General features: G+C 60.5%; 100 protein-coding genes, 1 pseudogene and 1 riboswitch (1 of these 102 running past the window's edge). Of the genes and pseudogenes, 35 read left to right on the top strand and 66 right to left on the bottom strand.

Features of this window, described 5'->3' with window-relative positions; translation table 11 throughout:
• Both aptA and ACQZ40_RS15020 read left to right on the top strand, forming a co-directional pair.
• A protein-coding gene (gene aptA, locus ACQZ40_RS15025) for an omega-aminotransferase AptA (protein ID WP_059758580.1) crosses the window boundary here: on the top strand, positions 1 to 743 show its 3' portion. The gene continues 592 nt to the left of window position 1, outside the view; only the last 743 of its 1335 coding nucleotides appear in the window; its start codon lies beyond the left edge, outside the window; the stop codon is at positions 741 to 743.
• Positions 744 to 886: 143 nt separating this feature from the next.
• Positions 887 to 2707 carry a methyl-accepting chemotaxis protein gene (locus tag ACQZ40_RS15020; protein WP_174039895.1) on the top strand — a complete coding sequence of 607 codons (1821 nt, stop codon included), beginning with the start codon at positions 887 to 889 and terminating at the stop codon, positions 2705 to 2707.
• A 94-nt stretch (positions 2708 to 2801) separates the two neighbouring features.
• Here the strand turns inward: ACQZ40_RS15020 and ACQZ40_RS15015 are convergent, their stop codons facing one another.
• From ACQZ40_RS15015 to ACQZ40_RS15000, 4 genes are all read right to left on the bottom strand, one after another.
• On the bottom strand, positions 2802 to 3587 hold the full coding sequence (locus ACQZ40_RS15015; RefSeq protein ID WP_020811492.1) for a L,D-transpeptidase: 786 nt from the start codon (positions 3585 to 3587) through the stop codon (positions 2802 to 2804).
• Between the two features lie 19 nt (positions 3588 to 3606).
• Positions 3607 to 4662, bottom strand: coding sequence for a L,D-transpeptidase family protein (locus ACQZ40_RS15010; protein WP_443407754.1), 1056 nt, complete (start codon positions 4660 to 4662; stop codon positions 3607 to 3609).
• A gap of 175 nt (positions 4663 to 4837) precedes the next feature.
• The gene (locus ACQZ40_RS15005; protein ID WP_448748252.1) at positions 4838 to 5623 is read right to left on the bottom strand and encodes an SDR family oxidoreductase; all 786 of its coding nucleotides are present in this window, start codon (positions 5621 to 5623) and stop codon (positions 4838 to 4840) included.
• Positions 5620 to 6003, bottom strand: a complete 384-nt coding sequence (locus ACQZ40_RS15000; RefSeq protein WP_448748251.1) for a hypothetical protein — start codon at positions 6001 to 6003, stop codon at positions 5620 to 5622. The genes ACQZ40_RS15005 and ACQZ40_RS15000 overlap by 4 nt, the downstream gene beginning before the upstream one ends.
• A gap of 97 nt (positions 6004 to 6100) precedes the next feature.
• On the opposite strand from ACQZ40_RS15000, the gene ACQZ40_RS14995 reads away from it, so the two are divergent.
• Positions 6101 to 6682, top strand: coding sequence for a DNA-3-methyladenine glycosylase (locus tag ACQZ40_RS14995; protein WP_448748250.1), 582 nt, complete (start codon positions 6101 to 6103; stop codon positions 6680 to 6682).
• On the opposite strand, the gene ACQZ40_RS14990 is transcribed toward ACQZ40_RS14995, so the two are convergent.
• From ACQZ40_RS14990 to ACQZ40_RS14980, 3 genes are all read right to left on the bottom strand, one after another.
• Complete coding sequence (locus ACQZ40_RS14990) at positions 6651 to 6845, bottom strand: hypothetical protein (RefSeq protein WP_125146926.1); 195 nt, start codon at positions 6843 to 6845, stop codon at positions 6651 to 6653. The genes ACQZ40_RS14995 and ACQZ40_RS14990 overlap by 32 nt on opposite strands.
• 228 nt (positions 6846 to 7073) lie before the next feature.
• Positions 7074 to 7271, bottom strand: a complete 198-nt coding sequence (locus tag ACQZ40_RS14985; protein ID WP_003523793.1) for a hypothetical protein — start codon at positions 7269 to 7271, stop codon at positions 7074 to 7076.
• 174 nt (positions 7272 to 7445) lie between these two features.
• Entirely contained in the window at positions 7446 to 8459 is a 1014-nt protein-coding gene (locus ACQZ40_RS14980) for a substrate-binding domain-containing protein (protein WP_078052532.1), read from the bottom strand.
• A gap of 269 nt (positions 8460 to 8728) precedes the next feature.
• On the opposite strand from ACQZ40_RS14980, the gene ACQZ40_RS14975 reads away from it, so the two are divergent.
• The 6 genes from ACQZ40_RS14975 to ACQZ40_RS14950 all read left to right on the top strand — a co-directional run bounded on the left by ACQZ40_RS14975 (position 8729) and on the right by ACQZ40_RS14950 (position 14807).
• The gene (locus ACQZ40_RS14975) at positions 8729 to 9994 is read left to right on the top strand and encodes an ABC transporter substrate-binding protein (RefSeq protein ID WP_078052531.1); all 1266 of its coding nucleotides are present in this window, start codon (positions 8729 to 8731) and stop codon (positions 9992 to 9994) included.
• Between the two features lie 64 nt (positions 9995 to 10058).
• Positions 10059 to 11039, top strand: coding sequence for a carbohydrate ABC transporter permease (locus ACQZ40_RS14970; protein ID WP_448748249.1), 981 nt, complete (start codon positions 10059 to 10061; stop codon positions 11037 to 11039).
• Positions 11036 to 11869 carry a carbohydrate ABC transporter permease gene (locus ACQZ40_RS14965; protein WP_078052529.1) on the top strand — a complete coding sequence of 278 codons (834 nt, stop codon included), beginning with the start codon at positions 11036 to 11038 and terminating at the stop codon, positions 11867 to 11869. The genes ACQZ40_RS14970 and ACQZ40_RS14965 overlap by 4 nt, the downstream gene beginning before the upstream one ends.
• A gap of 10 nt (positions 11870 to 11879) precedes the next feature.
• Complete coding sequence (locus tag ACQZ40_RS14960) at positions 11880 to 12908, top strand: ABC transporter ATP-binding protein (protein ID WP_271045731.1); 1029 nt, start codon at positions 11880 to 11882, stop codon at positions 12906 to 12908.
• Positions 12909 to 12965: 57 nt separating this feature from the next.
• The gene (locus ACQZ40_RS14955; RefSeq protein WP_174039898.1) at positions 12966 to 13751 is read left to right on the top strand and encodes a ThuA domain-containing protein; all 786 of its coding nucleotides are present in this window, start codon (positions 12966 to 12968) and stop codon (positions 13749 to 13751) included.
• Between the two features lie 6 nt (positions 13752 to 13757).
• Positions 13758 to 14807: a Gfo/Idh/MocA family protein gene (locus ACQZ40_RS14950; protein ID WP_078052527.1), complete on the top strand. Its 1050-nt coding sequence runs from the start codon at positions 13758 to 13760 to the stop codon at positions 14805 to 14807.
• A 162-nt stretch (positions 14808 to 14969) separates the two neighbouring features.
• Here the strand turns inward: ACQZ40_RS14950 and queE are convergent, their stop codons facing one another.
• Genes queE through queC form a run of 3 tightly spaced genes read right to left on the bottom strand, consistent with a single transcriptional unit; the run spans position 14970 to position 16788 of the window.
• Positions 14970 to 15725, bottom strand: coding sequence for a 7-carboxy-7-deazaguanine synthase QueE (queE, locus tag ACQZ40_RS14945; protein ID WP_374997613.1), 756 nt, complete (start codon positions 15723 to 15725; stop codon positions 14970 to 14972).
• A complete protein-coding gene (queD, locus tag ACQZ40_RS14940; RefSeq protein WP_080854548.1) occupies positions 15722 to 16078 on the bottom strand; it encodes a 6-carboxytetrahydropterin synthase QueD in 357 nt (118 codons plus the stop codon). Before queD ends, queE begins: the two co-directional genes overlap by 4 nt.
• Positions 16078 to 16788 carry a 7-cyano-7-deazaguanine synthase QueC gene (gene queC, locus ACQZ40_RS14935; RefSeq protein WP_448748248.1) on the bottom strand — a complete coding sequence of 237 codons (711 nt, stop codon included), beginning with the start codon at positions 16786 to 16788 and terminating at the stop codon, positions 16078 to 16080. The genes queD and queC overlap by 1 nt, the downstream gene beginning before the upstream one ends.
• A gap of 224 nt (positions 16789 to 17012) precedes the next feature.
• Here queC and ACQZ40_RS14930 point away from each other — a divergent pair, with 224 nt between their 5' ends.
• On the top strand, positions 17013 to 17150 hold the full coding sequence (locus ACQZ40_RS14930) for a hypothetical protein (RefSeq protein ID WP_448748247.1): 138 nt from the start codon (positions 17013 to 17015) through the stop codon (positions 17148 to 17150).
• A gap of 260 nt (positions 17151 to 17410) precedes the next feature.
• On the opposite strand, the gene ACQZ40_RS14925 is transcribed toward ACQZ40_RS14930, so the two are convergent.
• The 6 genes from ACQZ40_RS14925 to ACQZ40_RS14900 all read right to left on the bottom strand — a co-directional run bounded on the left by ACQZ40_RS14925 (position 17411) and on the right by ACQZ40_RS14900 (position 23697).
• A complete protein-coding gene (locus ACQZ40_RS14925) occupies positions 17411 to 18544 on the bottom strand; it encodes a Gfo/Idh/MocA family protein (RefSeq protein WP_271045730.1) in 1134 nt (377 codons plus the stop codon).
• Between the two features lie 23 nt (positions 18545 to 18567).
• Entirely contained in the window at positions 18568 to 19332 is a 765-nt protein-coding gene (locus ACQZ40_RS14920) for a sugar phosphate isomerase/epimerase family protein (protein WP_448748246.1), read from the bottom strand.
• A gap of 57 nt (positions 19333 to 19389) precedes the next feature.
• The gene (locus ACQZ40_RS14915) at positions 19390 to 20478 is read right to left on the bottom strand and encodes an ABC transporter ATP-binding protein (RefSeq protein ID WP_448748245.1); all 1089 of its coding nucleotides are present in this window, start codon (positions 20476 to 20478) and stop codon (positions 19390 to 19392) included.
• Between the two features lie 5 nt (positions 20479 to 20483).
• Positions 20484 to 21425: a carbohydrate ABC transporter permease gene (locus tag ACQZ40_RS14910; protein WP_448748244.1), complete on the bottom strand. Its 942-nt coding sequence runs from the start codon at positions 21423 to 21425 to the stop codon at positions 20484 to 20486.
• Complete coding sequence (locus ACQZ40_RS14905) at positions 21418 to 22320, bottom strand: carbohydrate ABC transporter permease (protein ID WP_059758547.1); 903 nt, start codon at positions 22318 to 22320, stop codon at positions 21418 to 21420. The genes ACQZ40_RS14910 and ACQZ40_RS14905 overlap by 8 nt, the downstream gene beginning before the upstream one ends.
• Positions 22321 to 22464: 144 nt before the next feature.
• Positions 22465 to 23697 (bottom strand): ABC transporter substrate-binding protein, encoded by a 1233-nt coding sequence (locus tag ACQZ40_RS14900; protein ID WP_448748243.1) that lies wholly within the window; start codon positions 23695 to 23697, stop codon positions 22465 to 22467.
• Between the two features lie 221 nt (positions 23698 to 23918).
• On the opposite strand from ACQZ40_RS14900, the gene ACQZ40_RS14895 reads away from it, so the two are divergent.
• Positions 23919 to 24641, top strand: coding sequence for a CPBP family intramembrane glutamic endopeptidase (locus tag ACQZ40_RS14895; protein WP_448748242.1), 723 nt, complete (start codon positions 23919 to 23921; stop codon positions 24639 to 24641).
• A gap of 65 nt (positions 24642 to 24706) precedes the next feature.
• Here the strand turns inward: ACQZ40_RS14895 and ACQZ40_RS14890 are convergent, their stop codons facing one another.
• Entirely contained in the window at positions 24707 to 26137 is a 1431-nt protein-coding gene (locus tag ACQZ40_RS14890) for a mannose-1-phosphate guanylyltransferase/mannose-6-phosphate isomerase (RefSeq protein ID WP_174036837.1), read from the bottom strand.
• Between the two features lie 397 nt (positions 26138 to 26534).
• Here ACQZ40_RS14890 and ACQZ40_RS14885 point away from each other — a divergent pair, with 397 nt between their 5' ends.
• From ACQZ40_RS14885 to ACQZ40_RS14855, 7 genes are all read left to right on the top strand, one after another.
• Complete coding sequence (locus tag ACQZ40_RS14885; protein WP_433823719.1) at positions 26535 to 28823, top strand: NADP-dependent malic enzyme; 2289 nt, start codon at positions 26535 to 26537, stop codon at positions 28821 to 28823.
• Positions 28824 to 29224: 401 nt separating this feature from the next.
• Positions 29225 to 30064, top strand: a complete 840-nt coding sequence (locus ACQZ40_RS14880; protein ID WP_271045726.1) for a transporter substrate-binding domain-containing protein — start codon at positions 29225 to 29227, stop codon at positions 30062 to 30064.
• Between the two features lie 193 nt (positions 30065 to 30257).
• A complete protein-coding gene (locus ACQZ40_RS14875) occupies positions 30258 to 31001 on the top strand; it encodes an amino acid ABC transporter permease (RefSeq protein ID WP_065657277.1) in 744 nt (247 codons plus the stop codon).
• Complete coding sequence (locus ACQZ40_RS14870) at positions 30998 to 31780, top strand: amino acid ABC transporter permease (protein WP_125145747.1); 783 nt, start codon at positions 30998 to 31000, stop codon at positions 31778 to 31780. The genes ACQZ40_RS14875 and ACQZ40_RS14870 overlap by 4 nt, the downstream gene beginning before the upstream one ends.
• Positions 31781 to 31792: 12 nt before the next feature.
• Entirely contained in the window at positions 31793 to 32593 is an 801-nt protein-coding gene (locus ACQZ40_RS14865; protein ID WP_078052519.1) for an amino acid ABC transporter ATP-binding protein, read from the top strand.
• A 4-nt stretch (positions 32594 to 32597) separates the two neighbouring features.
• Positions 32598 to 33944, top strand: coding sequence for an MmgE/PrpD family protein (locus tag ACQZ40_RS14860; RefSeq protein ID WP_271045725.1), 1347 nt, complete (start codon positions 32598 to 32600; stop codon positions 33942 to 33944).
• Positions 33945 to 33962: 18 nt separating this feature from the next.
• Complete coding sequence (locus tag ACQZ40_RS14855) at positions 33963 to 35279, top strand: LLM class flavin-dependent oxidoreductase (RefSeq protein ID WP_271045724.1); 1317 nt, start codon at positions 33963 to 33965, stop codon at positions 35277 to 35279.
• Positions 35280 to 35360: 81 nt separating this feature from the next.
• Here ACQZ40_RS14855 and ACQZ40_RS14850 read toward each other — a convergent pair whose 3' ends face one another.
• Positions 35361 to 37097, bottom strand: a complete 1737-nt coding sequence (locus tag ACQZ40_RS14850) for a methyl-accepting chemotaxis protein (protein WP_448748241.1) — start codon at positions 37095 to 37097, stop codon at positions 35361 to 35363.
• 319 nt (positions 37098 to 37416) lie between these two features.
• Here ACQZ40_RS14850 and ACQZ40_RS14845 point away from each other — a divergent pair, with 319 nt between their 5' ends.
• Positions 37417 to 38670, top strand: a complete 1254-nt coding sequence (locus ACQZ40_RS14845) for an NAD(P)/FAD-dependent oxidoreductase (RefSeq protein WP_448748240.1) — start codon at positions 37417 to 37419, stop codon at positions 38668 to 38670.
• 16 nt (positions 38671 to 38686) lie between these two features.
• Here the strand turns inward: ACQZ40_RS14845 and ACQZ40_RS14840 are convergent, their stop codons facing one another.
• Together ACQZ40_RS14840 and ACQZ40_RS14835 are read right to left on the bottom strand one after the other, a co-directional pair.
• Positions 38687 to 39220, bottom strand: coding sequence for a hypothetical protein (locus ACQZ40_RS14840; RefSeq protein WP_443407765.1), 534 nt, complete (start codon positions 39218 to 39220; stop codon positions 38687 to 38689).
• A gap of 69 nt (positions 39221 to 39289) precedes the next feature.
• Positions 39290 to 39514 carry an aa3-type cytochrome c oxidase subunit IV gene (locus ACQZ40_RS14835; RefSeq protein ID WP_003524572.1) on the bottom strand — a complete coding sequence of 75 codons (225 nt, stop codon included), beginning with the start codon at positions 39512 to 39514 and terminating at the stop codon, positions 39290 to 39292.
• Positions 39515 to 39928: 414 nt separating this feature from the next.
• On the opposite strand from ACQZ40_RS14835, the gene ACQZ40_RS14830 reads away from it, so the two are divergent.
• Complete coding sequence (locus tag ACQZ40_RS14830; protein ID WP_065657269.1) at positions 39929 to 40468, top strand: TRAP transporter small permease subunit; 540 nt, start codon at positions 39929 to 39931, stop codon at positions 40466 to 40468.
• A 32-nt stretch (positions 40469 to 40500) separates the two neighbouring features.
• Positions 40501 to 41970, top strand: a complete 1470-nt coding sequence (locus tag ACQZ40_RS14825) for a TRAP transporter large permease (RefSeq protein ID WP_078052517.1) — start codon at positions 40501 to 40503, stop codon at positions 41968 to 41970.
• 267 nt (positions 41971 to 42237) lie between these two features.
• Here ACQZ40_RS14825 and ACQZ40_RS14820 read toward each other — a convergent pair whose 3' ends face one another.
• Positions 42238 to 43335 carry a TRAP transporter substrate-binding protein gene (locus ACQZ40_RS14820; RefSeq protein ID WP_003524575.1) on the bottom strand — a complete coding sequence of 366 codons (1098 nt, stop codon included), beginning with the start codon at positions 43333 to 43335 and terminating at the stop codon, positions 42238 to 42240.
• A gap of 304 nt (positions 43336 to 43639) precedes the next feature.
• Between ACQZ40_RS14820 and ACQZ40_RS14815 the strand changes: the two genes are divergently transcribed.
• A complete protein-coding gene (locus ACQZ40_RS14815; RefSeq protein ID WP_003524581.1) occupies positions 43640 to 44395 on the top strand; it encodes a gamma-glutamyl-gamma-aminobutyrate hydrolase family protein in 756 nt (251 codons plus the stop codon).
• A gap of 80 nt (positions 44396 to 44475) precedes the next feature.
• On the opposite strand, the gene ACQZ40_RS14810 is transcribed toward ACQZ40_RS14815, so the two are convergent.
• The 20 genes from ACQZ40_RS14810 to ACQZ40_RS14715 form a co-directional block, all read right to left on the bottom strand.
• Positions 44476 to 45507 (bottom strand): ABC transporter permease, encoded by a 1032-nt coding sequence (locus ACQZ40_RS14810; protein ID WP_003524582.1) that lies wholly within the window; start codon positions 45505 to 45507, stop codon positions 44476 to 44478.
• Between the two features lie 32 nt (positions 45508 to 45539).
• Positions 45540 to 47081, bottom strand: coding sequence for a sugar ABC transporter ATP-binding protein (locus tag ACQZ40_RS14805; RefSeq protein ID WP_080857299.1), 1542 nt, complete (start codon positions 47079 to 47081; stop codon positions 45540 to 45542).
• Between the two features lie 240 nt (positions 47082 to 47321).
• Complete coding sequence (locus tag ACQZ40_RS14800; RefSeq protein WP_003524584.1) at positions 47322 to 48251, bottom strand: sugar ABC transporter substrate-binding protein; 930 nt, start codon at positions 48249 to 48251, stop codon at positions 47322 to 47324.
• Positions 48252 to 48531: 280 nt separating this feature from the next.
• Complete coding sequence (locus ACQZ40_RS14795; RefSeq protein WP_448748239.1) at positions 48532 to 48669, bottom strand: hypothetical protein; 138 nt, start codon at positions 48667 to 48669, stop codon at positions 48532 to 48534.
• Positions 48670 to 48768: 99 nt separating this feature from the next.
• Complete coding sequence (locus ACQZ40_RS14790) at positions 48769 to 50211, bottom strand: M20 family metallopeptidase (RefSeq protein ID WP_271045720.1); 1443 nt, start codon at positions 50209 to 50211, stop codon at positions 48769 to 48771.
• Positions 50212 to 50337: 126 nt separating this feature from the next.
• Entirely contained in the window at positions 50338 to 51882 is a 1545-nt protein-coding gene (locus ACQZ40_RS14785; protein WP_271045719.1) for an ABC transporter substrate-binding protein, read from the bottom strand.
• Between the two features lie 29 nt (positions 51883 to 51911).
• A complete protein-coding gene (locus ACQZ40_RS14780) occupies positions 51912 to 52754 on the bottom strand; it encodes a serine hydrolase (protein ID WP_271045718.1) in 843 nt (280 codons plus the stop codon).
• 13 nt (positions 52755 to 52767) lie between these two features.
• Positions 52768 to 54402, bottom strand: a complete 1635-nt coding sequence (locus tag ACQZ40_RS14775; protein WP_448748238.1) for an ABC transporter ATP-binding protein — start codon at positions 54400 to 54402, stop codon at positions 52768 to 52770.
• On the bottom strand, positions 54399 to 55217 hold the full coding sequence (locus tag ACQZ40_RS14770) for an ABC transporter permease (RefSeq protein ID WP_448748237.1): 819 nt from the start codon (positions 55215 to 55217) through the stop codon (positions 54399 to 54401). Before ACQZ40_RS14770 ends, ACQZ40_RS14775 begins: the two co-directional genes overlap by 4 nt.
• Positions 55214 to 56158: an ABC transporter permease gene (locus ACQZ40_RS14765; protein WP_104679684.1), complete on the bottom strand. Its 945-nt coding sequence runs from the start codon at positions 56156 to 56158 to the stop codon at positions 55214 to 55216. The genes ACQZ40_RS14770 and ACQZ40_RS14765 overlap by 4 nt, the downstream gene beginning before the upstream one ends.
• Positions 56159 to 56338: 180 nt before the next feature.
• Positions 56339 to 57244 carry a LysR family transcriptional regulator gene (locus ACQZ40_RS14760; RefSeq protein ID WP_078052510.1) on the bottom strand — a complete coding sequence of 302 codons (906 nt, stop codon included), beginning with the start codon at positions 57242 to 57244 and terminating at the stop codon, positions 56339 to 56341.
• Between the two features lie 115 nt (positions 57245 to 57359).
• Positions 57360 to 58304, bottom strand: a complete 945-nt coding sequence (locus ACQZ40_RS14755; RefSeq protein ID WP_448748236.1) for an isoaspartyl peptidase/L-asparaginase family protein — start codon at positions 58302 to 58304, stop codon at positions 57360 to 57362.
• A 44-nt stretch (positions 58305 to 58348) separates the two neighbouring features.
• On the bottom strand, positions 58349 to 59887 hold the full coding sequence (locus ACQZ40_RS14750; protein ID WP_448748235.1) for a hydantoinase/oxoprolinase N-terminal domain-containing protein: 1539 nt from the start codon (positions 59885 to 59887) through the stop codon (positions 58349 to 58351).
• A complete protein-coding gene (locus ACQZ40_RS14745; RefSeq protein WP_003524597.1) occupies positions 59884 to 60960 on the bottom strand; it encodes a DUF917 domain-containing protein in 1077 nt (358 codons plus the stop codon). Before ACQZ40_RS14745 ends, ACQZ40_RS14750 begins: the two co-directional genes overlap by 4 nt.
• Positions 60961 to 61077: 117 nt before the next feature.
• Positions 61078 to 62673, bottom strand: a complete 1596-nt coding sequence (locus tag ACQZ40_RS14740; protein ID WP_448748234.1) for an ABC transporter substrate-binding protein — start codon at positions 62671 to 62673, stop codon at positions 61078 to 61080.
• A 43-nt stretch (positions 62674 to 62716) separates the two neighbouring features.
• Entirely contained in the window at positions 62717 to 63850 is a 1134-nt protein-coding gene (locus ACQZ40_RS14735; RefSeq protein WP_448748233.1) for a DUF917 domain-containing protein, read from the bottom strand.
• Complete coding sequence (locus tag ACQZ40_RS14730) at positions 63843 to 65399, bottom strand: hydantoinase/oxoprolinase N-terminal domain-containing protein (RefSeq protein ID WP_448748232.1); 1557 nt, start codon at positions 65397 to 65399, stop codon at positions 63843 to 63845. The genes ACQZ40_RS14735 and ACQZ40_RS14730 overlap by 8 nt, the downstream gene beginning before the upstream one ends.
• 17 nt (positions 65400 to 65416) lie before the next feature.
• A complete protein-coding gene (locus ACQZ40_RS14725) occupies positions 65417 to 67063 on the bottom strand; it encodes an ATP-binding cassette domain-containing protein (RefSeq protein ID WP_448748231.1) in 1647 nt (548 codons plus the stop codon).
• A 4-nt stretch (positions 67064 to 67067) separates the two neighbouring features.
• A complete protein-coding gene (locus tag ACQZ40_RS14720; protein ID WP_020813268.1) occupies positions 67068 to 67949 on the bottom strand; it encodes an ABC transporter permease in 882 nt (293 codons plus the stop codon).
• Positions 67949 to 68977: an ABC transporter permease gene (locus ACQZ40_RS14715; protein WP_448748230.1), complete on the bottom strand. Its 1029-nt coding sequence runs from the start codon at positions 68975 to 68977 to the stop codon at positions 67949 to 67951. Before ACQZ40_RS14715 ends, ACQZ40_RS14720 begins: the two co-directional genes overlap by 1 nt.
• A gap of 136 nt (positions 68978 to 69113) precedes the next feature.
• On the opposite strand from ACQZ40_RS14715, the gene ACQZ40_RS14710 reads away from it, so the two are divergent.
• Positions 69114 to 71465, top strand: coding sequence for a helix-turn-helix transcriptional regulator (locus tag ACQZ40_RS14710; protein WP_448748229.1), 2352 nt, complete (start codon positions 69114 to 69116; stop codon positions 71463 to 71465).
• Between the two features lie 3 nt (positions 71466 to 71468).
• Here the strand turns inward: ACQZ40_RS14710 and ACQZ40_RS14705 are convergent, their stop codons facing one another.
• Genes ACQZ40_RS14705 through ACQZ40_RS14660 form a run of 10 tightly spaced genes read right to left on the bottom strand, consistent with a single transcriptional unit; the run spans position 71469 to position 82371 of the window.
• Positions 71469 to 72179: a ribonuclease activity regulator RraA gene (locus tag ACQZ40_RS14705; RefSeq protein WP_078052504.1), complete on the bottom strand. Its 711-nt coding sequence runs from the start codon at positions 72177 to 72179 to the stop codon at positions 71469 to 71471.
• A gap of 34 nt (positions 72180 to 72213) precedes the next feature.
• Positions 72214 to 73011, bottom strand: coding sequence for an NAD-dependent epimerase/dehydratase family protein (locus tag ACQZ40_RS14700; RefSeq protein WP_448748228.1), 798 nt, complete (start codon positions 73009 to 73011; stop codon positions 72214 to 72216).
• 9 nt (positions 73012 to 73020) lie between these two features.
• Entirely contained in the window at positions 73021 to 74745 is a 1725-nt protein-coding gene (gene araD / locus ACQZ40_RS14695) for an L-arabinonate dehydratase (protein ID WP_448748227.1), read from the bottom strand.
• A gap of 37 nt (positions 74746 to 74782) precedes the next feature.
• Positions 74783 to 75862, bottom strand: coding sequence for an ABC transporter ATP-binding protein (locus ACQZ40_RS14690; protein WP_003524613.1), 1080 nt, complete (start codon positions 75860 to 75862; stop codon positions 74783 to 74785).
• Positions 75863 to 75884: 22 nt separating this feature from the next.
• A complete protein-coding gene (locus tag ACQZ40_RS14685; RefSeq protein WP_121490429.1) occupies positions 75885 to 76928 on the bottom strand; it encodes a carbohydrate ABC transporter permease in 1044 nt (347 codons plus the stop codon).
• On the bottom strand, positions 76921 to 77889 hold the full coding sequence (locus tag ACQZ40_RS14680; RefSeq protein WP_020011947.1) for a carbohydrate ABC transporter permease: 969 nt from the start codon (positions 77887 to 77889) through the stop codon (positions 76921 to 76923). The genes ACQZ40_RS14685 and ACQZ40_RS14680 overlap by 8 nt, the downstream gene beginning before the upstream one ends.
• A 57-nt stretch (positions 77890 to 77946) precedes the next feature.
• Positions 77947 to 79218 (bottom strand): ABC transporter substrate-binding protein, encoded by a 1272-nt coding sequence (locus tag ACQZ40_RS14675; protein WP_065657218.1) that lies wholly within the window; start codon positions 79216 to 79218, stop codon positions 77947 to 77949.
• 21 nt (positions 79219 to 79239) lie between these two features.
• Positions 79240 to 80313: a Gfo/Idh/MocA family protein gene (locus ACQZ40_RS14670; RefSeq protein ID WP_448748226.1), complete on the bottom strand. Its 1074-nt coding sequence runs from the start codon at positions 80311 to 80313 to the stop codon at positions 79240 to 79242.
• Positions 80310 to 81326: a Gfo/Idh/MocA family protein gene (locus ACQZ40_RS14665; RefSeq protein WP_065657216.1), complete on the bottom strand. Its 1017-nt coding sequence runs from the start codon at positions 81324 to 81326 to the stop codon at positions 80310 to 80312. The genes ACQZ40_RS14670 and ACQZ40_RS14665 overlap by 4 nt, the downstream gene beginning before the upstream one ends.
• Positions 81319 to 82371, bottom strand: coding sequence for a Gfo/Idh/MocA family protein (locus ACQZ40_RS14660; RefSeq protein ID WP_448748225.1), 1053 nt, complete (start codon positions 82369 to 82371; stop codon positions 81319 to 81321). The genes ACQZ40_RS14665 and ACQZ40_RS14660 overlap by 8 nt, the downstream gene beginning before the upstream one ends.
• A 103-nt stretch (positions 82372 to 82474) precedes the next feature.
• Between ACQZ40_RS14660 and ACQZ40_RS14655 the strand changes: the two genes are divergently transcribed.
• Both ACQZ40_RS14655 and ACQZ40_RS14650 read left to right on the top strand, forming a co-directional pair.
• The gene (locus ACQZ40_RS14655) at positions 82475 to 83188 is read left to right on the top strand and encodes a GntR family transcriptional regulator (protein ID WP_035240481.1); all 714 of its coding nucleotides are present in this window, start codon (positions 82475 to 82477) and stop codon (positions 83186 to 83188) included.
• A 33-nt stretch (positions 83189 to 83221) separates the two neighbouring features.
• On the top strand, positions 83222 to 84142 hold the full coding sequence (locus ACQZ40_RS14650; protein WP_271045704.1) for an SMP-30/gluconolactonase/LRE family protein: 921 nt from the start codon (positions 83222 to 83224) through the stop codon (positions 84140 to 84142).
• Positions 84143 to 84166: 24 nt separating this feature from the next.
• On the opposite strand, the gene ACQZ40_RS14645 is transcribed toward ACQZ40_RS14650, so the two are convergent.
• From ACQZ40_RS14645 to ACQZ40_RS14600, 10 genes and pseudogenes are all read right to left on the bottom strand, one after another.
• Positions 84167 to 85480 carry an HlyD family type I secretion periplasmic adaptor subunit gene (locus tag ACQZ40_RS14645; RefSeq protein WP_220318497.1) on the bottom strand — a complete coding sequence of 438 codons (1314 nt, stop codon included), beginning with the start codon at positions 85478 to 85480 and terminating at the stop codon, positions 84167 to 84169.
• Complete coding sequence (locus ACQZ40_RS14640; RefSeq protein ID WP_448748224.1) at positions 85467 to 87314, bottom strand: type I secretion system permease/ATPase; 1848 nt, start codon at positions 87312 to 87314, stop codon at positions 85467 to 85469. The genes ACQZ40_RS14645 and ACQZ40_RS14640 overlap by 14 nt, the downstream gene beginning before the upstream one ends.
• Before the next feature lie 14 nt (positions 87315 to 87328).
• The gene (locus ACQZ40_RS14635) at positions 87329 to 88084 is read right to left on the bottom strand and encodes a hypothetical protein (RefSeq protein WP_078052495.1); all 756 of its coding nucleotides are present in this window, start codon (positions 88082 to 88084) and stop codon (positions 87329 to 87331) included.
• 104 nt (positions 88085 to 88188) lie between these two features.
• Complete coding sequence (locus ACQZ40_RS14630; protein ID WP_448748223.1) at positions 88189 to 90957, bottom strand: TonB-dependent hemoglobin/transferrin/lactoferrin family receptor; 2769 nt, start codon at positions 90955 to 90957, stop codon at positions 88189 to 88191.
• A gap of 149 nt (positions 90958 to 91106) precedes the next feature.
• Complete coding sequence (locus ACQZ40_RS14625) at positions 91107 to 92102, bottom strand: FecR family protein (protein WP_065657210.1); 996 nt, start codon at positions 92100 to 92102, stop codon at positions 91107 to 91109.
• Between the two features lie 111 nt (positions 92103 to 92213).
• Positions 92214 to 92714 carry an RNA polymerase sigma factor gene (locus tag ACQZ40_RS14620; protein WP_003524633.1) on the bottom strand — a complete coding sequence of 167 codons (501 nt, stop codon included), beginning with the start codon at positions 92712 to 92714 and terminating at the stop codon, positions 92214 to 92216.
• Positions 92715 to 92903: 189 nt separating this feature from the next.
• Positions 92904 to 93656 (bottom strand): ABC transporter ATP-binding protein, encoded by a 753-nt coding sequence (locus ACQZ40_RS14615; protein ID WP_003524635.1) that lies wholly within the window; start codon positions 93654 to 93656, stop codon positions 92904 to 92906.
• Entirely contained in the window at positions 93650 to 94717 is a 1068-nt protein-coding gene (locus ACQZ40_RS14610; RefSeq protein WP_104679689.1) for a FecCD family ABC transporter permease, read from the bottom strand. Before ACQZ40_RS14610 ends, ACQZ40_RS14615 begins: the two co-directional genes overlap by 7 nt.
• On the bottom strand, positions 94714 to 95853 hold the full coding sequence (locus ACQZ40_RS14605) for an ABC transporter substrate-binding protein (protein ID WP_448748222.1): 1140 nt from the start codon (positions 95851 to 95853) through the stop codon (positions 94714 to 94716). The genes ACQZ40_RS14610 and ACQZ40_RS14605 overlap by 4 nt, the downstream gene beginning before the upstream one ends.
• Positions 95854 to 95949: 96 nt before the next feature.
• Positions 95950 to 97082, bottom strand: a pseudogene (locus tag ACQZ40_RS14600) (ABC transporter substrate-binding protein).
• Between the two features lie 113 nt (positions 97083 to 97195).
• On the opposite strand from ACQZ40_RS14600, the gene ACQZ40_RS14595 reads away from it, so the two are divergent.
• Positions 97196 to 98020 carry a class I SAM-dependent methyltransferase gene (locus tag ACQZ40_RS14595; RefSeq protein ID WP_080857328.1) on the top strand — a complete coding sequence of 275 codons (825 nt, stop codon included), beginning with the start codon at positions 97196 to 97198 and terminating at the stop codon, positions 98018 to 98020.
• Between the two features lie 198 nt (positions 98021 to 98218).
• Here ACQZ40_RS14595 and ACQZ40_RS14590 read toward each other — a convergent pair whose 3' ends face one another.
• The 5 genes from ACQZ40_RS14590 to ACQZ40_RS14570 form a co-directional block, all read right to left on the bottom strand.
• Positions 98219 to 98662 (bottom strand): pseudoazurin, encoded by a 444-nt coding sequence (locus ACQZ40_RS14590; RefSeq protein WP_220318918.1) that lies wholly within the window; start codon positions 98660 to 98662, stop codon positions 98219 to 98221.
• A complete protein-coding gene (locus ACQZ40_RS14585) occupies positions 98659 to 99459 on the bottom strand; it encodes an ABC transporter ATP-binding protein (protein ID WP_065657204.1) in 801 nt (266 codons plus the stop codon). The genes ACQZ40_RS14590 and ACQZ40_RS14585 overlap by 4 nt, the downstream gene beginning before the upstream one ends.
• Positions 99456 to 100484: a FecCD family ABC transporter permease gene (locus ACQZ40_RS14580; RefSeq protein ID WP_003524646.1), complete on the bottom strand. Its 1029-nt coding sequence runs from the start codon at positions 100482 to 100484 to the stop codon at positions 99456 to 99458. The genes ACQZ40_RS14585 and ACQZ40_RS14580 overlap by 4 nt, the downstream gene beginning before the upstream one ends.
• On the bottom strand, positions 100481 to 101512 hold the full coding sequence (locus ACQZ40_RS14575) for an ABC transporter substrate-binding protein (protein ID WP_448748221.1): 1032 nt from the start codon (positions 101510 to 101512) through the stop codon (positions 100481 to 100483). Before ACQZ40_RS14575 ends, ACQZ40_RS14580 begins: the two co-directional genes overlap by 4 nt.
• A gap of 158 nt (positions 101513 to 101670) precedes the next feature.
• A riboswitch (cobalamin riboswitch) is annotated at positions 101671 to 101905 on the bottom strand.
• Positions 101906 to 101944: 39 nt separating this feature from the next.
• Positions 101945 to 102823, bottom strand: a complete 879-nt coding sequence (locus ACQZ40_RS14570; RefSeq protein WP_448748220.1) for a GNAT family N-acetyltransferase — start codon at positions 102821 to 102823, stop codon at positions 101945 to 101947.
• A gap of 203 nt (positions 102824 to 103026) precedes the next feature.
• On the opposite strand from ACQZ40_RS14570, the gene argE reads away from it, so the two are divergent.
• The 9 genes from argE (at position 103027) to ACQZ40_RS14525 (ending at position 114210) form a co-directional block, all read left to right on the top strand.
• Entirely contained in the window at positions 103027 to 104151 is a 1125-nt protein-coding gene (gene argE / locus ACQZ40_RS14565; protein WP_448748219.1) for an acetylornithine deacetylase, read from the top strand.
• 23 nt (positions 104152 to 104174) lie between these two features.
• Complete coding sequence (locus ACQZ40_RS14560; protein ID WP_448748218.1) at positions 104175 to 105098, top strand: 2-hydroxyacid dehydrogenase; 924 nt, start codon at positions 104175 to 104177, stop codon at positions 105096 to 105098.
• 26 nt (positions 105099 to 105124) lie between these two features.
• Positions 105125 to 105481 carry a cupin domain-containing protein gene (locus ACQZ40_RS14555; RefSeq protein WP_035264219.1) on the top strand — a complete coding sequence of 119 codons (357 nt, stop codon included), beginning with the start codon at positions 105125 to 105127 and terminating at the stop codon, positions 105479 to 105481.
• Positions 105478 to 105933 carry a GNAT family N-acetyltransferase gene (locus ACQZ40_RS14550; RefSeq protein WP_448748217.1) on the top strand — a complete coding sequence of 152 codons (456 nt, stop codon included), beginning with the start codon at positions 105478 to 105480 and terminating at the stop codon, positions 105931 to 105933. The genes ACQZ40_RS14555 and ACQZ40_RS14550 overlap by 4 nt, the downstream gene beginning before the upstream one ends.
• Positions 105934 to 106061: 128 nt before the next feature.
• Positions 106062 to 108104 (top strand): hydantoinase/oxoprolinase family protein, encoded by a 2043-nt coding sequence (locus ACQZ40_RS14545; protein ID WP_448748216.1) that lies wholly within the window; start codon positions 106062 to 106064, stop codon positions 108102 to 108104.
• A 3-nt stretch (positions 108105 to 108107) separates the two neighbouring features.
• Positions 108108 to 110075 (top strand): hydantoinase B/oxoprolinase family protein, encoded by a 1968-nt coding sequence (locus ACQZ40_RS14540; protein ID WP_448748215.1) that lies wholly within the window; start codon positions 108108 to 108110, stop codon positions 110073 to 110075.
• A 141-nt stretch (positions 110076 to 110216) separates the two neighbouring features.
• Positions 110217 to 111680 (top strand): aldehyde dehydrogenase family protein, encoded by a 1464-nt coding sequence (locus ACQZ40_RS14535; RefSeq protein WP_220318925.1) that lies wholly within the window; start codon positions 110217 to 110219, stop codon positions 111678 to 111680.
• Positions 111681 to 111693: 13 nt separating this feature from the next.
• Positions 111694 to 112737 (top strand): tartrate dehydrogenase, encoded by a 1044-nt coding sequence (locus ACQZ40_RS14530; RefSeq protein WP_448748214.1) that lies wholly within the window; start codon positions 111694 to 111696, stop codon positions 112735 to 112737.
• Between the two features lie 15 nt (positions 112738 to 112752).
• Positions 112753 to 114210: an NAD-dependent succinate-semialdehyde dehydrogenase gene (locus ACQZ40_RS14525; protein WP_174039938.1), complete on the top strand. Its 1458-nt coding sequence runs from the start codon at positions 112753 to 112755 to the stop codon at positions 114208 to 114210.
• Positions 114211 to 114530 lie beyond the last annotated feature (320 nt).

Raw genomic sequence — 114530 nt, 5'->3', positions numbered from 1 at the left:
ACGGCGCCGAGCTTGCGGACGACCTGGAACGTCTGGTCGCCCTGCATGGCGCGGAAACCATCGCCGCCTGCATCGTCGAACCGGTCGCCGGCTCCACCGGCGTGCTGGTGCCGCCGAAGGGTTATCTGGAGCGGCTGCGCGCCATCTGCGACAAGCACGGCATCCTCTTGATCTTCGATGAGGTCATCACCGGTTTCGGCCGCATGGGCTCCACCTTCGCCACCAACTATTTTGGCGTTACGCCCGATATCGTCACCACCGCCAAGGGGCTGACCAACGGCGCGATCCCGATGGGCGCGGTCTTCACCAGCCGCAAGGTGCACGATGCGCTGATGCATGGGCCGGAAAACCAGATCGAGCTGTTCCACGGCTATACCTATTCCGGCCACCCCGTCGCCTGCGCCGCCGGTATCGCGACGCTCGACATCTATCGCGATGAGGGCCTTTTCACCCGCGCGGCCGAATTGCAGGATGTCTGGCACGACGCCATCCATTCCCTGAAGGGCCTGCCGAATGTCATCGACATCCGCACCATCGGCTTCATCGCCGGCATCGAGCTGCAATCGCGCGACGGTGCTGCCGGCGCACGCGCTTATGATGTCTTCGTGGATTGCTTCGAGCGCGGCCTGCTCATTCGCGTTACCGGCGACATCATCGCCCTTTCGCCGCCGCTGATCGCCGAAAAATCCCATTTCGACGATATTGTTTCGATCCTCGGCGACGCCCTGAAACGCGCGCAATAAAAGTACAAATTTCTAATATAGAAAGGGCTGCAATACAAAATGCAGCCTTTTTTGCATTTATCGAGCCTTCAGCGAAAATAGAACATTTATTAAGCATGTTCTATTATGTTCACAAAGTATAACAATTGCGTGGGAACGCTCATATGGCCTCGATTCAAAAAAAGATAATATTGGCAGGCATTGCAATCTTTTCCATCACCGGCAGCGCCGCGGGTGTCGGCATATGGGCGGCGGAGACGCTCAACCGTAACAGCGAATATGTGGCGCTTTCGGCGGACGTGCTTCGCAACCACATGCAGGCGGACATGATGCATGACGCGCTGCGGTCAGACGTGCTTGCCGCCATTCTTTCCGCCGATGCCAGAATGGACCTCGACCTCAAGGCCGTTAAGGCCGATCTTGCCGAACACGAAGCCAGTTTTCGCGAAGTGATCGAGGCAAACAAGTCACTGTCATCAGGCACGAATGTCAAAGCCGTCATAGACGGCGTCGAAAAGCCGCTTCTCGCCTATATGGATGCCGCCAACGCGGTGGTCGGACTTGCCGAATCCAGCCCCGAAGAGGCCATCAAGCTGATGCCGGAATTCATGCAGCAATTCTCCGCGCTTGAAAAAGCGATGGAAGCGGCTGGCGACCAGATTCAGGCGCTTTCCGACACTGCATCGGCCGAAAGTGAAAAGACCAAGGCGGCAATCAACCTCGCCTTACAGGGACTTCTGGTTCTGGCGGCGCTTTTCTCCACCGGGCTTTTTCTGCTCACCCGCAAATCGATTATCCGTCCCATCCTGCAATTGTCGAAAAACATGGAGACCCTGGCGGGCGGCGATACGTCTCAACCGCCCTCAGGCACGGACCGCAAGGACGAGATCGGCTCCATGTCCAGCGCTGTCGAGATTTTCCGACAGGCCGCCATCGCCAACCGGGTACTAGAGGAGCAGGCAGCGGCGGCCCGCAGACAGGCGGAAGCCGATCAGGAAGCGACGCGGCGGCAGGCGGAAGAAGACGCTTCAGAAAGGCTGCGCATCGCAACCTCCGGCCTTGCGGCCGGCCTCAAGCGGCTCGCCTCCGGTGATCTGGCCTTCCAGTTGAATGACGCCTTCGCCCCACAATTCGAGGCCCTGCGTCATGATTTCAACACCTCGGTCCGGCAATTGGCCGAGACCCTTTTTGCCATTTCCGACGGGATAGGCACAATCGACGGCAGCAGCCGGGAAATCGCCGCAGGTGCCGGCGATCTTTCCCGCCGCACCGAAAATCAAGCCGCCTCCCTTGAGCAGACGGCAGCGGCGCTCGATGAAATCACCGTCAATGTCTCGAATGCCAACAAGCGGGCCGCAGAAGCGCGACTCGCTGCCACCGATGCCAACCATAGCGCCCTGAAATCGGTGGAGGTGGTAAGCCATGCCGAGGAAGCGATGCGCCGTATCGAGGCCTCGTCGCGGCAGATCACCGGCATCATCGGCGTCATTGACGAAATCGCCTTCCAGACCAATCTTCTGGCGCTGAATGCCGGGGTTGAGGCTGCCCGCGCCGGCGAGAGCGGCAAGGGCTTTGCGGTTGTTGCACAGGAGGTGCGCGATCTCGCCCAGCGCTCGGCAAAGGCCGCAAGCGAAATCCGTGACCATATCCGGCAATCGTCCGTGGAGGTCGAGAGCGGCGTGAAGCTGGTTCTCGATACCGGCACAGCACTGAAGGATATCAGTGAACGCATCGCCGGCATCGACCGCCATATGAATGCCATCGCCACATCGGCCACCGAGCAATCAACCGGTCTGTCCGAAATCAACGCGGCGGTGAACTCCATGGATCACGCCACCCAGCAAAATGCGGCCATGGTGGAGCAATCCACCGCCGCGTCAGCCACGCTTGCCTCGGAAACAGCAAAGTTGCGTGCCCTGGTGTCGCGCTTCCGCCTGGAAATGGAAACGGCCAGCAGTCAGGATCAGCCACGCCGAGTAGCTTGATGTCTGCGACGAGGCGCGGATATCTCCGCCAGATGCCGGAAATCAGCCAGCACGCACCCACGGCGAGCCTCCGCCGTGGGTGGAACTCCAGCGATCAATAAGTCTGCATCGGTTGCGAGAGGCCGTCGCCGATCACGCCGTTACCATATTGCGCCACCGGCACACCTTCCTGGCCGATCGGCACGCCCTGCTGTGCGGGGCCGAGCGCCGTCACCACGATCGGCGTACCATCGGGCACACGGTTGTAAAGGTCGATGATATCCTGGTTGAGCAGGCGCACGCAGCCGGAGGATACCGACTTGCCGATGGTCCACCATTCCGGCGAGCCATGCAGGCGGTAGATCGTGTCCTTGCCATCCTTGAAGATATAGAGCGCGCGTGCGCCGAGCGGGTTCTTGAGACCCGGCTCCATGCCGCCATTGCGGCTGCTATAGGGTTCCAGTTCCGGCTGGCGCGCAATCATCTCATCGGGCGGCGTCCAGCGCGGCCATTGCCGCTTGTACTGAATGACGCCGCGACCGGCCCATTCAAAGCCCGCGCGGCCGAGGCCGACGCCATAACGCATGGCCTGATTGTTCTCATAGGTGAGATAGAGGAAATGATTGGCTGTATCGACGACGATGACGCCGGGGCGTTCACCCGTCGGGTTCGCCACCATCTGCCGCAGGAACTGACGCGGAATCCGCTTGTAGGGGATTTCCGGCAGCGGGAACTGCTCGTCCGGCTTGGGGCCGTACATCAGGGCATACATCGGGTCGTCCGCCGGTGCTGCAGGCCGGGCGGCCTCACGCGCAGTTGTGTTGCAGCCCGCAAGGCCGGCAAGCGCCAGTCCACCTGCTCCAAGCAGGAAACCCCGCCGGGTCGTCGTCGTCTCGTTCAATTGAAAAACCTCATTTACGTCATCTCACGCCGGCAAAGGGATCCGCCAGCGCCGCCTCTGGGCGGCTGATAGGGTACTTCGTGCCGGAAACCTGCGATGCCATGGCCTTGGCGCCGTTCGATTTCAAAATGGCCCGGAAGCTCGGATGCATGCCGCCGTCTACATACGCGCTGAGCGGGCTGGAAGTTCCCTCACTCATGGCGGCGGTAAATTTTTGTTGCTCTTCGGCCAGTTTCGACGCCACCAGCGGATCCTGCTGGTTGATGGCCGGCGGGCAAGCCGCCAGCGGATCGGCAGGTTCGCCTTCGGCAAATTCACTGTTGAAGACATAACGACGGCCGCAGACGGAAACCTTGGGCTGCCGGCGCGTCACCTCGAAATAGTCATAGCCTTCCTTCAGCGTCTTCCAGAACGGCATATTGGGGTCGTCCCGATGCGCCACCATATTCCGGGCGCTCATGCGGAAGGGATAGGCCTGTACCTGAAAGCGGTCCTGCCCGCCCTGAAGTGCCCGCGCCACGATGGCGTAGATCTCGCCGACCTGCTGGTCGGTCATGGCGTAACAGCCGGAAGAGGAGCAGGCGCCATGCACCATCAACGCCTCACCGGTGTAACCGAGCGCCGATTCCAGCCGGTTGGGATAACCGAGATTGAAGGAGACATAATATTGTGAGTTCGGGTTCAACATGCCGGCCGAGACATGATAAAACCCTTCCGGTGCCTGCCGGTCGCCCGTCTTCATCTTAGGGCCCAGCTTTCCGGACCAGCGGCACATGGGATAGGCCTTGAGCAAGGCGTAGTTTCCGGTCTTGTCGACCTTCCAGACCTCAAGCTCGCTTTCCTGCTTGAAAATGCGAACGAGAACCGGGCTTTCCGGGCGCATGCTCTTGGCCGACATCTGCGCCATCATCTTGGACGACAGTTTCGGCGGGTCTTTCTTGACGCTGTCCAGCCCCATGGAAGTGCACGCGGCAAGGCCGCCACCGATCGCAACGATCGCGGCCATTCTTGCCCCTGCCCTTACCTTCTGCCGCAACCCCGCAACCGCGAAATCCAGCAATGCCTGCATGCCCATGGATCGTTCTGCCCGCCTGATTTGCCCGCCTTTCCGGCAGACGCTTAACTATCGAAGGTGGCCACATCACGGCAACCTCGCCCATGGACAAAGTCTCGTGAACAGACGTTACCCATTCGTTAATCATAAGGACACAAGCCCGTGATGGGGTGGCCAATGAAAGTGCGAGCCGCGATTATCGCAGCAGCCCCTGGCCGCCATCGATCCATACCGGCGTGCCGGTAATGTGGCGGGACGCATCCGACGCCAGGAAACCGATCAGCGCGGCGACATCGTCGCTCGTCCCGGCCACGCCGCCGGTTACCGGAATATCCCCAGCCAGAAAACGAACTGGAACCTCCGTTTTTTCCCGCTCGCGTATATCGGTATTTTCATCGATTGCCGTTTCGATTTCGCCCGGACACACCGCATTGACGCGGATACGGTGACGCCCCAGCTCCAGCGCCAGTTGTTGCGCCATGGCGAATTGCCCGGCCTTCGTCACGGAATAGGCCGTGGCACCGGGCGAGGTGAAGGTACGGGTGCCATTGATCGACGAAACGATGACGACGGACCCGCCACCGGCCGCTTTCAGATGCGGCACGCTGACGTGGACGGTGAGATAGGTGCCGCGCAGGTTGATGCGGATCGTATCGTCCCATTCGGACGGTTTCAGCTCATCGATGGGCGCCCAGACGCCGTTGACGCCGGCATTAGCCACCACGACATCAAGCCGGCCGAAATTCTCGACCAGCGCTGCGACCGCGTGACGCATCGCCGCTTCATCCGCCACATCGGCGACGAGCACCTTCGAAGAACCGGATGCGGCGCCGATTTCCCGGGCGACATCGTTCAATTCCGATTCGGTGCGGCCCAACAGACCGACCGCGAAACCCTGCGCCGACAGATGACGAGCGGCGGCGCGCCCAATGCCGGAGCCAGCGCCGGTTACCAGAGCAACTTTGCGAACGGTCAATGTCATTGCCCTCCTTTTCGGGAAGCAATGGACGTGACCGTCGCCGAGATGGGATCACTCGCCGGAAAGCTGTCCTCCAGCCCCTCTTCCAACTCTTCCTCCAGAATGTCGCGATCCTTCGATGTAAGGGCGCTCGCCTGTCCGTGCGGAGCTTCATCCTGCGCCGTACCTAGAGCGGAAAATTGCGAAGGCGCATCTGCCCCATGGCGCGTTCCGAACGCGGTCAGTTGCACCATCACCGCGCTCGCCCGTTTGATGGCCTCGGCATCGTCGATCCCTTCAAGACCGTCGGCGAGGCGAACCGAGACCTGATCGCCGTCGTTGCCGACGAACTCGATTGAGATAACCCCGTTATTGCGTTTTACATAGGTCGTCGAAAGTTGCATGACATGCCCTCCGGCTTGGAAAGCACCGGTACGAGTCCGATGCTGGAAAACGGTTAGAACCTGAATTCCAAACGACGGCAGAGCGGAAGGGTTCCAGATGAATCAGGCCTTTGGCCCGGAAATCCCGGAGAGTTTTTTCCTGCGCGATGCGCTGGATGTGGCCCGCGCCCTCATTGGCGCGGAGTTCCGCATCGGCAATACCGGCGGCATCATCGTGGAGACCGAAGCCTATCATCCGGACGACCCGGCATCCCACAGTTTTAACGGGCAGACCCCGCGCAACAGGGCAATGTTCGGCCCGGCCGGCCGTCTTTATGTCTACCGGTCCTATGGTATTCACTGGTGCGCCAACTTTGTCTGCGCCCCGGGTTCCGCCGTGCTTCTGCGCGCCATCGAACCCCTGACCGGCATAGACATGATGAAACTGCGACGGGGAACTGACAAGCAAAAACTTCTCTGCTCAGGCCCGGGCAGGCTCTGTCAGGCGCTGGCGATTACGGGGGAGATGGACGGCGCGCCACTGAACGCAGCGCCGTTTTTGCTGCGGTTGCCGAAAGAAGCCGCAGCCGTCACCAGCGGCAGACGAATCGGCATCAGCCGCGCGACGGAATATCCGTGGCGCTTCGGCCTAAAGGGCTCGGCTTTCGTCAGCAAGAAATTCGAGAACGGAGAGACCTGACAGGCGCGAGCACCTTCGGCGGCCCGTCATTTTCGTCGGGATTGGGTGTCGGCACCTCGTCCGGCAACCGGTCGGGTTCCGGTTCTTCCACCGGCGGGATATCCGGCTGCGGCGGCACGGGCATCGGCGGTTCGGGATAGGGTTCGACGGGAACGGCTGGCATCGCGGCCTCCTGATAAACACGCTTGGCCACGATGGGCACAAGCTGCGTTTTTATCTCGTGCGACAGCGCCTTTGCGCTGTCGTCAATCAGGCGGCGCAACACCCAATTCGCCCACCGGTCAAATGCCGGTCAGGTCCTTTCGGTCCGGTTGCGCCGCCCTGCGGGTCGTACAGGAAAACGCGGGCACGGCCTGTCCGTTCCGTTTTTGAGGAAGGTTTTTGAAATGGCTCAGGCGAAACCGAGCGCGCTGCGGGAAATATCGCGATTTTCGCAATAGTCGCGGGAATGGGCCTCGTGACCATGCTCGCGAGCGGTCGAACGGTTTAGTTCCGGGCTCGGAACGTTGAGCAGCGCATCGGCATAGGTGCCGGTCGCCTCGACATCATCGATCACGGTCTGCTGCTGCGGTTTTAAAAATTCAAACATCCGTCCACCTCCTTAGACACGTCCCCTCAACGCGCCGGCCCGGGTCCTGTTCCATAACGCCCGTGACTGTTCCGATTATACATGAGACGGCGCGGACGTATAGATGACGAAAGGCGAACGTTATCAACTGACGTTCACAAAATGGAGTGGAATCAGTGAGCTATGGCGACAAGTTCAGGCAGGGCCGACGGATTCCCGCAAGATGAGCTCGACCGGCCACAATTCCTGAACCTCGCGGACGGGACGGCCGCCGATGATCTGCAAAAGCAGGTCCGTCACCCGCATGCCCGCCATGCGCATGGGCGAGCGGGTGGTGGAAAGCGGCGGCATCATGCTTTCCGGCGTAAGATAAGGAAACACGTCGTCATGGGCGATGACGGAGACATCCCTGCCGATCGTCAGCCCCATCTGCGTCGCGGCGCGATAGACACCCTGCGCCGTCATCATCGCACCCGCCACAAAGGCCGTCGGGCGCGGCGTCTGTTCCAGCAGCGAGCGGGCGAAACGAAAGGCCGTCTCCTCGCTGAAGTGCTCATTCATCATGAAACGCGGATCCGGCGTAATGCCGTGCGTGGCCAGCGCCTCGCGAAAACCCTGCTCGCGGTCCTGCACGAAGGTGCGGCCAACCGGACCATTGATAAGGGCGATGCGCCTGTGTCCGCGCTCCAGAAAATGAATCGTCGGACGATAGGTCACATCGTGGTTGTCGATATCGAGCCAGGCATGTTCGAAAGGCGTCTTTGAGCGGCCATGCACGATGAAGGGCACACCCAGCCGGTTGAGCAGCGCGATGCGTTCATCTTCCGGACGCGGCGAATGCACGATGATGCCATCCACCCGGCCGCTCGCCGCCAGCCGGCTGAAAATCGCCAGTTCCTCATCGAGATTATTGTCGACGGTAACGCTGACGAGAATATCGGTCTCCTCCCGTTCCAGACGCGTCGCCATGCCGCCCATGAATTCGGAGAAGAAGTGCCCGCCGCCCGAACGGCCCATGACGACACCGATGGCGCCCGCCCTGCCCGTCGCCAGCCTGACAGCATTGGCATTCGGCCGGTAGCCGTATTTCAGCGCAGCCTCCATCACCCGCTGGCGCGTTTCCTCGCGCACCTCGGGGTAGCCGCCCAGCGCCCGGCTGACGGTGGTGGGCGAGAGCCCGACTTTCTCTGCGAATTCCTTGAGCTTCATAATTTTTTGCCAATTTGCCCCTGCATGCGTCGCCGCCGCGGATTTTTCAAGCCGACAAAAATTGAAAACGATTTCAATTTTCCTCCACCTGAAACCTTACAGTTGATCATTCCCAAAGGCAAACGCCGAAAAATTGCAGGCGAAAGCGGCCGATTTCCGGGAGATTAGAAAGAGTATTGACAGATTGCTCGGCTTTTGAGAGCCTCGCGTCGGTCAAAAGCGCTTTCAATTTTGAGGACAATCGGAAGCGTCAACGGAGGAGTTTGACAATGAATATTTCCATGAAGACTTTGTTCCTGTGCGGAGCGGCGTTTTCCGCCGCCGTCTCAGCTGAGGCGGCCGAGCTTTCCATCGCCGCCAATTCGACAGGCAAGAACGTCGCGTTCTTCCGCGAACGGATCGCCGCCTTCGAAAAAGAGACCGGTCACAAGGTCAATCTCGTCACCATGCCGTCATCGTCCAGCGAACAGTTCAGCCAGTACCGGCTGTGGCTTGCCGCCGGCAACAAGGATGTCGACGTCTACCAGACGGACGTGATCTGGGCGCCGCAGCTGGCCGACCAGTTCGTGGATTTGACCGCAGCGACGAAGGATGTCATCGGCGATCATTTCCCTTCCATCGTCGCCTCGCAGACGGTTGACGGCAAGCTCGTCGCCATGCCGATGTTCACCGACGCGCCGGCGCTTTTCTATCGCAAGGACCTTCTGGAAAAATATGGCAAGCAGCCGCCGAAGACCTGGAAGGAACTGAGCGAGACCGCCAAGGAAATCCAGGACAAGGAGCGCGAGGCAGGCCAGAAGGACCTCTGGGGCTTCGTTTTCCAGGGCAGCGCCTATGAAGGCCTGACCTGCAACGCGCTGGAATGGATCGCTTCCGCAGGCGGCGGCCATATTGTCGAGACCAACGGCGATATCTCCGTCAACAATGAGAAGGCCGCAGCCGCCATCGAAACCGCCAAGGGCTGGGTCGGCACCATCGCGCCGCAGGGCGTGCTCGCTTATAAGGAAGAGGAAGCGCGCGGCGTCTGGCAGACCGGCAATTCCGTCTTCATGCGCAACTGGCCCTATGCCTATGCACTGGGTAATGGCGACGACAGCGCCATCAAGGGCAAGTTCGGCGTCACCCCGCTACCAGCGGGCGCGGAAGGCGAAGCCCCTGCCTCGACACTCGGCGGCTGGAACCTCGCCGTTTCGAAATATTCCGACGATCAGGAAGCGGCCATTCAGCTCGTGAAATTCCTGGCATCAAAAGACACCCAGAAGATGCGCGCGATTCAGCTCTCCAACATGCCGACTATCGCATCCCTTTACGACGACAAGGACGTCGCTGCCGCGCAGCCCTTCATGCCGACATGGAAGCCGATCTTCCAGACCGCCGTTCCGCGTCCTTCCGCCTCGGCCAAGGTGAAATATAACGAGGTTTCCGCCAAGTTCTGGGGCGCCGTGCACAACACGCTCTCCGGCAACGGCACGGCAGCGGAAAATCTCGAACTTCTCGAGGTTGAACTGACCGATCTCAAAGGCAACGGCTGGTAATCCGGCCCGCGCGGGAGGCGGTCTTGACTGATCGTCTCCCGCGCCCCAACCGCGAGATATCCCCATGAACGACATCGCCCTTCAAAGACCGGTCGCGGCATCCGACGCCGACACCGGCTCTGACCTGCAGTCGGAAAGACTGAAATCCGCCTGGCTGTTTCTTGCCCCTACATTTATGGTGCTGTCGCTGGTGGCGGGCTGGCCGCTGGTGCGCACCGTGTGGTTCAGCCTCACCGACGCCTCGCTTACCAATCTCGACGGGGCGCAGTTCGTCGGCCTCAAGAACTACCTCACCTGGATCACGCTCAGCAGCGGCCGCACCATCTATCGCGGCCTACTTGCCGATCCCGCATGGTGGGGCGCGGTTCTCAACACGCTCAAATTCACCATCCTTTCCGTCAGCTTCGAAACCGTGCTCGGCCTCATCGTCGCGCTGGTGCTGAATGCCGAATTCAAGGGACGCGGCCTCGTGCGTGCCGCAATCCTCGTGCCCTGGGCCATTCCCACCATCGTTTCGGCGCAGATGTGGGCGTGGATGCTGAACGACCAGTTCGGCATATTGAACGACCTGTTCCTCAATCTCGGGCTGATCTCCAACAAGATCGCCTGGACGGCCAATCCCGAGACCGCGATGATCGCCGTCCTGATCGTCGATATCTGGAAGACCACGCCTTTCATGGCGCTGCTCATCCTCGCCGGTCTACAGATGGTGCCGAAGGACATGTATGAGGCGGCAAAGGTGGATGGCATTCATCCCATCAAGGTGTTCTTCCGCGTCACTTTGCCGATGATCCGCCCGGCCCTCATGGTCGCCGTCATCTTCCGCATGCTGGATGCGATGCGCGTCTTCGATCTCATCTATATCCTGACGCCCAACAACGCCCAGACCCGCACCATGTCGGTGCTGGCGCGTGAGAACCTGTTCGATTTCGACAAGTTCTCCTATGGCGCCGCCGCCTCCACCATGCTGTTCCTCATCATCGCCTCGATCACGGTCATCTATATGTGGCTCGGGCGCGTCAACACCGATGGAGCCGCGCGATGACCCTGCCAAGCATCCTGAAAACCACCGCTTTTTATGCGCTGGTCGCCATCATCATGGTGATTTCGGTATTCCCGTTTTATTACGCGATCCTGACGAGCCTGAAATCCGGTTCGGCGCTGTTCCAGGTCAATTATTGGCCGCGTGACTTCTCGCTGACCAATTACAGCTTCGTCATCGGCAACGGCACGTTTCTGCGCAATCTTGGCAATTCGCTGTTCGTTGCATCTTCGGTCGTCGTGCTATCGCTGTTTCTTGCGGTAACGGCCTCCTATGCTCTCGCCCGCGTCCGCTTCCGTGGCCGCGCGCTGCTGCTGCTCACCATCCTGTCGGTTTCGATGTTCCCGCAGATCGCCGTGCTCGCCGGCCTGTTCGAACTGATCCGCTGGGCTGGAATCTTCAACACGCCGCTGGCGCTGATCTTTTCCTACATGATCTTCACCCTGCCCTTCACGGTCTGGGTGCTGACGACCTTCATGCGCGACCTGCCGATCGAGATCGAGGAAGCGGCGATTGTCGATGGTGCAACGCCATGGGTCATCATCACCCAGGTGTTCATGCCGCTGATGTGGCCGGCACTCGTCACCACAGGGCTTCTCGCCTTCATCGCGGCGTGGAATGAGTTCCTCTTCGCGCTCACTTTCACCTCATCGAACGAGCAGCGCACGGTGCCTGTCGCCATCGCGCTTTTGTCGGGCGGCTCGCAGTTCGAAATTCCATGGGGAACGATCATGGCAGCGTCCGTCATCGTCACAGCACCCCTCGTCGTCCTCGTTCTGATCTTCCAGCGACGCATCATCTCCGGCCTCACCGCCGGCGGCGTCAAAGGCTAGGAGAAACCAAATGACCACCATTCAACTGCGCGATCTTCGCAAATCCTTCGGCGCCTTCGATGTCATCAAGGGCATCGACATGGATATCCGCTCCGGCGAATTCATGGTCTTCGTCGGCCCTTCCGGCTGCGGCAAGTCCACGCTGCTGCGCCTCATCTGCGGGCTGGAGGAAATTACCAGTGGCACGCTCTCCTTCGATGGCGAGATGGTGAACCGCCTGCCGCCCGCCAAGCGTGGCGTCGCCATGGTCTTCCAGTCCTATGCGCTTTATCCGCACATGACCGTGTTCGAGAACATGGCCTTCGGAATGAAACTGTCAGGCGCGGACAAGGAACAGCGCAGGAAACGCGTGGAAGCGGCGGCCGAGATGCTGCAGCTCACACCCTATCTGGAACGTCTGCCGAAGCAGCTTTCCGGCGGCCAGCGCCAGCGTGTCGCCATCGGCCGCGCCATCGTGCGCGATCCGAAGGTCTTCCTGTTCGACGAGCCGCTCTCCAACCTCGATGCGGCATTGCGCGTTGCCACGCGTCTGGAAATCGCCAAGCTGCACCGCTCGATGCATGACACGACGATGATCTACGTTACCCACGACCAGGTGGAGGCGATGACACTCGCCGACCGTATCTGCGTTTTGCGGGACGGCAGGGTCGAGCAGATCGGCACGCCGCTGGAGCTTTACGAAAGCCCGGTCAACACCTTCGTCGCCGGCTTCATCGGCTCACCGAAGATGAACTTCCTCACCGGCAAATATGCGGAGGCCGAAGGGGCGAAAACCATCGGCATCCGCCCTGAACACATCACCATCGGCACCGATGGCAGCGGCTGGAGCGGCGAGATCGTGCATTCGGAAATGCTGGGATCGGACAGCTATATCTATGTCGAGATCGGCGCGGGTGAACCCGTCGTCGTTCGTGAAGAGGGCGTGACCGGCCGCACGGCCGGTGAACGCATCACCATCGCGCCGGATGCGACGCAGATACATCGTTTCGACGCAGAGGGCCGGGCGCTTGCCCGCAACCCTGCCCGGGGTGCCGCCTGAACATTCAACTTTCGCCGGGCTCACCCAAGGTCCCGGCTTTCACCGAGGAGCATGACAATGACCATCAACACCGTTGTATGGGGCGAAAATATCCACGAACACATCAATGAGACGGTGCGTTCGATCTATCCGAACGGCATGCACAACACCATTGCCGACGCGCTGAACCAGAATCCTGAGATCGACGCCACGACCGCCACGCTGCAGGAGCCGGAACATGGCCTTTCGCAGGAGCGCCTCGACAAGACCGACGTGCTGGTCTGGTGGGGCCACAAGGACCATGGTGCGGTGCAGGACGAGATCGTCGAGCGTGTTGCCAAACGCGTCTGGGAAGGCATGGGCCTCATCGTCCTGCATTCCGGCCACTTCTCCAAGCCGTTCAAGCGCCTGATGGGCACGCCTTGCGCGCTTAAATGGCGTGAGGCGGGCGAGCGTGAACGCCTGTGGACCATCAATCCGCGCCACCCGATTGCAGCCGGCCTGCCCGAGCATTTCGAGCTGGAAAACGAGGAAATGTATGGCGAGCAGTTTTCCGTGCCGGAGCCGCTGGAAACCGTCTTCATCTCCTGGTTCCAGGGCGGCGAAGTCTTCCGGTCCGGTCTTACCTGGCGCCGTGGTGCAGGCAATATCTTCTATTTCCGCCCCGGCCACGAGACCTATCCCACCTATCACGACGCCAATGTGCAGAAGGTCATCAGCAACTCGGTGAAATGGGCCTATAATCCCGTTGGCGCACTGAAAAGCATTCACGACGCCCCCAATGTTCCCGTCGACAAGGCTCTGGAGCCAATCGAAGAACGCGGCCCCAAGCTGCACAAGGCAGGCGAAGCAGGTTACAGGTAAAAAGCCATGAGACTTCTCATTCTCGGAACCGGCGGCATGGCCAACAACCATGCCACCTATTTCTCGCAAATCCCCGGCGTCGAACTGGTCGCGGCAGTGGATGTGGACGATGTGGTGGTGCGGGGCTTTGCGCTGCGCCACAATATCCCGCTCTCCTTCACCTCACTGGATGACGCCATTGCCTGGGGTGAATTCGATGCGGCGGCGAATGTCACGCCGGACGCGATCCACCACCCCACCAGCCTTAAACTGCTGGCGGCCGGCAAACATGTCTTCTGCGAAAAGCCGCTGGCGGAAAACTACGCCAAGGCCGCCGAAATGGCCGATGCCGCCGAAAAGGCCGGCCTCATTGCCATGGTCAACCTCACCTATCGCAACGTTGCCCCCTTGCAGGCGGCGCGTGAGATGGTGCTGGCAGGCAAGATCGGCAAGGTGCGGCATCTGGAAGCCTCCTATCTCCAGAGCTGGCTCGTTTCCAAGGCCTGGGGCGACTGGATGACGGAGAGCAAGTGGCTGTGGCGGCTTTCCACCAAGCATGGCTCAAACGGCGTGCTTGGTGATGTCGGCATCCACATTCTCGACTTCGCCTCCTATGGCGCGGGCAGCGATGTGGAACGCATCTTCACGCGGCTGAAGACCTTCGACAAATATGAAGGCAACAAAATTGGCGTCTACGACCTCGACGCCAATGACAGCTTCACCATGACCGCCGAGCTTGAAAACGGTGCCATGGGCGTCATCCATGCCAGCCGCTGGGCGACGGGTCACTTGAACGAACTTCGTCTGCGTATCCATGGCGACAAGGGAGCATTGGAAGTGATCCACACCCCGGATTATTCCAGCCTGCGCGCCTGCATCGGCGAGGATGTGGAAAAGGCGATATGGAAGACCATCGATGTCGACCCGGTGCCGACGAATTACGAAAAATTCGCCAGGGCCGTCATGGAAGGCGGCCCCGCCGATCCGGATTTCCGTCATGCCGCCAATCTGCAGAAGGTGCTCGATCTGTCGATCATTGCGGATCGGGAACGGCGCGAGCTGGCCGTTTCGGCTTGATTTGCGAAAGTGCGGCGGCACAAACCGCCGCATGGATTGCTGCAAAGGGCGCTCCTCGCTCTCCGTCAGCGAGGACTTGATCCGGGGTCCAGCCACGGCGCAGACGCGCCTTGGCTGGATGCCGGATCAGGTCCGTCATGACGGAGGGAACTTATAACTCCCTCAAACCCCGCGCTTATTCCCCCACAACAGCACATGCAGCTGCGGCAGCACCCGGGCGGAAAACCAGCGGTCTTCGCTCACCTTGTCCACCAGCCACAACATCCGGTCCATCACCCCGTCGATATCCACCCGCGCATCGTCGTCATCCGGCGGCGGCGGAGTATGGTTGCCGGGCTGGAGATAGACAGGCAAATGCGGGAAACGCGCGGATGCCGCCTTGGCATAGGCATAATCCGCATCGTCGAACACCACGATCTTTAGCGCCACCTGCGGTTCGTCGCCGGCGGCGGCAAGACAGTCTTCGAAGGCCTGCCAGTCCGTTTCCATGCCGCTCGATGGCGGCTTGGGGCTCAGCACCAGATGGTCGAGATCGGCAAACCAGTCTTTCGCGATGCTGCCCTGCGTTTCCAGCGCGAAACGATACCCCTCGCCCTGCCCCTTCGCGATCAAGGCCCCGAGCGGTTGAATGGCCGGATTGCCGCCTGAAAGCGAAACCGTCAGCGGCACGCCGCCGGAAAGCCGCCGCACCTCCTGCCAGATCGCCTCGACAGGCATTGGCTTCCATGTATCGCGGTACTCGCTTTCAACGGCATGCAGCGTATCGCACCAGGAACAACGATAGTCGCAGCCGCCGGTACGCACGAAAACGGTCGGCAGACCGATCAGCAGGCCTTCGCCCTGAATGGTCGGGCCGAAGATTTCGCTGATGCGGATCGTGGTCTCCTTGGCTGCAATCTTGTGTGCAACCGCCGTCATGGCCGGTATTCCGCCCAGGTCTTGGCGGTTTCGCTGACGCGCACGGCGCTGGTTTCCGGCAGGCGGCCCTTGCACCAGTCATAAAAATGCTTCGCCAGGCATTCCGCCGTCACCCGGTCATGGCCGAGAACGTCGTTCAGGTGGCGATGGTCGAAATGATCGTCGATATAGCGTTTCAGCGGTGCAAGCTCGTGATAGTCGCGCACGAAACCGTGCTCGTTCAACGCTTCGCCCGCAAGCTCGATCTCAACAATGTAATTATGCCCGTGGAGGCGATTGCACTGGTGATCCGACGGCAGGCTTTTCAACTGGTGCGAGGCGGAGAAGTGAAATTCCTTGGTGATGCGGAACATCAGCGCACCTCCTGCGCCGCATAGGCATGGGTGGCCGCCACCCAGAAATCCGGATCCTCATAGTCGGTCGGATCGGTGACGCCCGCCAGATGAAAGGCCTCGCGCCGTTCGACGCAGGTGCCGCAGCGGCCGCAATGGCGCAAACCGCCCTTGTAACAGGACCATGTTTCACCAAACGGCGTGCCGTATTTCTCACCATCGGTCACAATCGTCGCCTTGGAAACGGTGACATAGGGGGCAAAGAGCTTGACGTCAGCATAACCTTCAAGCGCATGCGCCTGCATGGCATTGAAGCTGTCGATGAAGCCCGGCCGGCAATCGGGATAGATGAAGTGATCGCCGCCATGCACGGCAATCGCCACAGCATCCGCCTGCTGCGCGGCAGCCAGCCCGAAAACGATGGTGAGCATGATGGCGTTGCGGTTCGGCACCACTGTGGAGCGCATGGTCTCCTCCGCATAGTGCCCGTCCGGCACCGCAATGTCGTCAGTCAGCGCCGAACCGGTGAGATGGGCGCCGATGGTTCTGATATCGATGACATGATGCGGCACGCCGAGACGCCGCGCGCAATCGGCCGCGTATTCCAGTTCCTTCCTGTGGCGCTGGCCATAATCGAAGGAGACGAGAGCGAGAAGTTCGTGTTCCGCCGCGATTTTATGCGCAAGCGAAACGGAGTCCAATCCGCCGGAGCAGATGACGATGGTTTTCATAACTTGGGATCCCTTGTTTTGACCGGGTGGGCTGCGACCGGATTACGAGGAGCGGCTTTAAACCAAACCGACGGGCTTGTGAAGGGCCTTGCGGAAATCGCGCCAAGCCGCGCCATCACGAAAATGCCCCGCGGCAGCAACAAGACGAAACAATCGGGACATATGCGGGAAACCGGCGCGATCTAGAACGGACTGAAATTTGCTGTTCTTGAAGGGTCTTGCCGATGGCGGCGGCTGATACATTTCTGTTTTCGCTGAGCAATCTCAGCTCTCTCGGCGCCGGCATCCTGATGGTGATGGTGGGCATGCTTTATATCACGCTCACCATTCGCGGACTGATCACCGCCATGCGTCATGGATAAAGTTCTCGACACAAAACGCCACCGGCTTAGGCGTAATCTCACCACAGCGCTCGTTATCGCTTCGGCGGCGCTCGTCGCGGCTGTTGGCATAGCCCCTTTCGTGTTCCTGATCTGGATGGTCAGGACCGTTGCGCGCTGGCTGGGTCTTTTTATCGGCCTATGAAAATCTGATGAACACGCGACGCTCGCCACTAAATGGCTGAGCGGAAAAGGCCCGGCGAACTGGCAGTGCGCCGGGCCTTTTTTCGTTGGCTTTGGGCTCAGCGCAGCAGCGCCTGCGCCTCCTCGATACCAAGTGCCGCCGGCTGGGTGCAGGTCGTCGTCATTTCGATGAAACGGCCCTCCTCCCCGGACTTCAGGATCGAGGTCATCACATCGATGCCGTGCAGGGAGCGCTCCAGCGAGCAACGGGCATCGCGGCCTTCCAGAATAGCGATTGCCATATCGGCAAGGCCCGCCGTGCGATAATTGGCACGCGGGCCATTGGGGCTTTCCTGATTGGCGATGCCGAAAGGATGCGCCCAGTCTTCCAGCGGCTGGATATTTTTGTCCCGCCCGCTCGCTTCCACCACGCCGCCGAAGAAATTCGGGTCAGGCACGTAGATCGAGCCTTCCGTGCCGTAAAGCTCCATATTGGCGTGGCGGTGCGACCAGACATCCCAGCTTGCCGAAAGCGTGATCGTCGCGCCGTTCACGAATTCCAGCAGGGCATGGATATTCGTCGGTGTTTCAACCGGGATGATCTCGCCGTTCAGCGGCTGGCTGGTCACCGTACGGGTCGGATTTGCCATCGAGGTCAGTGCGCCGACGCGCTTCACCGGACCGATGAGGTTGATGAGATTGGCGACGTAATAGGGGCCGAGATCGAGGATCGGCCCGCCGCCCTTCAGGAAGAAGAAGCCCGGGTTCGGGTGCCACATCTCCATGCCGGGGCTCATCACATGGCAGGTGCCGGAAGTGATGCGCCCGACCTTGCCGTCATCGATATATTGCCGGGCAAGCTGATGCGCGCCGCCGAGGAAGGTATCCGGCGCGCAGCCGACGGAGAGGTTCTTCTCCCGGGCGATGCGCCGCAGCTCCTCGCCTTCCTCCAGCGAAAGCACCAGCGGCTTTTCCGAATAGACGTGCTTGCCTGCCTCGAGGGCGGCTTTCGACACCGGAAAATGCGCGGCGGGAATGGTGAGGTTCACCACCACATCGATATCCTTGTTGGCGAGCAGCTCCTCGATGGACTGCGCGACAACACCGAATTCTTCCGCCCTCAGCTCCGCCGCATTGCGGTTGAGATCGGCGCAGGCCAGCACCTTGATGCCCTTGAAGAGCGGTGCCAGCGAAAAGTAAGCAGACGAGATATTGCCGCATCCGATGATGCCGACGCCAAGATCCCTGGCCATGATGCAAACTCCGAAATTGAAACTTAGTAGGTGTTGAAAGATGCGATCGAGCGGGTGATCAGCCGGTCGATATCCTTGGGATTGTCGTGCTCGACCACGAAATGTTTCGTGGCGGATTTCGCCTTCAGCGCCGCGACGAGGCCCTTCCAGTCCACGGTCCCATGGCCGACATCGGCCCAGCCATCCTCGTCCGCATTCTCGCCTGCTGGTGCGATATCCTTCACATGTACCGCAGTAATGCGCTTGCCGTAGCTTTCGATCCAGGCGAGCGGATCGGCATTGCCGCGAATGATCCAGGCGATATCCGCCTCCCATTTCAAATCCGGGCCACCGGCAAAAATCTGCTCCTGTGGGGTGGAACCGTCACCAAGCGTCTTAAACTCGAAATCGTGGTTATGCCAGCCGAAGACCAGCCCGGCATCGACGAAAGGCTTGCCCGCTTCCTGCAGGCGCTTGCCGAAAGCGAACCAGCCTGCGGCATCTGTCGGGCGCTGGTCAGGCATCAGATAAGGGCAATAGATCGCCTCAACACCCAGAACTTTCGCAATGTTCAGCGCCTTTTTCGGGTCGCCCTCAAGAAGATCGAGGCCGAAATGGCCGGTCGGCATGGCAAGGCCATTGGCGTCGAGTTCGGCGCGCAGGCCTTTCAAACCGGCATCATCCAGCGAAGCGTACATCGCGCCATAACCTTCGACATGTTTATAACCCGCCGCCGAAAGCTTCTTCAGAATGTTGGAAAAAGGCTGGAAATTACGGGCGCTGTAAAGCTGGAAACCGAGTTCTGTCATTGTCTCCTCCATAGAGATCTGGGTCTTGGGATTGTGTGGGGGTAAATGGAAGCTGTTCTAGAGCCGGTCCTCGCTTTGTGCGTCGAACAGCGAGGCCATCGTCATGTCGAGGCCGAGGCGCACCTTGGTGCCGGGTGAAAACCGCCTGTGGCCGCCGACACGCACGGACATGGTATGCCCGGCATGTTTCAGCCAGATCAGATTGTCGGCGCCCATCGGTTCCTCGATATCGACAATCGCCTCATGCACTTCACCGCCGACAATATCGGCATCGACGCGCACATGTTCGGGGCGGACACCCAGAACCACGGCACGGCCGGCGGCGACCGGCGTTTCCGCATGATAGCCATCCAGCGCGAAAGTCACGCCATTGGTGGTGAAGACCACCTTGCCGTCCTTTTCGATCAACTCGCCGCGCAGGAAATTCATCGAGGGCGAGCCGATGAAACCGGCGACGAAGAGGTTTCGCGGCTTGTTGTAGATGGTGACGGGATCGGCAAGCTGCTGGATGACGCCGCTTTTCATGATGGCGATGCGGTCCGCCAGCGTCAGCGCCTCGATCTGATCATGCGTCACATAGATCATGGTGTTCTTCAGCGACTGGTGCAGCCGCTTGATTTCGACGCGCAGTTCCGAGCGCAGCTTGGCGTCGAGGTTGGAGAGCGGCTCGTCGAACAGGAAAACATCCACATCCCGCACCAGCGCCCGGCCGATGGCCACACGCTGGCGCTGGCCGCCGGAAAGCTCGGCGGGCTTGCGCTTCAACAGCGGCTCGATCTGGAGGATGCCGGCCGCTCTTTTCACACGCCGGTCGATCTCCTCTTTCGGCACCTTGGCGACCTGCAGGCCGAAGGACAGGTTTTTCTCCACCGTCATCTGCGGATAAAGCGCATAGGACTGGAACACCATGCCGATGCCGCGATCCTTCGGCTCTTCCCAGGTGACGTTGCGGTCCTTGATGAAGATCTGCCCATCTGTCGGCTCCAGAAGACCCGCGATGCAGTTGAGAAGGGTCGACTTTCCGCAGCCGGAAGAACCGAGCAGCACGAGGAATTCGCCGTCGTAAATATCGAGATTGAGGTCTTTCAGCACGGTGACGGCACCGAAGGACAGGGAAAGATCGCGAATGGAAACGCTTTTATTCATATAGCTCAACCTTTTACTGCGCCTGCGGCAATGCCGCGGACGAAAAGTCTGCCGGAGACGAAATAGACGATCAGCGGCACGGCACCCGTGAGAAGGGTTGCGGCCATGTTGACGTTATATTCCTTCACGCCCTGCACGGAGTTGACGATATTATTGAGCTGCACCGTCATCGGGTAATATTCCGGCCGCGTGAACACCACGCCGAACAGGAAGTCGTTCCAGATGCCGGTCACCTGCAGGATCATCGCCACGACGAAGATCGGCAGCGACATGGGCAGCATGATACGGAAATAAATCTGCCAGAAATTGGCACCATCGATACGCGCCGCCTTGAACAGTTCTTCCGGCAGTGAGGCGAAATAATTGCGGAACAGCAGCGTCAGGATCGGCATGCCGAAGATGGTGTGAACGATGACGAGACCGCTCAGCGTGCCGTAAATGCCCAGTTCGCGCAGCACGATGACGATCGGATAGATCATCACCTGATAAGGGATGAAGGCGCCGATGATGAGGATCGAGAAGAACAGTTCCGACCCCTTGAATTTCCAGTTGGCCATGGCGTAACCGCTGATGGAAGCGACGATGATAGAGATCACCACCGAAGGCACGAGAATGCGCACCGAATTCCAAAAGCCGCGCGAAAGCCCGTCGCAGTTGAGGCCTGTGCAGGCATTGGCCCAGGCTTTCACCCATGGCTCGAAGGTGATTTCCACCGGCGGCGCGAAGATGTTGCCCAGACGGATTTCCGGCATGCCCTTGAGCGAGGTAACGACCATCACGTAAAGCGGCAGCAGGTAATAAGCGGCAGCGACGAACAGCGTGCCGTACAGAATGATGTTGCGGCGAGAAAAGGTTTTTCTAGGCTTTTTGCCGCGCGGGCCGGAAAGGTCTTTGGTGACCGCATCGGTGGCGGCGACGACCGTATTTAATGTGCTGATATTAGCCACGCTTCTTGCCTCCGAATTCGAGGTAGGCCCATGGAATGATGATAATCGCGACCGTCAGGAGCATCATTGTCGAGGCGGCGAAGCCCTGCCCCAGGTTCTGTGCCTGGAACATGTAGTCATAGACATATTTCGCCGGCACTTCGGACGCGATGCCCGGCCCGCCGCTGGTCTGCGCCACGACAAGATCGTAGACCTTGACGATACCGCTGGCGATGATGACCAGCGTGGTGATGAAGACCGGCCGCATCATGGGAATGATGATGAGAATATAGGTCTTCCACATCGGAATGCCGTCGACACGCGTCGCCTTCCAGATGTCCTCATCGATACCGCGAAGACCCGCCAGCATCAGGCACATGACGAGCCCCGTGCCCTGCCAGAGTGCCGCGATCAGGATGCCGTAGATAACGATCTGGGAATTATAGAGCGGGTCGAAGGTGAAACTTTCCCAGCCCATCGAGCGAACCACTGACTGGATGCCGAATTCCGGATTCAGCAGCCATTGCCAGACGAGGCCGGTGACGATGAAGGACAGGGCGAAAGGATAGAGGAAAATGGTGCGGAAGGTGTTTTCGAAACGAATTTTCTGATCCATCAGCGCCGCCAGCACGAAACCGATGACGAGGCTGAAAATAAGCGACAACACGCCGTAGATCGCCAGATTCTGGATGGATACGATCCAGCGTGGTGCTGCCCACAAACGCTCATATTGATCGAAACCGATGAAACTCGCGCGCGGCAGAAGCTTTGAATTGGTGAAGGAATAAACCACCGTCCAGATCGTTCCGCCGAGGAAGATCACCATGGCGGTCAGTATCATGGGAATGGAGGCAATCTTGGAATTGAGATTGCGGAAAAGCTGGTTGGGGCGCCCCGAGCGCGCTTGACCTGCCATGTTACCTCCTCCTGTAACGTTACAGTCAACAGTCAGGCAAAAAGCCTCACCGCATGAAACCCCTGCCCGTGCTGATGATTGTTGCACAGGCAGGACGCTGGGAAGGAAAGCGGCGAACCGCTTTCACACCCGGAGAGATCACACTCAGTCCGCTGAACCGATAATGTCCGCGAAGCGCTTCTGCCCGTCTTCCGCTGACATCGAGCCCGCGAAGAATTCCGCCATCAGGTCTTCCTTCTGTTTCTGCGTATCGGCGGAAATCAGCTGGTCGGTGCTGGTGAGGGCATTGCCCTTGGCCAGAATTGCCAGACCCTTTTTCATGCAGTCATTGGCTGCATTCAGATCGACGTCGCCGCGGATCGGCAGCGAGCCTTTCTTCAGGTTAAAGGCCACCTGCGTTTTTGGATCGACGATGGTTGCGGCGAGAACGTCCTGCGCCTTGGTTTTCGCCTCGTCCTTCAAAACAGGGAAATAAAAGGCGTCGCCGCCCGTGGTGAGATATTCACTGAGGCCAAGACCGGGAAGGCAGGAATAATCCGTGCCGGCTTTCTGGTTGGCCAGCTGGAATTCACCCTGCGCCCAGTCACCCATGATCTGGCCGCCGGCCTTGCCGGTGATGACCATGTTGGTGGCCTGGTTCCAGTCCTGAACATTGGTGCCCTTGGCCATGTCGCGCGCCTCGACAGCAGCCGCGAAAATCTTCGCCATCTCGGGCCCGGCTGCCGCCTCGGCATCCTTGTCGCCATAGACCTTCTGATAAAGGTCCTTGCCGCCGATCGAAAGCGTCAGCGTGTCGAACAGGCCGTTGGCCTGCCATGCCTGCCCACCGAGCGCGAGCGGCTGGATGCCGGCCTTTTTCAGCGCCGGTGCCGCTGCAACAAATTCCGTCCAGTTCTTCGGAACCTCGACACCCGCCTTTTTGAAGGCCACATTGGAAAGCCACAGCCATTGCCAGGAATGAATATTCACCGGCGCGCAATAAATCTTGCCGTCGATGGTGCAGCTGTCGAGCAGGCTGGCCGGTTTGATGACGTCTTTCCAGTTGCCCTTTGCGGCAACATCGGAAAGATCACGCATCAGGCCTGCCTGGACGAGTTCTTCGGCCTGCCGGCCGTGGTTGAACTGAGTGGCGCCCATCGGGTCGCCGCCGGTGATGCGGCTGATCATGATCGGCCGGGCCGTGCCGCCCGAACCGGCAATCGCGCCATCCACCCATTTGTTGCCGGTGGCGTCGAAAGCCTTGGCCAATTCGGCGACCGCTGCGGCTTCGCCGCCCGATGTCCACCAATGGGTCACCTCAAGATCGGTGGCCCCGGCGATACCCGCCGGAATCATGACGCTGGCCAGAAAAGCCGCAGAAATAACACGCATTCGCATGAGTCTCCTCCCTCACTGAAACGTTGCAGTTGGAACGTATGCGAAGATTTTTGATTAGGCAACCGCCTAAAATACGAATCTCACAGCGCCGTCAGGGGACATTTCGAACGATTGGGAAATGCGCCGGATAGGTATACGGCACAGGGGATTGCGCTGTGTAATCCACACGCAATGGCAGTCGCTTACAAAACTTCGTGGTGAATAAAACAGGCGAAGAGACCATGAAGCGCTGGCATATTCTTTTGGTCATCGGACTGGCTGGCGTCGCATCGCTTTTATTGGCGACATTTGAGCAGCTTGTACCGGGGCAGCAAGTTTCATTCGGAATGCGCCTGCTGATCCTCATCCAGCCGGCAATACTGACCGTTGCGGCGGTTGCAACCGGTCAGGCTCTGGCCGCAAAACTCGGGCTTGGCGCGCCCTTGGTCGATAGCTGGCTGACGGGCGGCAACCCGCGCGCGGTGCTGGGAACACAGGTGCCGCCCGCACTGGCGGTGGGCATTGCCGTCGGCCTGCTGATGATCGCCTATTCATCGGCGATCCTGCCATCGGTCGCGGATGCGGCCACCATGGCAAAAATGACCGCGTTTAATGTCCCGCTGACGACCCGGATTCTCTATGGCGGAATCACGGAGGAGCTATTGACCCGATGGGGCCTGATGTCGTTTCTCGCCTGGGCGCTCTGGCGCATGACAGGAAGAGGACAGATTCGACCGGTGATTTTGTGGGCCGCCATCCTTATGGAGGCGGCGCTCTTCGCCGCAGGTCATCTGCCGTTTCTGTTTGCGATTGTCGCTCGGCCGCAGGCGGCGCTGATCCTTGCAGTCCTGCTCACCAATTTCATTCCCGGCCTGCTGTTCGGATGGCTGTTCTGGCGTCGGGGGCTGGAAGCGGCGATGCTTTCCCATGCCCTTGCCCATTGCGTGAACGCGCTGATCGCCTGAGCCGAAAAGGCGAGCCGGACAATATCCCTCTCACCTTCTCCAAACCTTCGGTGCTGGCGGCAATTCTATTGCCTTTTATAATCGTCCTCGATGCGGATGACATCATCCTCGCCGATATAGGCTCCGGTCTGGATTTCGACCAGTTCGAGCGGGATCTGACCCTCATTGGCAAGCCGGTGCGGCTGGCCGATCGGGATATAGACCGACTGGTTCTCCGTCAGCAACTTCGTCTCTTCGCCGATCGTCACCGTCGCCGTGCCCTTGACGACGATCCAGTGTTCCGAGCGGTGATAATGTTTCTGGAACGAGATGCGGTGGCCGGGATCGACCGTGATATGGCCCACCCGGTAACGCTCGTCCACATACATGTGCTCGATATAACCCCAGGGGCGATAGACGCGCTTGTGGGTCTGCGTCTGTGGTGCGTGTTCGCCGTCCTTCAGCGTCTCCACCAGACCCTTCACATCCTGCACCCGGTTCTTCGGCACCACCAGAACCGCATCCTTGGTGGCCACCACCACCATGTCCCTGGCGCCAACCACCGTCGTCAGCAATTGCGTCGAATGGATGAGGCAGCCTTCGGAATCGATGAAGACGCCGTTGCCTTCCAGCGCATTGTCGTTGCCGCGCTTGTCGGCAATTTCCCAGATCGCATCCCAGCTGCCGATATCCGACCAGCGGAAATGGCCATGCACCACCGCCATGCGTCTGGTCTTCTCGATCACCGCATAGTCGATGGAGTTTTTCGGGGAAGCCTCGAAGCTTGCCTGATGCAGGCGCACGAAACCGAGGTCGCTTTCATATTGCTCGACTGCCTGTGTCACCGCCGCCAGGATTTCCGGGGCGAAGGCCTTCAGTTCGGCGATCATCACATCGGAGCGGAACAGGAAGTTGCCGGAATTCCAGAGATAACCCTTTTCCAGATAGGAGATCGCCGTCTTCATATCCGGCTTTTCCACGAAGGCATCGACGGTGCTGAGGTCTTTTTCGCCGTCGATCGCCTCGCCCGGCTTGATATAACCGTAGGAGGTGCGCGGTTCGGTCGGCACCAGGCCGAAGACGACGATATTGCCCTGATCGGCGGCTTTTGCGCCGAGTTTCACGGCCTGTGAAAACTTGTCGGCATCGAGCACCACATGATCGGCGGCAAGCGCCAGCACCAGGCATCCGGGCTCGCGGCGCTCGGCCAGCACGGCAGCGGCGGCCATGGCGGCGGCGCTGTCGCGGCGGGCGGGCTCCAGCACCACGGTTGCCGGCAGATCGATCTCTTCGGCCTGGCGGCGTGCGAAGAACCGGAAATCCTCATTGGTGATCACCAGCGGCTCGGCATAAAGGCCCTTGTCGCCCACCCGCTGCAGCGTCTGCTGATAGGTCGAAAGATTGCCGACCAGCGGCTGGAACTGCTTGGGCAACTGATCGCGCGATACCGGCCAAAGCCGCGAACCAGCGCCGCCAGCAAGAAGAACCGGCGTGATCTTTCGAGAGTGTTCCTTCACAACAAAACCTTTCCAACTCTAAAAATTTCCCGGCGCGCCGGACAATATACATATTTCGAAATACCGCCATCATCGGTTCGCGGGCGGATAAGCGCAAGCTCATAAATTCGCCTTGTGAAAGCTTGGTGAACGGACGATGGGGCATTTAGAGGCATGTCGATTGCCTGCGGACCCACCCCGCTAACGCCAGGCGGCGGGCGAGGTTCCACGCGTGACAGGCACGGCAGGCCGCGAAGCGGATGGTGAGCGGGAATTAATCGATTGAATCGGCCGCAAATTTCATCACGCTTAAATTTGCTGCACTGAACAACATTCAAGGCTTGGCAGGCGCGCGAAAAATACAATAACAACGGCGGATATTTTTACACTGTTATCGACACGAAAGCACGCTCAGCCCATGTCCGACACGACCAAACCCGCCAGCACCAGAACATCGGTTACGGATCAGGAAGCCCTGGATTTCCATGCGGAAGGCCGGCCGGGCAAACTGGAAATCACCCCGACCAAACCGATGGCGACGCAGCGGGACCTGTCGCTCGCCTATTCGCCGGGCGTGGCCGTGCCGGTGAAAGCCATCGCCGAAAATCCGGCGACCGCTTACGACTATACCACGCGCGGCAACATGGTTGCGGTCATCTCCAACGGCACCGCCATCCTCGGCCTCGGCAATCTCGGCGCGCTCGCCTCCAAGCCGGTCATGGAAGGCAAGTCGGTCCTTTTCAAGCGCTTCGCCGATGTCGATTCCATCGATCTTGAGGTCGATACCGAAGACGCCGATGAGTTCATCAATTGCGTGCGTTATCTCGGCCCCTCCTTTGGCGGCATCAATCTGGAAGACATCAAGGCGCCGGAATGTTTCATCATCGAAAGCCGCCTGCGCGAGCTGATGGACATTCCCGTTTTCCATGACGATCAGCATGGCACCGCCATCATCGCCGCCGCTGGCCTCATCAACGCCATCGAACTGACGGGCCGCGACTTCAAGACAACGAAGCTCGTCTGCAACGGCGCGGGTGCGGCGGCAATCGCCTGCATGGACCTTATCAAGGCCATGGGGTTCAACCCTGAAAACATTACGCTCTGCGATACCAAGGGCGTGATCTATCAGGGCCGCACCGAAGGCATGAACCAGTGGAAATCCGCCCACGCGGTGAAAACCAACAACCGCACGCTGGCGGAAGCCATGAAGGGCGCTGATGTGGTATTCGGCCTCTCCCAGAAGGGCGCGTTCAGCGAAGAGATGATCCTTTCCATGGCGCCGAAGCCGATCATCTTCGCCATGGCCAATCCGGACCCGGAAATCACCCCCGAGGAAGTATCGCGCATCCGCGACGACGCCATCATGGCGACCGGGCGTTCGGATTACCCGAACCAGGTCAACAACGTCCTCGGCTTCCCCTATATCTTCCGCGGCGCGCTCGATGTCCGCGCCAGCCAGATCAATGACGCGATGAAGATCGCGGCGGCACAGGCGCTGGCCGATCTTGCTCGCGAGGATGTTCCTGATGATGTGGCCGCCGCCTATCAGGGCAACCGCCCGCGCTTCGGATCGCAATATATCATTCCGGTTCCCTTCGATCCGCGCCTGATCTCGGCCATTCCGGTGGCCGTGGCCAAAGCCGCCATCGAAACCGGCGTCGCCCGCCGCGAATTGCCCGATCTCGACGCCTATGCCCGCGAGCTTTCCGCCCGCCGCGACCCGATGGCCTCCACCACGCAGCGCCTTTACGAGCGGGTGCGCCGCTCGCCGAAGCGGGTCGTTTTTGCGGAAGCCGAAGAAGAACAGGTCATGCGCGCGGCGATTTCGTTCACCGCGCAGGGCCTCGGCACCGCCATCCTGCTCGGCCGTGACGATATCATCAAGGCCAATGCGGAACGCGCGGGCATCGATCTCGACCGCGCCAATATCGAGATTACCAACGCGCGCCTTTCCAGCCGCGTCGATGCCTATGTCGATTATCTCTATGCGCGTTTGCAGCGCGGCGGTTTCCTGCTGCGCGACGTGCAGCGTCTGGTCCACAACGACCGCAACCATTTCGCCGCCTGCATGGTGGCGATGGGCGATGCGGACGCCGTGGTGACCGGCGTTACCCGTAACTATTCAACGGCGCTGGAGGATATCCGCCGCTGCATCAACACCAAGCCTGGCCATCGCGTCATCGGCGTTTCGCTGGTCGTCTCGCGCAACCGCACCGTCTTCGTTGCCGATACCGCCGTGCATGATATGCCGAATGCGGAAGACCTTGCCGATATCGCCGAAGAAGCAGCCGGCCTCGCCCGCCGTTTCGGTTACGAGCCGCGCGTTGCCATGCTCGCCTATTCCACCTTCGGCCAGCCGACCGGCGAACGCTCCGACAAGGTGCGCGAGGCGGTGAAAATTCTCGACAGGCGCAACGTCAATTTCGAGGTCGACGGCGAAATGTCGGCCGATGTGGCGCTGAACCATCACCGCATGCAGAGCCAGTATCCCTTCGCCCGGCTTTCCGGCCCGGCCAATGTGTTGGTCATGCCCGCCATCCATTCCGCCTCCATCTCCACCAAGATGCTGCAGGAACTGGGCGGCGCAACCGTCATCGGCCCGCTTCTTGTCGGTCTCGACAAATCGGTACAGATCACCTCGATGGGCGCGAAGGACAGCGACATCGTCAACATGGCGGCAATCGCGGCCTATAATGCCGGACGATAAGAACAGGGCGTGCGGCTTTTTTCTTCTCCCCGCCGGGGAGAAGATGCCCCAAAGGGGCAGATGAGGGGGCACGCTCTCCGCATATCGCTGGCCTCGCCCCCTCATCCCGCTGCCGCGACCTTCTCCCCGACGGGGAGAAGAGACGAGCCGGATGCGCTCGCTCCGCACATGGCCATCCGGTCCTCAGCGACATCCGGACTACTCTCCCGCTCCTGACAAACCGGCACATAGCAAGGGAGGAAAAGAACAAGATTCTACAATTCAAAATTATTAGGATAATTTTTCCCTCCAAAAGATTTATTGGAACCGGATTTTATTCATACTATTTTTCACGCAATGCCAATTCTCGCTCTTGGCGGGTGCCTCATGTAGTTTCCACCTACAATCAAAAGGAAATATCCATGGCCCTCTCTTTCTCCAGATTTGCCGCAAAACTCATTGCCGGAACCGTTGTCATCGCTTCGATGGCCACTGCCGCTCACGCGGATGCAACGCTCGACCGGATTAAGGGTCGCGGCAAGCTCACTGTCGGCGTTATCCTTTCCGGCGCGCCTTTCGGCTTTATCGATCCGAAGACGCAGGAGCAGAAGGGTCTCAACATCGACGTCGCCAAGGCGCTGGCCGCCGGCCTCGGTGTCGAGCTGGTCACCGAAACCGTGACCCCGCCCAACCGCGTGCAGTTCCTGCAGCAGGGCAAGGTCGATATTCTGATCGCCAACATGCAGTACACGGAAGAGCGCGCCAAAACGCTCGATTACGTACCGACCCCCTATGACCGCCAGGGCGGCGCCGCCATCGGCCGCAAGGACAGTGGCATCAAGGACTGGCCGGACCTGAAGGGCAAGATCGCCTGCGTTTCGCAAGGCTCCAACTACACCCAGCCGCTGATCGAGCAATATGGCGCGCAGGTAAAGGCGCTGCCAAGCCAGCCGGAATCGCTGCTGGCGCTCAAGGGCGGCAATTGCGACGTCTCCGTTCACGTCAACGGCACGCTCAGCCTGATGCTTCAGGACCGCGCCGATGAGTGGAAGGATTACGGCATCCTTATCCCCACCGACCTGATCCCGTCTGATTCCGTGATCTGGCTGCGCAAGGGCGAAAGCGACACGCAGGCCGCTCTCGACAAGATCGTCAAGGAACTGCACGCCTCCGGCAAGATGCTCGAATTCGCCAAGGCCAACCGTCTGCCGAGCATCGGCTATATGGAAGAGCAGCAGAAGAAGCTTTCTGCCGCCCAATAAGGACAGGTGCAGGACTTTTCCGTTATCTGCACGTCCCCATCGCAGGTGATGACGGCGGCAAAAGGGTGGAGTGATTTCCCCTGACCATCAGGAACGGCCGGTTTCGCCTGCCGTTCTTTTCTGCTTTATAACAAGGCAGGCCATTCTGGCGCCGCCCGCCGGGCGGCACCCGCAATAACAGCATGGATTTCCGATGCAGGATGGATTTACAGCGCGCTTCATAGAACTGACCGCGCATCTCGGCCTCAACTATGACTTTCTGAACAGCGGTTACGAGGTTCAGATCTGGCTCGACGGCATGAAGATGACGTTGATCCTCGTCGCCGTCACTTTGCCGCTCAGCCTCGTCTTCGGCTTCATTTTCGCGGCCATGCTGACATCGGGCAAGGTCTGGCTTGCCGGCCCCGTGCGCGCCTATGTGGAACTGACGCGCAACACGCCGACGCTGGTGCAGCTGATGTGCGGTTTCCTCGTGCTCAACATGCTGATTTCTAACGCTCTCGGCGGCGCGCAGAACAATCCGCTGACACCCTTTTTCTGGGTCGTCGCCATCACCGGCCTGCACATTGCCGCTTTCCATGCGGAAGCGTTGCGCGGCGGTATCGAGGCGGTGCCGGCGACCACCATCGAGGCGGCGCGTGCGATCGGTTTCAGTTCCTTCGAGATTTTGCGTTATGTGGAGTTTCCGCTGGCCATCCGCACGGCGCTGCCCTCCATCATCAACAACCTCGTCAATCTGGTGAAGCTCACCACGGTCGGCTCGGCAATTGCGGTGGGTGAAATCACCTATGCCTCGATCCTGATCTGGACGCAGCGCGACAATGTGGTCGAGCTGATGATCGTCATCCTGATCTTCTTCAGCGTCATCAATTTTATCGTCGCAAGGGCCGGTCTCTGGCTTGAGCGGCGTCTTGCGGTTCCGGGGTTCGGTCAATGAGTGCGGTGGTCTCTCCAACACAGGCGGTGAGGAAGCCACCTTTCGGCACCATTCTGCTGCTCGGCGTGTTGATTGCCGTCATTCTGTGGCTGATCCTCGACCCGTCCCTCGGTCAGGTGCTGCTGCAATGGCTGCCCTATCTGGCCAAGGGTTTTGCAATGAACGTGCTGATCAGCATCCTTGCGATCGCCATCGGCACCTTCATCGGCGTCCTCCTCGGCATCATGGAGCTTGCGCCCTACCGCCTCGTGCGCGCGCCGGCGCTCACCTATGTCCAGATATTCCGCAACGCCCCGCATCTGGTGCTGATCTTTGCCGCGACCTACATCTTCCCCTTCGAGATCGTCGCTTTTGGCAACTACATTCCCTTCCCGGACTGGATCAAGGCCGTCGTCGGTCTCGCCATTCCGGCCAGCGCCCATATCGCCGAAATCACCCGTGGCGCCATCCAGTCCATTCCGACGGCGCAATGGGAAGCGGCGCAGGGGCTGGGTTTTTCGCGCAACCAGACACTGCGCTGGATCATCCTGCCGCAATGCGTGAAGCGTTCGCTGCCGCCATGGATGAACCTTTATGCGTCGATCACCATGGGTACGGCGCTCGCCTCACTGGTCGGCGTGCATGAGTTGCTGCATGCCGCAACAGACGCAAGCACCGCCGTGCAGCGCAACGATTTCACCGTCGTGGTCTACCTCACCGTTCTGATGGCGTTCTTCCTGTTCTGCTATCCCGTATCCCGTTTCACGCAGCGCCTCGAGCGGCGCTTCGCTTCCCGCTGATTGGAACAAGCCATGTCCGCACCCGCACCACAAACCGCCGCAAAAGCACTGGTTGAACTGGAAGGCATACACCTGTCCTTCGGTGACAATCAGGTCCTGAAGGGCATCGACCTCACCGTGAACAAGGGCGACGCCGTCTCCATCATCGGCCCTTCCGGCTCCGGCAAGTCCACCATCCTGCGCTGCATCAACGGCCTGCTCATTCCGCAATCGGGCAAGATCACCGTCGGCGGCACGCGAGTGGACCTGCTGAAGACCGAGGCTGAGCGCATCGCGCTGCGCAAGCGCATCGGCATCGTGTTCCAGCAGTTCAACCTCTTTCCGCATCTGACGGTGATGGAAAACATCACCATCGCACCAATCAAGATTCTGGGTACGCCGAAAGCTGAAGCCGAGCGCCATGCCCGCGAATTGCTGGAGAAAGTGCGCCTTTCCCAGAAGGTCGATGCCTATCCCGGCCAGCTTTCCGGCGGCCAGCAGCAGCGCGTGGCGATTGCCCGCGCACTTGCCATGCGGCCGGAACTGGTGTTGTTCGATGAGGTCACATCCGCACTCGACCCGGAAACCGTGGGCGAAGTGCTCGCCGTCATCCGCGATCTCGTCAATGATGGCATGACCAGCATTCTCGTCACGCACGAAATGCGTTTTGCCGAAGAAATCAGCGACAATATCGTCTTCACCGAAAATGGCCTGATCGTCGATCAGGGCACGCCCGAGCACATCTTCTACAAGTCGACAAATCCGCGCATCAACGCCTTCGTCAAGGGTCTTGGCGGACAGGTGGCACGGGTGAATGACGGCGAAGGGATCTGATGCCATGACCGCAGACGAAAAGCTCACCCTTCATCTTGCAGAAGCGATTGCCGCCTCCGATCCCCTGCGTGATGAGGATGCGGTGGCCATCGCCCGCACGGCGCTGATCGATTTTTTCGCCTGCGTGCTGGGCGGCGCTGCCGACAGAAGCACGAAAATCCTGATCGACAGCTTTACACCCGGAACGTCAGGCACGGCGGGCATTATCGGCCACGATCTGCGCACGGATACCTTCACCGCCGCCCTCATCAACGGCCACGCCGGGCATGTGCTTGACTATGACGATGTGCACGGCAGCGTGCGCGGCCACCCGACTGTCGCCATCATTCCCGCTTTGCTGGCTGTCGCGGTCGAAGAGGGCTCCACGGCCGATGCCTTCATCGCCGCCTATATCGTCGGGCTGGAAACCATGGCGCGTCTCGGCCTCTCGCTCGGCACCAGGCATTACGAAAACGGCTTCCACGCCACCGCCACGCTCGGCCCCATCGGTGCCGCGGCAGCGATTGCCCATCTCCTGAAATTCGATCCGCAGACAACGGCCGTTGCGCTCGGCCTTGCCGCCACGCAATCGGCCGGGCTTCGCCTGCAATTCGGGTTTGATGCCAAGCCACTGCATGCCGGGCTCGCCACGCGTGCCGGCCTTACCGCCGCGCGGCTGGCGCGAACCGGCTTTCAGGGCGCTCCAGATTTTCTGGAAAAACCCATCGGTTTTTATTCCGCCTTCGCCTTTGGCGCCGAGCAGCCGAAACGTGTTCTCTCCGGCTGGGGCGCACCCTGGCAGATCGTCTCGCCCGGCCTCACCCTCAAGGCCTTTCCCTGCTGCACCGCCAGCCATCCCGTTGCCGTCGGCGCGCTGGCGCTGCGCAACAGCAATAATCTGACGCCGGACGAGATAGAGACGGTCACCATCACCTTCCCGCCGGGCGGCGATGCCGCTCTCGTCGGACCGGCCACGCCCACGACCGGCATCGATGCGCGCTTCAGCGCCGAATATGTCTTTGCCGCAGCGCTGACGGATGGAGCGCTCGGCATCGGCCATTTCGACGAACGCCCGACGCGCGACGATCTGCTTGCCCTTTCCGCCAAAGTCTCACGCCGGCATGACGAGACCGCCCGCCGCCTCTCGCCCGATCCGACCACCCGGTTCGTGGTCATCGACGTGACGAGGAAGGACGGCACGGTGCTGTCGCGCCGTGTCGACGGCCTTCCTGGCATCGATGACCCGACCGAAAAATTTGCCGACGCGACCGGCGGCAATGAGAAATTCGCCGGCATTCCGGCACTGGTGCGGTCCATGAAAACCGCAGCTGACCTCAGAAAGCTCGAAACGCTTCTGGTATCGCAAATATAACTCGACCGACATGAAGGCATGATCACCATGACCACCACGACACGCAAAAGACAGATGCATCTCGGCCTTTTCCTGCAGGGCGCGGGGCACCACGTTTCCGGCTGGCGTCACCCCGATGCCGAAGCCGGCAGTGAAAATTTCGATCTGCTCACCCGTGTTACGAAAATGGCCGAAGCGGCGAAGTTCGACATGGTATTCTTGGCCGACGGCTTGACCAGCGGTGTCGACGCCCATCCCTCGATGATCGCGCGTTTCGAGCCGCTGACCCTGCTTGCTGCGCTGGCCATGGTCACCGACAAGATCGGACTGGCGGCCACCGCCTCCACCACCTATGGCGAGCCCTACCACACCGCCCGCGCCTTCGCTTCCATCGATCATCTGAGCCACGGCCGTGCGGCGTGGAACATCGTCACCACCTCTTATGCCCGCACGGCGGCGAATTTTTCCAAGGACCATCCCGAGCATGACGAGCGTTATGCGGTGGCGGAAGAATATGTGAATGTCGTTCGCGGCCTGTGGGACAGCTGGGATGACGACGCCTTCGTCAAGGACAAGCAGGCGGGCCGCTACGTCGATCCGGAAAAGGTCCATATACTCAACCACGAGGGCAAATATTTCACGGTCAGGGGACCGCTCAATATTCCGCGCTCTCCGCAGGGCCACCCGGTTCTCATCCAGGCCGGCTCTTCCGGGCCGGGGCAGGATCTCGCCGCCCGCACCGCCGATATCGTCTTCACCGCCCAGCAGGCGATTTCCGAAGCGCAGGCCTTCTATACGAGCCTTAAAGCCCGCGTGGAAAAATTCGGCCGCGATCCGGCGAGCGTCGCCGTGATGCCCGGCTTCATGCCGATCATCGGCAGGAGCTTTGAAGAGGCTGGCGAAAAACTGAAGGAACTGAACCGCTGGACCGATATCAAGAGCGCAATGCCGCTGCTTGAAGAACGCATCGGCCATAGCCTCACTGATTACGATCTCGACGGTCCGCTGCCGGACCTGCCGATTTCCGACCAGCTGCGCAGCCGCGCCGAACTTCTGACCGAACTGGCGCGCCGCGAAAAGTTGACGATCCGGGAGCTGGCGCTGCGCGTCGCCGCCGGCCGCGGCCACCATATCGTCATGGGCACGGCCAAGGATGTGGCGGACCGAATGCAGGAATGGTTCGAAAACGGTGCGGCCGACGGTTTCAACGTCATGCCGCCCTTCTTCCCCGGCGGGCTGGAGGAATTCAACCGCGAGGTCGTTCCCCTGCTGCAGGAGCGCGGCCTGTTCCGCAAGGACTACGAAGGCTCGACGCTGCGCGACCACCTCGGTATCGAACGACCGGCGCTGCGGTGAAAAAGCAATGCGGATGCCGTTCAAAGGCATCCGCATCCACGGAATCTCATTCTCAAGCTGAAGCGGGCCTGAGCCCGCTCCTTACGCGGCCGCTCTTGCCGACGTCTGGTCGCGCCGGGCCGTATTCGGAGCATCCGGGCGGGTGGACGATCCGTCTTCCCGCTGCACCGTACGGCGGTTCAGCTTGAACAGGCTGACAAGCTGCGCCAGCGCATCCGCGCTCTGCGCCAGCGTCGTGCTGATCACCGTGGTACGGGCGCTCATCGCCGCATTCTCCTGCGTCATCCGGTCCAGCCGGCTGACCGCCTTGTTGATCTCGCTGATGCCGACGGCCTGCTCGTCCGCCGCCTTGGCGATCATGTCGACATTGCCGTCAATGTGCCTGACCAGCGCGTCGATCTGCTTCAGCGCTTCGCCGGTTTCGCCCACCAGCCTGACGCCTTCCAGAACCTCGGTGCCGGAATTGTTGATCAGCGCCTTGATTTCCTTCGCGGCATTGGCGGAACGCTGCGCCAGCTCGCGCACTTCCTGCGCCACGACAGCAAAACCCTTGCCCGCGTCACCCGCACGCGCAGCTTCCACGCCGGCATTCAGCGCCAGCAGGTTCGTCTGGAAGGCGATTTCGTCAATCACACCGATGATCTGGCTGATTTCCCGCGAAGCCGTCTCGATACGCTGCATGGCATCGACCGTCCGCTCCACGACCTCGGTGGAAGCCACGGTAGATGTCCGCGCGCTCTGAACGAGCTTGCGCGTCTCTTGCATATTTTCTGTCGAGGAACGGACCGTCGCGGTGATTTCTTCGATTGCTGCCGAAGTCTCCTCGAGCGCCACGGCCTGCTCACGCGAACGTTCGGCAAGATTGACGGAGGCTTCGCTGACTTCCTGGCTGCTGCGGGTCAGGTCTCCGGTCTGGCCGAGAACGTTTTCCAGCGTCTTCTGGAATTCAGCGATGGATTTATTGAAATCGTGGCGCAGCCGTTCGAACTCGCCGACGAAGGGTTTGTCCAGCGTAATACGGATATTGCATTGAGAAAGCCGCTCGAGCGCAGCACCAAGTTCCTCGACCGCATGCATCCGGTCCGTCACATCGAAAGCGAATTTCACTACCTTGAAGACGCGGCCCCGATCATCGATGATCGGATTATAGGAGGCCTGAATGAAGACGCGTTTGCCATCCTTGCCAAGGCGCATGAACTGCCCCGTCGAGAAGTGGCCCTTTCCGAGTTTCTTCCAGAAATCCCGATAGTCCTGCGACTGGGCATAGGCAGGCTCGCAGAACATCGAATGATGTTTCCCGATGATGTCTTCCGCCGTGTAACCGAGCGTCGCGAGGAAATTTTCGTTGGCGCTGAGGATTTTCCCTTCGGGCGTAAATTCGATTATGGCCTGCGCGTGGGAGAGCGCCGCCAGTTTCCCGTCATCCTCAGCGCTCTTGCGCTTGATCGAGGTGATGTCGGTTGCAATCTTGACCACCTTGTAGGGCTTGCCGAAACGGAACACGGGATTGTAGGAAGCTTCGATCCAGATTTCGTCGCCATTCCGGGCCCGACGTCGATACTGACCCTGATCGTATTCGCCACGCGACAGCCTCGCCCAGAAGCTCTTGTATTCAGGCGAGGCCGCATCTTCGGGAGACAGGAACATGCTGTGGGTACGCCCAACGATTTCAGACTGCTGATAGCCGACGGCCTTGCAGAAATTATCGTTCGCTTTCAAAATCTTGCCGGTCAGATCGAACTCGATGATGGCCTGTGAGCGGCTAAGCGCATCAAGCACCGCAGAAGCGTCAAGACCAAGTTTAGAAAAGTAAGACATCTTTTTGAAACCCCCAAACAGTAATCCATATGCAGACCCGCTCCACCCTCGAAATATAGAGATGAAAAACGGTCGGCCCGCCTGCACGCGAAACTAGCCGGACACTGTTAAATAGCGATTAATAATGAAATATAACTATTGATCCGGAACATCAATCGACCGCGAATATGCTTCATCGCGAATATATTCGCCTTGTTTATTTCGGACCGCTTATTTGCCACAGTGCTGATATTTCTGCGCCGGCAATACGATACGGCCTTTCATCGGGGCGGCATTCATTGTTATGCGGGGTTGAAAGATTTGTGTTGCAGGAGCGCCGATGACCAAAACCCTGAAATGCGATGTGCTGGTGATCGGCACCGGCATTATCGGTTCCATGGCGACGCTTTATCTGCAGAATGCCGGACGCGAGGTGGTGCTGCTGGAGCGCGGCGAGGTTGCCCGGGGCGCGAGTTCCGGCAATGCCGGCATTCTGGCCTTCCCTGAAATCATCCCCATTCCCGCTCCCGGCATCATGAAAAAAGCGCCGCGCTGGCTGTTCGATCCGCTCGGCCCGCTCAGCGTGTCGCCCGCCTATGCGGCGAAGATCGCACCCTGGCTGTGGCGTTTCTGGCGCGCGAGCGCCGAGCGCAACTTTCGCCATGGGCTGAAGTCACTCACGGACATCAACCGCCTGGCTGCCGTGGAAATGGCTCATGTCGCGGCGATGCCGGAACTTTCACATCTCGTTTCGAAAACCGGCACGCTCGATCTTTATGACAGCGAGGCAAGTCTCAATGCTGCCCGCAGGGACTGGGACGAAAAGGAAAACGCCGGTTTCACCTTTCAGCACGTCGGCCGCCCCGAAATCGAGGAACTGCAGCCGGGTCTCGCGCCCCAGTTCCGCCATGCCATGTTTTCGCCGGATGGCCTGCAGGTCTCCGACCCTTACGATTTCACCCGCGCCATTTTCGATCTGGTAATGGCCCGCGGCGCCAGCCTGCGCAAAGGCGAGGCCGAACGCATCGATGCCGTGGGCGAAAGTACGATCGTGACGCTGGAAAATGGCGACAAGATCGATGCCGACAAAGTGGTGATCGCCTGCGGCGCCTGGTCGAGAAAACTTGCCGCGACGCTCGGCAACGTCGTGCCGCTGGAAACCGAACGTGGTTATAACACCACGCTTTCCCCCGAGGCTTTCAACCTGACGCGCCAGCTTTATTTCAACGATCACGGCTTCGTCGTCACTCCGCTATCGACGGGCATCCGCATTGGCGGCGCGGTCGAACTCGGCGGGCTGGAATTGAAGCCGAATTTCCGCCGTGCGGAAGCCATGCTGAAGAAAGCAGGACGTTTCCTGCCCGGCCTCAAACTGGAAGGCGGGAAACAATGGATGGGGTTCCGCCCGTCCATGCCGGACTGTCTTCCCGTCATCGGCACGGCACGCGCCACGCCCTCCGTCATCTATGCCTTCGGCCATGGCCATCTGGGGCTGACACAATCGGCAGCAACCGCCCGTCTGGTGACGCAACTGGCCAGCGGAGAGGAGACGGAAATCTCGGTCGATCCTTTCCGGCCGGGACGTTTTTCCTGAGTTCGGGAAGAAGGACCTATTTCACCGGCTGCATGGAACCGTCCGGAAACACCACCTCGGCGAAGGACGGATAGACCTTGCGCAGGATCGTGACCTGCTGCTGGTCGCTCACCCGCAGCAAATACCAGTCCGCACCGTCCATCAGCGCCAGCGTGTGGGATTTCGCCTCTATCGTCTGGCCGCCGGTTTCCATCACCGTCCTGGTCGGAATGAGCGCATAAGGCGTTCCATCGGACGTTTGCGCAAGGCTGATCGCCTGCGTATCCATGGTGAACTCGGTTATCTTGACCGCCGCGAGCGCCATCTGCATCTGTGCGGTCAAGGCGCCACGCAATTGCTCCGCGGTAATACCCGCTTCGCCTGCGATGAATTCAAAGATTTTCGGCGGCACCGTCTTGCCGACGACATCGAAATCCTGCGTGCTCAAAGCCGTCTGAAATCGCTCTATCTGTGTGCGAAGACTATCCTGCTCGGCAGGTGAGAGATCGCGTGACAAAGCGGGATGCGCAATCGCCACCAGCAGAAACAGACAATATAACAGACGATTCATGGCTTGGCCTTTCCGGTTATCCGGCATCGCCCGGTCCCCGGAACGGGAACCGCTCATGAACGGGATCGTTCAGCGCAGCAAAAAGAAACCCGCAGCCGACAGTACGACGAAGACGACCAGGCCACCAAGGAAGCCGGCGGTGGTGAAGAAACCCGCGACCATGGCCAGCATCAGCACGCACAGCATCATGGTGCCGTACTTCGTCAAGGCCAGAAAACCGTTATAGGTCTTTTCGTGCTCGGCGTAGTTCATCTCGGCGCCGACTTCGACAGGACCCGTGTGGTGTTCGCTCATTCCGCTTCCCCTTGTGCTCCATCCGTCATGCCCGTCACACGGTAAATCTGCCCGTGGACGATCACGGGCCAATGCCGGATTCTCCGTAACCAGAGGTAACATGAAGTCGCCGAAAAGCGCAATGCGTTCTCAGCGAAAGAGCGGCAATGGCATGCACCGTGACAGCGCAACCGGGCAAAACATGTCATTGGGCAACATTCTTTCGCAAACGGTTGAAAACGGCTGTCCGCCAAGCTGTTTCATGGTGGTTTTGGTTGCTTTTCGAACCGCCTGACCATACACGGGATTCTGTGGGGAGGAACTCTGGAGCCTGTGGCAGCGGAAGCACGTGGAGGCGTGGCCGCAGCAGGGGCACCGGGCTTTGCTCTCCGCCATAAACCCGCAAAGGGCCCGAAAAGGGAAGAGGGGAAAGTTATGAAATCGCTTTTAAAACTAAGCGCGCTGATAGACCTTGCAAGCGAAGCTCTGGGCAAGGTTGCCGGTTATCTCGTGCTCATCTGCTGCCTCGTCAGCGCCGGCAATGCCATGGTCCGTTATGCCTTCAATTACAGTTCGAACGGCTGGCTGGAAATCCAGTGGTACATGTTCGCTTTCATCGTGCTGATCGGCGCATCCTACACGCTGCGCATGAATGAACATGTGCGAGTGGACATCATTTATGGCGCGATTTCACCGCGCAGCCGCATCTGGGTGGACATTATCGGCATCGTGCTGTTCCTGCTTCCCGGCTGCTTTTACCTCGCCTGGCTTTCCTGGCCCATGTTCACGCTATCCTGGCATCAGAGCGAAATGTCCTCCAATGCCGGCGGCCTCATCCGCTGGCCGGTGAAATTCATCATCTTCGCGGGTTTCGCACTTCTGGTTCTTCAGGGTTTTTCCGAACTCATCAAGCGCATAGGCGCCCTCAACGGGCTTTATGCGCTCGATACGAAGTACGAAAAACCCCTGCAATGATCGCACCGATCTGAACCTTCAGGATATTTCCCATGTTCGAATATGGTATTCTTCCGCCACTGATGTTCCTCGGCATGATCATCTTCATGCTTTACGGATTTCCGGTTGCTTTCTCGCTCGCCACCGTCGGTCTCGTTTTCGGTGTCATCGGCATCTTCACGGAGCATTTTTCGCCGGCCTTTCTTCAGGCCCTGCCGCTGCGCATCTTCGGCATCGTCTCGAACGACCTTCTGCTGGCCATCCCCTTCTTCACCTTCATGGGCGCGATCCTCGAGCGATGCGGGCTTGCAGAGGATCTGCTTGAAGGAACGGGCAAGCTGTTCGGCGCCATTCCCGGCGGTCTCGCCTATGCCGTCATCATCGTCGGCGCGATCCTTGGTGCGATTACCGGCACGGTTGCCGCCTCGGTCATCACCATGGGCGTCATCTCACTGCCGATCATGCTGAAATATGGTTACAACCCGCGACTTGCCACCGGCGTCATCGCCGCATCGGGAACGATCACGCAGGTCATCCCGCCTTCGCTGGTGCTGATCGTGCTTGCCGACCAGCTCGGCAAATCCGTTGGCGACATGTACCTGGGCGCCATCGGCCCCTCGATCCTGCAGGTCGCCATCTTCATGCTCTTCATCCTGTTCATGTCGGTCGTGCGGCCGAAGGACCTGCCGGCGCTGCCGCCGGAAGCGCGGGGAGAACTCAACCGGGCGCTGGTGTTCCGCGTGCTGGCGGGCATGATCCCGTCCATCGTGCTGATCTTCCTCGTGCTGGGCACCATCTTCCTCGGCCTCGCAACGCCCACCGAAGCCGGTGCGCTCGGGGTCGTGGGCGCCATGGCGCTGGCCGCCGCGCACCGCCGCCTCACCTGGGACCTCATCAAGCAGGGCATGCATTCCACCATGCATATCACCTCCATGGTGGTGTTCATTCTGGTCGGCGCCACCTGCTTCTCCCTCGTCTTTCAGGGCATGGACGGTTCGCTCTGGATCGAGCATATGCTGTCGGGCATTCCGGGCGGCCCCATCGGCTTCCTGATCTTCGTCAACATCTTCATCTTCTTCCTCGCCTTCTTCCTCGATTTCTTCGAAATCGCCTTCATCGTCATTCCGATGCTGGCGCCGATCGCCCAGTCGCTCGGTATCGACCTCATCTGGTTCGGCGTTCTGATCTGCATCAACATGCAGACGAGCTTCATGCATCCGCCCTTCGGATTTGCGCTGTTCTACCTGCGCTCCATCGCGCCGCGCACGGTCAAGACATCGGATATCTACATGGGCGCGATTCCCTGGCTCGGCATGCAGCTCATCCTCGTCGCCATCGTGATCTTCTGGCCGGAATCCGTCACCTACTGGCTGGACAAGGCGCCCGAGGTCGATCTGAATTCCATAAAGATCGAAGTGCCCGCCTTCGGCAATCAGGGTGGCAACACCATGCCCAATTTCAGCCAGCCAGGTGGATTGCCAGGCATGCCGAATCTTGGCGAGCCCCCGAAGATCGGGCCCTGATCGGCGTCTTGTAAGGGCTAGGCGAAACGCTTATGATTGTGGAGTGGAAGACGGGAGTGCGCACCCGTCTTCCGTTTGCTTATCTGCTTAGAAAATTGAACCGGACGGAGACAGACCAGCTAGCCCCGGAGCCTGCTGCTTTTGCCCACAACGGAATTGATCGTAAATCATCCTTTGTTGTCGGATGCGTGAAGGTATGCGCGAACAACAAAAACCCCGGAGACCGAAATCCCCAGGGCCTTTGCTCGGTCCGCCGTCACCGAATAATCAGAGCTTGCCGTTACGCTGCTGGATCATCATGAAAGTATCGAACGTGTATTCCGCAAGCTGCATCCACAGATAACCTTCGCGCTTGAAGGCGACCTGATCTTCGTAGATCTTCTTGAAGTCCGGATTGGAGGCCGAAATATTGGCATAGACCTCCAGCGCAGCCTTGTAACAAGCCTCGAGGATTTCCTGGCTGAACGGCCTGAGCACCGCACCTTCAGAGACGAGCTGCTTGATGGCGATCGGGTTTTTCGCGTCGTATTTCGCCATCATGCTGGTGTTGGCGAAGGCACAGGCGTCCTGCAGCGCCGTCTGATAGTTTTTCGGCAGGCTGTTCCACTTCTCCAGATTGACGAAGGAATGGATGACCGGGCCACCTTCCCAGAAGGCGGGATAATAATAATATTTCGCCACCTTCTGGAAGCCGAGCTTGTGGTCGTCATAGGGACCGACCCATTCCGCCGCGTCGATGGTGCCTTTTTCCAGCGCCGGATAGATATCGCCGCCGGCGATCTGCTGCGGCACCACGCCGAGCTTTTCCACCACCTTGCCGGCGAGACCCGCAATGCGCATCTTCACGCCCTTGAAATCGTCGACGGTATTGATTTCCTTTCGGAACCAGCCGCCCATCTGCGCGCCGGTATTGCCAGAAATCATGCCGTAGAGATTGTGCTTGGCGTAAAACTCGTTGAGCAGCTTGTTGCCGTTGCCTTCATAGAACCATGAATTCGTGAGGCGAGCATTGAGGCCGAAAGGTATTGCCGTGCCGATGGCGAAGGTCGGGTCCTTGCCGACGTAATAATAGGAGCAGGTGTGGCACATTTCCACCGTGCCGGATGATACGGCATCGGCTGCCTGCAGGCCGGGCACAATTTCACCGGCGGCAAAGGGCTGGATGGTGAAATTGCCGTCGGTTGCGGCGGCGACATGCTTGGCAATATCTTCCGCGCCGCCATAGATCGTGTCGAGCGATTTCGGAAACGACGACGTCAGGCGCCAGTTGATCTTGGTATTTTGCTGTGCAATGGCGGGCGCGGCCAGCGCTGCCGTAGCAGCTCCCGCAAGCGCACCTTTTTTCATAAAGGAACGGCGATCCATCTATATCCTCCCAGATATGAACGCTGCCCGCAGCTTTGAATTCCCCTCGTTGCTGTTCAGGCATCGCAGCAAAGTAAGCACGGTTACGGCCCGGCTGACAAGCACCCGCACCAAGAATTAATCGCGGAAAAACCGGCCTTTCGGGGAATTTTCGGAAACTCTGCTTCGTATTTTATTTCCAACTGAAATATCCCGGCATCGCCTTATACTTTAGGCGCATAAAGGGTCCTCATAACGCAAAACGCGTGCTTGACTTGGTCAGCCGGCAGTCGCACAAATTTCGAAGATTCGTCCCGGAGCCACCATGCCAAAACCCATTATTGCCGTTCCCGCCGACATCCGGCATTTCACCGGAGCCGACTGGCACGCCGCGCAGAACCAGTATGTTTCCGCCGCGCTGAAGGTGGCTGGTGTCATGTCCTTCATTGTCCCGGCCTTCGAGGACGGAAACGAGGTCGACGCTATTCTCGACCGGGTGGATGGCCTGCTCGTGTCCGGCTCCGCCACCAATGTGCATCCTTCCCTTTACGGAAAAGAGGCGCAGGAAAGCGACGGCCCGTTCGATCAGGCCCGCGACGCCACCAGCCTGCCGCTCATCCGCCGCGCCATCGAACGTGGCATCCCGATGCTGGCCATCTGCCGCGGCATTCAGGAGCTGAACGTCGCGCTGGGCGGTACACTTGCGTCCGAAATTCAGGAGCAGCCTGGCATATGGGACCACCGCAAGCCGGAACATGACGACCGCGACGTGGCCTTCGCCATCCGCCAGCCGGTGCATGTGCGCGAAGGCTCCTGCATCGCACAGCATCTTGGCATGTCGGGCGAAATCCAGATCAATTCGCTGCACCGGCAGGCAATCGCCGAGACCGCTCCACGCCTGCAGGTGGAGGCGACGGCGGCGGACGGCACCATCGAGGCAGTTTCAGTCATCGACGCCAAGGGATTTGCTGTCGGCGTGCAATGGCATCCGGAATATTGGGCTGAGACGGACGCGCCCTCCCGGGCACTGTTCGAGGCCTTCGGCAAGGCCGTCCACGACTATCGGAACAGCAAGGCATGAACCTTAGCTAATCCCCCCGGCTCATAAGAACACAAAAAAGGGGCAAGCCTGAAGGCCTGCCCCAAGTCTGGGAGGAGGATTTAGCGCTTTGCGCGTTTCTTCTGTCGGTAGACGTCGGCAACGACCGCGGCCACGATGATCAGGCCCTTGACGATTTCCTGATAATAGGCGTCCACCCGGAGGAAGGTGAAGCCCGACGTCATGACACCGAGGATGATGGTGCCGATCACCGTTCCGGTGATGCGGCCGGCACCGCCGGCGAGCGATGTGCCGCCGATAACGGCTGCGGCGATGGCGTCGAGTTCATACATCACGCCCATGCCGGCCTGCGCCGTCTGGGCGCGGGCGGCGGTGACGACACCGGCGAGACCGGCGAGCAGACCAGCAATGGCATAGACCTTGATCAGATGCGCCTCGATATTGATACCGGACACGCGTGCCGCCTGCTGGTTGGCGCCGATGGCATAGGTGAACTTGCCGTAGCGGGTGTAACGCAGCGCCACGTGGAAGATGACGGCGACGACGAGGAACACCACGACGGGCCAGATGCCCGTGCCGATGAAGTTGAAACCGTCCGTCAGACCGGAGATCGGCTGACCCTTCGTATACCACTTGGAAAGACCACGCGCCGTCACCATCATGCCAAGCGTTGCGATGAAGGGCGGAATTTTGGTGCGGGCGATGAGTTGCCCGTTTATGAAGCCCGCAAGGGCGCCAGCCAATATGCCGACGGCGAGCGGTATGAAGAAGGGCAGATCGGTCAACCCCGGATAAAGCGCCCGCGGCCATGTGGACGATTGCGCCACGCTGGCGGACAGCATCGCCGTCAGGCCGACGACGGAACCGGAAGAGAGATCGATACCCCCGGTGATAATGACCTGCGTGACACCGACCGCGATGATGCCGATCACCGAGACCTGCAGGATCATGATCGTCAGGCGCTGCTGGTTCATCAGGAAGCTCTGGCCGATGAAAATCCAGCCGAGAATTTCATAAACCAGCGCGATGCCGATCAGCACGAAAAAGATATTGGCCTCCGGCGGGATGCGCCGGTGCGGCTTGCGTCCGGATTTTGCGTCCAACTCTGTGTTGGCGGCGGCGTTCGTATTCATAGTCATTCCTCCTCGAGAAATCCCGGCGCGCCTCACCGCGATGCGAGATCCATCACTTTAACCTGCGTGGCTTCACTTCTATCAAGGAAGCCCGTCACCCGACCTTCATGCATGACCATGACACGGTCGCTCATACCTAAAACCTCCGGCATTTCGGAGGAAATCATGATGACGGCGACGCCCTGGCGCGCCATCTCGCAAACCAGCTTATGAATTTCCGCCTTGGCTCCGACATCGATGCCGCGTGTCGGCTCATCCAGAATGAGAATGCGCGGCTTGGTCAGCATCCAGCGGCCGATCAGCACCTTTTGCTGGTTCCCGCCCGAGAGATTCTCGATGCGCTCGTAAAGATGCGGCGTCTTGACCCGGAGCTTGCGGCACATCTCCTCGCAGGCATCCGACAGCGCATTTTCCTGCACAAAGCCATTGGCGACATATTTGTCCTGCAGGACGGCGATCTGCATGTTCTCCAGAATATTCAGGATCAGCAGGCATCCCGTATCCTTGCGATCCTCCGTCAGAAACGCCATGCGGTGACTGATCGCCTTCGTCGGGCTGTCGATCGATACCGGCTTGCCGTCGATTGCAATCGTACCCGAGGATGCGGGCGTTACACCGAACACCGTTTCCGCCACATTGGAGCGGCCCGATCCGACAAGGCCGGCAACGCCGAGAATTTCTCCGGCGCGCACCTCGAAGGAAACGTCGTGGAAAACGCCGTCGAGCGTGAGATTCTTGACCGAAAGCACCACGTCGCCGATCGGAACCTCTTCCTTCGGGAACATCTGGGTGATTTCACGGCCCACCATCATGCGGATGATGTCGTCACGCGTTACATCGGTCGAGGCGTGGGTGCCGATATATTTGCCGTCGCGGAAAACCGAAAATTCATCGGCGATCTCGAACAGCTCGTTCATCTTGTGGGTGATGTAGACGATACCGATACCGCGTTCCCGGAGATCGCGGATGATGCGGAAGAGATGCTCGACCTCGCGCTCCGTCAGTGCGGATGTCGGCTCGTCCATGATGAGAACGTCGGAATCATAGGAAACCGCCTTGGCGATCTCGACCATCTGGCGACTTGCCACCGAAAGCTCGCCGACGCGGGTTTCCGGATCAAGATCGATGCCCAGCCTTTCCAGCAGCGTTTCGGTGCGGCGATACATTTCGCCATGGTCGATGAGGCCCAGCCGGTTTTTCGGCTCGCGGCGTATCCAGATGTTTTCCGCCACCGTCATATACGCCATCAGGTTCAGTTCCTGATGGATCATGGCAATGCCGTTTTCCAGCGCATCGAGCGGGGAATCGAGACGTATGTCGGCGCCTTTCAGGCGAATTTCGCCACTGTCCGGCTGGTAGATGCCGGCCAGGATTTTCATCAGCGTCGATTTTCCGGCGCCATTCTCGCCCATCAGCGCATGCACGGTGCCGCGCTTCAGCTTGAACTGCACATCATCAAGCGCCACGACGCCGGGAAATTCCTTGCGTATGCCTTCCGCCGCGAGAAGATACTCCGCATTCGGCACGGCTCCGCTGGCGCGCACGGCGGCCATTGTCGATGGACTGACGACCATCTCATCCTCCACAATAGACAAAAATGACCGGAAACAGGCTTTGCCAGATGGCGCACCCTTGCCTCCGGGGAGGCTTGCAGCGCCATGTCGATCACGACATGAAAGGCGCTGCAACACTTTGAATTCACTGAAATTCAATCGTAATCCGCTCGCGTACCGAAGCTTGTCTTCGGCGCCGTCGGAAACCGGCATCTGCCTCCAATGTCAATCTGAACGGGCGCAGATGCCGGAAGGCGGCCGTTAGTTCTTGGCCACGTAGTCCTTGACGTTTTCAGGCGTGACGAGCTGGAAAGGAATGTAGACCTTCTTCTCCACCTTGTCGCCCTTGACGAGCTTCAGCGCGGCATCGAGAGCGCCCTTGCCCTGCCCTGCCGCATCCTGGAACACCGTCACATCCAGATCGCCCGCCTGCATCGCGGCAAGGGCGTCCTGCGTGGCGTCAACGCCGGCGACGACATAGCTTTTCATGTCCTTGCCTGCGGCCTTCAGGGCCTGGATCGCGCCAATCGCCATTTCATCATTGTTGGCGATGACGGCATTGAATTCGATACCGCTGGAAAGCCAGTTGGTGACGAGGTCGGAACCCTGCGTGCGCTGCCAGTTCGCGGTCTGCTCTTCAACAACCGAAATGCCCTTGCATTCGTCGGTCTTCAGAACGTCCTTGGCAGACTGCGTGCGCATGCGTGCCGCCTGGTTGGAAAGCTCACCCATCATGATGACCGCATTGCCCTTGCCACCGAGAAGGCGGCAAACTTCTTTCGCTTCAAGCGTGCCGGCCACCGTCTCGTCGGAGGCGACGAATGCCTGGCCATCCGGCAGGCTATCGACGTTCACCGGCTGGCGGTTGACATAAACCAGCGGAATCTTGGCGTCGGCGGCGAGCTTGGACATCGCCGCCGTCGCATCCGTATCAACCGGGTTGACGATGATCGCGTCGACCTTGGACGCGATGAAATTCTGAATCTGGCTCTGCTGCTTGGCAACGTCGTTCTGCGCGTCCTCGACCTGCAGGGTCACGCCCTTCAGCTCCTTGGAATAATCCTGCATGCCGTTGCGCAGCACGGTCAGGAAGTTGTCGTCGAACAGCGCCATCGAGACACCTACGGTCTCCGCATGCGCCGCCGTGCCCAGAAGCACAGACATGGCTGCGCCGATGATAAATTTCTTCATTGTTTTCTCCTCCTCGGTGTCCGGCGCCACCTCTCCCAGCCGGAGGCGAACCCGAGAGCCCGCCGCTACCTCCTCACAACCAGAAAACGGAATAATGAAACCGATTTTCTGTCTGTTCGATATATTTATTCCATTTTTGGTCCAAACGTCAATGCTTTCTTCACGGCAAGGCGGCGAAGCGGCACACAAGGCGGTGATCAAGGGGGATTTCAGGAGGAAGGAGTTCCGTGGCGGATTGCCGGGAACTGCGCCGAAGCTTCTTCAACGTTACCCCCACTCGTCAGGCGAGGATCGATAAGCCGTTGAAATCATGGATGCGCGGGCCGAAACCGAGGATCACGAAGAATATGGCGGAAAGTCGGTTTTCAATGCCGGACCCGTAGACCCCGCCATTGGCAAAGCCACCGGCGGGTCTCATCTTTTCGCTTAACGCGCCCATGTGAGGCACCATTCCACCGGCGAAAATACGCGAGAAGGGAACAGGTTCAGCAGAATGGGCGTGTTGGTGCACCACGTCCTATCGATGCGAACCAGGCATTACATCGGCGGGAATCGGGCAGACATATTTGCTGCCCTCGGTCTTTTCCTGCCATTCCCTTTTAGCATTGGCGAGCAGTTCCGGCGAGGTCATCAGCGCAAAGCCGGTCGATGCGAGTGTTTTGGCGGCATGGGCCATGGCCTTGTGGGCGGCGGGGCTTTTGCCCTGCGCCACCACCTGCCAGGTATGCGGATTGGTGCCGATCGCCCAGGCGGGCGTCCAGCACTGCGCGGTTGGCGTCACCCAGCTGACATCACCGACATCGGTGGAACCCGCCCGAAAATGCGACTGACCCTCGAAATCGCGCAGGCCGAGATGCAGGGGTGTCGACCCGTCAATCTTCCGGTTGGAAAAGACATCGCCCTTGATCTGATAGAGCCTGATGCTGCTTTTGATCGCCTCGTCGGTGAAAGTGTCCTGAATGCGTTTGGCAAAAGCGATATCCGCCTCGTCGAAGGCGATGGGGCCTAGCGCCACCATGTTTTCATGCATCGCCGTTTCCAGCGTGATGTTGGGCAGGAGATTGGTGGAGGCGGTATCGAAGACGATTTCCACCTCTGTTTCGGTCATCATCGCCGCGCCGCGCGCGACTTTGTCCACCCGCGCGGCAAGATCGAGCGCCTGGCGCATTTCCGGGGCTCGGATCAGATAGAGCACTTCTGCCCTGGCCTGCACCACATTCGCCGCCTTGCCGCCGGTATCGGTGATTGCGTAATGCACCCGACAATCCTGCGGCATGTGTTCGCGTAGGAAATTGACGCCGACATTCATCAGTTCGACGGCATCGAGCGCCGAGCGCCCCAGATGGGCAGCGTTGGAGGCATGAGCCGCGACACCCTTGAAACGGTAAAAATATTCCAGCACGGCCAGATTATTGGTGGAGCGCACGCCGTTGAAGGGCGCGGGGTGCCACGTCAAAGCCGCATCGACATCGTCGAACAGGCCGGCGCGCACCATGAAGGTCTTACCGGAACCGCCCTCCTCGCCGGGGCAGCCGTAATAACGGACGGTGCCGGGCAAATTATTGGCTTTCAGATGCCGGGCGAGCGCAATAGCGGCCATCAATGAGCCGACGCCGAGCAGGTTGTGGCCGCAGCCATGGCCGGTGGCGCCCACCCCACGCGGCTGCACCTCAGCCACATCGGCCACCTGGCTCATGCCGGCCAGCGCATCGAATTCACCGAGAAAAGCGATGACCGGCTTGCCGCTGCCGAATTCGCCGATGAAGGCCGTTTCCATGCCTGCCATGCCGCGGCGAACCGCAAAGCCGTTGCCCTCGAGCGCGCCCGCCAGAACGCCGGCAGATTGCTGTTCCTCGAATTTGAGTTCGGCAAAATCCCAGATGCTGTCGCTCAAGGTGGTGAAATCGGGCTTCATCGCCTCGACTTCGGCGGCAATCGACATCACGGCGTCACGGTTCATGGCTTGTCCTCGCATTTTTGCCCTTTACGGGCACGCGCAAGCGCTTCGGCGGATGCACCGCCAAATTCCTGCGCTTCATATTGGAAAGCCCGCGCCGGGGTCCGCCTCCGGCGCGGGCATAGTGAATCAGTTGTCGACCGAGACTTCCCAGAGGCGGGCGTTCGACTGCCAGACCGGCTGGCCCTTCAGCTTCTTCGTCGCGCCCCAGACATCGACCATGTCGTAAAGGAAGATGCCCGGCATTTCCTTCAGCATCAGTTCGTGGAACTCGTCGAAAATCATCTGGCGCTTCGTCTGGTCGGCTTCGACATAAGCCGCCTTCATCAGTTCTATCGCCTTCGGATCGTCCCACATCAGGGAGGCGTTTTTGTCCTTGTTGCCGACATAAAAGGCATACATCAGCGCCGGGTCGAGGCGCGGAGCGACCGACTGAGAGATCACCTGATAATTGCCGGAACGGCGGCGATCCACCTGGGTGGCATAGTCCAGCACCTCGATCTGCACGTTGAGACCCGCCTGCTGCATCATGGCCTGCGCCATGACGGCGGCCGGGAAGCTCGGCACGTTGCCACGCTTGTTGGCAATGATGGAAATCGGCTCGCCCTTGTAACCGGCGGCCTCCAGTTCCTTCTTCGCCGCCTCGACATCATAGGCCGGGCGCTTCTTCTGCGCCTCGTCATAATAAACCGAGTCCTGCGAGACCATCGAGCCGTTGGCTTCACCCGTGCCGTTCGATGCGGCAGCAACCAGCTCATCAAGATCGAGCGCCATCGCCATGGCGCGGCGCACGCCGGGATTGCTCAGAACCTTGTCGCGGGTTTGAATGTAGAACAGGTTCTTGCCGTTGTTGCGGGCAACGATCAGCTGCATCTTTTCATTGGTCTTGAATTCCGGAATGAGATCGGGAGAAATCTCGGCCGTATCGAGCACACCGGATTCAAGCCCGGCCTTCACCGTCGAAGCATCGGGAATGACCATGAACTTGATACCGTCGGCGAGCGGGCGCTTGGAGCCGACCATACCGTCCGGCTTGCCGTCATTTGCCGGCGAAACATAATCGGCAAATTTGGCGAGGCGGATATATTCGCCTTTCTTCCACTCGTCCCACTGGAACGGCCCGGTGCCGATGGGCTTGGCGAAGCTGCCATCGGCAGCAACCGATTCCGGCGAGATCATGCCGGTATAACCGCATTCCGGCCGCGACATCAGGCCAAGGAAAACGGCGGAGGGTTTTTCAAGGGTGATCTCGACCGTGGAGGCATCCGTGGCCTTGACGCCGATGACATGCGCTGCCCCGCCCTCGGCGAAATCGTTGAGGCACGCCCACTTCGTTTCCGGCTTCAGATAACGTGTCCAGTTCCAGACGACATCCTCTGCGGTGAGCGGCTTGCCATTGTGGAACTTCACATCCTTGCGCAGCTTGAACGTATAGGTCAGGCCGTCAGGCGCAACCTCGACGCTTTCGGCGAGAAGTGGCTTCACCTCTCCGGCATTGTTATAACCGACGAGGCCTTCGACGATGTGCAGGATAACCCCATCCGTATTGCCGTCGCGGTTCACGCCGGGATTGTTGCTGCGCAAATCCGAGCTTTGCGCGATGGTGATATCGCGGGCCGCCGCGATATTGGCGGTCACGAGCAGGACAACGCCTGCGAGAAGAAGTTTTTTCACTGTTCTACCCTCTTTGTTGTCATTGATTGTTATTGGTGAAAGCCGTCCCAGCAGGCCTGTGCCAGCCGGCCGATCGTTTCAAGCGCGATGGTGTATCCCGGCGTAGCGTCAGGCATCACCTGCGGCACCTCGTCGGTATAAGTGGTGATGATGAAGGACGGCGCGCCGTTTCTGTAGACGATGCCGGCATCCATGCGCCCGCGCTTGCCGCGACCGCTCTTGCTGGCCACCACAGCCTCGAAGGGCAGGCGGGATCGGATTCCATACCGCAAAATCTGGTTCTTCAGCGTCTGCATGGCCCACTCGCACAATTGCGGGCTGCAACCCAGCTTTGCCTGCGCCTCCGGCGAAGATTGCGCATCGAGAATAGTCTGAAGCAGCAGCACCTGATCCGCCGCCGAGGTGGTCGTAACTGTCTTCAACGGATGGTCGGCCGCCAGCGCCAGCGGCGGAATGAGGAAACGGTGGTGGGTATTGGCCATGCCGAGCGATTTGCAATAGCCGTCCACTTCTTCCAGCGTCAGCCTCTCAAGCACCATCTTGGTGCAGACATTGTCGCTCAGCACCATCATGCCAGCGACGGCATCGCGCAGCGAAATGACGATGCCCGGCGTCATATAGCGGAACATGCCGCTGGCGACCTCTTCCGCCAGCCGTTTTTCATAGGTGACGGGCTGGTCGAGATCGATCCGCCCTTCGCTGGCGGCTTTCAGCACAGCCATCATGATCGACGTCTTGCGGGTGCTGCCCGACGGCGTCTCCTCGTTTTCCCCCCGGCCGATCTCTTCACCGGTCAGGAGATTGCGCACCATGAAGCGCGTCACGAAAGGCTGTGCATCGCAGATCGCATTCAGTTGGGCAGCCACGGTCATTGTCATCTTCCTGTTAAACTTCATCTTCCAGACGCCATTTCAGTGTCACGCCGCCCTTTTCATTCTGGTCGAGGGCGGGAATGGCCGAGAGCAGCCGGCGCGTATAGGCTTCTCTCGGACTGTCGAAAATCGTGTCGCGGTCACCCTCTTCTATGATGCGGCCGTCCTGCATGACGACGACACGGTCGGCCACCTGCTCGACCACGCCGAGATCGTGGCTGATGAACAGGCAGGAAAAGCCGTAACGTTTCTGCAGATCGGAAAAGAGATCGAGCACCTGCGCCCGCACTGTCACGTCGAGCGCCGAGACCGGCTCGTCGGCGATCAGGAACCGCGGACGGCGGGCAATGGCGCGGGCAATCGCCACGCGCTGGCGCTGGCCGCCGGAAAGCTCGTGCGGATAGCGGGCGGCAAAGTCGGCGCCGAGTCCCACTTCCTCCAGGGTTTCCAGCGCCCGCTTGCGCTTGGCGGCCTGGTCTAGGTCAGGCACGAGCCGCAGCGCCTCCTCCACCAGTGCCTGAATGGTCATGCGCGGATCGAGCGAGGAGTAGGGATCCTGAAACACCATCTGGCAATTCAGGCGGTAATCCTTCCAGTCCTCGTTGCGCTCGCGGCCCTGAAAGCGGATATGCCCTTCGCTTTCCTGCACGAGCCCGGCGATGGTGCGGCCAAGCGTCGTCTTGCCGGAACCTGAACCGCCGACGAGCGCCACGACCTCGCCCTCATGAATATCGATGCTGACGCCATGCAGCGCCCGCTTCGGTTTGGCCTTCTTCAGCAGAGATTTGCGGCCGGCATAATCGACGACGATATCGCGGGCCGAAACCATTGGCGCCTTGGAGGTGTCGATATTGCGTGGCTCGCCGCGGAACGGCAGGGAGGAAAGCAGTTTTTTCGTATAGGGGTGCTGCGGCGCGTCCAGCAAATCCTCGGTGCGGCCCTGTTCGACAATCGCGCCTTTTTCCATCACCACGATACGGCTGGTATAACGTGCCACCATCGGCAGATCGTGGCTGATGAGGAGAACGGCGGTGCCTTCCGCCCGCGTCAGCTCCACCATCAGTTCCATGACATCGCGCTGGATGACCGCGTCAAGCGCCGTCGTCGGCTCATCGGCGATCAGCAAAGCGGGTTTCAGCAGCATGACCGAGGCCAGCATGATGCGCTGGCGCATGCCGCCGGAGAACTCGTGCGGATAGGCCGTCAGCGCACCTTCCGGATCGCGGATGCCCACACGCCGCAGCATGTCGAGAATTTTCTCGCGGCGCTCCTCCGGCGACAATTTGGTATGAAGGATCAGCCCCTCCTCCAGCTGCCGGCCTATCGTCATCGATGGGTTTAGGGAGGTCATCGGCTCCTGAAACACAACGCCGATCTCCGCGCCGCGCAGACGCCGTAGCTCCTTCACCGGCAGGGACATGACATCCTGCCCCTTGTAGATGATCGACCCGCCGGTGACGGCGATGGCCGGTGGCAGAAGCGAGATGAGCGCGCGGGTGGCGAGCGTCTTGCCCGAACCGCTTTCGCCGACGATGCCGAAGATTTCGCCCGCGGCAATATCGAAGGAGACATCCTTGACCACCCGGTGGCCGGTTCTGGCGACTTCGAGGGAAAGGCCGCGAACGGTGAGAAGTGCATTATCCGTCATTTGAGACCTCTCATGCGCGGGTCAAGCCTGTCGCGAAGGGCATCGCCCAGAAGATTGATGCCAAGCAGCGTCAGCGCGATGCACAGACCGGGGAAAAGCCCGAGCCAGACGGCCTGCTGGATGAAGGGCCGGCCGGCGGCCAGCATGTTGCCCCAGGTGGGGGCCGGCGGCGGCACGCCGAGGCCGAGGAAGGAGAGCGCGCTTTCCGACAGGATGGCCCAGCCGAACATGGAGGTGGCAAGAACCGTGATCGGCGCGATGCAATTGGGCAGGATGTGGCGGAACATGGTGTAGATCTCACCATTGCCCATTACCAGCGACGCCTCGATGAATTCCCGCTCACGCAGGGAAAGCACGGCACCGCGCACCACGCGGGCCATGGATGGCGTATAGGCGATGCCGAGCGCGAAGATGATGCCATACTGGTTGGCGCCGAAAACCGCGAGCAGGCCGAGCGCGAGCAGAATGCCCGGAAAGGCGAGAAGCGCATTGTTGATGGCCATGATGACGCCATCCACCCAGCCGCGCGCATAACCGCTGACGAGGCCGATCAGCGTGCCGCAGATCGTCGCGAAGCTGACCGTCAGAAAGCCGATCCAGACGCTGGCGCGGGCGCCGACCATCAGACGGCTCAAAACATCGCGCCCGAATTCGTCGGTGCCGAGAAGATGGCTCGGACCGGGTGCGGCGAGACGCGAGGCAAAGCCGAGCTTCATCGGGTCATAGGGCGTCCAGAACAGACCGGTTGCGGCGGTGATGAGCAGGAGGGCGATGAGAAAGCCGCCGATAAGCTCGTTAAGTGTGAACTTTTTCATTCGGCAACCACACGCGGATCGAAGAGGGGATAAAGAAGGTCGACGAAGAGGTTGACCAGCACATAGGACAGCGAGACGAACAGCAGGCAGCCTTGAATGACGGGGTAATCGCGGGCGAAAATACTGTCGACCATCAGCCGCCCGAGGCCGGGAATGGTGAACACCGTCTCGATGACGGCGATGCCGCCGAGAAGATTGCCGAGGATAAGGCCGATCATCGTCCATGTCGGGCCGAAGGCGTTCTTGAAGGCGTGCCGCCAGAGAACGGCGCTTTCCGAAAGGCCCTTGGCGCGGGCATGGGTGATGTAATCCAGCCGCAGCACTTCCAGCGTGGAGGCACGCGCCATGCGGATCAGAACGCCCATTTCATGGATCACCAGCGTCATGACGGGCAGGACGAGATAGAGTAGGCCACCGACGAAATTGTCGCTGATCGACACATATCCCAGCACCGGCAACCAGCCGAGCTTGAGGCCGAAAAACAGAAGAAGCAGAAGACCCAGCCAGAATGTCGGAATGGACAGAAGCAGGGTCGCCGTTCCCACCAGCGCCAGATCGGTGAGGCTGTTCTGTTTCCAGGCGGCGATAACACCCGCCGGAACCGCGATCAGGCTGGCGAGCAGCACCGCGACCACCACGATCTCGGCACTGACGAGAAAACGCGAGACGACCAGCGGCAGCACCGCCTCATCATTAACGATGGAGCGGCCGAAATCGCCCTGCACCACATTGCCGGCCCAGATGAGGAACTGTTGCGGCATGGATTTGTCGAGGCCGAGTTCGGTCCTCATCGCTTCGATCTGCTCCGGTTGCGCCATGTCGCCCAGCATCAGGGCAGCCGGATCGCCGGGAATGAAGCGGATGAGCGCAAAGACCGTGATCGACACGAATGCGATCGTCGGCAGCGCCATCAAAAGACGGCTCAGTATGAATCTTATCATCGGTTCCCCACGATTGATGGCAGGGAATGGTATCCCGCCTCTATCGGTTTCGTTGTTGGTGACTATGACGGATTGATAAATAAGGCGCAATATTATGCATAAACGTCATATATCTATGCAGAATGACGGCGTGTTTCATCCTGATGAGGACAATGAGATTTTCCGCTCAAAATCCCGTTTTCAGTCGATTTTTTGCGAAAGCTGGATTTCCCGCTTCAAGGCATCGCTCAGCGCCTGCGCAGCGATGGACAGCGGTGCGCCGGAAGCACGGGCTAGGCCGAATTCCTGTGTGGCCTGCGGAACGAATGGCCGGGCGACAACGGGAAGATGCCGGTAGAGGTTCGCATAAAAACTGCTGATGATCGTGACCCCCAGCCCATGCGCGACATAAGCGCAGGCGGAACTGTTGGTGTGGGTCTCGATCTTCACCATCGGCTTGACGCCGGCCTTCTTGAAAACCTGATCGAGCGCCATGCGGTTCGGCCGCTGGCGGCCGATCAGGATGAGCGGAACATTGCGCAGGTCCTTGACGGTGATTTCCTCAAGCTTGGCCAAGGGATGATCCTCCCGAACCACACAGACGCTCTTGCCTGTCGCAACACGTTCGACATCGATGCCCGGCCCGATCTCGCCTTCCATCCGCAGGAAACCGAGATCGATCACCCGCTCGCCGACGAGCTTGTTGATGGCGGTCGTCGTTTCGAAAAATGTCTCGATGCGAACGCCGGGAAAATCCCTGACATAATCGATCAGCATGGCAGGCGCGAAATTTTCCCACATGCTGCTCGGCAAGCCGATGCGGACGATTTCCGGACCGGCCGCGCCATTGCGCAAATCCTCAGCGTGGCCGGACATGCGATCGACCGCAAGCAGCACGTTTTCCGCATCCCGCGCAAGAAGCACCGCCTCCGGCGTCGGGATCAATCGCCCCTTGTCACGGGCAAACAGCGTCAGCGACAGGTCGGCCTCAAGTTGGGCCAGAAGTCGGCTGATACCGGACTGGCTGAGACCCATGGCCTTGGCGGTGGCGATGGTGGAGCCGGTGGAAAGAAGCGTGCGCAGAACTTCGAGCTGCTTGATGTTCATGAGGCCAGCACCATGGGTGAAGAAACGAGCCGGTTTCGGTTCAGACGTTTTGCCGCCGATAGACCTTGATGTCACCGGTTTTTTTGCGTCGCCACTTGCCCGGCACGGTCGCCGGTTACAATTCCACCTCATAGACCGCGTCATGGGTGGCCACACGCACCTCTCCCGATGGCGTCACCCAGCCGCGAAACATGCCTGATGTATTGTATGACGCGGATATGCCGCCTTCGGCATCGATTGCGACGAGACCCGCGCCGATATCGTAGGGTGCCAAATCCTTATGGACGAGATTCCCGGCGGCGGTCTCCAGATCCTGCCCGAGATAGGCAACGCGGGACGCGATCTCGTGGCCGACGACATAACGGATGAAAAACTCGCCCTTGCCGGTGCCGGAAACGGCGCAGGCCCCATCCCGCGCATAGGTGCCAGCCCCGATCACCGGGCTATCTCCCACCCGGCCATCCGGCTTGTTGGTGTAGCCGCCGGTCGAAGTGGCCGCCGCGAGATGACCCATCGCATCGAGCGCAACTGCGCCGACGGTTCCGTGCTTTTCGTTTTCCGTCGCCTCCGTGCCGGTGGCGGCATGGCGCTTCATTGCCGCCAGCGCCTCAAGGCGCTTTTGGGTGGTGAAATAGGATTGAGGCTCGGTGGTGAGCCCCTTTTCCTTCGCAAAGCGGTCGGCCGCCTCCCCCGTCAGATAGACGGCACGTTCGTCCGCCATCAGCGCGCGGGCCGCCTTTACCGGGTTGCGGATGGCGCGGGAGGCGCTGATCGCACCCGCCGCCAGCGTTTCACCATCCATGATCGAGGCATCGAGTTCGTGAATGCCGTTTTCATTGAGCGCCGCCCCGTGGCCGGCGTTGAAATGCGGACTGTCCTCCATGACGACGACCGCCGCCTCAACCGCTTCAAGCGCGGTTCCGCCAGCCTTCAGCACGCCATAACCGGCGCGCAGCGCCGCTGCCAGATCGTCGCGCGCGGCAGCCCACTCCCCGGCCGTCATGCTGTCTTCCGGCATCACGCCGCAACCACCGTGAATGGCCAGTGCGATCTTCGTCATTGCTCACTCCCTCGTCGCCCCGCCAGCGGCAGGGCCTCTTATCATCAATGAAAGGCGATATCGCCGATGACCCGCACGCGCACCCTGCGAGCGCCGCCAGGCAGATAGGCGATCGGAATATCCTCCACCTCAAGCGTCTTGAGGCTCGCCCGCTCCGCACCGGATGCGACCGCCGCGTTCTGCGCCTCGGTCTCGGCTTTCGCAAGGGCTTCGTCCCGGCTCAGGCCGGAAAACACCTGATCGACCTCGCCGGAAACCTGCGCCATCGCCGCACCCAGCGCATTGGCAACGCCGGCATTTTCCACGCGCAGCACTTCCGACGCACCCGGAACCGTCTCGGGGATCAGGAATGCTCCGCCGCCGACAGCAACCAACGGCACGTCTTCGGCGGATGTCTTCATCTGGTCGAAACTGTCGGCCACCATGTCACGGATGCGTTGAAGCGTGGCCTGCACGAAAGCCGGATCGAGGTCTTTTACTCGGTCGCGGTCACCCATCTCGATCAGACCGGCGGCAACCGCGATATCCGATGTGGTCAGCGTCTCACCGCCGAAAACGCGGGCTTCCGTCAGGATGCGATAACCGACCGAGCGCGGACCGATCTTGCCCGTCTCAAGGTCAACGATGGTGCCGCCGCCGAGCGCAATCGGCAGAAGATCGGGCATACGAAAGAGCGTGCGCACCCCACCGATATGAACGATATTGTTCGCCTCGCGCGGAAAACCGCCGACAAGGCAGCCGATATCGGAGGTGGTGCCGCCGACATCCACCACCATGGCATCGGAAAGCCCGGTGAGGAAGGCCGCACCGCGCATCGAGTTCGTCGGGCCGGAAGCGAAGCTGTGCACGGGGTTGGCGGCGGCCACATCCGCAAGCGCAACGGTGCCGTCATTCTGGGTCAGATAAAACGGCGCCTTCACGCCCGCTTCGCGCAGCGCATCCGAAAATGCCTGAACCGTGGTCTTACCGAGCGTTTGCAGCGCTGCGTTCAGGAGAGCGACATTTTCCCGCTCCAGAAGCCCGATGCGGCCAAGCGTATGGGAAAGCGTGATGCGTGCATCAGGGATCACCGAACGGACGATTTCCGCCGCCCGCACCTCGCACTCCGTCGTCAGCGGCGAGAAAGTTGCAGAAATGGCAATGGAGGTGATGCCCGCATCGCGAATTTTCATCGCCGCTTCGCGGATTTCATCGGGAACCATGGGCACCAGCGGACTACCGTCATATTCATGGCCGCCATGCACCATGAAGATCAGCGGATCGACGGCATCGCGCAGATCCTTCGGCCAGTCGCACATGGGCGGCAGCGAAGAACCTGTTGGCAGCGCGATGCGGATGGCCGCAACCCGCTCCAGCCGGGCGCGCTCCACCACCGCATTGGTGAAATGCGTCGTGCCGATCATCACCGCATCAATCGGCCGGTCCGCCGCGCCGACATGGCCCGCCACATGGGCAAGCGCCGCCTTTACGCCGGATAGGACATCCTGCGTGGTCGGAACCTTGATGGAAGCCACGATGGTGTCGCCATCGATCAAAACGGCATCCGTATTGGTGCCGCCAACGTCAATACCGATGCGTTTCATGGGAATACCGATCTGAAGTCAATGTCATAACCGAAGGCGCGCGGGCCGACGGCGGCGATGCCGGCAGGCGTCGTCAAAAGTTCCGGCGCGGGCAGGGCGACAACCGTCACGCGCTGACCGTAACGCACCGATTCCGTACCGATGGCGCCACCGGAAACCGTATCGAGAAGGCAGAGCAGGTCCGGCGTCATGGCGACTGGCTGGCCATCACGGAAGGCAACGGCCCACTCATTCTGGAAGGCGAGCTCCATGCGCGAACCGCGGTCGGCATCGATACCTTCAATGGTCGTGCTGCCGCGCAGAAAACCGCCAGTGGTCTCGCGCGCCACATCCACCACCTTGCCGCGGAACAGCTGCTTGCCGCCCTCGTGGTCGAGAACCGCCTGAACCGGATCGTCATGGCGCGCACGGGCTGCCATCACCGCGCGCCCGAGTTCGGTCGCCTTGGTGACGGTGTAATGAATACCCCATTCCTTCACTTCCTTGCCGGTGCGGGGGGCCTTGCATGTGGCGGCGGTGGAGCCTACTTCGGTGCAGACCTTGCGCGATATGCGCTCCATCCATTTCCAGGAAGCCGCGCGGGTCACGATCACCTCATTGTCGCGCACGTCGACCAGCGACAGCGGAAACATCGGCAGGTTGCCGATGGCGAAAGATGTCATCTGCGCTTCGGGATAGGCGCGTCCCATGGCGTCCGCATTCACGACCGGCCGGTCGAGAACGGCGGCGGCGAGGAAGGAAGAAAGCGCATTCGAGCCGCCGATCTCAACGCTCATGATCGCCCGGAACGGCTTGCCGAGATAATCCTCCATCACCTCGACGGCACGGGCGAGATGCACGGGATCACCCAGTCGTTCCTGACCGACAAGCGGCGCACCCATCTTGGAGACGACGGCAACCATGTCGTCATCGGCAAGCGCCATGGGATCCATGACCTTCACCCGCCGCCCCTCGGCATAGAGACGCCGCAGATTGAGCGTCGAGATATAGGGGTTGCCGCCGCCACCCGTTCCCAGAATCCAGGCACCGGTGGCCAGAGGTTCGATATCGTCTTCGGAAAATTCCTGGATCATGCGTCATCCTCGGGCATGCCGCAGCCTTTCCGGCCGCAGGCGATGCTCCTTCCCTTTGAAGTTCCAAGTCTGGCCAACCCCGCCTTTGCGGCGGGGCCGGGTTTCATGAGGCGGAGATCACTCCGCCTTGCAGTCCCAATGGAAGTTGGAGAAGTTCAGGTCCCAGCTCTGCATGGGAATGAACTCGTAACCCTGAAGGCACTTGTTCGCCGCGTAACGGCGGTTCGGCGCAACGGCCCAGACGTCAGGCTGAAGATCGGCAATCTTCGTCTGCAGTTCCTTGTAGGTGGCGTTCTGCTCGTTGACATCAGTTGTGGAGCGAACCTTGTCAATCAAGCCGTCGATCTCCGCATTCTGCAACCATTCCATCGACATCCAGGTACCGGAGGCCTTGGAGTGATACTGGTTGTAGAACATCGAATCCGGCGACGGATAGGTCGGCGAGATGTTCACCTGCGTCGATGCAGGCGTCGTTTCCGGCTTAGAGGAAAGCTCGACGATCCGGTTCCATGGCTCCGGCTTGATATCGAGCGTAATGCCAATCTGTTCGAGGCTGGATTGCAGCAGCAGCGCCACTTCCGCCTCAAAGGCCAGCGAAGCGACATAGCTGTTGACCAGCGTGATCTTCTGGCCGGCATATTTCGACTTCGCCAGCTCTTCCTTGGCCTTTTCCAGATCGTAGACGCCCGGCTGGATATCGCCGTTATGCGCATCCTTGAACGCGTCGGAAAGCGGCCCCTTCATATCGAAGCCCGGATAGATCACTTCCTGGATCGTCTTGTAGTCGGTCGCATAGGCGATGGCGCGGCGCACGTGGACGTCGTCCGTCGGATAGACCTTGGTGTTGAGCTTGATGACGAAACCGCCGGCGGTGCGGGTCTGGATCAGCTTGTAACCCTTCATCCGGCCGATGGACTCATAGGTGTCGTTGCCAAGCCCGTGCGAGGAAAGGCCGAGTTCGCCCTTTTCCGCCAGCGCCTTGACGGTGGCGTCGTCGCTGGTCTGCACGAAGCGTACTTCGTCGATGGGCTTGCCCTTCGTCCAGCCGAGGAAATAATCGGCATTGCGGGCGATGACCATATCGGCCGAACGATTGTAGCTGACCAGCTTGTAGGGGCCGGAGCCGGCGGAATGTTCGCCGACATAGGCCTCGCCCCATTTGTCTTCCGGCTTGGCATTGGCTTCGATCAGCGTCTTGTTCATCGCCATCATCAGCGGCGTCGCCGCCATGAAGGGCGAGAACTGGCGCTCGATCTTCATGAGCAGCGTGGCATCGTCAGGCGCGGTAACGTTTTCGGGCTTCAGCACGCCGACGATGAGGTTCGACGGGCCCTTGTTGATTCCGAGCAGGCGCTGGATCGACCAGGCAAGATCGGCAGCCTTCACCGCCGTGCCATCCTGGAACTTCGCATCGTTGCGCAGGTGGAAGGTATAGGTCAGGCCGTCCGGCGAAATATCCCAGGATTTTGCCAGATGCGGCACGATTTCGCCCTTGGCGTTCACCGTGGTCAGGCCGTCATACATGTTCACGATGGCCATGTAGCCGGTGTAATCGGTCACCTTCGCCGGGTCGAGCGAGCTGAATATCTGCATGGTGTTGACCGCAACTGACACCTTGTCTTCCGCAATGGCTGCGGAAGAAACAAACGGCAGCACGAGCGCCGTGCCGAGCGCCAGCGCGGCGAGACGGGAAGAAAGTACAGGCATTTTCATTATCGTTCTCCTCTTTATTGCGGGGCGTTGGCCCCGCTTATGGTTAGGCAGCCTTGCTGACCGGGACGGGCAGCGGTGAGAAAGGAATGTCCGGATAACCGAAGGCCGCCGGCCCGACGACCTCAAGCGCGCGGGCGCTGCGCAACAGGTCGTGGCAGGGGATGGCGATGACGGCCACGCGCTGGCCGTAGCGCAGCACTTCGGTGGTGATCGGATAACCCGTGTCGACATCGAGCAGGACGATCAAATCGGGCACCGTCACTTCCAGTTTGCCGTCACGGGAAAACAGCAGGAATTCGTTCTGGATGGCGACGCCCGCCGTCTGGCCTGCGCAATCGTCGAAGCCGGAGAGCGTGAGATCGCCAACCGCGAAACCGCCGCGCAGGTGGCGCTTCAGATCGGTGATCTTGCCGTTGAAGATGCGCTTTCCACCTTCGAGCGCGCAGACTGCGGCAATAGGGTCTTCCTGCTGTTTGCGGGCGCGGATCACTGCCTCACCGATGGCAATCGCCTTGGTATAGGTTTTCGGAATGCCGTACTGGTGCACGTAATGCGCCTGCATCGGCGCGGTCGCCAACATCGCACCGCCGCCCTGCGAGACGACGCAGGCGCGCGCCATGCGCTCGTGCCAGACCTCGGAAACGGCATGGCTGAAGATGACGGCGTTGCCGTGCAGATCGCACATCACCGATGGCGTAGAACTATGGCCATAGATGGAGAAGGTGGTCATCTGCATTTCCGGGAAAGCCCGGCCCATGCCGTCGCAATCGAGGATCGGCAGGCCGCCCAGCGCCGCCGTCACCAGCGGGTTCATCGAATTGGAACCGCCGATTTCCTCGCAGACGATGGCGTCGACGGGCGTGCGGATCAGCTCTTCCATCGCCCGCAGGCAGCGCAGGCCTTCGCGGCCTTCTCGAATGCGCTCGACGCCGACGACAGGCGCGCCGATGCCGCCGATGGACATGCAGAGCGCGTCCGGCTCGATGGCATCGGTTGCGAGAATCTTCATCTCGTAACCGGCCTTCATGGCCTCCAGCGCCAGCAGCTTGCCAAGATAGGGATTGCCGCCGCCGCCCGTGCCGAGGATGCCGGCGCCGATTTCCAGCGCATCGAGATCTTCACGGGTCAGCGTCCGCAATGCCGCTTCGTCATATTTCAGCTTGCGTGTCTCAGCCATGATTGGCTCCCATTTCTCCAACAACTTTCACATGAATGCGGGTGGCGTTGCCGGGCAGATAGGCAAGCGGCATGTCCTCGCGCTCGATCACTTCGAGCGTTTCGGCAATCGCACCAGCGGCAATCGCCTTTTCGCGGGCCTCCGCTTCCGCCTCGGCCAGTGCGCTCTCGCGCGTGCGTCCGTCCACCAGTGAGAAGACCCGGTCCGTCTCACCGCTGATCTGCGCAATGGCCGCGCCGACGGCATTGGCCACCGCGAAATTCTCAGGCCGGATGACCTCAAGATCACCGATGCGATCCGGCATCAGGATGGAACCGCCGCCAACGGCGATCACCGGCACCGGCGACGACGAGATGCGGCTGCGCTCCACACAGGCTTCGAGCATGTCGTTGATCTTGTCGACCGCCGCATTCACGAGCTTTTTGTCGAGGCTGGAGACCAGCGCCTTCTCGCCCACATCCGCCTTGCCGGAGGCAACGGCGATATCGGTCGCTGTCAGGGTCGAGCCACCGAAGCAGAGCGCCTCGCGGCGAACACGGTAACCGACGGATTTCGGCCCGACGGTCAGGCCGTGATCGCCATTGACCACCAGCGAGCCGCCGCCAAGACCGATGGAGAAGACGTCAGGCATGCGGAAATTGGTGCGCACCCCGCCAATATCCACCGTGGTCGAGGCCTGACGCGGGAAGCCGTGAGACAGCGAGCCGACATCGGAGGTGGTGCCACCGATGTCCACCACCACGGCGTCCTTGAGGCCGGTGAGGAAGGCCGCACCGCGCATGGAATTCGTCGGGCCTGAAGCGAAAGTGAGCACGGGAAAACCGCGCACCACATCAGCCGCCATCAGCGTGCCGTCGTTCTGGGTAATATAAAACGGGCAGGTGATGCCCGCAGCCTTCAGCGCTTCGCCGAAAGCCGCAACCGTGCGGTCGGCCAGCGACAGCAGGCTGGCATTCATGATTGCCGCACTTTCACGCGCAAGCAGGCCGTGACGACCAATATCCTTGGACATCACCACCGGCAGGCCGGGGCAGCGTTCCTGCAGGATTTCCTTCGCCCGCAGCTCCATTGCTTCGTTGATGCCGCTGAAAACGCAGGTAACGGCAGCCGCCTTTAAGCCCTTGGCGCGGATATCGGCAGCGATGCGGACGATCTCGTCCTCATCGAGCGGCGAAATTTCGCGTCCGTCGAATTCATAACCGCCGCGCACCTGATAACCGTGGTTGCCGACGATTTCACGGAGATCATCCGGCCAGTCGACCATGGGCGGCAGCCCGGCGCCGGACGGCAGGCCGAGACGGATGGCGGCCACCTCGTCCATATGCCGGCGCTCGATCACCGCATTGGTGAAATGCGTGGTGCCGATCATCACGGCGCCAATGCGCGCCCTGTCTATGCCCGACGCCTCGATGACCTTTTCAAGGGCTTCGATGACACCGGATGTCACATCCTCTGTCGTGGAGGCCTTCACCCCCGCCAGAACGGTTTTATCCTGCAACACAACGGCATCGGTATTCGTGCCGCCGACGTCAATTCCAACGCGATACACGTCAGGCTCCTCTTTCATCAATCGGTCGTTTTTACGAGGAAGCGCATGCGCTCTTCCTCGGTCACCGTGGGTTTGAGACGTTCTTCCTCGTCGGTGACGACGGGGATGGCCGCGATCAGGGCGCGGGTATAGGGATGGGCCGGCTCGGCGAAGACCGCCGACGTCACACCCTCTTCGACAATCTCGCCCCGCAGCATGATGGCGATGCGCGAACAGAAATTGCGCATCAGCGACAGGTCGTGCGAGATCATCAGATAGGTCAGGCCGAGCTCCTCGCGCAGCTGCAACAGAAGGTCGATAACCGTCTTCTGCACGGAGACATCGAGTGCCGCCGTCGGCTCATCGAGGATGAGAATTTTCGGCTCGGCCGCGAGCGCGCGGGCAATCGCTACGCGCTGCTTCTGACCACCGGAAAGCTCGTGCGGATATTTGCCGAGATAGGATTGCGGCAGCCGCACCAGCCCCATCAGTTCCTGCATACGGTTTTCACGCGCAGGCCCGTCCATGCCGATGGATTTCAGCGGCAGGGCAAGCGTCTGTTTCACCGTGCGCTTCGGATTGAGCGAGGTGCCCGGATTTTGATAGACAATCTGCGTCAGCCGCTTGCCGCGCTCAGGAGCCGGGGCGTCGATAACAAGATTGCCAGACGTGGGACGCGAAAGGCCCATGATCATGCGCGCAACCGAGGTCTTGCCGGAGCCTGACTCACCCGCAAGGCCGAAAACCTCGCCTTCCTTCAGGGTCAGGTTCATATCGCGGACGGCGTGATAACCGTTGCGGCGGCCGTAAATCTTATTCAGCCCTTCGATGGTGACGATGGGCGAGCGCGTGCTCTGCGCCAGATCGGCAACGCGCGGGCCATAGAGCGGCGGCACGGCATCCAGCAGCGAACGCGTATAATCCTCGGCAGGAGCATGTAGGATCTGCCTGCAAGGACCGGTCTCGACGATATCGCCGTGATGCATGACCACGACCCTGTCCGCCACCTTACGCACGACGCCGAGATTGTGGGTGATCATCAGCAGCGCCATGTTTTCTTCGGCGACCAGCTGGTTGATGAGGTTGAGGATTTCATCCTGCGTCGTCACGTCAAGCGCCGTGCCCGGTTCGTCGGCGATCAGGAGCTTCGGCTGGTGCAGCAGCGCAAGTCCGACCAGCACGCGCTGGCGCATGCCGCCCGAAAGTTCGGAGGGATAGGCGTTCATCACCCGCTCGGTGTCGGCAAGCTGCACCCGGCGTAGAACGGCCGCGATACGGTTGCGGCGCTCGGACTTGGACGAGTTGATGCCGTCGCGTTTGTCGGCAAAACGCATGACATCATCGAGATGCGTGCCGATCTTGAAGACCGGATTGAAGGAAGACAGCGGGTCCTGCATGATCAGCGAAAACGCCGTGCCCTTCAGCGCCTCACGCTCCCTGCGCGGTAAGGAAAGCACATCCCGGCCATCGATGACGATCGCACCGGAGGTGATCGCGGCATTCTTCGGCAAAGTGCCAATGATCGCCTTGGCGGTGACGGATTTTCCCGATCCGGTCTCGCCGATCAGGGCCACGCGCTCGCCGGCGGCAACCGTGAAAGCGACATCGCGCAGCACCTGCCGGGTGCGGCCGTAATTGGTGAAGGTGACGTTGAGGTTTTCGACCTTGAGAAGCGGTTCAGTCATGGCCTTAGCTTTCCACGTCGAACATGTCGCGCAGGCCGTCGCCCAGCAGGTTGAAACCCAGCGTCACGTAAAGCACGGCCGCACCGGGGCAGAGCACTTCCCACCAGAAATCCGGCATGAACTGGCGCCCGTCGGCGACCATCGATCCAAGGTCAGGCGTCGGCGGTTTGACGCCGAAACCGAGGAAGCTCAGCGTCGCCCCGAACAGGATGACGAAGGCGGCATCGAGCGTCGTCTTGACCGAAATGACCGAAACGCAGTTGGGCAGTATTTCGCGGAAGAGGATGTGTAACGGGCCCGCACCGGCAAGACGCGCCGCCTCAATATAGTCTTCCGAGGCGATGGACTTCGACACCGAATAGATCAGCCGCGCGTGCCAGGTCCACCACAGCAGCGTGATCGCGATCATGGCGTTCATCAGTGTCGGTTCCAGGAGGTTCGAGACCGCGAGCGCCATGACCAGTGGCGGCATGGCCAGCATCACATTCGTCAGGCCGCTGATAAGTTTTTCAGTCCAGCCGCCGAAATAACCGGCGATGAGGCCAAGCACGGTTCCGACCGGCACCGAAATTCCGAGCACGCCGATGACGAGAAGCAGCGAGACACGCAGTCCAAAGATGGTGCGGGAAAAGATATCGCGCCCTGCCTTGTCGGTGCCGAACCAGTGTTCGAGATCCGGCGGCATATGGCGGGCGCGGAAATCGACGACCGCGCCGATATGTTTCGGATAGGGCGTAAGCCAGGGTGCGAATACCGCCAGCACCAGAACCGATAGCAGGATCAGCGAGCCGATGACCGCCGCCGGATTGCGGCTGAAGCGATACCACATCATGTAACCGGCGCTTAAGCCCCGATCGGTGGGTTCGAGCATTTTCATATCAGCCATCAGCGAGCCTCCTTGCGGCGCAGGCGCGGGTCGATGATCGAGATCAGAACATCCACGATCAGGTTCGCAACGATGAAGAACAGGCCGGCCACCAGCACCACGGCGGTCACGGCGTTGAGGTCTTTCTGCAGGATGGCGTTGAGCCCATAGGAAGCAAAACCGCCCCAGGCGAAGACCATCTCGATCACGAAGGCATTGCCGATCAGCGACGCGAATTCGAGACCCATGATCGTCAGCGGCGCGATGGAAGAGAGCTTCAGCAGGTAACGGAAGATGATGACCCGCTCCGGCACGCCGAAGCTTTGCAGGGTGAGCACATGGTCCTTGCGCTGGTTCTCGATCATCGAGGAGCGCGTGATGCGGGTGATCTGGCCGATGCCGGCCATGGAAAGCGCAAATGCTGGCAGTGCAAGGTGTTTCAGCGCATCCAGCACCACATCGAACCGTCCGGCCAGCGTGCCGTCGATGAGGATGAAGCCCGTCGGGCCGCCCTGCCAGCCCAGCGAGTGGTCAAGCCTGCCGATGATCGGCCAGCCGGAGAGAAACCGGGCGGCCAGCAATTGCAGCGTGATGGCGAAAAGAAAGCTCGGGATCGTGACCCCGGTGAGCGAGAGGATGCGACCGATATGGTCAAGCGGCCGGTCGCGGTAATGCGCAGTGATGACGCCGAGCGGGATGGCGACGGCAAACATGAAGATGACCGAGACAAGTACCAGCTCCACGGTAGCCGGAACGGTCTGCGCCAGATCGGTAGTCACCGGGCGTTGCGACACCAGCGAGAAACCAAGATCACCTTGCAGGGCATTGCCGATATAGTCGAGATATTGGACGGCAAGCGGCTTATCGAGGCCCATCTCGCCGCGCAGCGCATCCACCTGCTCCTGCGTTGCCGCAGGACCGAGCGCCATGCGGGCGGGATCGCCCGGCACCACGCGGGCGAGCACGAAAATCATGATGGACAGGGCGATCATGACCAGCACGAAGGTGCCGAGCCTGTTCAAAATCGCGACCAGCGGATGTTGCTGCATCGGTGGAACGTTCCTTGTGCATCGGTTGCGTGAGCACAAGTTTTCACCACATGTCCCTTTGAACAATCTGGAAAAGGTATAGTTTTTTGAAAGATAAGTATAGGTTTTCAAGATTAAATCTCCTATGCCTTTGCGAATGACGCTGCTTCCCCGCACCCGCCTCTGCCGTCGCATCGCCAGCGAAACCGCCGGCGTGGTCTTTCTGCGCGCGCCGGCGGGTGCGGGAAAAAGCGTGCTGCTGGAAATGCTCGCAAAAGAGTTCGGAACCGACGTGTGCCGGACGCACCAGCCGCGAAGCGACGAGATCGAAAATGGCTGTCTCCTGTGGGACGTGCCGGTTTTCGCGCGGGCGGCCCGCATGCCCGCCGCCATTCTGGAGGCGGTGCGTCTGGTGGTCATCGCCTGCCGGCCGGATCAACGGATCAGCGGACTGGCCCGGCAAATCCTGCATCGCGGTTCGCTCACCATCGGGCCGAATGAACTGCTTCTTGGTGAGGACGAGGTGAAAGACCTGCCAGCTGAGCAGAAACGTCTCGCACTCCACGACTATGCGGGTTGGCCGGCTTTTCTGTCACTGGCGCGTTTTCCGGATGAAACGCTGTGTGCAGATTATCTGCGGGAAAACTACCTGCCGCATCTTTCTCCCGCCCAGACGGTTGAGCTTTCCTTCTGGCTGGAAAACCCCTCTGCGGAGCCAGAGGCGGACTGGACCGAACTGCTGCCGCCTTTCCTCACCGGAAATCCCGACAACCACCCCACCCTGATACGGCTTCTGGGCGTGGCTGCTCGGGAACGTCTCGCCACGCTGCAGGCCGGCAGCGCCGTGGTGGAGGTCGCATCGGCTTTCGAAAAGGAAGGCCGGGCGCTTGCGGCCATGGCGATGCTGCTCGACCGTGGTTACGAGACCCATGCCGCGCAAATCCTTGAACGCGCCCATGGCCGCGAACTGATCTACAGAAGCAGCGTCGACAGGTTTCGCGAGATCATCATGCGGTTTTCGCAGGATATGATCGCAACGAATGAAACCGTGCTCTTCGCCGTTACCCGCGCCCTGCTGAAACAGGGTGAGTTGCAGCGCGTGCGCCATCTGCTCGGCAAGAGCCTCGGGTCGGATTATCTCGATCCGCTGAAAGTGCTTGCCCGTAGCTCACGCTTTTCCTTCGCCGCCCGCACCTTCCGGCTGAATCTGATGATTGCCGAGGACCTGACGCCCAATGACGCGGTGATAACCCGTCTAGCCGAGTTCATGGCCGACTACCCCATGGACGACCACGGCAAATGGGCGGCCTATTACAATGCGTTGCTGGAATTCGAAATTCGCCGCCGAAATTTCCGCGAAGCGGAGGCGGCAGCGGCCCGCGCGCTCATTTATCTGCGCAAGATGGGCGGGCAGCCTCTGCTCGAGTTCTTCATCCATCTGCACCAGATCGTGCTACGGTTGATGAGCGGTGACGTGCTGCTAGCCCGTCGGGCGGCGCAGGAGGCACGCGCACGGCTGGAACAGGTGCCGCATGATGCCGCGCAGGAGTTCCGAATGTTGCGGCTGGCGGAAGCCTGTCTTGCCTATGAGGCGGGAAAGCCGCGCGACCTTCTGCATTTCGTCGAGCACGAATTCGATCACTTCGCCGCTGCCGAGATCTGGCCGAGCCTGATGCAGTTTGCCCTGTTTTACGCCTCGCAGGTGTTGATCGACCATTTTCCGATGACGGTTCGTCCGGGCTTTCTCGACGGCTTGTGGATCCATCTTTCGGAAGGGCTGCAATTCCATGCGATGATGGAAATCAGGACGGCCCTCGCCTATCAGAACGCCAACCGCTGGGCGGATGCCGCCGCGACACTTTCGGCAATCCGCATGCCGATCGGCCGCAACTGGGTGGAAAGTGCGCATGAGGATCTTTCCCGGCTGACACGCCGAGACGAAATCGCCTATGTCATGGCATGGCTGCGCGATGCGGTGCATCTTTTCACGCCGCGCGCCTATCTCTCCCGCCAGATCGACGCGATGATCGCCAATCCCAAGGTCACCAACCGCGAGAAGGTCGCGCTGAGAATCTGGCAGAGCTATGCCGCGCACCAGCGCCGCGACAATGCCGCCGCACGCGCCCATATCCTCACCGCTCTTGAATCGGCAACCCGTCTTGGCTGCAGCGGCGTCCTGTCGGAGGAGCGCGTCTTCCTCTCACCGCTCCTGAACAATCGCCGCATCCGCAGCTTCATCGAAACCTCGTCCGATGTCCGCACCGCGCTGTCGATTTTCGCCGCCTCGGTGAATTCACCGCAGGCGCGCGCCCTGCATGGCGGGCTTTCGCAGCGGGAAGCGCAGATGCTGCAACTGCTCGCCAGCGGCATGTCGAACAAGAAGATTGCCCAGACGCTCAACATCTCGGAAGTGACGGTGAAGTTTCATCTCGGCAACCTGTTCCGCAAGCTGGATTGCAAACGCCGCGCGGAGGCGATCCGCGCGGCGAAAGCACTGGGCTGGCTATAAGACTCAGCGGTTGTTCTTCTTGCGCCATTCGGCAAAAGCCGTCTGGTGCTCTTCCTTCGTGCAGGGGTAAAGCCCGATGATCGTCTGGCCGGCCTTGACCTGTTCCACCACGAAATCCTCGTAAGCCGTCATTTCCACCGCCTCGGTCGCCACCTCGTCGGCAATGCCAGCCGGGATGACGATAACGCAATCGGCGTCACCAACGATGATGTCGCCCGGAAACACCGGCGCATCGCCGCAGCCAATCGGGCCGTTGATCTCGATTGCCTCGTGTTTGGTGAGGTTGGTGGGGCTGGAAGGGCGGGTGTGGTATGCTGGAATATCCAGCTCGGCAATGGTGGCCGCATCCCGGAAACCGCCATCGGAAACGATGCCGGCACCGCCGCGAACCATCAGGCGGGTCACAAGAATATCGCCGGCTGAGGCGGCGGTCGCATCCTTGCGGCTGTCCATGACGAGCACATGGCCCGGCGGGCATGTTTCGATGGCGACGCGCTGCGGATGGGCGGGATTGCGGAATTCAACAAGCTGGTTGCGGTCTTCGCGCGCCGGCATATAGCGCAGGGTAAAGGCCGGGCCCACCATGTTCTTGCCTTTGTAGCCGAGCGGGCGCACACCCTGAATGACCTGGTTGCGCAGACCGCGCTTGTAAAGCGCCGTCGCCAGGGTAGCGACGGAAATCGTCATCAGTTTTTCGCGCGTTTCATTGTTCATGTCTGTCTCCTCGCAATGGGCGGATGGATGTGTTTCAAGTCCTGTGAATGGGCTCGTCTGTGAAGACGCCGCCCTGATATTTTGCGATTGCGGCCTCGGGATCGGGGCGCGGCACATCGCGTTCGATTTCCGCACGGTAGCGCGCGGCATTGTCGCGGCGCTGCCAGCCGAGAAAATCGACATGGGAATTATCCCACCAGCTGTCGTCATTGGCGGAAACACCCCAGATGACAGGGCAACCGAGTTTCTGCACGCGGAAGGTGGCCTCGATCAGCGAGACGAAGTCACCGTAGCTGAGCCAGGTCGACAGCATCCGCCAGTTGGAGGGCTTTTCTTCGCAGGACCCTATACGGACGATGGCCGTCTCCTGGCCGAATTTGGAGTGGTAGAGACTTGCCATCGCTTCACCGAAAATCTTCGAGACGCCGTAAAGGCCGTCCGGCAGAAAGGGCGTTTCCGGCTCGAGCTGCTGTCCCTGCGGATAATAACCGATCGTGTGGTTGCTGGAAGCGAAGAGAATGCGCGGCAGGCCGTTTTGTCTCGCCGCCTCGTAAAGATTGTAGACGCCGCGAAGATTGGCGGCCTCGATGGGATCAAAAGCCTTTTCCACCGAAATACCGCCGAGATGGACGATGCCATCGCAGCCCTTCACCAGTTCATGAACCGCCGCCTCGTCTTCGAGCCGGCAGTGAAAAAGCTCCTCATGGGGTGCTGCCTCACCGAGATCGACGACGTCGGAAAGACGGATCGTCTCGGCGACATGGCCAAGCCGCCCGCGCAGCATGCTGCCAAGCTTGCCGCCGGCGCCGGTGATGAGTAATCGCTTCAACATGTCGCGTCCTCAGAAAATATCGGGCTCGCCGGCGGTGCGGCCGAAATCCGTCTGCAGGAAGTCGAAATCGCAGCCTTGATCGGCCTGGGTGACGTGTTTGGAGAAGAGATAACCATAGCCGCGTTCATAACGCGGCGCGGGTGCCAGCCACGCAGCGCGGCGGCTGGCGATTTCCTCTTCGCTGACCAGCATGTCGAGGCGGCGCTGCGGCAGGTCGAGGCGCACGATATCGCCGGTCTTCAGAAGCGCCAGCGGGCCGCCGACGAAGCTTTCCGGCGCGACATGCAGCACGCAGGCGCCATAGGAGGTGCCGGACATGCGGGCATCGGAAATGCGCACCATGTCGCGGTGGCCCTTCTTGATCAGCGCCTTGGGGATGGGCAGCATGCCCCATTCCGGAAATCCGGGACCGCCCAGCGGACCGGCATTGCGCAGCACCAGCACATGATCCGGCGTGACATCGAGGTTTTCGTCGTCAATTGCCTTCTTCATCTCCGGATAACTGTCGAAGACCAGCGCCGGGCCTTCGTGAACATGGTATTTCGGATCGCAGGCGGCGGGCTTGATGACAGCGCCATCCGGACAAAGATTGCCGCGCAGCACCGCAAGCGAGCCTTCCGCATAGACGGGATTATCGAGCGAGCGGATGACGTCGTCATTATAGACCTTCGCACCCTCGAGGTTTTCGCCCATGCTGCGGCCGGTCACGGTGAGCGCCGAACAGTCGAGACGGCTTTCGAGCTGCTTCATCAGCGCCCGCAGACCGCCGGCGTAATAGAAGTCTTCCATCAGATAGTCTTTGCCGGAGGGGCGGACATTGGCGATGAGCGGCGTGACCCGGCCAAGTTCGTCCAGTTCATCCAGCGTCATCGGCACGCCGGCGCGGCGGGCCATGGCGATCAGATGCACGACGGCATTGGTGGAGCAACCGGTCGCCATGGCGACGATGGCGGCATTGCGAAAGGCGGTCGCGGTCAGAATACGGTCCGGCGTCAACTCCTCGGTCACCATCTCCACGATACGCCGGCCGCAACCCGCCGACATGCGCTGGTGTTCGGCATCCACGGCTGGAATGGAGGAAGCTCCCGGCAGGGTGAGGCCAAGGGCGTCGGTAATGGCGGTCATGGTCGAGGCGGTGCCCATGGTCATGCACACACCGGCGGAGCGGGCGATGCCGCCCTGCACGCCGCGCCATTCCTCGTCCGTGACGTTACCGGCACGCCGCTCGTCCCAATATTTCCAGGCATCCGAACCCGAACCCAGCACCTTGCCGGCATAATTGCCGCGCAACATCGGGCCTGCCGGCAGATAGATCATCGGCACGCCGGCCGAGATCGCGCCCATGACGAGGCCGGGCGTCGTCTTGTCGCAACCACCCATCAGCACCACACCGTCGAGCGGATGCGAGCGGATCATTTCTTCCGTCTCCATCGCCAGCATGTTGCGATAGAGCATCGATGTCGGCTTGGTGAAGCTTTCGTCCACCGAGAGCGACGGCATTTCGACGGGGAAACCACCGGCCTGCAACACGCCGCGTTTCACGTCCTTCACCCTTTCAGGGAAATGCGAGTGACAGGTATTCAGCTCCGACCAGGTGTTCAGGATACCGATGACGGGTTTGCCGACAAAATCCTCCTCCGCATAACCGAGCTGCATCATGCGTGAGCGGTGGCCGAAGCTGCGCAGGTCGTCGGGGGCGAACCAGCGGTCGGAACGGAGTTTTTTATCGGTCATGTCAATGGTCCTGCGTTGCGGGTTGCGCCAAAGGCTGTCAGTCCTGCCGGAGCGTCAGCCCGCTCGTCGTATCGAAAAGATGAATGTGTTCCAGCGGCGCCGACAGGCGGATAACTTCTCCCGCCGAAGTCGAGGTCTGGCCGGAAAGATGCAGCGTTACCGGAGTGCCATCACCGAGATTACCATAGAGATAGGATTCCCCGCCCAGCTGTTCTGCGGTGCGCACGGACATGGTCAGCGCGCCGCCCTCACCGGGCTGCACATGGTTCGGGCGGACGCCGAGCGTCACCTTCTGGCCGGGCTTGTAGGAAAAGCCGGTCTGCGGTAGCGGGATCAATTCGCCGGTGGCGATCTTCAGGGACGGCGTTGCATCCGAGGTCACTTCGCCGGCAAAAAAGTTCATCTTCGGCGAACCGATGAAGCCTGCCACGAAGAGATTGGCCGGGCGGTTATAAAGATCGAGCGGCACACCGAATTGCTCCAGCTTGCCGGCGCGCAGAACGGCGATCTTGTCGGCCATGGTCATGGCTTCCACCTGATCGTGCGTCACATAGATCATGGTATTGCCGAGACGCCGGTGCAGGCTTGAAATCTCGCCGCGCATGTCGACGCGCAGTTCCGCATCGAGGTTGGAAAGCGGCTCATCGAAGAGGAACACACGCGGCTCGCGCACGACGGCGCGGCCGATGGCGACGCGCTGGCGCTGGCCACCCGACAGGTCCTTGGGGCGACGCTCCAGAAGCTGGTCGATCTGCAGCATCTTGGAAACCTGGGAGATCTTTTCGGCGATATCCTTTTTGGAGGTGCCGATGTTCTCAAGCCCGAAGGACAGGTTTTCACGCACCGTCATATGCGGATAAAGGGCATAGGACTGAAACACCATGGCAAGGCCACGATCTGCGGCCGGCACCGTGTTGACCACATCACCGCCGATGACGATATCGCCGCCGCTCAGTTCTTCGAGACCGGAGATCATGCGCAGCAGCGTCGACTTGCCGCAGCCGGAAGGGCCGACGAAAACACAGAACTCGCCGTGTTTGATATCGAGATCGACACCCTTGATCACATCGAGGGCACCATATGTCTTTTTGACCTGACGAAGCTCTATACTTGCCATTGTCGTGTTTCCTCCCTGAGGATTATTTGCCGCCCGTCGATGCAATGCCGGTGGCGATGTATTTTTGCAGGAACATGAAGACCAGCGCGATCGGGGCGAGTGTCAGCACCGTCATAGCCAGCAGGTTGCTCCATTCCGTCGTCATCTCCCCCTGGAAGGAGTTGAGCGCCAGCTGCAGGGTGAAGTTGTCGTTGCGGGTCAGAACGATCAGCGGCCAGAGGAAGTCGTTCCAGCGCCACATGATCGCAAGGATGGCAAGGACGGCGAGCGCCGGGGCCGAAAGCGGCAGGATGATGCGCCAGTAAATCTTCCACTCGCTCGCCTTGTCCATGCGGGCAGCATCGAGGATTTCATCCGGGATCGTCAGCATATATTGCCGCAGCAGGAAGACGCCCGTGGGTGTCGCAGCACCAGGAATGATGACGCCCCAGAGACTGTTGATCATGCCGAGCTGGCTGGTGATGAGAAACAGCGGCACGAGCACGACGGTCTGCGGGATCATCAGCGTGCCGACAACCAGCGCCAGCACCGCACCCCTGCCCTTGAACTGGTATTTCGAGAGCGCGAAGGCCGCCATGGAATTGACGATCAGCATGATGATGGTGGAGGTCACCGTGATGAAGGTCGAGTTCCAGAAATAGAGCGGGAAATTGAAGCGCTGGAAAAGTTCGGTGTAGTTTTCCGTCGCCAGCGCCACTTTTTCAGCCGGTTTCAGCTCGTTGAACGGCATCTTCAGGACTTCGGTTGGCTTGGCCGGGTCAACCACCTGGGCCACGAGGCCGATGCGGCGGACCATGCCAAACTTGCGGCCATCCTTGTCGACATAGGCCGGCAGCGGCGCTGCCTGCCCATCCACCACCACGGTTTCCTGGCTATAGGGCAGAAGGCGCGGCGGAAAGCGTTGAAGGTCGGCCTCAGTCTTGAACGAGGAGAGCACCAGCCACACGACGGGACCGAACATCATCAGCACGGCCACGCCGAGATAGGCGTAGGACAGCCAATCGGTCCAGTGCAGCTTGCCGTTGCGGCCGCGGGTACGGGTCAGAAATGCGCCAATCCTAGCCATCGACCTTGCTCCTGTTTGCCCGGAATTGCAGGGCGGTCAGCACCACGAGCACCACGGCGAGCAGCAGCGAAGCGGCAGCCGCAAGGCCGAAATTGCGGGGCGTCCCGGCAAAACCGGTCTGATAGATGAACTGAATGATGAAGGTGGTCGCCGAACCGGGGCCGCCACCCGTGAAGGCAAAGACTTCATCGAAGGTCTGCACGCCCTTGATGAGCGAGAGGACGAGAACGACGAGCATGGTGGGCGCAAGCAACGGCAGCGTGATGCGCCGGAAGATGCGCCAGGGGCTTGCCTTGTCGAGCTGCGCCGCCTCATAGACATCGCGCGGGATCGCCTGCAGGCCGGCCAGAAGAATGAGCGTGTAAAAGCCCATATGCGCCCAGACCGACAGGAAGACCGACCAGCCGAAGGCAAGATTGGCTTCGAGCAACCAGTCCACCGAGCCGAGGCCCAGCCCCTCCATCGCCGCATTGAGAACGCCGAAACGCTGGAGAATCCACTTCCAGATCAAGGCCACAACGACGGGCGACAGCAGCACGGGGAAGAAAAAGACGGCACGGAAGAACCCGCGCGCCCGGATATCGCGGTTGAGCACGATGGCCGTGATCAGCGAGAAGCCGACCATGAATCCAACCTGCAGCACCACGAAGAAAACCGTGTTCCAGACGGAGCGCCAGAACAGGTCACGCTGACAGGAATTGGGGTCGAGGTAATTCTGACAGGAAAGAAGGACCGAGAAATTTTCGCCGCCCACGGCAGGGCGTTCGGAAAGCAATATGTGTTCGCTGCCTGTCACGGAATAGGCCATGTTCAGCACGATCGGCAGAAAGGCGAAGACCGCAAACAGGATCAGGTTGGGTGTGAGAAACACCCAGGCAATTCGCCGATGGCCCAGAACCTTTTGCAGAAAGGCAAAGGGCAGTTCAACGATGCCCATCACGGGCGCAAGAAATTTATACATGAGGGTCCTCCTTCGATCCGGCGCGGCGCGGCATGCGCCGCGCCGGAAGGCGATGGATCACTTCGCCTGTTTCAACGCTTCCTCGAGGTCCGTCTTCGCGCGGGCCATGGCCTCATCAACAGTGCTTTCACCGACGATGGCCTGCGTGATGCGCTGGACGGAGATGTTGAACATGGCGCGATTGTTCTTGTAACCCTGATAGGCATAGGCAATCGGGCTGAGGCCGGGAATCTGGTCCAGCCAGGCGTTCATGGCCTTCTGCGTCGCAGGCGTCGCACCGGTATAGGTCACACCCTTGTCGGCAACGGCCTTATGGGCCGGAACGTTGCGGGTGCGAACGGTGAAGTCGAGATAATTCTCGTCCTGAGCCATGAAGTTCAGGATATCGGCAACGATCTTCGGGTTTTTGGTCTGCTTGAAGCCGACGATGCCGGTACCACCAGGCATGCCGGTGCAGGCTACGCCACCGCAGGGCTGCGGCACGACTTCCCAGTCAAAGGCATCGCCCACCTGGCTGTCGAAACGCGCGGTCTGCCAGCTGCCGGAATAATAATAGACCAACTGGCCGTTGATGAATTCCTGCGCGGCGTCACGGTAGGTATTGCCGCCCTGTCCAGCCCAGACGTCACGCGCCATGGTGCCGTCCTTGTTCCATTCGACGAATTTCTTCACGAAGGTCGTGAAGCCTTCATCGACCAGAATTGGCTTGCCGTCCGCATCGAAAATCTTTGCGCCATAGGAAATGGCCGGGCCGGCAATGCGGTGGCCGGAACGGTCGATGGCCATCGGGTAAGGCGTGCCGGTTGCCTTGGCGACGGCATTGGCAGCCTTCGCCCAGTCGTCCAGCGTCGCATCCTTGCCGGGAACGGCGACATTGGCCTGATCGAACAAAGTGCGGTTGATGAAGGCGCCGGTGATGGTCAGCTGGGTATGCATGCCGTAGATGCCCTTGTCGTCAGGGCCGCTGCGATACCATTTCAGCACGTTGGAGAAATTGTCTTCCCAATATTTCGCGTCCACATAGGGCGTGAGATCGAGATAATAGCGGTTGAGGCCGCCAAGGTCGGTCACGGTTGCGAAATCCGGGCCACTGCCGCCAGCGAGCTGCACGGGCAGGCCTTCCAGCAGCGCCTTGTAGGGCACGACGTCGGTGACAATCTTCACGTCCGGATGCTGCTTTTCGTAACGCGCGAGAATGTCTTTCAGAATTTCGCAGCCGTTGCCGTCATAAGCGCAGGTGAAGCGCACTTCCTCAGCCGCCTGAGCGGCGCCTGCAAAGGACGCCGCGCCAATGGCGAGCGCCAATGCCATGCTGTATTTACCGATCATCTCTTTTCCTCCCTTAGATGATTATGCGTTGGCGGATGCGCGCGGAGCCCAGCCCTTGATCCATTCGCCTTCTGCGGCGTCGGACAGGCGGACCGGCTTTCCTTCCCGCACCGAGCGATAAATGGCGGTGACGAGCTCGATGGACTGCAAGCCATCGTTCACAGTCACTTCCTTACCGCCGCGTCCTTCCATCGCGTCGGCAATAGCTTCCACAAAACCGGCAAAGCCGTTTTCGCCATCGCCGACCGTCGCCAGAACGGCGTCGATCTGGTCCTGCGTGGTCGGTGCACGCGCGATGAAACGCCATGTGTCTTCGGCCGGGCGATAGGGCAGCGTGCCGCTCTCGGCGGTGAAGCCTTCGAAGCAGAAACGGAGTCGCGACGTATCTTCGGCGGCACCGAGCGTCACCGAGCTCGTCGCCAGCGCACCGCTTTTCATGCGGAAGCTGAGCGCCGCGCAGTCTTCGGTTTCGATCGTGTTGACGCGCGTATCGGCCATGGCGAACACTTCGTCGACGGGGCCGAGAACGTGGCAGAGAAGATCATGGGCGTGGATGGCATGGCCAAGGATAGCGCCGCCGCATTCGCCCTTCCACGTACCGCGCCACGGAATGTCGTAATAGCTGGCGCCACGGTTCCAGTGAACTTCCGAACTCGCGACGAAAGCCTTGCCCGCAAGGCCGGCATCGATGAGCGCGCGAAGCTGCCGCATCGCATGTCCGAAACGGTACTGGAAGACGGGAAACACGCCACGTGCGGTCTTCTTGACGGAGTCGATGAGCGCATTTGCCTCTTCAAGCGAGCGGACCAGCGGCTTTTCGCAAACCACATCCTTGCCCGCCGCATGCGCCTTCAGCGTCACGGGAAAATGCAGGTGCGGCGGCAGGCAGACGTCGATGAGCTGAATGCTCTCATCGGCCAGAATCTCATCGAGATCGGTCGTCAGACGGATAGAGGTATCCTCACCCGCCACGGAGCGGGCGCGCTCGAGATCGAGGTCACAGATCGCCTTGACGGAGAAGCGCTCCGGCAACGCCTGATAACCCTTCAGATGCAGGGCGCCGATGCCAGCACCAACGATTGCGACGCCAATCATGCCTTTGCTCCTTCGGCCTTGGCCTGCGCCTGAAGCGACAGGTCGCATACCTTGAACACATGCTCCTGCGTCATCGCCGTTTCGGTGCGGTTGCGGATGTCGTCGCACAGCCGGCCGAAATAGGGCAGGCCGGCACCGGAGGCGTCAATATATTCGCAGCGGTCCCCATTCACGAGAATGAGACGGTCGGTGCCTTCCTTGTTGCCGACATCGACATATTTGCGCAGCTCGATGTAACCCTCGGTGCCGAGGATCGTGAGGCGGCCGTCGCCCCAGGTCGGCAGCGCATCGGGCGTGTACCAGTCGACGCGGATATAGCCGTGGCCTTTGTCGCCGCGCAGCACCACTTCGCCGAAATCCTGCAGGCCCGGATCGCGCGGGTTGGCATAATTGGCAACGGTGGCAGCCACGATCTCCACTTCGGTCGAACCGGTGAAGAACATGAACTGGTCGATCTGGTGGCTGGCGATATCGGTGATGATGCCGCCGTAAGCTTCACGCTCGAAGAACCACTTCGGGCGAATCTGGCGGTTCAGGCGGTGCGGGCCGAGACCGACGGTCTGGATCACACGGCCGATCGCACCCTGCGCAACGAGTTCGGCGGCCTTGGTCACGCTCGGAACTTCAAAACGCTCGGAGAAATCGACAGTCCAGATGCGCTTCGTCTTCGCCACCGTCTGGCGAAGGCGATCGAGCTGTTCGAAGGTGGTGCAGCCCGGCTTGTCGGACATGACGTCCTTGCCGGCTTCCATGGCGGCGATGGCAAGATCGGCGCGCTTGGAGGGAATGTCGGCGATCAGCACGAGATCGATGCTGCCATCGGCCAGCAGAGCTTCCTTCGAGGTCGCGCGCGGCACATCCGGGAAGCGCTTGACGAAGCCTTCCACCACGTCTGGCTCGCCTTCGGTCCACCAGCCGGCGAATTCTGCGCCAGCATCCAGCATGTTCTGGGCCATGCCGAAAATGTGCCGGTGCTCTATGCCGAGAGCGACGAACTTGATTGCTTTAGTCATCCTGCAGTTCCACTTCCTTGCCGGTGTCGGCCGAGTTGATGATCGCGTCGATCAATCTGTGAGACAAAAGAGCCGCTTCGCCGGTGACGACCGGGGCGCGCCCTGAGGAGATGGCGTCTGCGAAATCTTCGAAGACGCCCTGATGCCATTCATGCGTGAAAGCCATGGGGTCGGCCCCGCCGCCCGTGCCGGATGCCGCGCCGCCAAAGGTCTCCTGCCGGCCATCGCGCCAGTCGACATGCAGGAGGCCCGAGGCGAGCCGCAGGCTGGCATTGTCGAAATGCAGGACAATCGATTCCGGAGCGCCGGGGAAACTTGCGGTGCTTGCGACCAGCGAGCCGACAGCGCCATTCTTGAAGCGCAGGCCGGCCGCGACGTAATCCTCGGTTTCCATGCGATGAAACCGCGTCGTCGCCGCCATGGCCTGAACGCGCGAGACCGGCCCTGTAAGGCTCAGCGCCAGATCGATGGTGTGGATTGCCTGGGAGATCAGAACACCGCCGCCGTCGCGCGCCAGGGTGCCGCGGCCGGGTTCATCATAATAGGATTGCGCGCGCCACCACGGCACGGAAATTTCGCAGAGACCGAGCGCTCCGAGCGTCCCGCCATCCACAAGCTCGCGGGCTTTTTGCGATGCAGCCCGCATGCGGTGCTGGAAGATGATGCCAAGCGTGACGCCGGCTTCACGACATAGGGCGACAAGCCCGCCGGCTTCCTTCGTGTTACGGGCAACGGGCTTTTCCATCAGAATGTGTTTGCCCGCCTTTGCGAGCTGTCCGACGAGATCGATGCGGGCATTCGGCGGCGTTGCGATGATGGCGAAATCGACATCCGCATCGCGCGCTGCTTCCTCGACCGAGGAATAAACGACGACCTCATATCCTGTATGTTTCGACGCTTCGGCGGCCAGCGCCCTGGCGCGACCGGAGCCGCTATCGACTAAACCCTTCAGGCGAATTTTTTCCGGACTTGCCGCACAGGCAAGCACATGCGTCTTCGCCACCATTCCGGCGCCAACGATGACGCAGGTCTTGATATTTTGCATTTCGGGAGCCTCCTTCCCAATACGCGATCATTTGCATACCGGTATGCCGGTTGTCAACAGACTTGTGTTCCGGTATACCGGTTATGAAAGTGCTGGAGGGTATATGCCAAAAATTCCCGTAACAGGTGGGACCGTGCCGACAATGGAGCGATTGGATCTTAATCGTCCGGTCGTGGACCAGATCTATTCCGCGTTGAAATCGGCGATCCTTTCCCGGGAGCTTTTTCCCGGCCAGGCGGTTTCGGAGAACGAGATCGGCCAGTTGTTCAATTCCAGCCGCACGCCGGTGCGCGAAGCGCTGAGCCGCCTGCGGGATGACGGCCTGATCGTCACCCTGCCAAGCCGTGGCACCTATGTCTCCAGATTATCGGAAAAGCACATTCGCAGCGCGCAATTCATCCGCGAGGCGCTGGAGGTCGCAGCGGTTTGCAGGCTCTGCCAGATCGGCATAACGGCGGAGGCCGAGCAGGAGATCGAACACGCCCTCACCGGCCAGCGCGCAGCCATGCATCGCGGAGACAGAAAGGCTTTTCGCGTGCATGACGACCAGTTCCACAGCGCGCTTGCCGCCGCGACGGGGCTTGAGAGGCTGGAGACGCTGTTGATCCGCGAGAAGGCGGGGCTGGACCGCCTGCGCGCGCTCGCCATCACCGACGAAGCGCATATGGCGCGGCTGCTCTCCGAACACGAGGCGGTTTACGATGCGATCAAGGCCGGGGACGAAGCCCGTGCGACCGATGGTTTGCGCAAGCACCTGAGACGCGTTCTCGGCATTCTTTCGCAGGTTTTCGAGAACCACCAAGACTATTTCGAATAATTCTGCGCCATCATCTTTAACGGTTCGAGCATCATGAATACGGCAAATCCTGAAAAAGCGCTCGCCATGTCGCAGGCGAAACTTCTGTGCGACACGATGAGCACGCTTGCGGAATCCCCCGTTTGGGATGAGCGGCGACAGGTGCTTTTCTGGTGCGATATACTCGGCAAGGCGGTGCGGTGCGCAGCGCTTGAGCCCGGCCTTTATCGCGAATGGGCGTTTCCCCATACGGTCTCGAGTCTCGGTCTCTGTCGGAACGGCGACCTCATCGTCGCCTGCGGCATGGATATCGTCATCCTCGATCCGGAGAGCGGCGAAACACGCCTTCTCCACTCCCTGCCGTCACCGGACGGCATTCCCTGCCGGCTGAATGACGGACGGATCGGCCCCGACGGCGCCTTCTGGGTGGGAACCATGCACAATGTGCCACTCGCGGACATGGAGCCCCATGGTGAACTTTGGCGGATCACCGAAAAAAACGCCGAGCGCATGCAGACCGGCCTGACATGCCCGAACGGCCTCGCCTTTTCCCCGGACGGCTCCATCATGTGGCAGAGCGATTCCGTCCAGAAATGGATACGCCGGCGAAAATTCGACAGCAGAAACGGCACATTCGATGAGGGCGTGCTGGTGGCCCGGATGACGGAAGAGACGGGAAGACCCGATGGCGGCTGCCTCGACAGCAGCGGCACCTATTACAGCGCAGGCGTTTCCGCTGGCTTGTTGAACGTTTTCACATCCGATGGCAAGCATGCGGAGGTGCTCGCAGCGCCCGTCCCGCACCCCACCATGCCGTGCTTCGGAGGCCCTGATTTCAGCATCCTTTTCCTGACGTCACACCGCCACAACATGTCCGAAGACCGGCTGGCGAAAGCACCATTTTCGGGCGGCGTCTGGGCGATCCCGACAAAGACGAAAGGCTTTGCCGCCTTCCGTTTTGGCGAAGGCGGATAAAGCCCGGAAACCGGACCCGGATTCCTACTCCTCACGAAAGGCGCGGCTGATCTGGTCGGTCAGCGGCTTGGCGATATAGGACAGCGCCGTCCTTTCACTGGTCTGGATGAACGCCTCGGCCGGCATGCCCGGCACCAGCGGCGCATTGTTCAGCTTCTGCCGCTCGGAAACCGGCACGGAAATCCGCGCCAGATAATAGGAGACACCGCTGCGCTGGTCGGTGGTGATATCCGCCGCGATGCGGCTGACATGGCCTTCCAGTTCCGGCGTGACGCGCTGGTTGAAGGCGGTCATGCGCAGCATGGCCTTTTGCCCCACCTGAAGCTGATCGATATCCTTGGGCACGATCTGCACCTCCAGCGCCAGTTCGTCTCCGTCAGGCACGATGAGCATGATCGGATCCGCCGGCGTCACCACGCCGCCCACCGTGTGCACGGCCATTTCATGCACCATGCCGGATTGCGGCGCGACGATATCGATGCGCTTCAGCTCGTCTTCGGCGGCAACCTTGCGCTCGACGAATTCGCCCATCTGCGCCTGTATTTCCCGCAGCTCCCGCCCGACCTCGGTGCGCAATTCCTGATCGATCTGCAGGATTTGCAGTCTGGTTTCGGTGATACGCCCTGCCGTCTGCGCCTGATAGGCGATTTTTTCGCCGCGCTCGCCGCCGAATGTCGCGGCCTGCGTCTGCAGGCTGTTCAGCCTCTGCACCGAGACGATACCCTGTTCGCGCAGGGATTTCTGCGAGGTGATTTCAGCCTCCAGCACGGCAAGGCCGTTGTCATAGGCGACTTCCTGCGCCTTCAGCCCTTCGATCTCATGTTCGAACTGGGTGATGCGTTCGGAAAGCTGTGCTTTGCGCCCCTCGCGATAGGATTTGCGGAATTCGAACAGCTTGGTCTCGCTGCGCATGGCGGAAGCGACATCGGCATCGTCTTTTCGCGCCATCAGCGCCTGCGGAAAAACGAGTTCCGGCAGATCGTCGCGCTCTGCCTCCAGCCTTGCCATGCGCGCATTCAGCTCATCCAGACGCTTGGTCACGATGGCGAGATTGGCGCGGGTCTGGGTCGCATCAAGGCGCATGACGACATCGCCGGCCTTCACCCTGTCGCCCTCATTCACCAGAATTTCGCCGACGACACCGCCGCTCGGGTGCTGCACCTTCTTGCTGTAGGAATCCACAACCAGATGGCCGGAGGCGACAACCGCGCCGGCGAGATTGGTCGTCGCAGCCCATCCTCCGACGCCGGCCAGCAGCGCTACACCTGCGGCAAGGCCGGCAACAAGATGTTTGCGGATGGAGCGGGATACATGGCTGCGCTGGTCAATATTTGACATCCGCATCTCCCTCCTGGCTGTTCTCTTCACGGACGTCTTCCAGCACCAACGCCTGCGGCTGTGTATTGGCGACGACGCGCAGCGGTGAGATCGTCTGGGCGGATGCGGTAAATCCCTTGGCCGCCTGCGCCTGCGGAACACGCAGTACCTTCGACAGAACCTCGTCGCGGGGGCCAAAGGCCTTCATCCGCCCCTCTTCCATCATCAGAATAAAATCGACAGCACCGATGGCGCTCGGCCGGTGGGCGACGACGACGGCAATGCCGCCCCGCGCCTTGACCGAGGAAATCGCCTTGACCACGGCGGCTTCGCCTTCCGCATCGAGATTGGCGTTGGGTTCGTCCAGCACCACGATGAAGGGATCGCCATATAGCGCGCGGGCAAGGCCGATGCGCTGGCGCTGCCCGGCGGAAAGCGCCGAACCCGCCTCGCCGATATCGCTGTCATAACCCTTTTCGAAACGCAGGATCAGTTCATGCGCGCCCGCAGCCCTGGCCGCCGCGATGATGGCGTCAGGATCGGGATTATCCTCGAAACGGGAGATATTTTCACCGATCGTGCCATCGAACAGCTCCACGCCCTGCGGCAGATAGCCGATATGGCGGCCCAGCGCCTCACGGTCCCACTGCTCGAAACTTGCACCGTCCAGCCGTACCTTGCCGGCCGCCGGCATCCACGCGCCGGTGAGAATGCGCGACAAAGTGGATTTACCCGAGCCGGAGGGGCCGATGACACCGAGCGCGTTTCCAGCGGTCACGATGAAGCCAAGGCCGGTGACGGTCGGTTTTCTTTCTCCCGGCGGAACGATGGTGACGTTTTCGACCCGCAGTTCCTTTTCGGGCTTCGGCAGGGCCATGGCGGCGGCATTGGCGGACATCTGTGCGAAAAGCTCCCTCAGCCGCGCCCAGCTCTGCCGGGCGGCCACGAAGGACTTCCAGTTGGAAATGGCAAGATCGACGGGCGCGAGCGCCCGGCCCATCATGATCGAACTGGCGATCATCACGCCGCCGGAGGCCTCCTGATTGATGACGAGCCACGCGCCGACCGCCAGAATGGCCGATTGCAGCACGACCCGTAAAGACTTCGCGATATTGCCGAGACCGCCTGCCACATCGCCCGCCTTGCGATTGGCGGCGAGATAGGCCTCGTTGGAATTTTGCCAGCGTTTTCCGAGCCGGCCGCCAAGCCCCATGGCCTGCACGACTTCGGCATTGCGGCGCGAGGCCTCCAACTGCCGGTTGCGGGCCATATTCTCGACCATGGTGTCGCGGATCGGCTTCTGCGAGAAGATGTTGGTGAGGATCGTAAGGGAGACAAGCAATATAGCGCCGGCAAGCGCCGTCACGCCGATCCAGAAATGAAACAGAAAACATATGCCGAGATAAAGCGGCATCCACGGCAGATCGAAAAAGGCGGTCGGCCCCGTGCCTGAGAGAAAACCGCGCACATTATCGAGATCGCGCAGCGGCTGCAGACCGTCGCCCGGCATGCGGTTGACGAGCGGCAGACGCACCACCGCATCATGCACCCTGCCGGAATAACGCATGTCGAAATCTTCACCGATGCGGATCAGAACGCGGGCGCGGATGATATCGAGCAGGCACTGGAAGCCGTAAAGGCCAAGCGCGAGAATGGCGAGCCCGACCAGCGTCGGCAGGCTGCCGCTTGCCAGGACCCGGTCATAAACCTGCAGCATGAAGAGCGGCGACGTGAGCGCGAGTATATTGACCACGCCGCTGACGAGCGCAACGCCGAGAAATGTGCTTTTAAGGGGCGAAACAACCGCCGCAGTGAGGGACTGCGGCGGCGTCTGCTGGTGGTTTTGAAAGCCCACAGCCTGATTTTCCTTTACGCGGCAAGCGCCGATGCGCTGGCGAAAATGAAGTCCGATGCGTCGAGCACATTTGCATCGACGCCATTCAGTGTGACGGAGACGGACGTGTCTGTGGCAGAAAGGATAACGGCATTTCCATTATCGTTATACCACAACAAATCGTCCACCGAAGTTGCCCCCCAGGCGGAAACGTCAAGCGTATCCGTGCCATCCTGGTAGCCGTAGGTGCCGGTCGGGCCAGTCGCCACAACGTCGTTGCCGCCGGAGAATACGAAGGTGTCTGCGCCGGCAAAGCCGGTCAGGGTGTTGGAGGCAGCCGTATCCTCGATGACCGTGCCAGTGGCCGCGAAGTAATCATAAAAACCGGCAAGCGAACCGAAGCGGGCGAGCTGATAAACGGCAAGATCGAGAAGATCGCGGGCACCGGCAAGCGAGTAGGCGCTGTCGGGATCGATCAGCAGTTCCTGCTGGCTGACGGCGATGCCGCTGGTGGACTGGCTGTAGCCAGTGCCCAGAACGATGCTGTCGACCGAACCCGTCAGGTTGCCCTGGGAGTACTGCAGAGCGCCGCTCATGACGATGCCCTTGCCGCCGGTGCTGCCATCGCCCCACGCCTCATAGGTCGTGTTCGGATCGATGGTGGTGGTGGCGAGAGAGCTGGTCTGAGCGTCGTAGAACGCACCATAGGTCGAACCGAAACCGCTCGTCCAACCGTTGAGGTAGCCGATCAGATCGGAGGAAGACTGCGTCAGTTGAATTGTGGTAGCCATAGGTGTACTCCTTTGCTGGCCAATATCGATACCTTCGTCCTGTGGCGAAGGCGTTTCATCTCCGGGACGGGCTGCAACCCAGCCCGGAGAATTTCTTCCACGGTTCAGAACTTCACGTTCATCGTCGCGATAAAGGTGCGGCCCGGCGCTGTGTAAGCGCTTGCTGCCGGGATGTATTTGCGGTCCGTCAGGTTGTTGACGGCAAAGCGAAGCGTGGCCTTGTCGTTGAAGGCATAGGAACCGTAGAGATCCACCGTCGTGTAGGGATCGGTCACCTCACGCAGATTGCCTTCCGTATCTAGCGTGCGCGACTGTGTCGGCGTAACGTGGTTGAGCCTTGCGCCCAGCGAGAATTTTTCATCGAAGAAACGCATGCCGCCATCGAGCGTCAGCTTCACCTTGGGCGCGACGTCGCCCGGCCAGGCAACGATTTCGCCCGTTGTGGTGGTCGTGCCGTTGGAAAAAACCTGTGTCTTTTCAGGCCATTCTGTTTTCAGAAAGGTTGCCGAGCCGCCGATCCAGAAACTGCGGGCATCGTAATTGCCCTCGAATTCAAGCCCGCGCATATAGGTCGTGCCGTCCAGATTGACGAAGCTGGTATAGGTGCGGTCGAGAACCTGATCCGTAACGAGATAACCGAGCGCGATATAGTCCTTCACCTCGCGGCGAAAGGCAGCCATTTTGATGCGAATGGAGTCGTCGTCCAGCAGCACGCCGTCGAAGCTCATATTCGCGCCGACTTCGTAGGTCGTCGCCTTTTCGGCACGCAGGGCCTGGTTCGGAGCGTATTCGTATCCAGCGCTGTCGCCCGGACGCGCTCCAGCGAAAAATGCTTCGAGAATTGTCGGCGGACGCAAGCTCTGGGAATAGCTCACATAGGGGCGGAACCAGTCGACGGGTTTCAGCTCGATGGTGGCGGAGGGCAGCCAGGCGCTATAGGTGCGATCGATATCGACATTGTGCTCAGGGTACTCGGTGACCGGCGTATTGGTGGTTGTACCGGTGCCCGGCATGCAGTTGGCCGAGGTTGTGGGCCAGACGCGCGCAAGATAGAGGGCATAACGCGCCGCCCAGCTGGGGTTAGCGGGGGCAAAGACCCGATTGAAATAATCGAGAGCCGTATAGTGATTGCGGATCGCATCGCAGGGTACGGTCGTGGTCACCATGTAATCGCGAACGCTATAATAGGTCGCCGATCCCTTGAGACGCGACCAGTCGTAACGCACGCCGCCACTAAGCGTGATCCAATCGGCCGGCTCAAGCTCACCATTCAGGAACAGGCTGGCGACATCGCGCCGCCCGGCAGGGCTGAATGACGTGTAGCTGCTGGCGAAAGAGGGATTTTCCGCGATTTTGGCGCTCGTCGCGACGGATGTGGCAATGTCCCGGAAAGCTTCGGCCCCATAGTTCAGACTGAGCGCACCCGCCACCGTGTCAAAGCGGCTGGTATTTTCCATGCTGCCGCCGAAGCTGCGCAGACCCATATCGAGGTTCGTTTCCACCGCATATTTGCGCGCCGCCCGCAGTTCATGCGTCATATTATCGTTCAGCCACAGCGACGACTTGAAGTCGATGAGTTCGCTCTCCGGATCCCAGTCCAGCTTCGCGACGACGCTGTCGTTTCGCACGCTTTCCCGGTCGATCACCTCAGATGCGCCCTGAACGAAGTCATTCTCCTGATGCATCCAGGAAAGCGAGGCCTTGACGTCGCCGAAATCGCCTTCGCCCTCAAAAAAGGTCGACCAACCGTCGCGGCCGAGCAAATCCTTCATTGTGAGCGCGGTGCTGTGGGCCTCGCCTTTTGTGCCGACCTTGTATTCATCCATGATCGTGCGGCTGTAGCCGGCGACGAAGGAGAGAGGACCATCCGGCGAGCGAACGGCGCCGAGAACCGAGCCCTGAAAATCATAACCATTGGTGCCGCGGGAAACATTCGCTTCCCCGCCCTTGTTTTCACCCTCGGCGATGAGATCGTCGGCGCTGACGGTTCGGAACTCGACCTTGCCGCCCAGAGAGCCGGCATTGCCTGAGCGCGCATTGGTTATTTTCTCGATCTCGACGGCACGGATGAAAGCGACATCCACATAACCCTGCCCGGCGCTTGCGGTGTAGCTGGTGGCGCCGCCAAATGCCGCACCACGCTGCGCATTCTGCCGCGCCCCGTCGATGGAGACGACCACGCGGCCGCTTTCCTGCAAACCGCGCACATTGGGCGAAACGGTCGGGAAGCTGCCATTGCCCTCGCCGGCATAAACACCGGAAACCCGATTGAAAACATCGCGCGTGTTGCGCACGCCTGCCGACTGGATCGCCTCACGGCCGACCACGCTGACACTGGCGGGCGTTTCATAAACCCAGTCGGGCGTCCCCTGATAACCGGAACCGGCAATGGAGTTGCGCCCGGTCTTGCCGGTCAGGGTAATGGTTTCCAGAACCGTCGTACCCTCCGCCGCGGAAAAATCGACGGTCGATTGCCCCGTGCCGATGACGACGGTTCTGCCATTGCCGGCGATACGGAAATTGACGCCCGTTCCCGCCAGCAACCGCGACAGCGCCTCCCGCACCGTGAAACTGCCGGTGACGGCATTGGTGCGCACATTGCCCGCCGCGGGCGTGGCAAGCGTGACCTGAAGGCCGGATTGCCGCCCGAAAGCACCCACGACCGATGACAGCGACTGGGCGGGAATATTGAACGGCCGCGTCGCCCCCTGCTCGCCGCCTGGACGCTGGGAATTGGCGGTATCTGCTCCGGTCTGGGCCAGAAGGGGCGTCGCGAATGAAACGACGACCGCCGTTGTCGCCAGCAGCATGGCCCTGCGAGCCTGCTTTGCTGCTTTTTCCCCTGAACCGGTCTTGCATGTCTGGAGGCGCATATTGCTTCTGTCTTCCTGTCTTTCGCTCCGGATATATCTTGACCGGATTACTCAACAAAAAGACGATTGCCTCGTCGATTTTTTTCAGGCTTTTAGAAGAAATTTTATAAGCTTCTGAAAATAAATATGATTTTTTGTTGCGGACTGTTTCAGAAGCGGGTGATGATGCGCGCGCTGCCGCCAATCGCATGCACCTTGCCCTTGTAGGGTTCGACCAGGGCCTCCAGCGCGCGATCTGGGTCGCGCAGATCGTAAAAGCCCGTCACCCTCTGCTCGGCAAGCCGCTTGTCGGCCATGGTCAGCCATGCCGGATGGTAGCGCTGGATCTGCTCCACGACCGAGCCTATCGTCGCATCGACCACATAGAGTTCGCCGTTGCGCCAGCCGCCAATATCCTCGACGGAAACAGTCTCTTTGCGGATTGCGCCGGAAGCGTCGACAATCAGCATCTCGCCCGGCACCAGCCGCGTTGGCGGCGCATTGCGGAAAGACGCCTCCACGGAACCGTGCGCCAGCGCCACCTGGGTTACGCCATCCGTCAGGTCGACGTCGAACGCCGTGCCCAGCACCTGAACGGTCACGTTTTTTGCCTCCACGACGAAGGGACGCGTTTTGTCCGGCACGACGTCGAAAAAGGCTTCCCCCTTCAGCACCGTCACATTGCGGCGGCCATTCGTGAAATCCGTTGATAGCGCGCTCGCGGCGGCAAGCTGCACTTTGCTACCGTCTTCGAGGATGATCGTGCGGCTTTCGGCAGTGGTGGTCTGATAGTCCGCCTCCAGACGAACGAAAAATGCCGGAACGAACAGTACCGCAAGACAGAGGGACGCCGCCGCCACAGCCGCGCCGGCATAATGCCGCACGGACCAGCGGCGCCGCTGCGGCTTTGTCGCGGCCTTGCCGGGCAGATGCGGTGCATCTTCCCAGAGGTTCTTGAATTCTGGCTCCACCAGGCCGAGATTGCGCCACGTCTTGCATGTTCGTTCCCAGGCGAGACGGTTTGCCGGCGCTGCCGCCAGCCATTGCTCGAATTCCGCCTTCAGCCGCGGCTCCGCCGAGCCAGACTGCAAGCGCAGCAGCCAGTCGGCCGCCTCCTCCGCCTTACCGGCCGGCAATTCAATTTTTTTCTCTGGATCAATGGTCATTGAACCGGGCCAGTTCCTTTGCGGGGCGGAGGAGAAGCGTCGTCTTCTGCATTGCTATAAAGACGTTTGAGGAAGAGATTTTTTTCACAAGGCGGGACAATCGGGACTATTTTACTTCATTTCTTTGGTAATCGCGGCAATGCTGCCCTTGATCAGACGATGTGCGCTGGCCACGGACACGCCAAGGTGACGCGCAATCTCTTCCATATTGTAACCACCGAATCTGTGCATTTCCAATGCCACCCGCGCCTGAACCGGCAGGCCGGCCAAAATAGTCCGCATCTGGCGAACTTCGTCGCAGAAAAGGGCATGCTCTTCCGGCGTACCATTGTCCTGCGGCACACCCCAGAACGGCGTATCGTCCGGCCGTTCCCGAAGGTCCTGGCGGCTGCGCCGGCGATTGTCGAGCGCAAGATTGCGAACGATGCGGAAGAGATAGGATTTGAGATTGGAAGGATTGCCGGAGGCCTCCGGAACGAATTTCAGGAATGCTTCCTGAACCACGTCCTCCGCATCCGCCCGCGACCCCAGAATGAGGGTGGCGTATTTGATCAGGTCGACCCTATGCGCGACGTAAGCGTTATAACGCTTGTCATCTTCCCGTATGCCCATGTCTCAACCGAGAGAAATTTCAAGGATCGACGAGACCTGCCGCCCCCCGAATGGCCGCACAGCTCTGCCGCTCAAAGCTCTAGCATCCAAACCGTGGATCGAACAGATATTTCATGACTATTATCATCAAGAATTTGTGCAGACCGCATCGAGCGGACCCGACAGCGAAGGCGGCCGGGTCTTGACCTGTCAGATGGCCCCGTCGACAATGACCATGGGTCTGCCCTGCGAGCAGGGCTCGATACGGGCATCGATGCGATAGATATCGCGCAGCATCTCCGGGGTTATAACCGCCTCCGTGCTGCCGCTCACCACCATTTCACCGCGCGCGATAACCATCGTATTTGCGCAATAACGAAGCGCGTGGTTGAGGTCATGGAGAGCGATCAGCACGATCATGCCGGTCTTCTGCGCCAGATCGGTAACGAAGCCCAGAACCTCGATCTGCCGGTGAAGATCGAGCGCAGACGTCGGCTCGTCCATCAGCAGCACTTCCGGCTTTCGCGCGAGTGCCTGCGCCAGCGAAACAAGCTGCCGCTGACCGCCCGACAATTCGCCAAGCCCGCGGAAAGCAAGGTCATGGATTTTCAGCGCCTTGAGAATGGCGTCGATCTCGAACAGCTCATCGTCATGGACCCGCCAGCCGCCGCCCTGCTTGGCGGAAAGAAGCACGGATTCATAGACGGTCAGAACGGCATTGGCGCCGGTATCCTGCGGCATGTAGCAGATGGCGCGGTTGCCGCGAGCCGTATCGGAGAGCTCGACCAGTCCGGGACCGGAAATCAGGCTGGCGATACGTTTGAAAAGCGTGGACTTGCCGGCGGCATTCGGGCCGATCACGGCCGTCACACTGCCGCTTTCCAGCGTATCGATGCCGACCTTGGAGAGAACCGTGATGCGCCCATAGGCGGCGCCGACATCTTTCAGTGCGAGCGCTACCATGCGCGCCTCCTGTTGCCGAAAATAAGCGCGAAGAAGAACGGAACACCGACGAGCGCCGTGATGACGCCGATAGGCAGAATAGCGCCTGGAATGAGAATCTTGCTGATGACCGAGGTTGCCGACAGAAGCAGCGCGCCGCAGATCACCGAGCCGGGCAGGAAGAAACGCTGGTCCTCACCCACCACCATGCGGGCGATGTGCGGACCGACCAGCCCGACGAAACCGATTGTGCCGACAAAGGAAACCGGAATGGCCGCCAGCAGGCTGACCGTCAGCATGGTCGTCAACCGCAGCCGCCGGACATTGATGCCCATGCTGGCCGCCTTGTCATCGCCGAGCCTGAGTGCCGTCAGCGCCCAGGCATTGCGCATGAACAACGGCACGGTGACGAGGAGGATGGCGGCGGTGATATAGACCTTGTCCCAGGTCGCCTTCGTCAGGCTGCCCATGGTCCAGAAAACCACGGCGGCAAGCGCCTGTTCGGAGGCCAGATATTCGAGCAGCGACAGCGCCGCATTGAAGGTGAACACCAGCGCGATGCCAAGCAGCACGATGGTTTCGACCGTCACCCCGCGAAGCGTCGAGGCGAAATGGATGAAGAGAGCCGCGACCATGGCCATGATGAAGGCGTTGATCGGCACCATGTAATGCACGGCGCCCGGAAAGATCGCCACGCCGCCAACCAGCGCCAGCGCAGCACCGAAGCTTGCCGCCGCCGAAATGCCGAGCGTGAAAGGGCTTGCGAGCGGGTTCGACAGGATGGTCTGCATCTGCGCACCCGCAACCGAAAGCGACGCTCCGACGGTCACCGCCATCAGCGCGATCGGCATGCGAATATCCCAGATCACCACCCGGAGCTGGTTTCCGACGGCGGCCGGATCGGCAATCGTCGCCAGAACCTCGGAGAGCGAATAGCGCGCCGGACCGAGCGCCATGTCGGCGGCCATGCTGAAACACAGGGCGATAAAAAGCCCGAAGAGGATGATTATCCTGCGCGCGGCAAGGGCGCGATATTGATCGCGCCCACTGATGCCAACCGCGCCTTCATTCAGCGAACTCATTGGTTCAAACCTTTTTCGAGCGAGGCGAAATAGCCCGGCTTGTAGGTGACGGGGAGAAATTTGCGGTGAAACTCCTCGAAATTCTTTTCCGGATCGAGATCGGCGAAGAGATCGGGATGGAACCACTTGGCGAATTGCTGGATCGGGAAGAATTCGTAGGGCGCGCCGTAGAACTGGTGCCAGACGGCATGGACATTGCCTTGCTTCACGGCCTTAAGTTCCGGAAACGGCGTGCGCTTCATCAGATTGGCCAGTCGCTCACGGGAGAGAGCCATATCCGCCCCGCGTCCGACAGGAACGAACTGGTTGATGTCGGACTCGGCAGCCCAGTTGGAGCCGGTGACGATGACGTGGTCCGGATCGGCAACGACGAGCTGTTCGGGATTGAGATCGCCGAAGGTCGTCTTGATGATGCCGTCGGCGATGTTGTGGCCGCCGGCAAGATCGACCATCGCGCCGAAATTGACGGGTCCGAAAGTGCGGCAGCAATTGTTTTCGCCGGAAATGCCGGGCGCGCGTTCGATGAAGACGTTCGGGCGCTTCAAGTCCTTGACGCTGGCGAGCCGGTCGGTCACGCGGGCGATTTCGGCACGGCGATAGGCGATGAATTCCTGCGCCCGCTCTTCGGCGCCGAAGAGTTTGCCGAGAATTTCGACCGAGGCTTCGCTGTTCTTTTCAGGATCGATGCGGAAATCGAGATAAATGATCTTGATGCCGGCGGCGGCGGCCTTTTCTTCGAAACCGCTCTCCTTGGCGGATTTCTCCGCTTCCAGATTGAGGGTGATCACATCGGGTGAAAGGGTGATGGCCGTTTCCAGGCTGAAATCGCCCTGCGGCACGTAACCGAAGCGCGGCAGTTTCTCGATCTGCGGAAAACGCTCGACATAGGCGGTGTAGCTGTCGGGGTCCTTCTTGAGAAGATCGTCACGCCAGCCGACGATGGTGTCGAAGGTCTTTTCGCCCTTGAGCGCGGCAATGACATGTACCTGGCGCGCCTCACCGACGATGACGCGTCTGGCCGGCAAATCCAGCTCGACTTTGCGACCGGTGACATCGGTAATCTCAGCCGCCAGAACCGGCACGGCGAGAAGGGAGAAAGCCAGCACCGCAAGATGCCTGAGAGCGTTGAGCCGCATGAGCAGTCCTCATTGAGTTCCAAAACAAAGCGATAAAGCCGCATGGCTGCGGCTTTATCCATCGGTCGGACGGCGCTCCCCTTCACCGTCCCTTTATTACTTGGCGTCCTTCAGCGAAACGAAGTAGCCGGGCTTGTAGTCGAGCGGCAGGAAGCGGGCATGCAGTTCCTTGAAGGTCGCCTCCGGGTCGAGGTCCTTGAAGAGGTCCGGATGCAGCCACTTGGCGATTTCCTGAACGGCCACGAACTGATAGGGATTGTTGTAGAACTGATGCCAGATGGCGTGGACATTACCGTCCTTCACCGCCTGCACGCCGGTGAAAGCCGGGCGCTTGGTCAGGTTTTCAAGCTTGCGATGGGCTTCCTTCAAATCCGCACCATAACCGACGCCGACCCAGTTGCCGCCCGGAACATAACCGTTCCAGTGCCGCCGGTGATGATGATCTGCTCCGGGTTGGAGGCAATGATCTGTTCCGGATTGACGGTGCCGAAAGTGCCGGGAATGATGTCCTTGGCCATGTTGATGCCGCCGGCAAGCTCCACCATTTTGCCGAAGTTCTCGTTGCCGAAGGACATGCAGCAATCATCGGAATAACCGCCGGCGCGCTCCATGAACACCACAGGCTTCTTCGGATTGGCCTTTTCGAGCGTATCGGTGACCTTGGCGATGGAGTCGGCGCGGAACTTGATGAAGTCCTCGGCGATCTTCTCCTTGCCCGTAAGCTGGCCCATGAGGCGCATGCTCGGCTCGGTATTTTCCATCGGCTTTTCACGGAAATCGACGTAGACCAGCGGAATGCCGACCTTGGCGAGCTTTTCGATATAGCCCGCTTCTTCGGTCGCCGTCTTGGCGTCGATATTCATCAGGATCACGTCAGGCTTCAGGGCAACAGCCTGTTCTATGTCGAAAGTGCCGTCCTTCATGCCGCCGAAAGTCGGCAGCTTGGCGATCTCCGGATACTTGGCGAGATAGGCAGCATAGGTTTCCGGGTCGGCTTTCGCCAGATCGTCGCGCCAGCCAACCACGTGCTGGAAAGGGTTTTCCTTGTCGAGTGCAGCCAGGAAATAAATCTGGCGGCCTTCACCGAGGATGACGTGCGATACCGGCACATTCACTTCGACATCGCGGCCCGTCACATCCTTGACGGTGACCTTTTCGGCGAATGCCGGCCATGCGGCGGATACGAGAAGGCCAAGGGCAAGTGCCGCAGATTTGGCTGAGATGCGCATCGGATATTGCTCTCCAGTGTTGACTGGCGCGGCTGTATTATTTTCTGACTGTACTAGTCAACATTTATGTTTTAGAGCCATTCTTAACTGACCGGTACATGAGTTGAAGACCGATGATCGACACAATCCAATATGGCAAAAACGACAGTCTAAGAGACGAAATCAAATCCTACTGGTCCGGCCGCGCCGCGACTTTCGACCTTTCCCCCGGACATGAAATTTTTTCCGAAGACGAGCGCGAGGCCTGGCACGCGCTTATCCTGAAACATCTCGGCCGCGGAGAAGGCCGCAGGGCGCTCGATCTTGCCAGCGGCACCGGCGTCATCTCGCACCTGATGGACGATCTCGGTTTTCAGGTCACCGGCATGGACTGGTCGGAAACCATGCTGGCGCTTGCCCGTGAAAAAGCGAAAAGCCGTGGCCGCAGCATCCGCTTTTTCGTCGGCGATGCCGAAAACACGATGGAGCCGGATGAAAGCGCCGATGTCATCATCACCCGTCATCTGGTCTGGACGCTGGTGGACCCGCAGGCAAGCTTCGCCGAATGGTTCCGCGTTCTGAAACCGGGCGGACGGCTTCTGATCGTCGACGGCGATTTCGTGAACACCGGCTGGCGCGAAAAACTGGTGAAGAAACTGGCGGCCGGTCTCGAAAGCATCGGCCTCGTCAAACCGGACCAGCCGCACAAGCCGGCGGATCCGGAAAACACCTTCAACAGCATTCTTTCCCGCGTCTATTTTTCGAAGGGCGCAAGGGCTGGCGATGTCGCGGCGCTGTTGCGTGCGACCGGCTTCGAACCTGTGGCAATCGATCAGGAGCTTCAGGCCATTCACCGCGCCCAGGCGAAAAATTTCAGCCTTTTGAAAGGCATTCTGCGCGGGCTGCAGCATCGTTATGCTGTGTGCGCAGTGAAGCCGGATGTTTCCGGAAAGGCGTGAGGGAAACCATAGCCGCCTTCACTATCCGCATATACTACGTCATCCTCGGGCTTGTCCCGAGGATCTGCCAACGTGTCGTAAAATCAATCGGTTGCAGATGCTCGGGACAGGCCCGAGCATGACGGAGGGAAGGTCTGCGGACTTTGCAAGCACCCTTCCGGACGATCTGAACCGCCTCTCAAGACTTCCGCCGACACCTCATTTTCCCGCCCGCTCGAATAATTCCTCCAAGCGCGGCTTCGCCCGGCCGGGCACATCCACCGTCCGGTAGCTTTGCGGCAGGGTCGCCTCGCCGACCTTGATCAGCATGACCATGCCCATGCCGTAATGCGGCGAGCATTTGATGCCGTAAAAGCCCGGTTTTTCGAAACCGGTCTCGAATTCATCGTTGATCCGGCTTTTGAAGCCTTCGACACCTTCAGGGATCATGCCGTCAATGGTCGCGGCATTGTGGCTCTTGTGGGTGGGCACGAAGCGCACACGGTCGCCGGGGGCGATTTCCAGAAAGTCGGGTTCGAACACCATCGGGCCTTTTTCTCCCCGGTTCAGCATTTTCACCTCGAAGGTCTCGGCGGAAGCATGAAAGGGAAAACCCATGCTAATCGCCACGGCAATCCCGGCAAAATTCAGCAACTTCATCATCGTGCCAGTACTTTCCTTGCATGCTCGGCCCGCCCGTGGGCCGGCAGAAAACGAATATGGGAAAAGCCGCCCTCATCCGTGGTGACAACGCATTCCACCCCGAAGACGGCGGCTATTCTCGCTGGTGTCAGAACCTCGCGCGGCGGACCGACCGCAATCATCTCGCCCCGATGCATGATGGCGACCCGGTCACAGAACATGGCGGCGTGATTGAGATCGTGCAGCGCCGCCACAACGGTCAGGCCCTGCCGGCGCACCAGATCGAGCAGGCCGATCTGGTGGCCTATGTCGAGGTGGTTGGTCGGTTCGTCCAGAAGCAGGATATGCGGCTCCTGCGTCAATGCGCGGGCGATATGCAGGCGCTGGCGTTCGCCGCCGGAAAGATGGTGCCAGTTGCGCTCCGCCTTATCGGCCATATCGACATTGGCAAGTGCTGCATCAACAATGGCGTCATCCTGCTGCGACCAAGCGGAAAGCGGCCCGAGATAGGGCGTGCGCCCAAGCTCCACCGCCTGCCGTGCGGTGATCCGTTCGGTAGTTTCGGCCTGCTGCTCCACGAAGGCAAGCCGGCGGGCAAGGTCTCGCCGTCCCAATGAGGCAAGCGGCTCATCCCCGAGCGTAACGTGCCCCCGGCGCGGCTTGCGAATGCCTGCCAGCATGGAAAGCAGTGTGCTTTTGCCGGAACCGTTCGGTCCGATGATGCCGAGAAACTCACCCGAACCGACATCGAGCGAGACCCCACGCACAATATCGATATTGCCGGCATGGAAATGCAGGTCGTGGGCGGATAATTTCATGAACGCCCCCTCTTCTGCCCAAGGATGAAGGCAAAGGCGGGCGCGCCGACGAGCGCGGTGATGACGCCGATGGGCAGCACCTGCCCCGGAATGACAATGCGAGAGAGAATATCCGCGACGATCATGAAAACCGCGCCGGTCAGCGCCGTTACCGGCAGCAATATGCCATGGCGAACGCCGACGAAGATGCGCGCGGCATGCGGAATGACGAGGCCCACGAAGCCGATGGAGCCCACCAGCGACACCATCGCAGCCGTCATGATCGCCGAAACGGAGATCAGCACCGCATAGACCCAGCGCACCGGAATGCCGAGCGAGGCAGCAGCCTGACCGCCGAAGGCGAAGGCATCGAGCGCCCGAGCATACCAGAGACACACCGCAAGTCCCGCAAGACTGACCGGCAGCGCCAGCCAGACATCCGGCCAGCGCACCCCGGAGAGGTTGCCCAGCAGCCAGAACATGATGCCGCGCGCCTGTTCTGCATTGGCGGATTTGGTGACGATGAAAGAGGTCATGGCATTAAACAGCTGCGACCCGGCCACCCCGGCAAGAATGATGGCGCTGTTGCCGTGTCCCGCCCGCACCGCCAGAAGACTGACCAGCGAAAACGCAACGAAGGCACCAATAAGCGCCCCGGCCGGCATCGTCAGGAACCCCGCTCCGAAGCCAAGCAGCGCGACAGCGACGGCACCGGTGGAGGCGCCAGCGGAAATGCCGAGAATATAAGGATCGGCAAGCGGATTGCGCAGAAGCGATTGCAGCACCGCCCCGGCCAGCGCCAAAGAAGCGCCGCAACAGGCGGCGACGACCGCGCGGCTGAGACGATAACTCCAGACGATGCCCTCATCCAGCGGCTCCAGCGGATAGGCCGCATGGAAGACGCGGTTGGCGATTGTTTTCGCCACGACGTCGAAAGGAATGGCGGTCTCGCCGATGGCCGCCCCGGCCATCAGCGCGACGAGCAGCAGTGCGAGCGCAGCAAAAGCCAGCCCTACTCTGCCGAGATGGATGGAAAGACCGTTCACTTCGCGAGGCCGGCAGCCGAAATCGCCTCGGCCAGCGTTTCGATGCCTTCAATGGTGCGAATGGTCGGGTTCATCGCCTGCGCATCCATCTCGAACACATGACCTTCCTTGACGGCGGGCATGATGCTGGCCACGGGATCGGTGGCGAGGAACTTCAGCTTGACGGCGACATCGTCAGCCGGGAAACGGCGGCGATCCATCTTGCCGGCAACGATGATGGACGGATTTGCCTTGGCGATGGTTTCCCAGCCGACGGTCGGCCATTCTTCATCGCTTTCGATGACGTTCTTTAAGCCCAGCGCGGACATGATGTAGCCGGGAGCGCCATTGCGTCCAGCCACATAGGGATCGATATCCAGCTCGGCGCTGGAGAACCAGAAGACGGCCGAAAGCTTGCCATTTGCCGAGGCGATCTTGGCGCGGGCGGCTTCTTCACGCTTCTTCAGGTCGGCAACGACCTCTTCACCGCGATCCTGCACGTTGAAGATTTTGGCGAGATCGCGGATTTCCTGGTAGATCAGATCCATGGTGAAGACGGTGTTGCGCACGCCGTCGCCGCCGCCGGAGTTGTCCTTGCCCATGCAATCGGCGGGCGAGGTATAAACGGGAACGCCAAGCTCGGCGAATTGCGCCGGTGTTCCGACAACGCCTTCCGGACCGATCTGCCACTGGAACTGCGTCGTCACGAGGTCCGGATTCTTGCCGATGACCGCCTCGAAGCTCGGATCATTGTCAGCCAGACGCTCGACCCTGGCATTGGCCTCTTCGTAGCCCTTCAGAACCGGACCGATCCACAGCGCCGTGCCGACCACCTTGTCGGCGAGGCCGAGGAGGTAAAGAACCTCGGTCGTGCTCTGGCCGACGGACACGGTGCGGGCGGGCGCCTGCTTGAAGGTGATCTCCTGACCGCAGCTGTTGATCGTCAGGGGATAAGTGGTTTCGGCAGCATTGGCGCCGGCGACAGGCAAAGCCGCAAGCGCCGCGGCCAGAAAACCGGCATGGACCGGCAGGCGTCTAGAATGAAACATGTGTTCTCCAGTCGAAAGTAAATCTTATTCCAGAGCAGCAGGCGTCAGAACGCGCAGCAACAGCGGGACGTCTTGTACGGAGAACGGCAATAGGACGCAAACGAAATGTTATGAAATAACATTACAATCTCCTCCTCCGGGCTTCCCCGCCCGTAACGATGGTTTATATTTCGACGGCAGGTCTCCTGGCTCACGGATTTGCGTCACTCATCTGCCTTCCCGCATTCTGGAGAATACAGTGGCATAACGCCTTGAAGCGTCACGGGGATGAACGACAATCCGCTTACAGTTGCGGGGGCAGCCACGGCATTGGGCGAAAAAGATCGCCCGCACCATGTTCCCTATTAATCCCTTCGCCTTTCGGCTGCAGGAACCGTCGCTTTCTCACATAAGGGGCAAGAGGCGGGGCGTCAATTGCGATAGTGCCGCACCTCAGCACAAAGACGGGCTTGCCAGGGCGAAAATCTTTGCGGAACCGGAGCCTGCCGGTTGCAGCGCGCCTTTCGACATGACGGTGAGCGTTTCGATACCCACCAGCCCGGATTGCGTCAGAAACTCGGTCAGAAGACCGCTATCCCGCACGGTATCGAGACGGACAAGCTGATCGTCGAGATCGGAAAAATGTCGCCTCACCAACGCAATCGCATCCGCCTCGTCACCGGCGATGACCGGGCCGACAATATGGCCCCGCCCCGCCGCACGCCGCAATGCAAAGGCGGCAAGACGATCGGCCTCGAACAGGCCGTAACCCGTATTTTCCTGAACAAGGCGTTGCAGGACGCCCCGGCGCGAAACACCGAAAGCCGCCCGATCCAGATCCACCACGGCGGACAAATGATCCCAGGACAGCGGCTCGATTCTCTGCTTTCTTCCAAGCGTCTGCATCTCGGCAGGGCAACGTGCCTTGCCGCGCAGGAGATGTACTTTCTCCGTATCTCCGGCAAAACCCAGCCGTGCGAAAAGCCGTCGCGAGGCTTCCGTGGCGTTCAACCGCAGGGCGGCGTCAGGGTAGCCAGCAATGAGTTGGCCCACCAGCCATGGTGCAACGCCCTGCCCATGCAAACGGGGGGAAACGATGACCATGCCGACCGTCGCGAAAGCCTCATCATAAGGAAACAGCATTGCCGTTGCGACAACACGATCGATCTCGTCAAGCGCGACAAGGCCGACCCCGCACTGCCGCAGGAAACACCATTCGTTCGCGTGATATCGCCATCCGACAGCCATGGACAAAGCATGCAGATGATCGGCCTCCACATCGGCGATATCCACTGTCCGCAACTCGAAACTATCGACTTTGAGCAGCTCCATGACAAACGGCTCTCATTCCCTCCGGCGCGGAACCTAGATCCCGGCAGCCCAGCTCACGACATCCGAAGATAACCAGCCTCGCCAGCAGGAATTTTCCGAAAGCGCTGGAAGGACACAACAATCTACTGAAATCACCCGTATTTCAGCAGATAAACGCCGCAGGCCGCTCTAAGCTTTTCGGCGTTGAAGCGACGGAGACAGCCATGAACGCAATCGACATTCTGGAGCGTCTTGTCGGCTTCCCGTCGGTGGTCGGAACCGCCAATGGCGACATCGCCGGATGGATCGCCAATTATCTGGAAAGCCACGGCGCAAAAGTATCGCTGCTTGCCGGCCCGGAAGGCGACCGCGCCAATCTCTTCGCCAGCTTCGGCCCGACCGATGCCAGCGGATACATCCTTTCCGGCCATATGGATGTGGTGCCTGCCGGTGAGCCGGAATGGTCCTCCGATCCCTTTACGCTGGCAACCGAAGGCGAGCGTCTCTACGGACGCGGAACCACCGACATGAAAGGGTTTCTGGCCACGGTTCTCGCCGCAGCACCGGCATTTTCACGCATGGCGCTGAAGCGGCCCGTTCACATCGCCTTTTCCTATGACGAGGAGGCGGGCTGCCGTGGCGTTCCGCATCTCATCGCCCGCTTGCCGGAACTATGCGCAAAACCGGCGGGCGCAATCATCGGCGAACCGAGCAATCTGCGCGCCGTGCGCGCCCACAAGGGTAAGGCCGCCGCACGCATCACCATTCGCGGCCGCTCCGGCCATTCCTCGCGGCCGGATCAGGGCGTGAACGCCATTCATCTGATGACCGGCATCATGGCAAAGGCGGTCGAGACCGCACAGGCTCTCACCGAGGGGCCTTTCGAAGCGACATTCGAGCCGCCCTATTCCTCCCTGCAGATCGGCACGGCGAAAGGCGGACAGGCGATCAATATCATCCCCGATCTCTGCGCCATCGAACTGGAAGCGCGGGCGATTGCTGGCGTATCGCCGGTCGCCCTGCTCCAGCCGGTGCGCGACGGCGTCGAAGCGCTCGCCGCCAGGGGCATCGACATAGAATGGACGCCGATGAGCGATTATCCGGCGCTCTCCCTTGCCGCCGATGCGCCGCTCGTGAAGCTTCTGGAAGAATTGACCGACGCGCCCTGCATCGCCGCCGTCAGCTATGGCACGGAGGCCGGGCTTTTTCAGGCGGCCGGCATCGATGCCATCATCTGCGGCCCGGGCGATATCGGCCGCGCCCACAAGCCGGACGAATTCATAACGGCCGGTGAACTCTCGGCCTGCCAGTCAATGCTGGAAACACTGGCGAGCCGCTGCACGGTTTAAACCTTCGGAACCACGGATTTCAGATGACGTTCTTCTTCAATTCCGACGCGAAGCGCGGCGAGATTTTCCGGCAGGCTCTGGCCCGCGACCTGCCGGAACTACCTTTTTCGATGGATGCCAAAAGCGTCGATCCGGATGCGGTTCGGTACGTCATTACCTGGACCGTGCCTGATGATATCGGCCGCTACCGCAATCTCGAAATCCTGTTTTCCATCGGTGCGGGCGTCGATCAGTTTCACATCGACACCGTCCCTGCGCATGTGAAAGTCGTGCGCATGGTGGATGAAGGCATCATCCGCATGATGCAGGAATATGTGAGCCTCGGCGTGCTGGCGCTTCACCGCAACCTGCCGGTCTATTTGAAACAGCAGCGCCAGCAACTCTGGAAGGCCCTGCCGCAGCGTCAGGCGAAAGAGTGCCGGGTGGGCGTTCTCGGCCTCGGCATGCTGGGCGTTGCGGCGCTGGAACGGCTGAAACCCTTCGGTTTTCCGCTTTCCGGCTGGAGCCGTTCACCGCGCGAGATCGATGGTGTGACCTGCCATCATGGCGAAGCCGGATTGTCCACGATCCTTTCGACCAGCGATATTCTCGTTTGCCTGCTGCCGCTGACCGACGAAACGACGGGACTTCTGAATGGCGAACGCCTGGGGATGCTTCCCGAGGGTGCGGGGCTGGTTCACGCCGGGCGCGGCAAACAGCTCGACCACGACGCCCTCATCGATGCGCTGGACAGCGGCAGGCTTTCGGGTGCCGTGATCGACGTCACCGATCCGGAACCGCTTCCGGAAGACCACGCCTTCTGGACGCATCCGAAAATTCTCCTGACGCCGCACATCGCCAGCGTCACCCAGCCGCATTCGGCAGCACGCACCGTTGTCGAAAACATCAAACGATACCAGTCCGGCCTCGAGCCGCTCGGCCTCGTCGACCGCAATCGCGGATATTGATCATCCCGTTCCAGGAAAGGACACCCATGCCGCTTCTCAAGACCATCGACACGCACCCCGCCTTCGAACCGAAAGCCTCCAAGGCCCTGCCGGAACGCCTCATTTCCGGCGATCCGTCCTTCAAGACCTGGCCGCTGGACGAAGCCCGCAACGGCACCGTCCACACCGGCATATGGGAAGCGACGCCGGGCGAAAGCCGTTCGATCAAGGGCGAAACCTTCGAATTCTGCCATATTCTCGAAGGTGTCATCGAAATCACGCCGGAAGGCGGCGAACCGCTGCGTTATACGGCTGGCGACAGCTTCGTCATGAAGCCGGGCTTCGTCGGCGTGTGGAAAACCATTGAAACCGTCCGCAAGATCTATGTTACGGTGAACGGATGAACTGGGAACCGGCCATTTTCGAAATCGCCCGCGACGGCTATGTGCTGAGCACCGATCCGGCACGGGTGGATTTCGATCTGGTCCATGATTTTCTCGCCCGCGATTCCTACTGGGCGCAGGGAATGACCGCCGACCGGCTGAAGCGGGCGCTTTCGCATTCGCTGCCGGTCGGCGTTTACGCCCCCGACGGTTCCATGGCCGCCTTCGCCCGTCTGGTGACGGATTATGCCGTTTTCGGCTATCTGCGCGATGTCTTCACAGTGGAGGATCATCGCGGTCGCGGCCTTGCGTCCTGGATCGCCACCGAGATACGCAAACACCCGGAGCTTTCGACGGTATCGAGCTGGATGCTGGCGACCCGCGACGCCCATGGTGTTTACGAAAAGGCCGGTTATCGCGCCGCACCGCATCCCGAATATTACATGACGGTGCCGAAACCCGGCGAGGGTTAAACAACCCTCCCTATGGGTCACCCCGGCCATCCTCATAACCTGGGGCTATGACCCTTACTCCATAAATGCTTGGCCCTTTTCCGGTCCCGATGACAGCATCGTCCGCACTGGAAAAGGAGACGGAAGAGATGGGATATCGCATTGGCGTCGATGTTGGCGGGTCGTTTACGGATTTTGCCGTGTTCGACGATGGGACCGGCGCGCTTTCCACCCTGAAAGTGTTTTCCCGCCCCGATGCGCCCGGAGAAGAAATCCTTCTCGCGCTGGACACGCTGAAAAAGCGCGACGGCATCGAAGCGAAGGACGTTTCCTATTTCACCCATGGCACCACCGTCGGCGTCAACACCGTCATCCAGCGCAACGGCCAGAATGTCGCGCTGTTCACCACCGAAAACTTCGAGGACGTGCTGGGCGTTGCACGCCTGAAAATTCCGCAGATCCACAATCTCTATTCCGTGCGGCCGGAACCGCTCATCCCGCGCGAACGGGTTTTTGGCATAGCCGAGCGCATGCTGGCGACCGGCGAGGTAAAGCTCGCCCCGAACGAAGAGAATGTGGCGCAGGCTGTCGCCGGCGCACTTGCCGCCGGTTGCGACGGCATCGTGCTCGCCTTCCTGCATTCCTACCGCAATCCCGAAAACGAACAGGCCGTGAAGGCTATGATCGAACGCATCGCGCCGCAATTGCCGGTGGTCTCCTCTGCCGAGACATGGCCGATCATCCGCGAATATGAGCGCACCGTCACCGCCGTCATCAGCGGTTATGTCCAGCCGCGCGTCGCACATTACCTCGACCGTTTCGAAACGGTGCTGCGCGGGCAAGGCATTGCCTGCCCGCTGCTCATCACCAAGACCAATGGCGGTGTCATGGGCATCGATCAGGCGCGGCGGGAATGTGTGCAGATGATCCTCTCGGGCACAGCTTCCGGCGTCATCGGCGCGGGCTATCTGGCGAAGGCCAGCGGCTTTGAGCGGGTGATGAGCCTCGATATCGGCGGCACCAGCGCCGATGTGGCCGTTATCCTGAACGGCGAAGCCCAATATGGGGTCGGCGAACTGATCGGCGATTTCCAGATTCATGTCCCTTCCGTTTCCGTCAGTTCCGTCGGCCAGGGCGGCGGCTCGGTCGCATGGGTCGACAGCCTCGGCCTGTTGCAGGTGGGGCCGGAAAGTGCCGGCTCGACGCCGGGGCCGGCCTGTTACGGACGCGGCGGTAACCGCCCGACGATCACAGACGCCATGGCGGCCGCCAATCTCATCGGCCATATGCCGCTCGGTTATGGCGCGGTGACCGTCGATCACGCCGCATCGCGCGCCGCGCTCTCGCCGCTCGCGGAAAAGCTCGGCCTTTCCGTCGAGGCGCTCGCCGGCAACATCGTCGATATCGCCGTCTCCGGCATGTATGCGGAGGTGAACGCCCTCACCTCCCGCTTCGCCATCGACCCACGCGAATTTCACCTCTTCGCTTTCGGCGGCGCCGGCGCGATGCTCGCCTGCTTCCTCGCCCGCGAGCTGGACATGAAGGGTGTGGTGGTGCCGCCCACCCCGGGCGTCGTTTCCGCGCTCGGCGGCCTGATTGCCGATCTGAAGAACGATTTCATCCGAACCACCTATTGCGATGTGAACGACGGGGAGGCCTCCGATCTCGCCCCCCTTCTCGCCGAAATGCAGGAAACCGGCCGCAACTGGTTGAAAGAACAGGGTTTTAACGGCGATTGCGAGATGCGGCTTTCCGCCGACATGCGCTATCGCGGCCAATCCTACGAAATCGAAACCACGCTCCAGCCGGAATGGCTGGGCAGCGGCGACGCCGGCGCGATAAACAGGGCTTTCCATGAGGAACATGCCCGCCTCTACGGTCATTCCGATGAGCGGGCGGCGGTGCAGATGGTTAATCTCAGGCTCGTCGTCTCCGGGAAAACACCGAAGCCGCCGCTTCGCGAGACAGGCGTGGCCACAGGCCCCGCAAAGCCGCGCTTTCACACGAAAGGCTGGTTTGGCGGCATGGAACACGACATGGCGATCTATCACCGTGACGATCTGGCGGCCGGCCACGATTTCAACGGCCCCGCCATCGTCCTTCAGGACGATACCACCACCGTGGTCCCCCCCGGCTTTACGGTCCATGTGGACCGTTTCGGCAATCTCGTCATTACCAAGCGGGAGTTTTGACCCATGACCATCGATCGCCGCAATCTCAAGGTGCTCGCCAATTTCTGCTCGGCCGCCGCCGATGCCATGGCCTTTACGCTGATGCGCACCGCCCATTCCGCCTTCGTCAAGGAAACCGAGGATTTTTCCTGTCAGGTGGTGACGCGCGAAGGGCTGGCCTTCGCCAATCCCCGGCAATTCGGCGCGCCCTGGTATAGCGGCATCGACTACGCGCCACTGCTTTCCATGTTCGAAGAATATGAAGAGGGTGATATCTGCATCACCAACGACCCCTATAGCGGTTTCGTCGCCACCCACTCGCCGGATATCCACATCTGGAAACCGGTCTTCCATGAGGGCAAAATTGCCTGTTTCGTGGTCGGGCACATCCACAACACCGATGTCGGCGGCGCGGTTCCCGCCTCATTGTCCCGCTCGCTTTCCGAAATCGAGCAGGAAGGCCTGCGCATTCCGCCGGTCAAGCTCGTTCGCAAAGGCAGGCTCGATCCCTTCATCATCGACATGATGAAGGCCAATGTCCGCATGCCGGAACAGAATATCGGCGACCTCCACGCCCAGATCGCCTCCGTCAATATCGGCGAACGCAAGATGCAGGAAATCATCGCCCGCTTCGGCTTTGACGATTTTCTGGACGGGGTGCGCCAGATTTTCGATTATGCGGAAGAGCAGACCCGGCAAATCCTCACCCGGGTGCCCGATGGCGACTATTTCTTTGCCGATTATGCCGATGAGGATTCCGTTGGCGGCCGGCCATGCCGCGTGGCGCTGACGCTGAAAATCCGCGGCGGCGAAGCCGTCCTCGATTATACCGGCAGCGACCCGCAGCTCGGCTCGTCGCTGAACATGCCGACCGGCGGCCGCGAGCGGCATTCACTCGTCATGGTGGGCCTGACCTATGTGCTTTATACGCTCGATAACAGCCTGCTCCTGAATGCCGGCACCCTGCGCCCGGCGCGGGCCGTGCTGCCGGAAGGCACGATCGTCAATTGCCAGCGCCCGGCCGCCGTCGGCATGCGTTCGCTGACCTGCGCCATGACCCAGATTGTCACCATCGGCGCTTTTGCAAAGGCCCTGCCGGAGCTTATTCCCGCCGCCTCACCCGGCGGAAACGCCATCATGAACATCAAGACCAGCGACAGGAACGGCCGCCCGGTCATGGCCTCCATCGGCCCGGTTGGCGGCGGCGGCGGCGGCACGCCCTTCTGCGACGGCAGCGACGGCGCGGGCGGCGCCACCGGTTTTCTGCGCAACACGCCGATTGAAATCAGCGAAGCGGAAGTACCGATCCTTTTCCGCCGGTATGGGCTCCAACGCGACACCGGCGGAGCAGGCCGTTTTCGCGGCGGGCTTTCGGCTGTCATGGAGTTTGAAATATCCTGCCCGGAAACGGTGGTCACGGCCCGCAACCGCAACCGTTCGGTTATGGCGAGCTGGGGTGTCAACGGCGCAGGTCCGGGGCTGATTTCCCGCTTCCTCCGCAATCCCGATACCGAGGGCGAAATCTCGCTCGGCAATACCGATATCGTCCATTGCGGCCCGGGCGATGTCATTCGTGTCATAGGACCGGGAGCCGGCGGTTACGGCGACCCCTTCACCCGCCCGCCGCAGGCCGTGCTGCGCGATGTACGGCGTGGTGCGGTCTCAGCAGAAAATGCTGCAAGGCACTATGGGGTAGCGCTCAACGGTGATGATATCGACGAAGAGGCGACGGCTGCCCTGCGCGCCGCGCCGCGCCGGAAGACGGACGATATCATCAGCTACGGACCGGAGCGGCTCGCCTTCGAGGCGGTCTGGACCCCGGAACGTTATGATCTTCTGACGCAATTCCTGCAAAAATCGCCCGTGGGATGGCGCTTCTTCCTGAAACACCGGGTGTTTGAAGCGGTCGAAAACGAGGGCGATGATCACCGCCCCCTTAGCGAGCGGATGGCCGGGATTTTCGACCGGATAAGCGCCCGCTACGGCGTTTGACCAGCGGCCTACCTTCGCCGCCGAAGATTGCGCTGTCTGCCGGTGGCAAAACAGGATTTTCATTCACCGCCCGCGCCGCAGTCGGTCGATGCTGCTTGCCATCAGGGATTAGCGTTGGGGCATATCCAAAGAGGATTCCACATGACGCTCAGCTTCGATCCAGACAGCTTATCCCTGCCGATCGGCCACTTCATCGGCGACCGGCTGGTTCCGGCGGCAAACGGCATCGACATGCACCGCCCTTCGGACGGCATCGAATATGCCGGTTGTCCCAAGGCGGATGCGGCGCTGGTCGATGAGGCTGTGCAGACTGCCAAGGCCGCGTTGAAGAGCAGCAACTGGGGCGGCGTGCGCCCGCGCGAGCGCACGAAGGTCTTGCAGCGCTGGGCCGACCTGATCGAACAGGAAGCCGAGACGCTGGCGAAAATCGAGGCGCTCTCCTCGACGCGACCGGTGGGCCAACTGATCGCCGGCGATATCGCCGTCACCGCCGAACAAATCCGTTTCTTTGCCGAATTCGCGGACAAGGAAGGCGGCGATCTGGTGCCGACAGACGATGCAAGCCTCGGCATGATCATGACCGAACCCTATGGCGTCGTCGGCGCCATCACGCCGTGGAATTTCCCCGTCTCCATGGCCGGCTGGAAGCTCGGCCCGGCGCTCGCCGCAGGCAATGCCGTGGTGCTGAAACCGTCTGAAATGACGCCCTTCTCCAGCATCTTCATGGCGCAGCTGGCGATCAAGGCGGGGCTGCCGGCAGGTCTCATCAACATCGTGCTGGGCGACGGGCCCGTGACCGGCAATGCCATCACCGGACACCCTGATATCTCCAAGGTGAGCTTCACCGGCTCCACGGCCGCGGGCGCCGCCATCATGGCCAACATCGCCCGCACCGGCATCAAGCCCATGACGCTGGAACTTGGCGGCAAGAGCCCGCAACTGGTCTTCGCCGATGCCGATATCGAGAAGGCGGCAGCGGCCATCGCCGGAAATATCCTCTCCAATGCCGGGCAGGCCTGTGTGGCGGGCTCGCGCATCATCGTCGAGGAAAGTGCTGCGGATGCCCTTTCCACCGCGATCATCGCCCGCATGAAGGCGGTGAAGCCCGGCCCGACCTGGGACGAGACGACACAATATTCGCCGATCATCTCCGAGGTGCAGCGCAAGCGCATCGACGGCATCGTGCAGGCGGCCGTCGCCCATGGCGGCGAGTGCCTGACGGGCGGCGCAGTGATGGATGGCCCCGGCTATTTCTACCAGCCGACGCTGATCGCCAATGTCGACCAGACCTCTCCTGCCGTCACCGAGGAAATCTTCGGCCCGGTGCTGACGCTGCAGACCTTCCGCACGGAAGAAGAGGCTCTGGCGCTTTCCGACCATCCGACCTACGGTCTGGCGGCGGGTCTTTTCAGCCGTGACGTCTCGCGCGTCATGCGCCTGTCCCGCGCCATTCAGGCGGGCACGATCTGGGTCAACCGTTATGGCCGCTCGCGCGACCACATATTGCCGACCGGCGGTTACAAACGCTCCGGCATCGGCAAGGATCTCGGACGCGAGGCCTATCTCGCCAACCGCAAGAGCAAAAGCGTCCTTATCGGACTGTAACAGGGGTAATGTCTTGAAAACGCATCGCATCGCACTCATTCCCGGAGACGGCATCGGCAAAAGCGTAACGGACGCCGCATGGCAGGTGCTCAACGCCGCCGCCAAAACCTCCGGTTTTGCGCTTGAAGGAACGGAATTCCCCTGGTCCTGCGTCTTCTACAAGGAAACCGGCGCGATGATGCCCAAGGACGGCATCGAAACACTGCGCGGCTTCGACGCCATTCTGCTCGGCGCAGTCGGCTGGCCGGCGGAAGTGCCGGACTCCGTCTCGCTGCACGGCCTGTTGCTGCCGATCCGCAAGGCCTTCGTGCAATATGCCAATATCCGCCCGCACCGGCTTCTGCCTGGCGTGCAGGGGCCTTTGAAGGCCGATGGCTTCGACATTCTCTGCATCCGTGAAAACACGGAGGGCGAATATTCCGGCGCCGGTGGCCGCGTGCATCAGGGCACCGACGACGAAGTTGCCGTCGAAACCTCGATCTTCACCCGCAAGGGTGTGGAGCGCATTCTGCGCTTCGGCTTCGAACAGGCGCAGAAGCGTCGCGGCAAGCTTGCCTCCATCACCAAGTCCAATGCCCAGAAATATTCGATGGTGTTCTGGGACGAGGTGACCCACAAGCTCGCTGCCGAATATCCCGACGTCGAGGTTTCCAGCTATCACATCGACGCCATGGCGGCCCGCATGGTCATGGTGCCGGAAAGCCTCGATGTCGTGGTCGCCTCCAACCTCTTCGGCGATATTCTGACCGACCTCGGCGCAGCCATTCAGGGCGGCCTCGGCTTTGCCGCCTCCGCCAATATCAACCCTGACCGCAGCGCGCCGTCCATGTTCGAGCCGGTGCACGGTTCGGCCCCTGATATCGCCCATCTCGGCATCGCCAACCCCATCGCCGCCATCTGGTCCGGCGCGATGATGCTCGAGCATCTCGGCGAAAAAGACGCGGCCGTGCGTATCATGACGGCGCTGGAAACGGCGACCGGCCGGGGTATCGGCACGGTGCCGGGCAAGGACAAGACAGACGCCATCACCGCCGCGGTTCTTGCGGCACTCGACTGATTTCGGAGACAGATGATGCAAGGTTTGAAGGACAAGGAACTCTTTCGCCAGACGGGCTTGATCGGCGGCGCCTGGAAGGCGGCGGCATCGGGCAAGGCGGTCGATGTGATCGATCCGGCGACGCAGGCGGTCATCGGCACCGTGCCGGATATGGACGGCGCAGAAACCCGCGCGGCCATCGAAGCCGCCAACGCCGCCTTCGGCCCGTGGAAGAAAAAGACCCACGCGGAGCGCGCAGCGCTTCTGGAAAAATGGTTCGCGCTGATGATCGAGAATATCGACGATCTCGGCCTGATCCTGACCACCGAACAGGGCAAGCCGCTTGAGGAGGCCAAAGGCGAGATCCGCTACGGCGCATCCTTCGTCAAATGGTTTGCCGAAGAGGCCCGGCGTATCGGCGGCGGTACCATCCCTTCACCGACGCCGGACAGGCGCATCGTGGTGCTGAAGGAACCGGTCGGCGTCTGCGGCATCATCACGCCATGGAATTTCCCGAACGCGATGATCACCCGCAAGGTTGCGCCGGCACTCGCCACCGGCTGCACCGTCGTCATCAAGCCTTCGGAATTCACACCCTATTCGGCCTTGGCGCTTGGTGTGCTTGCCGAACGGGCCGGCATTCCCGCGGGCGTCATCAACATCGTCACCGGCATGCCGACTGATATCGGCAATGAAATCATGGCCAATGAGACGGTTCGGAAAATTTCCTTCACCGGCTCCACCCGCGTCGGTTCGCTTTTGATGCGCGGCGCTGCGGACAGCATCAAACGGCTGTCGCTGGAACTGGGCGGCAATGCGCCCTTCATCGTGTTCGACGATGCCGATCTCGATCTCGCCATTGAAGGCGCGCTGGTTTCGAAATTCCGCAATGGTGGCCAGACCTGCGTCTGCGCTAACCGGATTCTGGTGCAGTCCGGCGTTTATGACGCCTTTGCGAAGAAGCTGGCGGATCGCGTCGACGCCATGCGCGTTGGTCCCGGAACGGAAGCGGGCGTCTCCATTGGCCCGATGATCAACCAACCGGCGATCGCGAAAATCCGCGCCCATATCGATGACGCCGTTTCCAAGGGTGCCACGGTCATCACCAAGCCGCGCAATCTGCCGGAAGGTCCGCAATATACAGCGCCCGTGGTGCTGACGGGCGCAACGACGGCGATGCAGCTGGCAAGCGAGGAGACTTTCGGACCGGTCGCTCCGCTCTTCCGTTTCGAGACGGAGGAAGAGGCGCTCGCCATCGCCAATGGAACACCCTTCGGCCTTGCCGCCTATTTCTACACCGAGAACCTCAAGCGCGCCTGGCGTGTGGGCGAAGCGCTGGAATTCGGCATGGTCGGCCTAAACACCGGGTTGATCTCCACCGAGGTCGCCCCTTTCGGCGGCGTCAAGCAATCCGGCCTCGGCCGCGAGGGTGCACAGATCGGTATCGAAGAATATCTGGAGACCAAGGCCTTTCATATCGGTGGGCTTGCCTGACGCCCACTTCTTTCATCCCCGCCTAAAGGGCCGCTCTGCGGCCCTTCTTTTTTTGAAGCGCGGAATTGAAAAAGCGGCATTGCGGGAATTGGAAATACAGTCCTGACACAAATAGGTTTGGAAAAGCGCAGCATTTACACTCCGTCACCCCGGACTTGGTCCGGGGTCCAGCGCGATCAAGTCCTTGATCGCAGAAGACTCTTTCACCGCGCAGACGCGCGGTGGCTGGATGCCGGATCAAGCAACCGTGGATGATCAAGCAAATGCTGGATCTGTCCTTGCGATGGCGTTGAGGATAGTGACGAGCTTCCGGATTGTTG

This window comes from Agrobacterium sp. 16-172Ci, assembly GCF_053522725.1.
This window is presented reverse-complemented; position numbering and strand designations above follow the sequence as displayed.

Excerpts from the sequence above, each read along its gene's own strand:
- ACQZ40_RS15020 (WP_174039895.1), top strand. The coding sequence starts at position 887 with ATGGCCTCGATTCAAAAAAAGATAATATTGGCAGGCATTGCAATCTTT.
- ACQZ40_RS15010 (WP_443407754.1), bottom strand. The coding sequence starts at position 4,662 with ATGGGCATGCAGGCATTGCTGGATTTCGCGGTTGCGGGGTTGCGGCAG.
- ACQZ40_RS15005 (WP_448748252.1), bottom strand. The coding sequence starts at position 5,623 with ATGACATTGACCGTTCGCAAAGTTGCTCTGGTAACCGGCGCTGGCTCC.
- ACQZ40_RS15000 (WP_448748251.1), bottom strand. The coding sequence starts at position 6,003 with ATGCAACTTTCGACGACCTATGTAAAACGCAATAACGGGGTTATCTCA.
- ACQZ40_RS14995 (WP_448748250.1), top strand. The coding sequence starts at position 6,101 with ATGAATCAGGCCTTTGGCCCGGAAATCCCGGAGAGTTTTTTCCTGCGC.
- ACQZ40_RS14990 (WP_125146926.1), bottom strand. The coding sequence starts at position 6,845 with ATGCCAGCCGTTCCCGTCGAACCCTATCCCGAACCGCCGATGCCCGTG.
- ACQZ40_RS14985 (WP_003523793.1), bottom strand. The coding sequence starts at position 7,271 with ATGTTTGAATTTTTAAAACCGCAGCAGCAGACCGTGATCGATGATGTC.
- ACQZ40_RS14980 (WP_078052532.1), bottom strand. The coding sequence starts at position 8,459 with ATGAAGCTCAAGGAATTCGCAGAGAAAGTCGGGCTCTCGCCCACCACC.
- ACQZ40_RS14975 (WP_078052531.1), top strand. The coding sequence starts at position 8,729 with ATGAATATTTCCATGAAGACTTTGTTCCTGTGCGGAGCGGCGTTTTCC.
- ACQZ40_RS14970 (WP_448748249.1), top strand. The coding sequence starts at position 10,059 with ATGAACGACATCGCCCTTCAAAGACCGGTCGCGGCATCCGACGCCGAC.
- ACQZ40_RS14965 (WP_078052529.1), top strand. The coding sequence starts at position 11,036 with ATGACCCTGCCAAGCATCCTGAAAACCACCGCTTTTTATGCGCTGGTC.
- ACQZ40_RS14960 (WP_271045731.1), top strand. The coding sequence starts at position 11,880 with ATGACCACCATTCAACTGCGCGATCTTCGCAAATCCTTCGGCGCCTTC.
- ACQZ40_RS14955 (WP_174039898.1), top strand. The coding sequence starts at position 12,966 with ATGACCATCAACACCGTTGTATGGGGCGAAAATATCCACGAACACATC.
- ACQZ40_RS14950 (WP_078052527.1), top strand. The coding sequence starts at position 13,758 with ATGAGACTTCTCATTCTCGGAACCGGCGGCATGGCCAACAACCATGCC.
- queE (WP_374997613.1), bottom strand. The coding sequence starts at position 15,725 with ATGACGGCGGTTGCACACAAGATTGCAGCCAAGGAGACCACGATCCGC.
- queD (WP_080854548.1), bottom strand. The coding sequence starts at position 16,078 with ATGTTCCGCATCACCAAGGAATTTCACTTCTCCGCCTCGCACCAGTTG.
- queC (WP_448748248.1), bottom strand. The coding sequence starts at position 16,788 with ATGAAAACCATCGTCATCTGCTCCGGCGGATTGGACTCCGTTTCGCTT.
- ACQZ40_RS14930 (WP_448748247.1), top strand. The coding sequence starts at position 17,013 with ATGGCGGCGGCTGATACATTTCTGTTTTCGCTGAGCAATCTCAGCTCT.
- ACQZ40_RS14925 (WP_271045730.1), bottom strand. The coding sequence starts at position 18,544 with ATGGCCAGGGATCTTGGCGTCGGCATCATCGGATGCGGCAATATCTCG.
- ACQZ40_RS14920 (WP_448748246.1), bottom strand. The coding sequence starts at position 19,332 with ATGACAGAACTCGGTTTCCAGCTTTACAGCGCCCGTAATTTCCAGCCT.
- ACQZ40_RS14915 (WP_448748245.1), bottom strand. The coding sequence starts at position 20,478 with ATGAATAAAAGCGTTTCCATTCGCGATCTTTCCCTGTCCTTCGGTGCC.
- ACQZ40_RS14905 (WP_059758547.1), bottom strand. The coding sequence starts at position 22,320 with ATGGCAGGTCAAGCGCGCTCGGGGCGCCCCAACCAGCTTTTCCGCAAT.
- ACQZ40_RS14900 (WP_448748243.1), bottom strand. The coding sequence starts at position 23,697 with ATGCGAATGCGTGTTATTTCTGCGGCTTTTCTGGCCAGCGTCATGATT.
- ACQZ40_RS14895 (WP_448748242.1), top strand. The coding sequence starts at position 23,919 with ATGAAGCGCTGGCATATTCTTTTGGTCATCGGACTGGCTGGCGTCGCA.
- ACQZ40_RS14885 (WP_433823719.1), top strand. The coding sequence starts at position 26,535 with ATGTCCGACACGACCAAACCCGCCAGCACCAGAACATCGGTTACGGAT.
- ACQZ40_RS14880 (WP_271045726.1), top strand. The coding sequence starts at position 29,225 with ATGGCCCTCTCTTTCTCCAGATTTGCCGCAAAACTCATTGCCGGAACC.
- ACQZ40_RS14875 (WP_065657277.1), top strand. The coding sequence starts at position 30,258 with ATGCAGGATGGATTTACAGCGCGCTTCATAGAACTGACCGCGCATCTC.
- ACQZ40_RS14870 (WP_125145747.1), top strand. The coding sequence starts at position 30,998 with ATGAGTGCGGTGGTCTCTCCAACACAGGCGGTGAGGAAGCCACCTTTC.
- ACQZ40_RS14865 (WP_078052519.1), top strand. The coding sequence starts at position 31,793 with ATGTCCGCACCCGCACCACAAACCGCCGCAAAAGCACTGGTTGAACTG.
- ACQZ40_RS14860 (WP_271045725.1), top strand. The coding sequence starts at position 32,598 with ATGACCGCAGACGAAAAGCTCACCCTTCATCTTGCAGAAGCGATTGCC.
- ACQZ40_RS14855 (WP_271045724.1), top strand. The coding sequence starts at position 33,963 with ATGATCACCATGACCACCACGACACGCAAAAGACAGATGCATCTCGGC.
- ACQZ40_RS14850 (WP_448748241.1), bottom strand. The coding sequence starts at position 37,097 with ATGTCTTACTTTTCTAAACTTGGTCTTGACGCTTCTGCGGTGCTTGAT.
- ACQZ40_RS14845 (WP_448748240.1), top strand. The coding sequence starts at position 37,417 with ATGACCAAAACCCTGAAATGCGATGTGCTGGTGATCGGCACCGGCATT.
- ACQZ40_RS14840 (WP_443407765.1), bottom strand. The coding sequence starts at position 39,220 with ATGAATCGTCTGTTATATTGTCTGTTTCTGCTGGTGGCGATTGCGCAT.
- ACQZ40_RS14835 (WP_003524572.1), bottom strand. The coding sequence starts at position 39,514 with ATGAGCGAACACCACACGGGTCCTGTCGAAGTCGGCGCCGAGATGAAC.
- ACQZ40_RS14830 (WP_065657269.1), top strand. The coding sequence starts at position 39,929 with ATGAAATCGCTTTTAAAACTAAGCGCGCTGATAGACCTTGCAAGCGAA.
- ACQZ40_RS14825 (WP_078052517.1), top strand. The coding sequence starts at position 40,501 with ATGTTCGAATATGGTATTCTTCCGCCACTGATGTTCCTCGGCATGATC.
- ACQZ40_RS14820 (WP_003524575.1), bottom strand. The coding sequence starts at position 43,335 with ATGGATCGCCGTTCCTTTATGAAAAAAGGTGCGCTTGCGGGAGCTGCT.
- ACQZ40_RS14815 (WP_003524581.1), top strand. The coding sequence starts at position 43,640 with ATGCCAAAACCCATTATTGCCGTTCCCGCCGACATCCGGCATTTCACC.
- ACQZ40_RS14810 (WP_003524582.1), bottom strand. The coding sequence starts at position 45,507 with ATGAATACGAACGCCGCCGCCAACACAGAGTTGGACGCAAAATCCGGA.
- ACQZ40_RS14805 (WP_080857299.1), bottom strand. The coding sequence starts at position 47,081 with ATGGTCGTCAGTCCATCGACAATGGCCGCCGTGCGCGCCAGCGGAGCC.
- ACQZ40_RS14800 (WP_003524584.1), bottom strand. The coding sequence starts at position 48,251 with ATGAAGAAATTTATCATCGGCGCAGCCATGTCTGTGCTTCTGGGCACG.
- ACQZ40_RS14795 (WP_448748239.1), bottom strand. The coding sequence starts at position 48,669 with ATGAGACCCGCCGGTGGCTTTGCCAATGGCGGGGTCTACGGGTCCGGC.
- ACQZ40_RS14790 (WP_271045720.1), bottom strand. The coding sequence starts at position 50,211 with ATGAACCGTGACGCCGTGATGTCGATTGCCGCCGAAGTCGAGGCGATG.
- ACQZ40_RS14780 (WP_271045718.1), bottom strand. The coding sequence starts at position 52,754 with ATGACCGTGGCTGCCCAACTGAATGCGATCTGCGATGCACAGCCTTTC.
- ACQZ40_RS14775 (WP_448748238.1), bottom strand. The coding sequence starts at position 54,402 with ATGACGGATAATGCACTTCTCACCGTTCGCGGCCTTTCCCTCGAAGTC.
- ACQZ40_RS14770 (WP_448748237.1), bottom strand. The coding sequence starts at position 55,217 with ATGAAAAAGTTCACACTTAACGAGCTTATCGGCGGCTTTCTCATCGCC.
- ACQZ40_RS14765 (WP_104679684.1), bottom strand. The coding sequence starts at position 56,158 with ATGATAAGATTCATACTGAGCCGTCTTTTGATGGCGCTGCCGACGATC.
- ACQZ40_RS14760 (WP_078052510.1), bottom strand. The coding sequence starts at position 57,244 with ATGAACATCAAGCAGCTCGAAGTTCTGCGCACGCTTCTTTCCACCGGC.
- ACQZ40_RS14755 (WP_448748236.1), bottom strand. The coding sequence starts at position 58,304 with ATGACGAAGATCGCACTGGCCATTCACGGTGGTTGCGGCGTGATGCCG.
- ACQZ40_RS14750 (WP_448748235.1), bottom strand. The coding sequence starts at position 59,887 with ATGAAACGCATCGGTATTGACGTTGGCGGCACCAATACGGATGCCGTT.
- ACQZ40_RS14745 (WP_003524597.1), bottom strand. The coding sequence starts at position 60,960 with ATGATCCAGGAATTTTCCGAAGACGATATCGAACCTCTGGCCACCGGT.
- ACQZ40_RS14740 (WP_448748234.1), bottom strand. The coding sequence starts at position 62,673 with ATGAAAATGCCTGTACTTTCTTCCCGTCTCGCCGCGCTGGCGCTCGGC.
- ACQZ40_RS14735 (WP_448748233.1), bottom strand. The coding sequence starts at position 63,850 with ATGGCTGAGACACGCAAGCTGAAATATGACGAAGCGGCATTGCGGACG.
- ACQZ40_RS14725 (WP_448748231.1), bottom strand. The coding sequence starts at position 67,063 with ATGACTGAACCGCTTCTCAAGGTCGAAAACCTCAACGTCACCTTCACC.
- ACQZ40_RS14720 (WP_020813268.1), bottom strand. The coding sequence starts at position 67,949 with ATGGCTGATATGAAAATGCTCGAACCCACCGATCGGGGCTTAAGCGCC.
- ACQZ40_RS14715 (WP_448748230.1), bottom strand. The coding sequence starts at position 68,977 with ATGCAGCAACATCCGCTGGTCGCGATTTTGAACAGGCTCGGCACCTTC.
- ACQZ40_RS14710 (WP_448748229.1), top strand. The coding sequence starts at position 69,114 with ATGACGCTGCTTCCCCGCACCCGCCTCTGCCGTCGCATCGCCAGCGAA.
- ACQZ40_RS14705 (WP_078052504.1), bottom strand. The coding sequence starts at position 72,179 with ATGAACAATGAAACGCGCGAAAAACTGATGACGATTTCCGTCGCTACC.
- ACQZ40_RS14700 (WP_448748228.1), bottom strand. The coding sequence starts at position 73,011 with ATGTTGAAGCGATTACTCATCACCGGCGCCGGCGGCAAGCTTGGCAGC.
- araD (WP_448748227.1), bottom strand. The coding sequence starts at position 74,745 with ATGACCGATAAAAAACTCCGTTCCGACCGCTGGTTCGCCCCCGACGAC.
- ACQZ40_RS14690 (WP_003524613.1), bottom strand. The coding sequence starts at position 75,862 with ATGGCAAGTATAGAGCTTCGTCAGGTCAAAAAGACATATGGTGCCCTC.
- ACQZ40_RS14685 (WP_121490429.1), bottom strand. The coding sequence starts at position 76,928 with ATGGCTAGGATTGGCGCATTTCTGACCCGTACCCGCGGCCGCAACGGC.
- ACQZ40_RS14680 (WP_020011947.1), bottom strand. The coding sequence starts at position 77,889 with ATGTATAAATTTCTTGCGCCCGTGATGGGCATCGTTGAACTGCCCTTT.
- ACQZ40_RS14675 (WP_065657218.1), bottom strand. The coding sequence starts at position 79,218 with ATGATCGGTAAATACAGCATGGCATTGGCGCTCGCCATTGGCGCGGCG.
- ACQZ40_RS14670 (WP_448748226.1), bottom strand. The coding sequence starts at position 80,313 with ATGATTGGCGTCGCAATCGTTGGTGCTGGCATCGGCGCCCTGCATCTG.
- ACQZ40_RS14665 (WP_065657216.1), bottom strand. The coding sequence starts at position 81,326 with ATGACTAAAGCAATCAAGTTCGTCGCTCTCGGCATAGAGCACCGGCAC.
- ACQZ40_RS14660 (WP_448748225.1), bottom strand. The coding sequence starts at position 82,371 with ATGCAAAATATCAAGACCTGCGTCATCGTTGGCGCCGGAATGGTGGCG.
- ACQZ40_RS14655 (WP_035240481.1), top strand. The coding sequence starts at position 82,475 with ATGCCAAAAATTCCCGTAACAGGTGGGACCGTGCCGACAATGGAGCGA.
- ACQZ40_RS14650 (WP_271045704.1), top strand. The coding sequence starts at position 83,222 with ATGAATACGGCAAATCCTGAAAAAGCGCTCGCCATGTCGCAGGCGAAA.
- ACQZ40_RS14645 (WP_220318497.1), bottom strand. The coding sequence starts at position 85,480 with ATGTCAAATATTGACCAGCGCAGCCATGTATCCCGCTCCATCCGCAAA.
- ACQZ40_RS14635 (WP_078052495.1), bottom strand. The coding sequence starts at position 88,084 with ATGGCTACCACAATTCAACTGACGCAGTCTTCCTCCGATCTGATCGGC.
- ACQZ40_RS14630 (WP_448748223.1), bottom strand. The coding sequence starts at position 90,957 with ATGCGCCTCCAGACATGCAAGACCGGTTCAGGGGAAAAAGCAGCAAAG.
- ACQZ40_RS14625 (WP_065657210.1), bottom strand. The coding sequence starts at position 92,102 with ATGACCATTGATCCAGAGAAAAAAATTGAATTGCCGGCCGGTAAGGCG.
- ACQZ40_RS14620 (WP_003524633.1), bottom strand. The coding sequence starts at position 92,714 with ATGGGCATACGGGAAGATGACAAGCGTTATAACGCTTACGTCGCGCAT.
- ACQZ40_RS14615 (WP_003524635.1), bottom strand. The coding sequence starts at position 93,656 with ATGGTAGCGCTCGCACTGAAAGATGTCGGCGCCGCCTATGGGCGCATC.
- ACQZ40_RS14610 (WP_104679689.1), bottom strand. The coding sequence starts at position 94,717 with ATGAGTTCGCTGAATGAAGGCGCGGTTGGCATCAGTGGGCGCGATCAA.
- ACQZ40_RS14605 (WP_448748222.1), bottom strand. The coding sequence starts at position 95,853 with ATGCGGCTCAACGCTCTCAGGCATCTTGCGGTGCTGGCTTTCTCCCTT.
- ACQZ40_RS14595 (WP_080857328.1), top strand. The coding sequence starts at position 97,196 with ATGATCGACACAATCCAATATGGCAAAAACGACAGTCTAAGAGACGAA.
- ACQZ40_RS14590 (WP_220318918.1), bottom strand. The coding sequence starts at position 98,662 with ATGATGAAGTTGCTGAATTTTGCCGGGATTGCCGTGGCGATTAGCATG.
- ACQZ40_RS14585 (WP_065657204.1), bottom strand. The coding sequence starts at position 99,459 with ATGAAATTATCCGCCCACGACCTGCATTTCCATGCCGGCAATATCGAT.
- ACQZ40_RS14575 (WP_448748221.1), bottom strand. The coding sequence starts at position 101,512 with ATGTTTCATTCTAGACGCCTGCCGGTCCATGCCGGTTTTCTGGCCGCG.
- ACQZ40_RS14570 (WP_448748220.1), bottom strand. The coding sequence starts at position 102,823 with ATGGAGCTGCTCAAAGTCGATAGTTTCGAGTTGCGGACAGTGGATATC.
- argE (WP_448748219.1), top strand. The coding sequence starts at position 103,027 with ATGAACGCAATCGACATTCTGGAGCGTCTTGTCGGCTTCCCGTCGGTG.
- ACQZ40_RS14560 (WP_448748218.1), top strand. The coding sequence starts at position 104,175 with ATGACGTTCTTCTTCAATTCCGACGCGAAGCGCGGCGAGATTTTCCGG.
- ACQZ40_RS14555 (WP_035264219.1), top strand. The coding sequence starts at position 105,125 with ATGCCGCTTCTCAAGACCATCGACACGCACCCCGCCTTCGAACCGAAA.
- ACQZ40_RS14550 (WP_448748217.1), top strand. The coding sequence starts at position 105,478 with ATGAACTGGGAACCGGCCATTTTCGAAATCGCCCGCGACGGCTATGTG.
- ACQZ40_RS14545 (WP_448748216.1), top strand. The coding sequence starts at position 106,062 with ATGGGATATCGCATTGGCGTCGATGTTGGCGGGTCGTTTACGGATTTT.
- ACQZ40_RS14540 (WP_448748215.1), top strand. The coding sequence starts at position 108,108 with ATGACCATCGATCGCCGCAATCTCAAGGTGCTCGCCAATTTCTGCTCG.
- ACQZ40_RS14535 (WP_220318925.1), top strand. The coding sequence starts at position 110,217 with ATGACGCTCAGCTTCGATCCAGACAGCTTATCCCTGCCGATCGGCCAC.
- ACQZ40_RS14525 (WP_174039938.1), top strand. The coding sequence starts at position 112,753 with ATGCAAGGTTTGAAGGACAAGGAACTCTTTCGCCAGACGGGCTTGATC.